This window comes from Microbacterium sp. NPDC077184 (assembly GCF_040687055.1).
Classification (GTDB): Bacteria; Actinomycetota; Actinomycetes; order Actinomycetales; family Microbacteriaceae; genus Microbacterium.
This window is the reverse complement of sequence record NZ_JBFBMM010000001.1, coordinates 57,672-171,811: the sequence shown is the minus strand read 5'-3', so window position 1 is coordinate 171,811 and position 114,140 is coordinate 57,672. Positions and strand designations below refer to the sequence as shown.

At 70.8% G+C, this 114,140-nt stretch carries 101 protein-coding genes, 3 tRNA genes and 2 pseudogenes (2 of these 106 cut by a window edge); 48 read left to right on the top strand and 58 right to left on the bottom strand.

The features are described 5' to 3' along the window. Positions 1–2,329 carry the 5' portion of a family 43 glycosylhydrolase gene (locus AB0O93_RS00755; RefSeq protein ID WP_363339582.1) on the bottom strand. 1,184 nt of this gene lie to the left of the window's left edge, so the window shows 2,329 of its 3,513 coding nt (coding positions 1–2,329); it begins with the start codon at positions 2,327–2,329; the stop codon falls past the left edge of the window. A 147-nt stretch (positions 2,330–2,476) separates the two neighbouring features. Between AB0O93_RS00755 and AB0O93_RS00750 the strand changes: the two genes are divergently transcribed. The 3 genes from AB0O93_RS00750 (at position 2,477) to AB0O93_RS00740 (ending at position 5,285) form a co-directional block, all read left to right on the top strand. Next, complete coding sequence (locus AB0O93_RS00750; RefSeq protein WP_363339580.1) at positions 2,477–3,391, top strand: oxygenase MpaB family protein; 915 nt, start codon at positions 2,477–2,479, stop codon at positions 3,389–3,391. Positions 3,392–3,545: 154 nt separating this feature from the next. Next, complete coding sequence (locus AB0O93_RS00745; RefSeq protein ID WP_363339578.1) at positions 3,546–4,817, top strand: MFS transporter; 1,272 nt, start codon at positions 3,546–3,548, stop codon at positions 4,815–4,817. A 126-nt stretch (positions 4,818–4,943) separates the two neighbouring features. After that, a complete protein-coding gene (locus AB0O93_RS00740; RefSeq protein WP_363339576.1) occupies positions 4,944–5,285 on the top strand; it encodes a DUF2834 domain-containing protein in 342 nt (113 codons plus the stop codon). Positions 5,286–5,300: 15 nt separating this feature from the next. On the opposite strand, the gene AB0O93_RS00735 is transcribed toward AB0O93_RS00740, so the two are convergent. From AB0O93_RS00735 to AB0O93_RS00690, 10 genes are all read right to left on the bottom strand, one after another. Next, positions 5,301–6,074 (bottom strand): IclR family transcriptional regulator C-terminal domain-containing protein, encoded by a 774-nt coding sequence (locus AB0O93_RS00735; protein ID WP_363339574.1) that lies wholly within the window; start codon positions 6,072–6,074, stop codon positions 5,301–5,303. 38 nt (positions 6,075–6,112) lie between these two features. Further along, positions 6,113–7,279, bottom strand: coding sequence for a thiolase family protein (locus tag AB0O93_RS00730; RefSeq protein WP_363339572.1), 1,167 nt, complete (start codon positions 7,277–7,279; stop codon positions 6,113–6,115). Continuing rightward, positions 7,276–7,947 (bottom strand): 3-oxoacid CoA-transferase subunit B, encoded by a 672-nt coding sequence (locus AB0O93_RS00725; RefSeq protein WP_363339570.1) that lies wholly within the window; start codon positions 7,945–7,947, stop codon positions 7,276–7,278. Before AB0O93_RS00725 ends, AB0O93_RS00730 begins: the two co-directional genes overlap by 4 nt. Next, positions 7,944–8,684, bottom strand: a complete 741-nt coding sequence (locus tag AB0O93_RS00720) for a 3-oxoacid CoA-transferase subunit A (protein ID WP_363339568.1) — start codon at positions 8,682–8,684, stop codon at positions 7,944–7,946. Before AB0O93_RS00720 ends, AB0O93_RS00725 begins: the two co-directional genes overlap by 4 nt. A gap of 104 nt (positions 8,685–8,788) precedes the next feature. Beyond that, positions 8,789–9,199, bottom strand: a complete 411-nt coding sequence (gene pcaC, locus AB0O93_RS00715) for a 4-carboxymuconolactone decarboxylase (RefSeq protein WP_053548853.1) — start codon at positions 9,197–9,199, stop codon at positions 8,789–8,791. Continuing rightward, positions 9,196–10,032, bottom strand: coding sequence for an alpha/beta fold hydrolase (locus AB0O93_RS00710; RefSeq protein ID WP_363339566.1), 837 nt, complete (start codon positions 10,030–10,032; stop codon positions 9,196–9,198). Before AB0O93_RS00710 ends, pcaC begins: the two co-directional genes overlap by 4 nt. Further along, positions 10,029–11,408, bottom strand: a complete 1,380-nt coding sequence (locus AB0O93_RS00705; protein WP_363339564.1) for a lyase family protein — start codon at positions 11,406–11,408, stop codon at positions 10,029–10,031. The genes AB0O93_RS00710 and AB0O93_RS00705 overlap by 4 nt, the downstream gene beginning before the upstream one ends. Continuing rightward, positions 11,398–11,967 (bottom strand): protocatechuate 3,4-dioxygenase subunit alpha, encoded by a 570-nt coding sequence (gene pcaG, locus AB0O93_RS00700; RefSeq protein WP_363339562.1) that lies wholly within the window; start codon positions 11,965–11,967, stop codon positions 11,398–11,400. Before pcaG ends, AB0O93_RS00705 begins: the two co-directional genes overlap by 11 nt. Next, on the bottom strand, positions 11,967–12,782 hold the full coding sequence (gene pcaH / locus AB0O93_RS00695; protein WP_363339560.1) for a protocatechuate 3,4-dioxygenase subunit beta: 816 nt from the start codon (positions 12,780–12,782) through the stop codon (positions 11,967–11,969). Before pcaH ends, pcaG begins: the two co-directional genes overlap by 1 nt. A gap of 97 nt (positions 12,783–12,879) precedes the next feature. Then, positions 12,880–14,064 (bottom strand): acyl-CoA dehydrogenase family protein, encoded by a 1,185-nt coding sequence (locus AB0O93_RS00690; RefSeq protein WP_363339558.1) that lies wholly within the window; start codon positions 14,062–14,064, stop codon positions 12,880–12,882. A gap of 62 nt (positions 14,065–14,126) precedes the next feature. On the opposite strand from AB0O93_RS00690, the gene AB0O93_RS00685 reads away from it, so the two are divergent. Then, complete coding sequence (locus AB0O93_RS00685; RefSeq protein WP_363339556.1) at positions 14,127–15,311, top strand: CoA transferase; 1,185 nt, start codon at positions 14,127–14,129, stop codon at positions 15,309–15,311. A 7-nt stretch (positions 15,312–15,318) separates the two neighbouring features. On the opposite strand, the gene AB0O93_RS00680 is transcribed toward AB0O93_RS00685, so the two are convergent. The 7 genes from AB0O93_RS00680 to AB0O93_RS00650 all read right to left on the bottom strand — a co-directional run bounded on the left by AB0O93_RS00680 (position 15,319) and on the right by AB0O93_RS00650 (position 22,081). Continuing rightward, the gene (locus tag AB0O93_RS00680; protein WP_363339554.1) at positions 15,319–15,714 is read right to left on the bottom strand and encodes a PPOX class F420-dependent oxidoreductase; all 396 of its coding nucleotides are present in this window, start codon (positions 15,712–15,714) and stop codon (positions 15,319–15,321) included. Between the two features lie 12 nt (positions 15,715–15,726). Continuing rightward, a complete protein-coding gene (locus tag AB0O93_RS00675) occupies positions 15,727–16,260 on the bottom strand; it encodes a pyridoxamine 5'-phosphate oxidase family protein (RefSeq protein WP_363339552.1) in 534 nt (177 codons plus the stop codon). Between the two features lie 94 nt (positions 16,261–16,354). Then, positions 16,355–18,013 carry an alpha-amylase family protein gene (locus tag AB0O93_RS00670; protein ID WP_363339550.1) on the bottom strand — a complete coding sequence of 553 codons (1,659 nt, stop codon included), beginning with the start codon at positions 18,011–18,013 and terminating at the stop codon, positions 16,355–16,357. After that, positions 18,010–18,975, bottom strand: coding sequence for a TIGR03885 family FMN-dependent LLM class oxidoreductase (locus tag AB0O93_RS00665; protein WP_363339548.1), 966 nt, complete (start codon positions 18,973–18,975; stop codon positions 18,010–18,012). Before AB0O93_RS00665 ends, AB0O93_RS00670 begins: the two co-directional genes overlap by 4 nt. Positions 18,976–19,036: 61 nt before the next feature. Beyond that, positions 19,037–20,008: a bile acid:sodium symporter gene (locus tag AB0O93_RS00660; protein ID WP_363339546.1), complete on the bottom strand. Its 972-nt coding sequence runs from the start codon at positions 20,006–20,008 to the stop codon at positions 19,037–19,039. A 30-nt stretch (positions 20,009–20,038) separates the two neighbouring features. After that, complete coding sequence (gene ribA / locus AB0O93_RS00655; RefSeq protein WP_363339544.1) at positions 20,039–20,734, bottom strand: GTP cyclohydrolase II; 696 nt, start codon at positions 20,732–20,734, stop codon at positions 20,039–20,041. 249 nt (positions 20,735–20,983) lie between these two features. Further along, entirely contained in the window at positions 20,984–22,081 is a 1,098-nt protein-coding gene (locus AB0O93_RS00650) for a PIG-L family deacetylase (RefSeq protein WP_363339542.1), read from the bottom strand. Positions 22,082–22,300: 219 nt separating this feature from the next. Between AB0O93_RS00650 and AB0O93_RS00645 the strand changes: the two genes are divergently transcribed. Next, on the top strand, positions 22,301–23,146 hold the full coding sequence (locus AB0O93_RS00645; RefSeq protein WP_363339540.1) for an NAD(P)-dependent oxidoreductase: 846 nt from the start codon (positions 22,301–22,303) through the stop codon (positions 23,144–23,146). Here AB0O93_RS00645 and AB0O93_RS00640 read toward each other — a convergent pair. The 4 genes and pseudogenes from AB0O93_RS00640 to AB0O93_RS00625 all read right to left on the bottom strand — a co-directional run bounded on the left by AB0O93_RS00640 (position 23,126) and on the right by AB0O93_RS00625 (position 26,600). Then, positions 23,126–23,892, bottom strand: a pseudogene (locus AB0O93_RS00640) (alpha/beta hydrolase). The gene AB0O93_RS00645 and the pseudogene AB0O93_RS00640 sit on opposite strands and share 21 nt — an antisense overlap. A 184-nt stretch (positions 23,893–24,076) precedes the next feature. After that, on the bottom strand, positions 24,077–25,204 hold the full coding sequence (locus AB0O93_RS00635) for an acyl-CoA desaturase (protein ID WP_363340956.1): 1,128 nt from the start codon (positions 25,202–25,204) through the stop codon (positions 24,077–24,079). A 128-nt stretch (positions 25,205–25,332) separates the two neighbouring features. After that, a complete protein-coding gene (locus tag AB0O93_RS00630) occupies positions 25,333–25,536 on the bottom strand; it encodes a cold-shock protein (protein WP_236967305.1) in 204 nt (67 codons plus the stop codon). 236 nt (positions 25,537–25,772) lie between these two features. After that, positions 25,773–26,600: a helix-turn-helix domain-containing protein gene (locus tag AB0O93_RS00625; protein ID WP_363339538.1), complete on the bottom strand. Its 828-nt coding sequence runs from the start codon at positions 26,598–26,600 to the stop codon at positions 25,773–25,775. Between the two features lie 86 nt (positions 26,601–26,686). Here AB0O93_RS00625 and AB0O93_RS00620 point away from each other — a divergent pair, with 86 nt between their 5' ends. Continuing rightward, positions 26,687–27,673 carry a phytanoyl-CoA dioxygenase family protein gene (locus AB0O93_RS00620; protein WP_363339536.1) on the top strand — a complete coding sequence of 329 codons (987 nt, stop codon included), beginning with the start codon at positions 26,687–26,689 and terminating at the stop codon, positions 27,671–27,673. 89 nt (positions 27,674–27,762) lie between these two features. On the opposite strand, the gene AB0O93_RS00615 is transcribed toward AB0O93_RS00620, so the two are convergent. The 5 genes from AB0O93_RS00615 to AB0O93_RS00595 are packed head-to-tail and all read right to left on the bottom strand — an operon-like array spanning position 27,763 to position 35,092. Beyond that, positions 27,763–29,865, bottom strand: coding sequence for an alpha-galactosidase (locus AB0O93_RS00615; RefSeq protein ID WP_363339535.1), 2,103 nt, complete (start codon positions 29,863–29,865; stop codon positions 27,763–27,765). A gap of 7 nt (positions 29,866–29,872) precedes the next feature. Further along, a complete protein-coding gene (locus tag AB0O93_RS00610) occupies positions 29,873–31,201 on the bottom strand; it encodes a sugar ABC transporter substrate-binding protein (protein ID WP_363339533.1) in 1,329 nt (442 codons plus the stop codon). Between the two features lie 47 nt (positions 31,202–31,248). Then, the gene (locus AB0O93_RS00605; RefSeq protein ID WP_363339531.1) at positions 31,249–32,160 is read right to left on the bottom strand and encodes a carbohydrate ABC transporter permease; all 912 of its coding nucleotides are present in this window, start codon (positions 32,158–32,160) and stop codon (positions 31,249–31,251) included. Beyond that, positions 32,157–33,086, bottom strand: a complete 930-nt coding sequence (locus AB0O93_RS00600; protein ID WP_363339529.1) for a sugar ABC transporter permease — start codon at positions 33,084–33,086, stop codon at positions 32,157–32,159. Before AB0O93_RS00600 ends, AB0O93_RS00605 begins: the two co-directional genes overlap by 4 nt. After that, positions 33,083–35,092, bottom strand: coding sequence for a beta-galactosidase (locus AB0O93_RS00595; protein ID WP_363339527.1), 2,010 nt, complete (start codon positions 35,090–35,092; stop codon positions 33,083–33,085). The genes AB0O93_RS00600 and AB0O93_RS00595 overlap by 4 nt, the downstream gene beginning before the upstream one ends. A gap of 144 nt (positions 35,093–35,236) precedes the next feature. Between AB0O93_RS00595 and AB0O93_RS00590 the strand changes: the two genes are divergently transcribed. After that, on the top strand, positions 35,237–36,256 hold the full coding sequence (locus AB0O93_RS00590) for a LacI family DNA-binding transcriptional regulator (RefSeq protein WP_363339525.1): 1,020 nt from the start codon (positions 35,237–35,239) through the stop codon (positions 36,254–36,256). Between the two features lie 23 nt (positions 36,257–36,279). Here the strand turns inward: AB0O93_RS00590 and AB0O93_RS00585 are convergent, their stop codons facing one another. The 5 genes from AB0O93_RS00585 to AB0O93_RS00565 all read right to left on the bottom strand — a co-directional run bounded on the left by AB0O93_RS00585 (position 36,280) and on the right by AB0O93_RS00565 (position 44,104). Continuing rightward, on the bottom strand, positions 36,280–36,861 hold the full coding sequence (locus tag AB0O93_RS00585; protein ID WP_363339523.1) for a DUF1349 domain-containing protein: 582 nt from the start codon (positions 36,859–36,861) through the stop codon (positions 36,280–36,282). Continuing rightward, positions 36,858–38,612 carry a malto-oligosyltrehalose trehalohydrolase gene (gene treZ, locus AB0O93_RS00580; RefSeq protein WP_363339521.1) on the bottom strand — a complete coding sequence of 585 codons (1,755 nt, stop codon included), beginning with the start codon at positions 38,610–38,612 and terminating at the stop codon, positions 36,858–36,860. The genes AB0O93_RS00585 and treZ overlap by 4 nt, the downstream gene beginning before the upstream one ends. After that, on the bottom strand, positions 38,609–41,002 hold the full coding sequence (treY, locus tag AB0O93_RS00575) for a malto-oligosyltrehalose synthase (RefSeq protein WP_363339519.1): 2,394 nt from the start codon (positions 41,000–41,002) through the stop codon (positions 38,609–38,611). The genes treZ and treY overlap by 4 nt, the downstream gene beginning before the upstream one ends. Position 41,003: 1 nt before the next feature. Further along, positions 41,004–43,226: a glycogen debranching protein GlgX gene (gene glgX / locus AB0O93_RS00570; RefSeq protein ID WP_363339517.1), complete on the bottom strand. Its 2,223-nt coding sequence runs from the start codon at positions 43,224–43,226 to the stop codon at positions 41,004–41,006. Between the two features lie 74 nt (positions 43,227–43,300). Then, positions 43,301–44,104 carry a DUF1206 domain-containing protein gene (locus AB0O93_RS00565; protein ID WP_363339515.1) on the bottom strand — a complete coding sequence of 268 codons (804 nt, stop codon included), beginning with the start codon at positions 44,102–44,104 and terminating at the stop codon, positions 43,301–43,303. 104 nt (positions 44,105–44,208) lie between these two features. Between AB0O93_RS00565 and AB0O93_RS00560 the strand changes: the two genes are divergently transcribed. Next, complete coding sequence (locus AB0O93_RS00560) at positions 44,209–45,567, top strand: MFS transporter (RefSeq protein ID WP_363340954.1); 1,359 nt, start codon at positions 44,209–44,211, stop codon at positions 45,565–45,567. Here AB0O93_RS00560 and AB0O93_RS00555 read toward each other — a convergent pair. Beyond that, positions 45,546–45,923, bottom strand: a complete 378-nt coding sequence (locus tag AB0O93_RS00555; RefSeq protein ID WP_363339513.1) for a TIGR02611 family protein — start codon at positions 45,921–45,923, stop codon at positions 45,546–45,548. The genes AB0O93_RS00560 and AB0O93_RS00555 overlap by 22 nt on opposite strands. Positions 45,924–46,028: 105 nt before the next feature. On the opposite strand from AB0O93_RS00555, the gene AB0O93_RS00550 reads away from it, so the two are divergent. After that, the gene (locus AB0O93_RS00550; RefSeq protein WP_363339511.1) at positions 46,029–46,772 is read left to right on the top strand and encodes a DUF429 domain-containing protein; all 744 of its coding nucleotides are present in this window, start codon (positions 46,029–46,031) and stop codon (positions 46,770–46,772) included. 7 nt (positions 46,773–46,779) lie between these two features. On the opposite strand, the gene AB0O93_RS00545 is transcribed toward AB0O93_RS00550, so the two are convergent. Next, complete coding sequence (locus tag AB0O93_RS00545) at positions 46,780–47,253, bottom strand: metalloregulator ArsR/SmtB family transcription factor (protein ID WP_363339509.1); 474 nt, start codon at positions 47,251–47,253, stop codon at positions 46,780–46,782. A 147-nt stretch (positions 47,254–47,400) separates the two neighbouring features. Between AB0O93_RS00545 and dinB the strand changes: the two genes are divergently transcribed. Both dinB and AB0O93_RS00535 read left to right on the top strand, forming a co-directional pair. After that, positions 47,401–48,597, top strand: coding sequence for a DNA polymerase IV (gene dinB / locus AB0O93_RS00540; RefSeq protein WP_363339507.1), 1,197 nt, complete (start codon positions 47,401–47,403; stop codon positions 48,595–48,597). A 28-nt stretch (positions 48,598–48,625) separates the two neighbouring features. Beyond that, positions 48,626–49,558 carry a zinc-ribbon domain-containing protein gene (locus AB0O93_RS00535; RefSeq protein WP_363339505.1) on the top strand — a complete coding sequence of 311 codons (933 nt, stop codon included), beginning with the start codon at positions 48,626–48,628 and terminating at the stop codon, positions 49,556–49,558. Positions 49,559–49,590: 32 nt separating this feature from the next. Here the strand turns inward: AB0O93_RS00535 and AB0O93_RS00530 are convergent, their stop codons facing one another. Next, positions 49,591–50,931, bottom strand: a complete 1,341-nt coding sequence (locus AB0O93_RS00530; RefSeq protein ID WP_363339503.1) for a DUF222 domain-containing protein — start codon at positions 50,929–50,931, stop codon at positions 49,591–49,593. Between the two features lie 162 nt (positions 50,932–51,093). Between AB0O93_RS00530 and AB0O93_RS00525 the strand changes: the two genes are divergently transcribed. Further along, entirely contained in the window at positions 51,094–51,342 is a 249-nt protein-coding gene (locus AB0O93_RS00525) for a hypothetical protein (RefSeq protein WP_363339501.1), read from the top strand. Next, positions 51,339–52,553, top strand: coding sequence for an FAD/NAD(P)-binding oxidoreductase (locus AB0O93_RS00520; RefSeq protein ID WP_363339499.1), 1,215 nt, complete (start codon positions 51,339–51,341; stop codon positions 52,551–52,553). The genes AB0O93_RS00525 and AB0O93_RS00520 overlap by 4 nt, the downstream gene beginning before the upstream one ends. Before the next feature lie 27 nt (positions 52,554–52,580). On the opposite strand, the gene AB0O93_RS00515 is transcribed toward AB0O93_RS00520, so the two are convergent. Then, on the bottom strand, positions 52,581–54,260 hold the full coding sequence (locus AB0O93_RS00515; protein WP_363339497.1) for a thiamine pyrophosphate-binding protein: 1,680 nt from the start codon (positions 54,258–54,260) through the stop codon (positions 52,581–52,583). An 83-nt stretch (positions 54,261–54,343) separates the two neighbouring features. Here AB0O93_RS00515 and AB0O93_RS00510 point away from each other — a divergent pair, with 83 nt between their 5' ends. Then, on the top strand, positions 54,344–55,240 hold the full coding sequence (locus AB0O93_RS00510; RefSeq protein WP_363339495.1) for a hypothetical protein: 897 nt from the start codon (positions 54,344–54,346) through the stop codon (positions 55,238–55,240). Here AB0O93_RS00510 and AB0O93_RS00505 read toward each other — a convergent pair. Next, entirely contained in the window at positions 55,219–55,932 is a 714-nt protein-coding gene (locus AB0O93_RS00505) for an alpha/beta hydrolase (protein WP_363339493.1), read from the bottom strand. The two genes, AB0O93_RS00510 and AB0O93_RS00505, sit on opposite strands and share 22 nt — an antisense overlap. A gap of 103 nt (positions 55,933–56,035) precedes the next feature. Between AB0O93_RS00505 and AB0O93_RS00500 the strand changes: the two genes are divergently transcribed. Next, a complete protein-coding gene (locus AB0O93_RS00500; RefSeq protein WP_363339490.1) occupies positions 56,036–56,449 on the top strand; it encodes a VOC family protein in 414 nt (137 codons plus the stop codon). Positions 56,450–56,462: 13 nt separating this feature from the next. On the opposite strand, the gene AB0O93_RS00495 is transcribed toward AB0O93_RS00500, so the two are convergent. After that, a complete protein-coding gene (locus AB0O93_RS00495; protein ID WP_363339488.1) occupies positions 56,463–57,173 on the bottom strand; it encodes a GNAT family N-acetyltransferase in 711 nt (236 codons plus the stop codon). 113 nt (positions 57,174–57,286) lie between these two features. On the opposite strand from AB0O93_RS00495, the gene AB0O93_RS00490 reads away from it, so the two are divergent. Further along, positions 57,287–58,255, top strand: a complete 969-nt coding sequence (locus AB0O93_RS00490) for a squalene cyclase (protein ID WP_363339486.1) — start codon at positions 57,287–57,289, stop codon at positions 58,253–58,255. Positions 58,256–58,260: 5 nt separating this feature from the next. Here AB0O93_RS00490 and AB0O93_RS00485 read toward each other — a convergent pair whose 3' ends face one another. From AB0O93_RS00485 to AB0O93_RS00475, 3 genes are read right to left on the bottom strand one after another with little or no spacing between them, the layout of a single operon-like run. After that, a complete protein-coding gene (locus tag AB0O93_RS00485; RefSeq protein ID WP_363339484.1) occupies positions 58,261–59,697 on the bottom strand; it encodes an NAD-dependent succinate-semialdehyde dehydrogenase in 1,437 nt (478 codons plus the stop codon). Next, complete coding sequence (locus AB0O93_RS00480) at positions 59,697–61,379, bottom strand: thiamine pyrophosphate-dependent enzyme (RefSeq protein ID WP_363340952.1); 1,683 nt, start codon at positions 61,377–61,379, stop codon at positions 59,697–59,699. The genes AB0O93_RS00485 and AB0O93_RS00480 overlap by 1 nt, the downstream gene beginning before the upstream one ends. 38 nt (positions 61,380–61,417) lie before the next feature. Further along, a complete protein-coding gene (locus AB0O93_RS00475; RefSeq protein ID WP_363339482.1) occupies positions 61,418–62,776 on the bottom strand; it encodes an MFS transporter in 1,359 nt (452 codons plus the stop codon). Positions 62,777–62,923: 147 nt separating this feature from the next. Here AB0O93_RS00475 and AB0O93_RS00470 point away from each other — a divergent pair, with 147 nt between their 5' ends. From AB0O93_RS00470 to AB0O93_RS00460, 3 genes are read left to right on the top strand one after another with little or no spacing between them, the layout of a single operon-like run. Next, complete coding sequence (locus tag AB0O93_RS00470; protein WP_363339480.1) at positions 62,924–63,577, top strand: response regulator transcription factor; 654 nt, start codon at positions 62,924–62,926, stop codon at positions 63,575–63,577. Further along, on the top strand, positions 63,574–64,947 hold the full coding sequence (locus tag AB0O93_RS00465) for a HAMP domain-containing sensor histidine kinase (protein ID WP_363339478.1): 1,374 nt from the start codon (positions 63,574–63,576) through the stop codon (positions 64,945–64,947). The genes AB0O93_RS00470 and AB0O93_RS00465 overlap by 4 nt, the downstream gene beginning before the upstream one ends. Then, a complete protein-coding gene (locus tag AB0O93_RS00460) occupies positions 64,944–65,861 on the top strand; it encodes a TAXI family TRAP transporter solute-binding subunit (RefSeq protein ID WP_363339476.1) in 918 nt (305 codons plus the stop codon). The genes AB0O93_RS00465 and AB0O93_RS00460 overlap by 4 nt, the downstream gene beginning before the upstream one ends. A 7-nt stretch (positions 65,862–65,868) precedes the next feature. On the opposite strand, the gene AB0O93_RS00455 is transcribed toward AB0O93_RS00460, so the two are convergent. From AB0O93_RS00455 to AB0O93_RS00435, 5 genes are all read right to left on the bottom strand, one after another. Next, the gene (locus AB0O93_RS00455; protein WP_363339473.1) at positions 65,869–66,096 is read right to left on the bottom strand and encodes an RNA-binding S4 domain-containing protein; all 228 of its coding nucleotides are present in this window, start codon (positions 66,094–66,096) and stop codon (positions 65,869–65,871) included. Between the two features lie 17 nt (positions 66,097–66,113). Beyond that, positions 66,114–67,670, bottom strand: coding sequence for a GMC family oxidoreductase N-terminal domain-containing protein (locus tag AB0O93_RS00450; RefSeq protein ID WP_363339471.1), 1,557 nt, complete (start codon positions 67,668–67,670; stop codon positions 66,114–66,116). A 15-nt stretch (positions 67,671–67,685) separates the two neighbouring features. After that, a complete protein-coding gene (locus AB0O93_RS00445) occupies positions 67,686–69,158 on the bottom strand; it encodes an aldehyde dehydrogenase family protein (protein ID WP_363339469.1) in 1,473 nt (490 codons plus the stop codon). A 59-nt stretch (positions 69,159–69,217) separates the two neighbouring features. Beyond that, positions 69,218–71,287, bottom strand: coding sequence for a choline BCCT transporter BetT (betT, locus tag AB0O93_RS00440; RefSeq protein ID WP_363339467.1), 2,070 nt, complete (start codon positions 71,285–71,287; stop codon positions 69,218–69,220). A 392-nt stretch (positions 71,288–71,679) separates the two neighbouring features. Then, positions 71,680–71,766 (bottom strand) — tRNA-Ser (locus AB0O93_RS00435). Between the two features lie 253 nt (positions 71,767–72,019). On the opposite strand from AB0O93_RS00435, the gene AB0O93_RS00430 reads away from it, so the two are divergent. Continuing rightward, positions 72,020–72,511 (top strand): helix-turn-helix domain-containing protein, encoded by a 492-nt coding sequence (locus AB0O93_RS00430; protein WP_363339465.1) that lies wholly within the window; start codon positions 72,020–72,022, stop codon positions 72,509–72,511. A gap of 3 nt (positions 72,512–72,514) precedes the next feature. After that, positions 72,515–73,063: a PIN domain-containing protein gene (locus AB0O93_RS00425; RefSeq protein WP_363339463.1), complete on the top strand. Its 549-nt coding sequence runs from the start codon at positions 72,515–72,517 to the stop codon at positions 73,061–73,063. 53 nt (positions 73,064–73,116) lie between these two features. Here AB0O93_RS00425 and AB0O93_RS00420 read toward each other — a convergent pair whose 3' ends face one another. Further along, the gene (locus AB0O93_RS00420) at positions 73,117–73,308 is read right to left on the bottom strand and encodes a hypothetical protein (RefSeq protein ID WP_363339461.1); all 192 of its coding nucleotides are present in this window, start codon (positions 73,306–73,308) and stop codon (positions 73,117–73,119) included. A gap of 103 nt (positions 73,309–73,411) precedes the next feature. On the opposite strand from AB0O93_RS00420, the gene AB0O93_RS00415 reads away from it, so the two are divergent. After that, positions 73,412–74,065, top strand: coding sequence for a hypothetical protein (locus AB0O93_RS00415; protein WP_363339459.1), 654 nt, complete (start codon positions 73,412–73,414; stop codon positions 74,063–74,065). Between the two features lie 125 nt (positions 74,066–74,190). Here AB0O93_RS00415 and AB0O93_RS00410 read toward each other — a convergent pair whose 3' ends face one another. Genes AB0O93_RS00410 through AB0O93_RS00400 form a run of 3 tightly spaced genes read right to left on the bottom strand, consistent with a single transcriptional unit; the run spans position 74,191 to position 75,694 of the window. Then, positions 74,191–75,006: a hypothetical protein gene (locus tag AB0O93_RS00410; RefSeq protein WP_363339457.1), complete on the bottom strand. Its 816-nt coding sequence runs from the start codon at positions 75,004–75,006 to the stop codon at positions 74,191–74,193. Continuing rightward, positions 75,003–75,239, bottom strand: a complete 237-nt coding sequence (locus AB0O93_RS00405) for a helix-turn-helix transcriptional regulator (protein ID WP_363339455.1) — start codon at positions 75,237–75,239, stop codon at positions 75,003–75,005. The genes AB0O93_RS00410 and AB0O93_RS00405 overlap by 4 nt, the downstream gene beginning before the upstream one ends. Beyond that, a complete protein-coding gene (locus AB0O93_RS00400; RefSeq protein ID WP_363339453.1) occupies positions 75,239–75,694 on the bottom strand; it encodes a DUF2975 domain-containing protein in 456 nt (151 codons plus the stop codon). The genes AB0O93_RS00405 and AB0O93_RS00400 overlap by 1 nt, the downstream gene beginning before the upstream one ends. Before the next feature lie 176 nt (positions 75,695–75,870). Here AB0O93_RS00400 and AB0O93_RS00395 point away from each other — a divergent pair, with 176 nt between their 5' ends. The 3 genes from AB0O93_RS00395 to AB0O93_RS00385 all read left to right on the top strand — a co-directional run bounded on the left by AB0O93_RS00395 (position 75,871) and on the right by AB0O93_RS00385 (position 77,634). Further along, positions 75,871–76,413: a hypothetical protein gene (locus AB0O93_RS00395; protein ID WP_363339451.1), complete on the top strand. Its 543-nt coding sequence runs from the start codon at positions 75,871–75,873 to the stop codon at positions 76,411–76,413. 71 nt (positions 76,414–76,484) lie between these two features. Beyond that, positions 76,485–77,129: a hypothetical protein gene (locus AB0O93_RS00390; RefSeq protein WP_363339449.1), complete on the top strand. Its 645-nt coding sequence runs from the start codon at positions 76,485–76,487 to the stop codon at positions 77,127–77,129. Between the two features lie 127 nt (positions 77,130–77,256). Continuing rightward, positions 77,257–77,634, top strand: coding sequence for a hypothetical protein (locus AB0O93_RS00385; RefSeq protein WP_363339447.1), 378 nt, complete (start codon positions 77,257–77,259; stop codon positions 77,632–77,634). A gap of 409 nt (positions 77,635–78,043) precedes the next feature. Here the strand turns inward: AB0O93_RS00385 and AB0O93_RS00380 are convergent. The 6 genes from AB0O93_RS00380 to serS all read right to left on the bottom strand — a co-directional run bounded on the left by AB0O93_RS00380 (position 78,044) and on the right by serS (position 83,328). Then, a tRNA-Ser gene (locus AB0O93_RS00380) sits at positions 78,044–78,132 on the bottom strand. A 75-nt stretch (positions 78,133–78,207) separates the two neighbouring features. After that, positions 78,208–79,539, bottom strand: a complete 1,332-nt coding sequence (locus AB0O93_RS00375; RefSeq protein ID WP_363339445.1) for an LCP family protein — start codon at positions 79,537–79,539, stop codon at positions 78,208–78,210. After that, positions 79,536–80,864 carry an LCP family protein gene (locus AB0O93_RS00370; protein WP_363339443.1) on the bottom strand — a complete coding sequence of 443 codons (1,329 nt, stop codon included), beginning with the start codon at positions 80,862–80,864 and terminating at the stop codon, positions 79,536–79,538. Before AB0O93_RS00370 ends, AB0O93_RS00375 begins: the two co-directional genes overlap by 4 nt. A 59-nt stretch (positions 80,865–80,923) precedes the next feature. After that, positions 80,924–81,008, bottom strand: a tRNA-Ser gene (locus tag AB0O93_RS00365). Positions 81,009–81,142: 134 nt separating this feature from the next. After that, positions 81,143–82,051 carry an HAD family hydrolase gene (locus tag AB0O93_RS00360; RefSeq protein WP_363339441.1) on the bottom strand — a complete coding sequence of 303 codons (909 nt, stop codon included), beginning with the start codon at positions 82,049–82,051 and terminating at the stop codon, positions 81,143–81,145. After that, positions 82,048–83,328, bottom strand: a complete 1,281-nt coding sequence (gene serS, locus AB0O93_RS00355) for a serine--tRNA ligase (RefSeq protein WP_363339439.1) — start codon at positions 83,326–83,328, stop codon at positions 82,048–82,050. The genes AB0O93_RS00360 and serS overlap by 4 nt, the downstream gene beginning before the upstream one ends. 62 nt (positions 83,329–83,390) lie before the next feature. Between serS and AB0O93_RS00350 the strand changes: the two genes are divergently transcribed. From AB0O93_RS00350 to AB0O93_RS00335, 4 genes and pseudogenes are all read left to right on the top strand, one after another. Beyond that, positions 83,391–84,539: a diacylglycerol kinase family protein gene (locus AB0O93_RS00350; protein WP_363339437.1), complete on the top strand. Its 1,149-nt coding sequence runs from the start codon at positions 83,391–83,393 to the stop codon at positions 84,537–84,539. A gap of 105 nt (positions 84,540–84,644) precedes the next feature. Next, positions 84,645–85,997 (top strand): deoxyribodipyrimidine photo-lyase, encoded by a 1,353-nt coding sequence (locus tag AB0O93_RS00345; protein WP_363339435.1) that lies wholly within the window; start codon positions 84,645–84,647, stop codon positions 85,995–85,997. An 80-nt stretch (positions 85,998–86,077) separates the two neighbouring features. Next, positions 86,078–87,063, top strand: a pseudogene (locus tag AB0O93_RS00340) (MsnO8 family LLM class oxidoreductase). 54 nt (positions 87,064–87,117) lie between these two features. After that, a complete protein-coding gene (locus AB0O93_RS00335) occupies positions 87,118–88,407 on the top strand; it encodes an MFS transporter (protein WP_363339433.1) in 1,290 nt (429 codons plus the stop codon). A 27-nt stretch (positions 88,408–88,434) separates the two neighbouring features. Here AB0O93_RS00335 and pheA read toward each other — a convergent pair whose 3' ends face one another. Together pheA and AB0O93_RS00325 are read right to left on the bottom strand one after the other, a co-directional pair. Beyond that, the gene (gene pheA / locus AB0O93_RS00330; RefSeq protein ID WP_363339431.1) at positions 88,435–89,409 is read right to left on the bottom strand and encodes a prephenate dehydratase; all 975 of its coding nucleotides are present in this window, start codon (positions 89,407–89,409) and stop codon (positions 88,435–88,437) included. 5 nt (positions 89,410–89,414) lie between these two features. Continuing rightward, positions 89,415–90,362, bottom strand: a complete 948-nt coding sequence (locus AB0O93_RS00325; RefSeq protein ID WP_363339429.1) for an EamA family transporter — start codon at positions 90,360–90,362, stop codon at positions 89,415–89,417. A 72-nt stretch (positions 90,363–90,434) separates the two neighbouring features. On the opposite strand from AB0O93_RS00325, the gene AB0O93_RS00320 reads away from it, so the two are divergent. The 19 genes from AB0O93_RS00320 to AB0O93_RS00230 form a co-directional block, all read left to right on the top strand. Continuing rightward, positions 90,435–91,349 carry a LysR family transcriptional regulator gene (locus tag AB0O93_RS00320; RefSeq protein WP_363339427.1) on the top strand — a complete coding sequence of 305 codons (915 nt, stop codon included), beginning with the start codon at positions 90,435–90,437 and terminating at the stop codon, positions 91,347–91,349. Between the two features lie 75 nt (positions 91,350–91,424). Beyond that, positions 91,425–93,065 carry a phosphoglucomutase (alpha-D-glucose-1,6-bisphosphate-dependent) gene (gene pgm, locus AB0O93_RS00315; RefSeq protein WP_363339425.1) on the top strand — a complete coding sequence of 547 codons (1,641 nt, stop codon included), beginning with the start codon at positions 91,425–91,427 and terminating at the stop codon, positions 93,063–93,065. Between the two features lie 179 nt (positions 93,066–93,244). Further along, positions 93,245–94,237 (top strand): NADP-dependent oxidoreductase, encoded by a 993-nt coding sequence (locus tag AB0O93_RS00310; protein ID WP_363339423.1) that lies wholly within the window; start codon positions 93,245–93,247, stop codon positions 94,235–94,237. 65 nt (positions 94,238–94,302) lie between these two features. Beyond that, positions 94,303–95,220 (top strand): PmoA family protein, encoded by a 918-nt coding sequence (locus tag AB0O93_RS00305; RefSeq protein ID WP_363339421.1) that lies wholly within the window; start codon positions 94,303–94,305, stop codon positions 95,218–95,220. Then, entirely contained in the window at positions 95,217–95,954 is a 738-nt protein-coding gene (locus AB0O93_RS00300; protein ID WP_363339419.1) for a cupin domain-containing protein, read from the top strand. Before AB0O93_RS00305 ends, AB0O93_RS00300 begins: the two co-directional genes overlap by 4 nt. 162 nt (positions 95,955–96,116) lie before the next feature. Then, the gene (locus AB0O93_RS00295; protein WP_363339417.1) at positions 96,117–97,127 is read left to right on the top strand and encodes a LacI family DNA-binding transcriptional regulator; all 1,011 of its coding nucleotides are present in this window, start codon (positions 96,117–96,119) and stop codon (positions 97,125–97,127) included. A 33-nt stretch (positions 97,128–97,160) separates the two neighbouring features. Then, positions 97,161–98,939, top strand: coding sequence for an ABC transporter ATP-binding protein (locus tag AB0O93_RS00290; protein ID WP_363339415.1), 1,779 nt, complete (start codon positions 97,161–97,163; stop codon positions 98,937–98,939). A 34-nt stretch (positions 98,940–98,973) separates the two neighbouring features. Further along, complete coding sequence (locus AB0O93_RS00285; RefSeq protein WP_363339413.1) at positions 98,974–100,059, top strand: Gfo/Idh/MocA family oxidoreductase; 1,086 nt, start codon at positions 98,974–98,976, stop codon at positions 100,057–100,059. Then, positions 100,052–101,038 carry a family 43 glycosylhydrolase gene (locus AB0O93_RS00280; RefSeq protein ID WP_363339411.1) on the top strand — a complete coding sequence of 329 codons (987 nt, stop codon included), beginning with the start codon at positions 100,052–100,054 and terminating at the stop codon, positions 101,036–101,038. Before AB0O93_RS00285 ends, AB0O93_RS00280 begins: the two co-directional genes overlap by 8 nt. Before the next feature lie 169 nt (positions 101,039–101,207). Continuing rightward, positions 101,208–102,506, top strand: coding sequence for an extracellular solute-binding protein (locus AB0O93_RS00275; RefSeq protein ID WP_363339409.1), 1,299 nt, complete (start codon positions 101,208–101,210; stop codon positions 102,504–102,506). Between the two features lie 72 nt (positions 102,507–102,578). After that, on the top strand, positions 102,579–103,574 hold the full coding sequence (locus AB0O93_RS00270) for a sugar ABC transporter permease (protein WP_363339407.1): 996 nt from the start codon (positions 102,579–102,581) through the stop codon (positions 103,572–103,574). Further along, on the top strand, positions 103,571–104,509 hold the full coding sequence (locus AB0O93_RS00265) for a carbohydrate ABC transporter permease (protein ID WP_363339405.1): 939 nt from the start codon (positions 103,571–103,573) through the stop codon (positions 104,507–104,509). Before AB0O93_RS00270 ends, AB0O93_RS00265 begins: the two co-directional genes overlap by 4 nt. Before the next feature lie 2 nt (positions 104,510–104,511). Further along, positions 104,512–105,180, top strand: a complete 669-nt coding sequence (locus tag AB0O93_RS00260; RefSeq protein WP_363339403.1) for a hypothetical protein — start codon at positions 104,512–104,514, stop codon at positions 105,178–105,180. A gap of 50 nt (positions 105,181–105,230) precedes the next feature. Continuing rightward, positions 105,231–107,318, top strand: a complete 2,088-nt coding sequence (locus tag AB0O93_RS00255) for a beta-galactosidase (RefSeq protein ID WP_363339401.1) — start codon at positions 105,231–105,233, stop codon at positions 107,316–107,318. Positions 107,319–107,328: 10 nt separating this feature from the next. After that, the gene (locus AB0O93_RS00250; RefSeq protein WP_363339399.1) at positions 107,329–108,609 is read left to right on the top strand and encodes an extracellular solute-binding protein; all 1,281 of its coding nucleotides are present in this window, start codon (positions 107,329–107,331) and stop codon (positions 108,607–108,609) included. A 96-nt stretch (positions 108,610–108,705) separates the two neighbouring features. Next, positions 108,706–110,220, top strand: a complete 1,515-nt coding sequence (locus AB0O93_RS00245; protein WP_363339397.1) for an alpha-L-arabinofuranosidase C-terminal domain-containing protein — start codon at positions 108,706–108,708, stop codon at positions 110,218–110,220. Further along, positions 110,217–112,517, top strand: coding sequence for a beta-galactosidase (locus AB0O93_RS00240; RefSeq protein WP_363339396.1), 2,301 nt, complete (start codon positions 110,217–110,219; stop codon positions 112,515–112,517). The genes AB0O93_RS00245 and AB0O93_RS00240 overlap by 4 nt, the downstream gene beginning before the upstream one ends. Before the next feature lie 136 nt (positions 112,518–112,653). Then, positions 112,654–113,874, top strand: coding sequence for a Gfo/Idh/MocA family oxidoreductase (locus AB0O93_RS00235; RefSeq protein ID WP_363339394.1), 1,221 nt, complete (start codon positions 112,654–112,656; stop codon positions 113,872–113,874). A gap of 3 nt (positions 113,875–113,877) precedes the next feature. Then, positions 113,878–114,140, top strand: partial view of a DUF993 family protein gene (locus AB0O93_RS00230; protein WP_363339392.1) — the 5' portion only. Its footprint extends 940 nt past the window's final position; the window shows 263 of its 1,203 coding nt (coding positions 1–263); the start codon lies at positions 113,878–113,880; the stop codon falls past the right edge of the window.

Genomic DNA, 114,140 nt, shown 5'->3' with positions numbered 1-114,140 from the left:
CGGCGCGCAACGCCTCGTCGGAGAGGTCCTCGATGCGGTCGGCGATCCGGATGGGCATGTGCGCCCCGCCCTGCGGGTCGATGTTCGCGCCGTACAGGTCCTCGGTGGCGATCATCAGGAACTTCTGCTCACCGTTCAGGTCGTACCGGAAGATCGACGGATCGGCGCGTTCATCGGCGAACGGGGTCGGGTACTGCGGCACCTCCAGCTCGCCGCTGACCGTGTAGGTTCCGGGGACGTCGGTGTCGACGGCGGCGAGGGACGTCGCATCCCAGGCGATGCTGCGCGAGGCGGTCGAGCCGTCGGTGTAGGCGAGTTCGGCACGCGCCGGGAGCGCTGCCTCCTCGAGCGCGTCACCGGCGTCGAGTGCGACGGGGTCGAACGCCTGGACGGTGGTGTTGGACACGCGCCCGAATCGCACCTCCAGCGCGCGGGCGAGCGCGCGATCGACGATGACGGCGTTGCCGACCGCGTAGTCCTCGACGTCCGCGTCGTCCTCGACGGTGATCGCGGACACGGCGCCGCGACGCACCTCGCCCTGCGACGACGGGTCGGTCAGATCCGCGAAAGACGTGTACACCGACGCCCCGGCGTCGCTCGTCCACGTCAGGAGGTAGCGGTCCGACGCGCTGTCGAAGACGGCGGCCGGCCGGTTGACCCCGCCCGTGACCCCGAGGTCGATCATGCCGACCTCGTCGTAGGTGCGCAGGTCGTCGCTCCGCGCGAAGAGCACGCTCGAGGCGCGCGTTCCGTCGTCCGCTCCCCCGCGGGCCGTGCGCGTGGCGACGATCCCGAAGCCGCCGTCGGCGAGATGGAACACATGCGGGTCGCGAAGGCTCCGGATGAGGGCGTCGCGCGGACCCGCCGCGGGGATCGCGGCCGAGGTCTTCGGGAAGAAGATGCCGTAGTTCTCGTTCAGCGGCGTCCACCCGTCGCCGTCGGCGAGCGCGAGGTGCATGCTGAGCGCGACGTCGGCGTTGTTGGCGACCGCGGCGCTCGTGGGGGTGCGGTGATAGGCGAGGACGCGGGTGGCCTCGCTCGCGGCCAGGACGCGGACGGCGAAGCGGCGCTCGCTGATCGCACCGGTCGCGGAATCGGTCACGCGCACCTTTACGGCCGCGTCGGTGGTCTCGCCGGCCCTGAAGACATCCCCCTCCAGCACCGCGTCCGGGTCGTCGACGACGTCGACGGTCATGCCGGGCGGAGCGGCGGGAAGGGTGTCGCCCGCGGCTACCTGGGCCGGGATGACGAACAGCCCCGCGAGGCGGTCCACCCGCTCCTGGGCCGTCTCGGTCGACGGCTCCACCGTCACCGTGATCGACGTCGTCGCCTCCTGGCCGCGGACGGTCGCCGTCGCCGTCAGGGTGACCTCCACGGGTTCCGCGCCACTCAACGGGGCGGTGACCGTGCCGTCGGGCGCGACCACCTCGGGGGCGCTCGAGGCCCACGTGACGCGTCCGCCCGCCGTCGGCAGGTCGATGTCGGTGCTCGTCGTGAGGTCCGACACCGAGAGTCCGTCGAGCAGCTGCTGCGCGCGGGCACGCAGGTGGTCGGCATGGGGCTCGGCATCCGCGAGGGAGAGCTCGGCGATCTCGGACGCCTCCAGCGCGCGCTCGTACACGTGGAAAGACGAGATCGCCCCCTGGAACAGGGGGTCCGGCCACGGCGCACGCCCGATCGTGTTGAGCGACTGATCCGCCACGTCCGCGGGGGTGCCCGCCATCGCTCCCTCGGCGACACGGATGCCGTCGAGGTACAGCGCCGCGCGGCCGGCGTCACCGTCGATCACCGAGGCGACGTTCACCCACTCGTCCGCGGCGACGCCGCAGGATCCGCTCGAGACGAGTCGCTCCACGCCCGCCGTCTTCAGCCCGACGAGCGGGGACCTGCCCGAGCCGCAGTTGAGGGAGGCGAAGAAGTACTCTGTCGCGGCGGATTCGTTGCCGATGTTCCACAGGAAGTGGAAGCCGCCGAGCATCGCCTGTGACGCCCGCACCTCCGCGACCACAGTCGCCGAGGTGGCGTCGGCTAGCAGATCGTCCGGCAGCTCCACCCAGTTGCCGGACGACGTCTTCGCCCCGCCCCGGAGCGTGAGCGACGAGCCGGTCCAGTCGGAGGGCTGCAGGTTGCGGACGGTTGCGGCGCCCAAACCCGCGTCGGCGACGGCGTTGGGGACGCTCGCGCCGGTGCTCTGCCCGAAGTCGTAGGAGGCGATGAGCCCGTCGGGCGGGATGTCGGCGGCCGCCGGGGCGGTCACTCCGAGGCCGGCGATCAGGGCGGCGACCGCCGCCGCCACGACGACGGAACGCGCACGCGGAGGTGTGGGCATCGGACTCTCCATCGAGTTCTCTGCGGCCGGTGTGAACCGACCGGCGGTCCGCGTCAGCGCGGCTGTTATCGCTCACGTTAGCGGTAACCAAGCTGGGGCACCACCCTTTCCGGACCCCGGGTCCGATGCGCGTGGCACGCTGGAAGGGTGCCTTCCGCCCCTCGAACCGCCGCTCGCGAGCCCCTCCGCGCGCGCCTGCTCACGACGCTGTCGGGCGATCCCGCCGGCCAGCCGCCGTGGGTGCGAGCCCTCGCCGAGGGCGACGACGCGGGCTACTTCCCCGACGGCGGCGCGGTGTGGACGGTGCACGCGGGGCTCGGAACCCTCGTCGCCGGCATCCGCGCTCTGCTCCTCCAAGCCCTCCATCCCGGGGCGCTCGCGGGCGTCCACGAGTTCTCGCGCTACCGCGAGGACCCGGCGGGGCGCCTCGTGGGAACGGTGCGCTGGATCCTCTGCGTGACCTACGGCTCGACCGCGCAGGCCGACCGCGAGACCGGACGCGTCGCGCGACTGCACGAGCGGGTGCGCGGCACGTACGACGCCGCCGACGGGCCGCGGGAGTACTCCGCGGGCGACGCCGACCTCGTCGAGTGGGTCCACATCGCCTTCACGGCCGCCTTCCTCGGCAGCCACCAGCGCTGGGGCGGACCGATACCCGGCGGTGCCGACGCCTACGTGGCCGAGTGGAGCCGAGCCGGCGAGCTGATGGGACTCACCGATCCGCCCCGGACCGAGGCCGAGCTGCGTTCGCGGCTGCGGGGGTTCCTGGACCGCCGCGAGCTCCGTCGCGACGAGCGGGTCGACGACGTGGTGCGTTTCCTCCGCGGCATCCGCTTCTCGGGCGCGATGCGGGTGGCGTATCGCATCCTCTTCGCCGCCGCCGTGGCGAGCCTCCCCCGCGAGTACCGGAGGATCCTGGGCCTCCGGCGCGTGTGGTGGCCCGCGATCACACTCACCCGGGTCGTCCTGGCGGTGTCGGCGCGCGCCCTCGGGGAAGGGCCGCGCGCCCAGGACTTCGCGCGACGCCGTCTGCGGCGCCTCGGCGTCGAACCGGCATCCTGACCGGAGGATGCCCCGGGCGTGGCCCCGCCCAGCACTCTCCCATGTGCACCCTCTAGCATCGAAGGTTGATCCGGGGTGCATCTACCTGGCCCGACGCGGGACGAAGGCGGCACGAGAGGCCGCGGCGACCCGCGGCGCGACACACAGGAAGCAGATGTACAAGACGATCGCCGCACCACCACGCACCTCCCTCCTCCGCGAAGCGGGGGTCGCCTACTTCCCCATCGCCCTCATCGCGCGCCTGCCGTTCGCGATGCTCGTCGTCGGGATCCTGACGCTCATCGTCGCCGCGCGCGGGTCGTTGGCCCTCGGCGGGCTCACCTCCGCCGCCACGGGGCTCGGCACCGCCCTGATCGGCCCGCTCCTCGGGGCCGCCGCCGACCGCTTCGGCCAGCGCCCGGTGCTCCTCGTGGCGGGGACCGCCAACGCCCTCCTTCTGCTCGCCCTGTCGTGGCTGGCCTTCTCTCCCGCTCCGGATGCCGTGCTCCTGGCCGTCGCGTTCGCGATCGGCGCCTCGATGCCGCAGGTCGCGCCCCTCTCCCGCAGTCGCCTCGTCGGCATCATCGGGCGCGCCTTCGCCCGCGATCGGCGGGAGAAGGTGCTGAACGGCACGATGGCCTACGAGTCGGCGGCCGACGAGATCGTCTTCGTCTTCGGCCCCGTCATCGTCGGGCTCCTCGCCACGACCCTGAACCCCGTGGCCCCCGTCGTCGGCGCCGCGGTGCTCGCCCTCATCTTCGTCACGGCGTTCGCCCTGCACCCCACCGGACGCACCGCGACGGCGCACCCGGCATCCGCCGGTCCCGCACCCGTCCGCACGGACGGCGGTCAGGCCATCACCGCGGCCACCGACATCGTCCAGGCGCCCGCGCGCGAGCTCGCCGCACCGGCGCTCGTGACCACCGTCCTCGGCACGCTCGGGATGGGCCTGTTCTTCGGGACGATGCTCACCTCCCTCACGGCGTTCATGGACGAGCGGGGCGTTCCCGAGCAGGCGGGCCTCGTCTACGGCGCGATGGGGATCGGCTCCGCCGCCCTCGCTCTCGGCGTCGCCCTGTTCCCGGCGCGCTTCACCCTCACCGCGCGGTGGCTCGTGTTCGGGTCGATCCTGTTCGCCGGCACGCTCACGCTGCCCCTCGCCCAGGACGTCGCCGGCATGGCGCTGTGCCTGCTGCTCATCGGCATCGGCATCGGCCCGACCCTCGTGACGCAGTACAGCCTCGCCGCCCGGCACAGCCCACGGGGCCGCTCGTCGACGGTGATGACGATGCTCGGTTCGGGCGTCGTCGTCGGCCAGTCCGCGGGCGCGGCGGTGACGGGGCTGGTCGCCGAAGCCGGCGGGGCCTCCGTCGCGCTGGTCGCGCCGGTCGTCGCGGCCGCGGTCGTCCTCGGCGCCGGGATCGCCTCGGCCCTCGTCCGCCGCTGACCCGCCGCTGACGCCGACGCTCAGGTGGCGCGTGTCGCCCCCTCGCACGCGTCGAGGGGGCCACGAGCGCCACACGAAAGGCGTGGCGGATGCCGCGGACCCCGGCATCCGCGCGAGAATGCGCCCATGACCCGCCATCTCACGCCGCTCGCGATCGCCTACCTCGTCATCGCCGTCGTCGGTCTCGTGGGGACGTGGTGGTTCAACGCGCTCGCGATCGTGCAGATGAACGACTTCGTCACCGACCTCGTCACGAGCGGTCCCGCGGTGTCGTCGATCACCGTCGACCTCTTCGTCGTCGCGGCCGCCGGAAGCGTCTTCATCCTCGTGGAGGCGCGCCGGCTGCGGATGCGCTTCGGCTGGCTCTACGTCGTGGGCTCCGCGCTCACCGCGTTCGCCTTCACCTTCCCGCTCTTCCTGGCGATGCGTCAGCGGCGGATCACCGAGCTCGCCCGCGCGCAGTCGTAGCGCGCCGCGCGAGGATCACCCCGGCTGCTGGAGCCGGAGGTCCTCGTCGATGCGACGGGCCGTCTCCACGAGCGCGGGGAGGATGTCGCTCCGCGCCCGGTCGGCGCCGATCCGTGCCGAGGGGAGGGCGACGTTGACCGCGGCGATGACCCGTCCGCGCGCATCGTGGACGGGGGCGGCGACCGAGAGGAGGCCGGTCTCGAGCTCGCCGTCCACGAGCGCCCACCCCCGCGCCCGCACGAGCGCCACCGCCCGGAGGAGGTCGTCGGGCTCCGTCAGCGTCGCGGCGGTGTGCGCCTCGAGCGTCGAGCGCTCCAGGATCGCGCGCACCTCGGCGTCGTCGAGCGCGGCGAGCAGCACGCGCCCCATGCTCGTCGACGCGGCGGGGAAGCGTGTGCCGACGGTGATGCCGACGCTCATGATGCGGCGCGGGGCGACACGACCGACGTAGACGATGTCGGTGTCGTCGCGCACCGCCGCCGACGCGCTCTCGTCGATGCGCTCGGCGAGGTCGACCAGGTGAGGCTGCACGAGGGCGGGGAGCCGGGCGGCGGAGAGGTAGCTGAACCCGAGCTCGAGCACCCGCGGGGTCAGCGAGAACACCCCGTCGTCGGAGCGGACGTAGCCGAGCTCCTCCAGCGTGAGCAGGAATCGCCGTGCCGCCGCCCGGGTGAGGTCCGCGCGACGCGCGACGTCGCTGAGGCGCAGCGAGGGGTGGTCGCGGTCGAACGCGCGGATGACGCCGAGGCCCCGCGCGAGGGACTGCACGAAGTCCGCTGATTCCCGCACGCCCCCCACGGTACCGGGGAGCGGACCCGCCGCCGCGCTCACCGCTCGAGGACGACCGCGAGCCCCTGGCCGACGCCGATGCACAGGGCCGCGACCGCGACACCCCCGCCGCGACGGGCGAGCTCGTGGGCGGCGTGCCCGATGATGCGCCCGCCCGAGGCGCCGAGCGGGTGCCCGATGGCGATCGCGCCGCCGTGGATGTTGACGATCTCGGGATCGAGCTCGTCCCACAGCTGCAGACACGCCAGGCTCTGCGACGCGAACGCCTCGTTGAGTTCGACGAGGTCCACGTCCGCCCACGTCTTGCCCGCGCGGGCGAGGGCCCGGTTGGCGGCTTCCACCGGCGCGACACCGAACACGTCCGGGTCGTTTCCGAAAGCCGCACGGCCGGCGATGCGGGCGAGCGGCTCGCCGTCGAGCTCTCCCTCGCCGGCGAGGAGCAGCGCCGAGGCCCCGTCGTTGATCGAGGAGGAGTTCCCGGCGGTCACGCTGCCGTCCGTGGCGAAGAGGGCCTTCAGCCCCGCGAGGCGTTCGAGCGTCGTGTCGGAACGGATGCCCTCGTCCCGGGCGAGCTCGTGTCCGGGAACCTGGACGATCTCGGCGTCGTACGCGCCGGCCTCCCACGCGGCCGCGGCCAGGCGGTGGCTGCGGAGGGCGAAGGCATCCTGCGCCTCGCGGGAGATGCCGTGGATGCGCGCGAGCTTCTCCGCCGACTGCCCGTTGGAGATCGTCCACTCCGTCCCGAGCGCACGGTTGGTCATGCGCCAGCCGATCGCGGTGTTCCACAGCGTCTGATTTCCCACCGCGGGCCACGGGCGGGGGGACTTCTCGACCACGAAGGGAGCCCGGCTCATCGACTCGACGCCGCCGGCGACGATCACACGGGCATCTCCTGCCTCGATGGCGCGCGCGCCCTGGATGACGCTCTCGACGCTCGAGCCGCACAGGCGGTTGACCGTCACACCCGGCACCGACGTCGGGTACCCGGCGAGGAGCGCGCTCATGCGGGCGACGTTGCGGTTGTCCTCCCCCGCCTGATTCGCATCCCCGAGGATCACGTCGTTGATGCGGGCGGGGTCGAGACCGGAGCGCTCGACGATCGCCTTCAGCGCCACCGCGGCCAGGTCGTCGGGTCGCACGCCGGAGAGGGCGCCGGCGGCGCGGCCGAACGGGGTCCGGACGGCGTCGTGGATGTAGGTGCTCATGCGGGGACGTCCTCTTCCTTCTCGAACGGATGCTGCAGCCGCAGTCCCGTCAGCTCCTCCAGGAGCTCGACGGTGTTCTCGCCGAACAGCTGCCGCACCCGGAATCCGTCCGGGGTGACGTCGAAGACGGCGTGGTCGGTGTAGACCCGACTGACGCAGCCGACACCGGTGAGCGGGTACGTGCACGCGGCGACGAGCTTCGCGCCGCCCTGCTTCGTCAGCAGGTCGGTCATCACGAAGACGTCCTTCGCACCGATGGCGAGGTCCATCGCGCCTCCGACGGCGGGGATCGCCCCCGGGGCGCCCGTCGACCAGTTGGCGAGGTCGCCGTTCTCGGAGACCTGGAACGCACCGAGCACGCACACGTCGAGGTGCCCGCCGCGCATCATCGCGAACGAGTCGGCGTGGTGGAAGTAGGCGGTGCCGGGGCGCTCGGTCACGGGCTGCTTCCCCGCGTTGATGAGGTCCGGGTCGATCGCGTCGGGCGCGGGCGCCGGGCCCATGCCGAGCATCCCGTTCTCGGTGTGCAGGATGATCTCGCGCCCCTCGGGGAGGTAGTCGGCGACGAGCGTCGGTGCACCGATGCCGAGGTTGACCACGGCCCCCTCCGGGATGTCGGCGGCGATCAGGCGCGCGAGGTCGTCACGGGAGATCCGGCTCGCGGTCATCGCGCTGCTCCTTCGGTCGGGCGACCCTCGATGTCCACGCCGCCGCGGAAGCGGCCGTCCTCCAGCCACCGGCGCTCGCCGACGGAGACGAGCCGGTCGACGAAGATGCCGGGGGTCGCGATCGCCTCCGGGTCGAGGTCGCCGAGGTCGACGACCCGGTCGACCTGGGCGACGGTGGTCGTCGCGGCCGTGGCCATGACGGGACCGAAGTTCCGCGCGGTCTTGCGGTAGACGAGGTTCCCCCAGCGGTCGCCGGCGAGCGCGGAGATGAGGGCGACGTCCGCGCGGATCGGATACTCGAGGACGTAGTCCCGGCCGTCGATCGTGCGGGGCTCCTTGCCCTCGGCGAGCTGCGTGCCGACGCCCGTCGGCGAGAAGAAGGCCCCGATCCCGGCGCCCGCGGCCCGCATCCGCTCGGCGAGATTGCCCTGCGGGACGAGCTCGAGCTCGATGCGCCCCGCGCGGTAGAGGTCGTCGAAGACCCACGAATCGTGCTGACGCGGGAAGGAGCAGATGATCTTGCGCACGCGGCCGGTCGCGAGGAGCGCGGCGAGGCCGGTGTCGCCGTTGCCGGCGTTGTTGTTGACGATCGTGAGGTCGTCCGCGCCCTGGGCGATGAGCGCGTCGATGAGCTCCACGGGCTGTCCCGCCCGGCCGAACCCGCCGATCATGACGGTCGCACCATCGGGGATGCCGGCCACCGCGGCCGCGGCATCCGTCACGGTCTTGTCGATCACGTCGCCTCCTCGGGGAGTGTTCGCATTGCGCACAGGTGTGCGCATGACGATCAGTGTACGCCGCACAGAGCCTCCGCGCCAGAGCAGAGGAGGCAGGGTGCGGGTCACTCGCCGGCGGCGAAGACCTCCGAGGCGATGCGGAAAGCGGTGTTCGCCGCCGGGACGCCGCAGTAGATCGCGGATTGGAGGATGACCTCCTGGATCTCCTCCATGCTCAGCCCGTTCCGCCGCGCCGCGCGCAGGTGCATCGCGAGCTCCTCGTGGTGCCCGAGGGCGATGAGAGCGGTGAGCACCGCGACCGACCGCGCGCGGCGGTCCAGTCCCGGGCGCGACCAGATGTCCCCCCAGGCGTACCGGGTGATGAGGTCCTGGAAGTCGGCGGTGAGGGGCGTCGTGGCCGCGATCGCCCGGTCGACGTGGGCGTCCGAGAGCACCTCGCGACGCACCCCCATGCCCTGCGCGTGGCGTTCGCCGTCGGTGAGGCCGTCGCCGTCGGGTCGGGTCGTCCCGGTCATCGCTGCTCCTGCTCGCGCTCGTGGTCGTCGCGGTCGTCGTGGTCGCGGCCGTCGGAACCCGATACCGGTCCGAAGAACTCCGCCAGCGCCGCCGCCGTCGCTCCGGGATCCTCCGCGGGCGGGAGGTGCGCGACCCCCGCGAGTCGCGCGACGCGACCGTCGGCCGCACCGTCGCCGATCTCGCGCGCCTTCGCCTCGGGGGCGACGGCGTCGTGCTCGCCCCACAGCGCCAGGACCGGCATCCGCAGGTCCGACAGGCGCGCGCGCACGTCGAAGTCGGCGAGCGCCTCGCAGCACCGCGCGTAGCTCTCGGCGTCGGCGTCGCGGAGCGCGTGCAGAAGGCGCCCGGAGAGCTCGGGGCGGCGCTCGATCGACCCCGGCGCGAACCAGCGCTGCGCCGACGGGACGATCAGGACCGACGTCGACTGCGCGCGCACGGTCGCCGCGCGCTCGTGCCAGGCCGTGGGGTCGCCGAGCTGCGCACCCGAGGCGACGATCGCTAGCTGGTCGACGAGCTCCGGATGCCGGAGGCCGAGCTCGAGTCCCACCGCGCCCCCGAGTGAGACGCCGGCGTAGGAGACGGGGCCGTCCGCGAGCGCCCGCACACCTTCCGCGACGGCGTCGGCGAGGTCGGCGACGGAGAAGGGCGCGTCAGCCGGCGCGGAGGCGCCGTGTCCGGGCAGATCCCAGGCCACGACCCGGTTCCGCGCGGAGAGCGCGGGGACGACGTCCTCCCAGAGGATCGTGGAGGTGCCGAGCGAGGGCCCGAGGACCACCAGCGGCGCCCCGGCCGGCCCGAGCGGCGCGGTGAACGACAGCGTCGGGATGGTCATGCGTCCTCCTCGCGGGGAGCGGCGGTGCGGCCGTCGGCGTGCAGGGCACGGTCGACCAGGACGTCGGCGAGGCCGGTGTAGCCCGCCGGGTCGAGCAGGGTGTCGGCGTCGAGGCCGAGGTCGTGCCCGGAGATGAGACGCCGGACCAGGTCGCCGAGGTCCTCCCCCGCGCCCGCGCGGGCGACCAGCTGGGCGACGTCCTCACGTCCGACGCGTGGCCCGAGGACCAGGGAGAGACGTTCGGCGAGCACGAGTCCCCCGGTGTCGTCCACGTGCGCCGCCGCGGCCGCCGCGTCGACCCGGAGATGCGCGGTGAGGGATGCGGCGTGCCACGCGGCACCGAGCGCGAGTCGAAGGAGCTCCCGGAGCGTCGGCCACTCGGCGTGCCACGCACCGTCGGGACGCTCGTCCACCGCGAGCGCGGAGGCGAGGTGGAGCGTCGCCCCGAGCTGGGGCGCGCGCAGGGCGGCGGAGCGGATGAGCACGGCCTCGGCGGGATTCTGCTTCTGCGGCATCGCGGAGGATCCGCCGCCGTTACCCTCGGCGACCTCGCCGATCTCGGTGCGGCTGAGGGTCGCGACATCAGCGGCGAGCTTGCCGAGCGCGTCGAGCGCCTGGACGAGCGCGTCGCCGATCTCGGTCACGGGATGCCGGAGGACGTGCCACGGCCCGTCGGGGGCGTCCAGCCCGGCATGCTCCGCGAACGACGCGACGAGCTCCTCCGCCCGTTCCGGCGAACCGGCGACCTCCACGAACGAGGCGAGGGTCCCGCCGGCGCCGGCGAGCTGCGCGGGGAACTCCAGGGCGTTCAGTCGAGCGACGGCGCGGCGGAGACCCCGCTGCCAGTTCACCACCCGCAGCGCGAAGGTCGTGGGGACGGCGTGCTGCGTGAGCGTCCGCGCGACGACGACGTCGTCGCGATGCCGCTCGGCGAGCTGCAGCAGCCACTCCTGCGCGTTGCGGACGGAGCGCGACACCTGCGCGACGGCACCCTTCGCGACGATCATGATCGCCGAGTCCCAGATGTCCTGACTCGTCGCGCCCCGGTGGACCCACTCCCGCGCGTCCGCGGGCACGCGGGCCTTCATCACCCCGACCAGCGGGATGACCGGATTGCCTCCGGCCACGGCATCCGTGGCGAGTGCCGCCGCATCGATCCCCGAGGACGGACGGACGCCGCGATCCGCGCGGAACTCCACCCGGATCGCGGCGACGACCTCGGCGGGCGCGAGACCGATCGTGCCGTACGCCTCGACGAGCGCGACCTCCGCGGAGACGAGGGCATCGAGGAAGAGCCGGTCCGAGACGAGGTCGTCATGGCCGGCGGTGACCGGCGAGAGCAGTCCCAGATCGAATCCGGGGACGTCAGAAGGCAAGGAAGACGGTCTCCTTCTCGCCCTGCAGCCGGATGTCGAAGTGCAGTCCGCCGTCGGGCGTGCGCGTTGCGATGAGACTATCGCGCTCCTCGGGGGTCAACGAGGACAGGAACGGGTCCGCGGCGAGGAGCTCGGGCGAGTCCGGGAGGTAGATGCGCGTGTGCAGCTTGTTCGGCAGGCCCCGTGCGTAGACGATCGCGGCGATGAAGGGGGCCTTGCCCTCCGCGGCGCCGGGGTTCCGCGTCCAGAACTCCCAGTGCCCGTCGTCGGTGGTGAAGGTGCGCCCGAAGCCGGTGAAGGTGTGGTCGTCGCGCCGGAACGCCCCCCGCGCGCGCGGCACGGAGCCGTCTGTGTCGGCGGAGAAGATCTCGATGAACGCGTCGGGGATCGCGTGGCCGTGCCCGTCGGTGACGGTGCCGCGCAGCACGATCGACCCCGGGGAGTGCGGGAAGACGACCTGGTTCATCTTCGGGTACTCCACGCCGTACGCGAAGAAGGGCCCGACGGTCTGCCCGGGGGTCGGGGCGAGGCGTTCGCGGGTCTCGGACTGCTCGCTCATCAGTGGTCTCCCTCGTTCTCGAACCACGTGGCGTCGGGACCGTCGACGACGATGTCGAATCGGAAGCCCATGGAGAACTCCGGGACGGTGAGGTCGTGGTCGTAGACCCCGATGAGGCGATCGCGGTCCTTCTGGGTGCGGATGGTGTTGTAGATCGGGTCGAGCGCGAACAGGGGGTCGCCGGGGAAGTACATCTGGGTGACGATCCGCTGTGTGAACGCCGATCCGAACACCGAGAAGTGGATGTGCGCCGGCCGCCACGCGTTGACGTGGTTCTTCCACGGGTAGGCACCGGGCTTGATCGTGGTGAAGTGGTACGCCCCGGCGTCGTCGGTGACGATGCGTCCGGCACCGGTGAAGTTCGGGTCGAGCGGGGCGGGATGCTGGTCGCGCTGGTGGATGTAGCGTCCGGCGGCGTTGGCCTGCCAGATCTCGATCAGCTGGTTGCGCAGCGGGCGCCCCCACGAGTCGCGCAGCGTGCCGCTGACGGTGATGCGCTCTCCCTGCGGCTCGCCGGTGTGCTGCAGGGTGAGGTCGGATTCGATCGCGGCGACGTCGCGCTGCCCGAACGCCGGTGAGAACAGCTCGATGGTCTCGGGGTCGACCAGCTTCGGGTTCTTCGTCGGATGCCGCAGGATGCTGGACCGGTACGGCGGGAAGTCGTAGAGGGTGGCGGGGACGTCCTCCCCCGCCGCCACCCGGCGCTCCGCCGCGGCGTGAACGTCGATGATCTCCTGCGTGATGGCGGCCTGGCTCACCTGGTCCGGCGACGCCAGGAGCGTCTCCGGCGCGGCCGCGGACGGGGTCTCGGTCATGGATGTCTCCCTCGACATGACGATCGGGCACTCCATGGTGCGGCGCGACCGGGCGCACGACGGAGGTATTCCCGCCCAATGGGAAGGAAGATCGCCCTCAGCCGCGGAAGGCCGGGATCCCCGTGATGCGCTCCCCCAGGATCAGCGTGTGGACCTCGTCGGTGCCCTCGTAGGTGCGGACGGACTCGAGGTTGTTGGCGTGACGCAGCGGCGAATACTCCAGGGTGACGCCGTTCCCACCGAGGACGGTGCGCGCGTCGCGGGCGATCTCGATCGCCGCACGGGTGTTGTTGAGCTTCGCCACCGAGATCATGTGGTGCTCCAGCCGTCCGGCATCCTTCAGGCGTCCGAGTCGGAGGGCGAGGAGCTGCGCCTTCTGGATCTCCAGGGCCCATTCGACGATCTTCCGCTGCGTGAGCTGGAACGACGCGATCGGGCGGTCGAACTGACGGCGCGCGAGGGCGTAGGCGAGCGCCTGCTCGGCGGCATCCCGCGCCGCACCGACCGCCCCCCACGCGATGCCGTACCGTGCCTCGTTGAGGCACGAGAAGGGACCGCGGAGCCCGCGCACATCGAGCATCGCATCGGCGGGGACCCGCACCCCCTCGAGCGTGACGTCGCACTGGATGGACGCGCGCATCGACAGCTTCTCCGGGATGGGGACGGCCGTGAAGCCGGGGGTGTCCGTCGGGACGAGGAATCCGCGCACGCCGTCCTCCGCGCGCGCCCAGACGACGGCGACGTCGGCGATGGACGCGAGCCCGATCCAGCGCTTGGCGCCGTCGATGACCCAGTCGTCGCCCTCGCGACGCGCGGTCGTGGCCATCCCGCCCGGGTCGGACCCGGCATCCGGTTCGGTGAGACCGAAGCATCCGATGATCTGCCCCGCCGCCATACCGGGGAGCCACCGCTGCTTCTGCGCCTCGGTGCCGTGCTTGGCGATGGCCGACATCGCCAGCGAGCCCTGGACCGACACGAACGTGCGGATGCCGGAGTCCCCGGCCTCGAGCTCGGCCATCGCGAGGCCGTACTCCACCGCCGAGCGCCCCGCGCAGCCGTAGCCGTGCAGATGCATCCCCAAAAGGCCGAGCTCCGCCATCTCGGGGATCAGCTCGCGGGGGAAGTGCGCCCGGTCGTACCAGTCCGCGATGTGCGGACGGATGCGGCGGTCCACGAAGTCCCGCACGCGGTCCCTGCCCGCCCGCTCGTCGTCGGTGAACTCCGACTCGATGTCCATGAGGTCCAGGGCGCGGCGGAGATCCGCCGCGGATGTGTGGGTCATGTCGCGCCTCCGCTTCGAGTGTGCACCACCGCGCCCGCGGAGGGGCGAGCAAGATGGATCCCATGATCGATCCCGCCGAGCTCTCCCGCGCGTTCGACCGGCCGACGCACGGCCCGCTCGCGGGCGTCGTCGTGGCGGACTTCAGCCGTGTCCTCGCGGGCCCCTACGCAACCATGCTGCTCGCCGACATGGGGGCGCTGGTGGTGAAGGTCGAGTCGCCCGACGGCGACGACACCCGCCGATGGCGACCCCCGGTCCGGGGCGACGAGAGCACGTACTTCCTCTCCGTCAACCGCAACAAGTTCGCCCTCAGCCTGGACTTCGCGGATGCCGACGACCTCGCGATCGCGCACCGGATCGTCGCGCGCGCCGATGTGATGGTCGAGAACTTCCGTCCGGGCGCGCTCGCGCGGTTCGGCCTGGACGCCGTGAGCGTGCGGGCGAGGCATCCGTCGCTGATCGTCGCCTCGCTCACCGGGTTCGGCTCCGGCGCCGGTGCCGCCCTCCCCGGCTACGACCTCCTCGCCCAGGCGGCGTCGGGTCTCATGAGCGTCACCGGAGATCCGGACGGACCGCCGACGAAGGTGGGCGTCGCCGTCGTGGACGTGCTCGCCGGCCTCCATGCCGCTGTCGGCATACTCGGCGCCCTGCACGCGCGGGAACGCGACGGAGAAGGCCAGCGCATCGAAGTGGACCTGCTGACCTCCGCTCTGTCGGGCCTGGTGAACCAGGCGTCGGCGGTGATCGCCGCCGGCGCGAGCCCCGGCCGGCTCGGCAACGCGCACCCGAGCCTCGCGCCCTACGAGCCCTTCGCCACGGCGGACGGCACGCTCGTCATCGCGGTGGGCAACGACCGGCACTTCACCCGCCTGTGCGCCGTGCTGGAGACCCCCGCCCTCGCCGAGGATGCCCGATTCGCGACGATGCCCGCGCGCAACGCGCATCGCGTGGTCCTGCACACCCTCCTCACCGAGGCACTGCGGGCGCGACCCGCGGCGGAGTGGGCGGCGCGACTGCGGGACGCGGGCGTGCCGTGCGGACCGCTCAACGACATCGCCGGCGGCATCCGGATGGCCGAGGACCTCGGACTCGACCCGGTGGTCGCCGCGGGCGGCGCCGGAGCAGGCGTTCCCACCGTCCGGCATCCGATCCGCTGGTCGAGCGGGGACCTCGACTACTCCAAAGCGCCCCCGGCGAGGAATGCCGATCGCGAGAGGATCCTGCGCTGGCTCTCCGGCGTCGCGTAGCGCGTCATCAGCCGTCGAACAGCCCCGACGAGCCCATCACGCGCTCGGGTTCGATGCGGATCACGACGCGCTTCGGGTTCACCCGCGGCGGCCGGTAGCGCTCGGTGTACAGCTCTTCGGCACGCCGCACGGCAGCGGGATCGCGCTCGATCACCGCGCGCCCGGCGATGCTCAGCCACTGCGGCCCCGACACCTGCGCGACGGTCGCCCGGCCGTCGCGCTCGACGTTGCGGACCTTCTGCGTCCCGTCGCCGGTGATGATCCGCACGACACCGTCGGCCACGGTGAATCCGACCGCGACCGCGTGGATCAGCGCGGTCGGACCGATGGTCGACAGCGTGGCCAGGTGACGGTCGGAGACGAAACGCCGCCCGTCCTCGGTCAGATCCGCAAGCGTGGGCACCCGTTCATTCGATCACACCGCGGAGCCCCCGGGGCGCGGCGGCAGGTGCGGGATCGGCTTGGGCTTGCCGTCGTTGCCGTCGTGGCCGACATGCACGTCGGATGCGGCCGTCCCCACTGCGCCGGACGCCGCGCTCCGCGACGGGCGGAGGAACCGGCGCCCGCTCACCCGCTCCGGATCGACGCGGACCACCTCGTTCTTCACCCACGACCCCGCCGAGCGCAGACCCCGGACGCCGGATGCCTCGACCTCGGCATCCGTCTCGAGGATGCGCGCGCGACCCCGGACGACCACGCTCCACACGTCTCCGTGATTCTCCCGATCGATCTCGAAGGCGACCGGCCGCCCCGCGGCGAACGCATCCAGCTTCGCTCCCGGCGCAGTGCGGAGGAACAGCGCGTCGGCGCCGGCGACGTAGTTGACCGGGAACAGGTCGGGCGAGCCGTCGGGGTCGACGACGGCGATCCGGCCGAGATGGCCGATGCGCAACAGGCGCCAGCACTCGGCGACCTCGAGCACTTCCACTTCGGGTGATGGCGCGTGCATACCGACCTCCCATGAACGTCCGGAATTCCAGTCAACGCCGGTGGGGGCATCCGTTCAAGGCCCTTCGTCCCACTCCGGCCGGACGCGGGACGGATCAGACGAGGATTTCCTCCCCCGGCCGATGGACGCGGAACCAGTGCCAGCCGTACGGTGCCACATCGATCTCGATGACCGCCTTGTCTGCGCGATGCACGCCCGCGCCGAAGAGGTCGCTGAGGATCGTGCCCTCCGGCTCGTCGCCGACGTCGATGCGCGCCACGCACGGCACGTCGTCGAAGTTGTGGACGGCGATGAGGTGGCCGAGGTCGCTGCGCACCCCGTGGACGAGGAGGGCGTCGTTCTCCTGCGCGAAGATGCGCAGCTCGCCCCATCCGATCTCGGGGCTCGTGCGGTAGCGCGAGGTGAGGTGGCGGACGAACTGCAGCAGCGAGTCGGGGTCGTTTCGCTGGGCGGCGGCGTTGACGAAGCGCGGCGCGTAGCCGTCCTCGGGGAACTGACCCGGCCACGTCGAGGGCGCCGCGGTGGAGAAGCCGCCCTTCACCTCCGGGGTCCACTGCATGGGGGTGCGGACGGCGAGGCGATCGGTGACGCGCGCGTCCTCGGCCATCCCGATCTCCTCTCCGTAGAACAGGACGGGGGCACCGGGGAGGGAGAACATGAGGCTGTAGACCATCCGGAGGCGGCGCGGGTCGCCGTCGAGCATCGTCGGGAGCCGCTTGACGATCCCGCGGTCGTAGATGCGCTGGCTCTCGTCGGGTGCGAACGCGGCGAAGACCTCTTCCCGCTCCTCGTCGCTGAGCTTGTCGAGGGTGAGCTCGTCGTGGTTACGGACGAAGTTCGCCCAGCCCGCCTCAACCGGCAGATCCGGCCGCGCCTCGAGCGCCGTGCGCAGCGGCGTCGTGTCACGCCGCGCGAGCGAGAGGTAGAGGGCCTGCATCCCCACGAAGTCGAACTGCAGGTCGAGCTCGCCCCCCTCGGGACCGCCGAAGTATTCCAGCTGCTCGTCGTAGGGGAGGTTGACCTCGCCCAGCAGCATCGACTCGCTGCTCCGGCGTCGGAGGAACCGCTTGAGGTCTCGCAGGAAGGCGTGCGGGTCGCCCATGTCCTCGCCGTCGGGCGGTTCGATGAGGAAGGGCACGGCATCCACACGGAAACCCGAGATGCCCAGCTTCACCCAGAAGCCGATGACCTTCGCGATCTCGTCGCGGACCTTCGGGTTGGCGATGTTGAGATCGGGCTGGTGCCGGTAGAACGTGTGCAGGAAGTACTGCTCGGTCTTCTCGTCGTACTCCCAGATCGAATCCTCTTCGCCCGGGAAGATCATGTTCGGCGCATCGGCGGGAGCCTCGTCGGTCCAGACGTAGAAGTCGCGGTAGGGCGAGGTGCGGCTGCGGCGGGCGGAGACGAACCACGGATGCCGGTCGGAGGTGTGGTTGACCACGAGGTCGACGATCACGCGGATGCCGCGATCCCGCGCCATCCGGATGACCTCCACGAGGTCGCCGTGGGTGCCCAGCCGCGGGTCGATGCCGTAGAAGTCGCTGACGTCGTACCCGTCGTCGCGGTCGGGGGTCGGGTAGATCGGCATCAGCCACAGGCACGTGATGCCGAGGTCGGCGAGGTAATCGATGCGCTCGGCCAGACCCTCGAGGTCGCCGATGCCGTCCCCGTTCGCATCGAGATAGGTCTCGACGTCCAGGCAGTAGTAGATCGCCGACTTCCACCACAGGTCGGCGGTGTCCGCGGGCTTCATACGATCGCCCGCAGGGCCGGGAGGAGCTCGCGGCCGGCGCGCTCGATGAACCCGCGCTGGTCCGGACCCACCTCGTGGAGGTAGACCCGGTCGAAGCCGACCGAGACGAGATCGGCGATCCGGGCGGCCAGCTCGCCGGCGTCGTCGGAGAGGAGCACGCTCTCGCGCAGCTCCTCGTCGGTGACACGCGACGCTGCGGCGTCGAACTCCTCGGGTGAGGCGATGTCCCACAGCCGCGTCGGCGGGAGGGCCCCGTGACGCCACTGATCGCGCACGACGCGCATGCCCTCGTCGAGGTCGTCCGTCAGGCACACGTGCACCTGCAGCGCCGCAGGACCGCGGCCCCCGGCATCCCGGTACCCGGAGAGCACCCGCTCGAGCGTCTCGCGCGGCCGGGCGACGGTGGCGAGACCGTCCGCCCACGGTGCCACGCGCACGGCGGTCTCGACACTCACGGCGGCGGCGAACAGGGGCGGCGGCGCCTCCGGGCGCGTCCACAGTCGCGCCTCGTGCACGCGCACGCGGCCGTCGTGGGTCACCTCCTCGCCGGCGAGGAGCCGGGCGATGACGGACTGTGCTTCGTCCAGGCGCCGGTCGCGTTCGGGCTTCTCCGGCCATCCGTCACCGGTCACGTGCTCGTTGAGCGCCTCGCCGCTGCCGAGCGCCGTCCAGAACCGCCCCGGGAACATCTCTTCCAGCGTCGCGATGGCCTGCGCCGAGACGACCGGGTGCATGCGCTGCACGGGCGAGGAGACCGACCCGATGGAGAACGACGTGCGGGCGAGCGCCGCCCCCAGCCAGCTCCACGAGAAGCCGGACTCCCCCTGACGCACACCCCACGGGGCGAGGTGATCCGAGCACATCGCGGCGTCGAAACCGGCCTGCTCCGCGAGCGCGACCCACTCGAGGAGGGCGCTCGGCGGGAACTGCTCGTGCGAGGCGTGATAGCCGATGACATCCATCCCCCCACCCTCGCGCCCGAACGCGCGGGCGACGGAGGCTTGCGGCCGGTCTGCGCTTCGGCTAGGCCGGCGGCGGATGCCTCACCAGGCGCGGGACGACGGCGACGAGGACGACCATCGCGACGAGTTCGACGAGCGTCTGCGTGACCACCACGAGCGGCGTCAGCGCGAACCCGGCCGGGAGGGCGAGCGCGAGCGGCAGAACGACGAGGGAGTTCCGCGTCACCCCGCTGAAGACGACCGCCCGCCGCTCGGGGACGGCGAGGCCCGCGACGCGGGCGGCGACGATGCCGAGGGGAACCATCACCGCCGCGAACGCGAGGTACACCGGGACGACGGCGAGGAGCGCACCGGCGCGACCGGCCACATCGGCGATCTGCGAGGCCACCACCACCGCGAGGGTCAGCATCATCAGCGGGACCATTGCGGTGGCCGCGGCATCCTGGATCCTCGCGACGGCGCGGACGCGACGGGCACCGAGCTGCACGAGAACCGCCGCCCCCAGGGGCAGGACGATGAGCAGCAGGAAGGCCTCGACGAACGGTCGGAGATCGAACGCGCCGACCACTGCGGGACCCGCCATGAGGAGCAGATACAGCGGCAGGAGGAGGATCTGCATCACCATCAGCAGCGGCGTCGCCGCGAGGAGCTTGTCGCGTGCTCCGCCGGCGAGGCCGGCGAAGACGATGACGTAGTCGACGCACGGGGTCAGCAGCACCAGCAGCACGCCGACGAGCACCGCCTCCTCCGCGGCGACCGCACGGCTGAGGACGAAGACGACCAGCGGCACCACGAGGAAGTTGACGGCGAGCACCGTGCCGGCGAAGCGCGTGTCGCGCAGCGCCGCCCCGAGCGTCCGGAAGGGCACGCCGAGGAACGTGGCGAAGAGGAGGAGGGCGATGACCGGGGTGATCGCCGGTGCGACGACGGGGGCGACCTCCGGGGCGAGGATCCCGACGGCGGCTCCCCCGGCGATCGCCACGAGGCACAGCACCACCTGGTGGCGTTCGAGCGTCGCGGCGACGGGGGTCACCGCTCCATCATGGCCCGGGCGGGGCGCCCGTCACGCCGCGGGGAGCTCCAGCAGGTGCCCGGTCCGGTCGCGCTTGGCCTGCAGATACCGGGCGTTCGACGCGGTGACGTGGACGCCGGTGCGGACGACGTCGACCACGTCGATCCCCAGCGCCGTGAGCTGCGCGGCCTTGTCGGGGTTGTTCGTCAGCAGACGGATGCCGTCGACCCCGACCGCGCGCAGCATCTGCGCGGCGGCGGTGTAATCGCGTTCGTCCTCGCCGTGACCGAGCGCGGTGTTCGCGTCGTAGGTGTCGAGGCCGGCATCCTGCAGCGCGTAGGCATCGAGCTTGGCGTACAGGCCGATCCCGCGCCCCTCCTGACGGAGGTAGAGGAGCAGACCGCCCGCGTCGTTCAGGCGCTCGGCGGCCTCGCGCAGCTGGGGTCCGCAGTCGCACCGCTCCGAGCCGAAGACGTCGCCGGTCAGGCACTCGCTGTGCATCCGGATGAGGACGTCCGCGCCGGGGGTCACCTCGCCATCGGCGTTCACCGCGTCGCCGAAGGCGAGGAGGAGGTGCTCGGCGCCGTCGACCAGCCCCGTGAAGGTGAGCACCCGCGCGGGGGCGGTGTATCCGTCGGAGAACCGCAGCGGGATCGTCACCGCGGTACGCACCTGCGCCTCCATCAGCGGTGTGATCTCGGCCGGGTGGACGTCGGCCGGGACATCGGCGGGGCGGGCCTGTGACATGGGGGCTCCCTCGTTCGGTGACCGCGATGCGGCGTTCGGGCGACCGCGATGCGGGAGTGCAAGCGGGTCGTCTCGCCGATTATTCCGGCGCGCGCAGGGCGTCGGATGCAGTTCGGCCGGATTTCTTCACGGGCCGAACTCCTCCGATCCGGCCCCGGCGGGCCCGGGCGGGCCCGAATCCGGCCGTTTCCCGCCGGATCGGAGGAGTTCGGTACGCGGCCGCGGCGGCGCCGGCGGCGCGGGGGCGGGTCAGCCGGCGGGGAAGAGCTCGGCCTCGGTCTTGGCGTACTGGCGCTGGAGCCACACACCGAACTTGGGCTTGGCCAGGCACGCCTGCGCCGACGCGCACGAGACGACCGAATCCTGCGCCGCGTACACCCGGAACGCGTCGACCTTGCGGTCGAGCAGATCGCCGGACAGGTTCACCGGCAGATCCTGGGTGCGGTAGCCGACCGCGTAGCTCACACGGTCGGCGGGGAAGCCGATCGCCTGCCACGCGGCGCGGGTGACGGTGCCGGTCGCCGAGTGGTCGGGGTGGTCGCCGCCGGCCCACTCGGTGCCCTGCGGCACGTGGGTGTACAGCTGATCGACGCGGTAGGCGACGATGAGCTCCGACAGCGACGAGGTGAGGGCGTCGAGGGTCAGCGGGGTCCCGCCGTCGATGGGCGCGAGCGAGGCCAGTGCCCCCGAGACCAGGGCCGGGAGCGTCACGAACCCGGTCGCGCGGAATCCGCCGCCGTTCATCGCACCGTCGGGCAGCCGCAGGAACACCACGGTGATGTCCGGATCATCCTCCGGCGACCACTGACTGATCTCGACGCCCGAGTTCAGCGTCACGCGGTGTTCGGCCCAGAACCCCTGCGCGCCCCGCATGGTGTTGTATGCGCGCAGGATGCCGAGCTCACGGCCCTTGGCGTAGTGTTCGCCGCGCCCGGCATCCGATCCGGTGAGGAAGACGGTGCGCACGCACCGCCCGGCGTCGAACGCCTCCAGGAGGCGCGGATTCATGAACAGCAGATCGTCGTCGTAGTGCGCCCACACCGACATCGTCACGTCCGTGTCGCACGGGGTGTCGGCGGGCGAGACCGGCGGCGGGGCCGGTTCCGGCGCGGGCTCCGGGGCCACGGGCTCGGCGACGGGGGTCTCGGTGGTCTCGGGTGCGGGGAGCGAGGCCGCCGACGACGGCGTCTCCCGCGGCGTCGAGGTCATCGGGGCGCCGGACGCGCCGGACACCCCGGCGGAGGTGCTCACGCCGAGTCGCTCGGTGGAGGTCACCAGGAACCCGGCGAGGGCCGCGCCGCCCGCACTGCTGAGTCCGACCACGGCGGCGACCGTCAGAACCGCCACCGCGGCACTCCGTGCCCGCCCGCGCGCCCTCGGGCGTGCGCGACGCCCTCGTTCGCGCGCGCCCGTCGCGCGCCGACCCCCCACGTGACCGTCCCCCAGTCCTGTCTGCGCCGGATCACCCCCGTGCCCGCGCGCGCCTGATTATGGCACGAACGGCGCGCGGGGGCTCGCATCGACGCGATGGGTCCCTCCGGCCGGCGGACATGCGAGGCTGATCCCATGCGAATCGCCCTCACCGGATCCAGCGGAAAACTCGGCACCGTCGTCGCTCGCGAGCTGCGGGCCGCGGGCCACGACGTCATCGGGATGGATGTCGCGGGGACCCGCGCCCCCGGCTTCCTCCAGGTCGACCTCACCGACTACGGCCAGGTCGTCGACGCGTTCGCCGGGCTCGGCGACCGTGGGGACGGCGTGGACGCGGTCGTCCACCTCGGGGCGATCCCCGCGCCGGGCCTGCGGAGCGAGGTCGCGACGTTCCACAACAACATGACCGCCACGTTCAACGTGTTCTGGGCGGCGGTGCGGCTCGGCATCCGTCGCATCGTGTACGCCTCGAGCGAGACGGTTCTCGGTCTGCCCTTCGACGTCCCCCCGCCCTATGTCCCCGTCGACGAGGAGTACGCGCCGCGGCCGGAGAGCGTCTACTCGCTCGTGAAGACGCTCGAGGAGCGGATGGCCGACGAGCTCGTCCGCTGGCACCCCGACCTGTCGATCACGGCCCTGCGCTTCTCGAACGTCATGGTCCCCGAGGACTACGCCGCCTTCCCGTCCTTCGACGCGGATGCCGACATCCGGAAGTGGAACCTCTGGGGCTACATCGACGCCCGCGACGGCGCGCAGGCGGTCGAGCGGGCGCTCACGTCGGCGCCGGTGGGCTTCGACACGTTCATCATCGCGGCGGCGGACACCGTCATGACCCGCCCGAACGGCGAGCTGTTGGACGAGGTCTTCCCCGACGTCCCGCGCCGGGGCGAGGTGGGGACGAACGAGACCCTGCTCTCGATCGACAAGGCGCGTCGCCTGCTGGGCTACGCACCGCAGCACTCATGGCGCGACGAGGTCTGAGACTCCCAGCGCACCGCCGAGCCACGTGAGGGCTTCGCGACGGAACGCGACGGATGCCGGGGCCTCGGGGAAGAGCGTGTCGAAACCGTGCGGAGCTCCGGGCACGACGCGCAGCTGCGCATCCACCCCTGCGGCGCGCAGGCGTCGGGCGTAGGCGGCGTCCTCGTCGTGGAAGAGGTCGATGTCGCCGACGCCGATCCACGCCGGAGGGAGCTCCGCGAGGTCGCCGCGCTGAGCGGGGACGGCGTACGGCGGGGGGCACGCGAGGGCCTCGCCGAGGTAGGACTCCCAGCCGAACCGGTTGGAGGTGTTGTTCCAGACGGGATGGGCGACGGCATCCACCGTGCGATCCGCGGCCGTCCGCGCGTCCAGCATGGGCGCGATCAGCAGCTGTGCGGCCGGCACGATCCCGCCCTCGTCCCGGAGACGCTGCGTGAGGGCCGCGGCGAGTCCGCCCCCGCGCTCACGCCGCCCAGGGCGATCCGCGACGGGTCGAGGTCGCGGGCCCGCGACGTGGCGACGGTGCGCGTCCAGACCGCGTGCACGTCATCGAGCGCTGCCGGGAACGGATGCCGCGGCGCGAGCCGGTAGCCGGCCGAGACGACGGTGATCCGCAGGGTCGCCGCGACGAGCGCGCAGAACCGGTCGTCCTGGCGGGGCGACCCGGTGACGAGCCCGCCGCCGTGGATCCACACGAGGGCCGCGGACGACCGCCGCGTGTGCGGACGGTAGAGCCGGTACTGCACGCCGGCCTCGCGCACCGCACGGACGGATACCGCCCGCGCGAGCGCCGGCGGCACCCGGCTCGGCACCCGGCCGAGGATCCAGCGGACCGGCCGCTTGCGTACGTCGAGTGCGCGCGCCGTGGCGACGCCGTGGAAGGAGGGGTCTATCCGCGCGTCGTCCACGGTCCGGGCGAGCCCGGGCCGCCTAGGCGCGACGGTGGACGGCGACCACCGGGCAGTCGAAGGGGTCGCGGGCGGCGAGGCCGACGCGGTTGAGGTAGTCGATCACGATCGCGTACGAGCGCAGCAGGGTCGTCTCGGTGTACGGCACGTCGAGGGTGCGGCACTGCTCGATGACGATCTCGCGGGCCTTGGCGAGGTGCGGGCGCGGCATGTTCGGGAACAGGTGGTGCTCGATCTGGTAGTTGAGCCCGCCCATGAGCCACGTGGCCCACCAGCCGCCGGCGATGTTCCGGGAGGTGCGCACCTGCTTGGAGAAGAAGTCGAGCTTCGCGTCGGGGGCGATCACGGCCATGCCCTTGTGGTTCGGGGCGAAGGAGGCTCCCATGTACACGCCGAAGACCGCGAGCTGCACGCCCAGGAAGGCGAAGGCCATGCCGAGCGGGAGGAGGAAGAAGATCGGCACCACGAAGACGGCGAAGCGGAGGAGGAGGAGGGTGATCTCGGCCGCACGGTTCTTCACCGGTCCGCGCCCGAAGACATGGCCGAACGCGATGGCGTGGAGGTTCAGGCCCTCGAGCGTCAGGAGGGGGAAGAACAGCCAGCCCTGGCGCCGGGTGATCGCCCGGCGGAGACCCCGCGCGGACGCGGCATCCTCGTCGAGGAACGAGATCGTGTCGATCTCGATGTCGGGGTCCTTGCCGACGCGGTTCGGGTTGGCGTGGTGACGGGTGTGCTTCGTGGTCCACCACGAGTAGCTCATGCCGACGACGCCGTTGCCGAGGAGACGGGCGAGACGGTCGTTCGCGGGCCCGGACGCGAGGATCTGCTTGTGCGCGGCCTCGTGCGAGAGGAACGCCACCTGCGTGTACAGGATGCCGAGGGCGGCGGCGATGAGCAGCGTGAACCAGCTGTCCCCGAGGAGGAGGAGACCGGCGACGCAGGCGGCGAAGCCGAGGGCGACGAGGGTGCCGGTGAAGGCGTAGAACCAGGGGGTGCGGCGCAGGAGGCCGCTTTCGCGCACGACCTGCGACACGTCGGTGAACGCGCGGGTCAGCTGCGGGAAGTCTTCGGTGCGGGAGTACGTCTGACGGACAGGTCCGAGCCTGGGCTCGAGGACGGTGGCGACGATGAGAGCACCTGCTCTTTCGATCGGGACCCGGGGGGCCGGAAGCCAAAGGCGGGCGCCGATCGCTGTGTGGCCCACTGTATGCCGGGTGCTATACGCGGCCCGGCATACAGTGGACCGCCGACCGGAGGTCATCCGGTCGGCGGGGAGGATCAGAGAGGCCGGATGTTCGCGGCCTGCATGCCCTTGGGCCCGCGCTCCGCGTCGAACTCGACCTTCTGGTCTTCGCGCAGCTCCTTGAAGCCGGAGGTGGCGATCGCGCTGTAGTGCGCGAACAGGTCGGCGGAGCCGTCATCGGGAGCGATGAAGCCGTAGCCCTTTTCGGAGTTGAACCATTTCACGGTGCCAGTGGCCATCGTGTCTTTCCTTTTTCTTTTTGTGCAAGCCGCGTATGCGACCATGGACGCCGTTCCGACGGATCGGGACGGACGAGGTGGGATCCGAGACCGTCGAGCGAGCGACGTGATCCGGATGAGGACGGCGGTGATGCCGCGTGATGCGGCCCGGACTCCGCAGCTCCGCCGTGAGCGCAGAGGGTTCGGCGACGATGGAACCCCGAGAGCCGGGGTCGGGCCAGGCTAGCATGCGGACGTCACCGTTCGCGCATCAGGCTCCGTCGGTAGGCGGCGGGAGTCGTTCCGCACCGTCGCCGGAACAGCGCGTAGAACTGACTCGACGACCCGAATCCCGATCTCGACGCGATGTCGGCGACGGAGGCGTCGGTCGACAGGAGCAGGTGCTGGGCGCGCGCGATGCGCCCTTGGGTGATGTACTCGCCGATGGTGACGCCCATCGCGGCGCGGAAGACCTCCATCGCATAGCGGGGGTGCAGGTGAGCCTGTGCGGCGACGTCGGCGACCCCGACGTCGTCGCCCGCGTGCAGGGAGATCCACGCGGCCATGGCCGCCACTTCCGGTCGGAGCCCGGACGACGCGGGTGCGATGGCGGGCGCGGATGCGGCGCCGGCGTGCGCGATCCGCCGCACCAGCGCTTCGATCTCCAGCGTCGCGGCGTCGCGCAGGGGGCTCGTCCCCCGCACCTCGTCCTGCCAGTGGGCCACGCCGTCAACGAGCGCCATCCCGGGGCCTTCGGGCACGAGCACGATCTCGCCGGCGAAGAGGCGGGTGAGGAATTCCGCCGGCAGCGACCAGGCGCGCACCTGCACCAGCGGCGCGGTCAGCCACGTCACGGGAAGGTCACCGGTTCCCCGGACGAGTTGGTGCGGGCGGGCGGCCCAGAAGACGGCGAGGGTCCCCGCGGGGATGACCGCCGCACGTCCGTCGATGAGGTACTCGAGATCGACCGGCGCGAGGTTGATCTCGACGTCGTCGTGCGCGTGGGCGATCTGCATACGGGGCGCCGCCCCGTGCCAGCAGGCGAGGCCGAAGGACGCGGCGTGCGCACCGCCGGAACTGATCATCCCGGACAATCTACCGACTAAAACGGCAGAAATCCCGATATCGCAGTCCTAGCGTGAAAGCGTCCCTTCACTTTTCAGGAGAAAGCATGTCGATCACCACCCCCCTCGCGCCCGCGGCGACGCCTCCCTCCGCGCGCATCGAAGCCCGCGACTACCACCTCACCGCCGAGGAGATCGCGCAGTTCGACCGAGACGGCTACCTCGTCCTCAAGGGGCGCATCCCCGCGCCGCTGCTCGAGCGCCTCCGGGATGCCGCCGACCGTTGGATTGCGGAAGGCCACGCGCGCGGGCCGGCTGACGACAGCGCCGTCGACTACCAGTGGGCGATGCGCGGTGGGGCTCAGCGCCTGTTCCGCATCGACTACCTGCACTCCAAGGGCGAGGACGCCTCACTCGAGCTGCTCGGCAGCCCCGCGGTCCTCGGAATCGCCGAGAGTCTCGCGGGGGCGAACTTCGTGCCCACCTACGAGTCGATGGTGTTCAAAGACACCGGCGACGGCGCGGCGATCGATTGGCACCAGGATGCCGTCCACCCGCGGACGCACCGCATCTTCAACGTCGACGTGTACCTCGACGCCTCGCGGATCGGGGAGGGCGCCCTCCGCGTGGCGCCGGGATCGCACCTCGCCCCCGTGGACGTCTGCCAGCTCCAGGAGGAGTACGGCTGGGACGCCCCCGGGGTCATCCAGGTCGAGCTCGAGCCCGGCGACGTCCTCGTCCACGACGTGATGGTGGTCCACGGATCCGAAGCCGTCACCGGCAACCGCCTGCGTCGCACCATCTACTACGAATTCCGCGCAGCGGAGCAGATCTTCGCGGAGGGACCGTGGGACGCCGAGTGGGTCGATCGTCGACTCCGCCTGCTCCCCGTGGCCCTCACGCGTCACGACGAGGGGATGCCGGATGCCGAGTGGTTCGTCTGGAACGCCGACGAGCGCCTGCGTCCGGTGACGCGAGGCGACGCGGAGGACGAGCTGCGCATCGCCCACGGCGTGCACTCGCCGGGTTCCTACTGCAGCGCGGGCAGCGTTCCCTTCCGCGCGGACGAGGACGCGTCGGACGCGTCCGCCTGACCCTTCCCCCTTCGGTCGTCGCCTTCTGCGGGTCGCGTGCGCGCGCACCCGCAGAAGGCGACGATCGAACTGTTCCCGGGGAGGTCCGCTCAGACGGCCCGGACGTGGAGGACGATGGCGTTCCCGGGAGCGAGGAGCGGCATCGGGAGAACGCCTTCCGCGAGCATCGCCCCGGTGAGGACGACGCCGTCGGCGAGCCACGGCGGCGGCGCGTCCTGCACCGCGCGGGGCTCCGCGCCGAGGTCGAGCACCTGCACGCGGTAGCGCCGCTCGGGCACCAGGCCCGGCAGTCGTGCCGCCGGCGGGAGCGCGGCATCCGTCGTCCCGAGCACGACGTAGGCGAACAGCGCCTCCTGCCCCTCCGCGTCGACGACGCCGTGCTGGAGGACCGCGTCATCGACGTCGTCGACGCGCATGACGCGCCCCCCGTGCAGCAGCGCCCGATGGTGGCGGTACACCTCGGTCCATGCCGTCAGCGCATCGAGATCAGCATCCGCGAGCCGGGAGATGTCCGACTCGATCCCGGCGTGCAGGAACAGCGCGGTGGCCAGGCGGAACGCCATCGTGGCGGTCCGGCCGGTCGTGTGCGCGCGTTCATCGCCGACGTGCGAGCCGAGGAGCTCCGGCGGGATCAGGATGCCGGTCCACCGCTGGATCCGCTGCCGCTCGAGCGGGTCGTTGGTGTCGCTCGTCCAGAAGCGGTCGGTGCGGCGCAGGATGCCGAGGTCGATGCGGGCGCCTCCCGACGCGCACGACTCGATCTCGACGTCGGGGTGCGCGGCGCGAAGCGCATCGAGCAGGCGGTAGAGCGCGGACACCTGCGCGCGGGAGTCGGCCACGAGCAGATCGCGGTTGTGATCCCATTTGAGGCTCGCGATGGGGTACTCCCGCAGCAGCGTGTCGAGCTTCGCGAAGACGCACTCCCACGCATCGGGGTGGGACAGATCGAGCACCTGCTGGAACCGCCACGAGACCGAGTCGGCGGGAGTCAGCAGCCACTCGGGATGCCGTCGGGCGAGGTCGGAGTCGGCGTTGACCATCTCCGGTTCGACCCACAGGCCGAACTGCATGCCGGCGTCGTGGACGCGGGCGACGAGCGGGGTGAGTCCGTCGGGCCACGCACGGGGGTCGACGTCCCAGTCGCCGAGGGCGCGGCGGTCGTCGGTGCGTCCGGTGAACCATCCGTCGTCGAGGACGAGGCGCTCCATCCCCACGCGATGCGCCGCGTCGACGAGGGGCGCGAGGCGCTCGAGGGAGTGATCGAAGTAGACCGCCTCCCAGGTGTTGAGGGTGAGGGGACGCGGACCGCGCGGCGTCACCCACCCCCGGATCCAGGGGTGCAGACGAGCCGAGAGCCCGTCGAGCCCGTCGTCGGACCAGACCGCCACGACCGTGGGCGCGTCGTAGGTCTCACCCGGTGCGAGCGCGAGGTGCTCGAGCCGCTCCCCCGCACCGATGACGCTCGCGCCCATCTCGGATCTCTCGAACCACGACACGGTGTCGCCGCTCCACGCCACGTGGGTCGCCCATACCTCCCCGTGGCCGAAGCCGAAGCCCGGTGTGCCAACGACGCTGAGCATCGCGGCATCGTGGCCGCCGCGGCCGTGCCGCGACTCCCGCAGCCAGGTGCCGAATCCGGGGGTCAGGCGCTGCGGCGCGCGCTCGCCCGCCCACCGTCCGGCGAAGTCGAGGACCTCGCGCGCCCGGTCCGGGACCGGCAGGACGACGGATGCCGCGCGCAGCGTCGTCGGTGCATCCGAGACGTTGCGCACGCGCTGGTCGACCTCGAGCACCCCCTGCGGGCTGAGCGCGAAGCGGAGGCGCACCTCGTGAGCGCCGACGGCGACGACCGTGTCGATGACGCCGCCGCCCGCGAGAGCACCGGCATCCGCCGGCTCGGCACCCGTCGCCTCGGTCGTCGTCGCGACGTGCCGCGCGGGGCCGGGGGCGGGATGGGCGTCGAGCCCCGGTCGCCCCGACCATCCGTCGGGAAGGGTGGGCACGACGCCGACGCGGAGCGGACGGTCGATGGAGCTGGGGGTGACGGCGGGGATGACGGTGTCGGCGAGGGCACGCAGATCGTCCTGGTCCAGGGGGCCGAGATCTCGACCCCAGTGGACCAGGACGGGTGCCCCCGCGCCGCGGGCGTCGAGTACGAGACTCGCGCCCGCGGCACGGAGGAGATGGATCACGCCGGGATCACTCCGCGACGGGGATCGACTGCGCTTCGAGCGCGGCGATCGTCGACGCCTGCGCGTCGGCGAGGGCATCGGCGAGGGTTCCGGAGCCCGAGACGGCGGCCTTGAAGCCGTCCGAGACGTCCGCGTACACCTGCGTCATGGTCGGTCCCCACACGAAGTTCGGGTTGACCTGGCTGCCGATCTCGGCGAACAGCTGGTAGATCGGCTGGTCGCCGTAGAAGGCCACGCCCTCCTGGAGCGCCGGCAGGTTGACGCCGTCCTTCGTGGCGGGGAAGATCTGGGCCGTGGTGTTCAGCGAGGTCAGCGCCTCGTCCGAGGTGTTGAGCCACAGGGCGAACTTCGCCGCTTCGTAGGGGTGCTCGGTGCCGTTGAAGACCGCGATCGAAGAACCGCCCCAGTTGCCGGCGGCGTTGCCCCCGGCTTCCCACTGCGGGCTCTCGGCCACCGACCAGTTGCCGGCCGTGTCGGGCGCGCCGCTGGCGATGGAGTTGGCACCCCATACCGCGGAGTTCCAGGTCCAGACCTCGCCGGAGTTGTAGGCGTTGTTCCACTCGTCGGTCCATGCCGGGTAGGTCGAGACCAGGTCGTTCTCGAGCAGGTCCTGCCAGTAGTCGGCGACCGTGGTCGAGACGTCGTCGGTCAGCTCCACCGTCCACGCCTCGCCGTCGTTGGCGAACCACTGACCCTCGGCCTGCCAGACGAATCCGGCGAACTGGTTGATGTCGGTCTGCGAGAAGTTGGTGATGTAGCCGCCGAGCTCGCGGATCTGGACCGCCGCCTCGCGGTACTCCTCCCACGTGGTGGGAACGGGGATCCCGTTCTGCTCGAACAGGTCGCTGCGGTAGAACAGGCCCATGGGACCGGAGTCCTGCGGGATGCCGTAGACCTCGTCTTCGGTGCCGAGGGTCACCTGCCCCCAGGTCCAGTCGATGAACTCGTCCTGTGCCGCCATGACCTCTTCGCACGCGCCGAGGTCGACCAGACCGTCCTGCACGCGGAAGTTCGGCAGGGCGTCGTACTCGATCTGACCGAGGTCGGGGGCGTTGCCGGCCTCGAGCTGGTTGAAGAAGTTCTGGTAGGTGCCGGCGTTGCCGGACGGACCGGTCTGGACCTCGACCTGGATGTCGGGGTTGGCGTCGTTCCACATCGCCACGGCATCCTCGATGCCGGGGATCCAGGACGTGAAGCTCAGGGTGACGTCTTCGCCGGCGGGCTCGCAGGCTGCGGCATCCCCGCCGCTGTCTCCTCCGGACGCCGAGCATCCCGCCATGACGAGGGCGCCCGCGGTGAGCAGGGCGACACCGACCGCTCTCTTCGTGTGCTGCATGATTCCTTCTCTCGGTTGGCCGCCGGCGACGCCGACGGGGTGTGTTCTCACTTCAGGGCGCCCGAGCCGAGGCCCGACCGCCAGTAGCGCTGAAGCAAGAGGAACGTGACGATGAGGGGCACGATCGACAGCAGCGACCCGACGAGCACGAAAGTGCGCAGTTCGGGGAACTGGTTGATCGTGGAGTTCCAGGCGTAGAGCCCGTAGGTGACGGGGAACAGCTCTTCGCTGCGCAGCATGATCAGCGGCAGGAAGAAGTTGTTCCAGATCGAGACGAACTGGAAGAGGAACACCGTCACCAGCGCCGGGAACATGAGGCGGATCGAGACGGTGAAGAACGTCCGCACCTCCCCTGCGCCGTCCAGGCGGCTGGCCTCGAGAAGTTCGTCGGGAACGGATGCCTCGGCGAAGACCCGCGAGAGGTACACGCCGAAGGGGCTGACGATGCTCGGCAGGAGCACCGCCCACAGGGTGTTCGTCAGCTGCACCTGGCTGAACAGGAGGAACAGCGGAAGCGCCAGGGCGGTCGCCGGGACCAGCACGCCGCCGAGCACCGTGTTGAAGATCGCCTCGCGGCCCGGGAATTTGTACTTCGCCAGCGCGTAGCCGCACATCGCGGCGATGACGGTCGCGATCACGCCGCCGAGGCCCGCGTACAGCGCGCTGTTGAGCAGCCAGCGTCCGTAGACGCCGTCGCGGTAGGCGAAGAGGGCGCCGATGTTCTCGATGAGCTGAAAGTCGGCGAACCACAGGGGGTTGGTGCTGAATAGGTCGCCGCGACTCTTGGTCGAGGCCACCACGAGCCACCACAGGGGAACCAGGAAGTACAGCGTGAACACCGACATGACGACCATGGCGCCGGCGCGGGAGAGGATGCTCTCGCGCGGACCGGATGCCGCGACCCGCGGACGCCCGCGGCCGGTGGTGATCGCTCGGGTGGCGGATGTCGTCGCGCTCATGACTGGGTCCCCCGTCGGCTCAGGCGCAGGAAGGTGAAGGAGAGGACGAAGGTCGCCAGGGCCAGGACGACCGAGAAGGCCGCGGCGAGCGAGACGTTGGGCACCGCGCTGGTCGCGTAGATCGTCATGTTGGGGGTGTACGTGCTCGTCACCGCCGAGCTGAAGGCGCGGAACGTCTGCGGTTCAGCGAGGAGCTGCAGCGTGCCGATGATCGACAGCACGCCCGTGAGGACCAGCGCGGGCCGAACGAGCGGGATCTTGATCGACCAGGCGATCCGCGCCTGCCCGGCACCGTCCAGACGGGCGGCCTCGTAGATGTCGGTGGGGATCGCGAGGAGCGTCGAGTAGATGATCAGCATGTTGTAGCCGACGAAGACCCACGTGACGACGTTGGCGATCGACCAGAGCACCAGGTCGGCCGAGAGGAAGTCGACGCGCGAGGTGACCTCGCTGAACGGCGACAGATTCGGCGAGTAGAGGAACCCCCACATGATCGCCGCGATGACGCCGGGGACGGCGTAGGGGACGAAGAACGCGAGGCGGAAGAAGCGGCGTCCCTTGAGCAGCGGCGAGTCGAGCAGCAGCGCGAACAGGAGGGCGAGGCCCAGCATGACGGGGACCTGGACGACGCCGAAGAGCAGGACGCGGCCGACCGAGGTCCAGAACGCCGTGTTCTGGAACACCAGGGCGTACTGGGCGAGGCCGCCGAAGACCTGGCGGGCCTCCCCGAAGGTGCCCTCGCGCTCGATCACGAGGGTCGACTGCCACATCGCGTACCCGATCGGGATGAGGTAGAAGAGCAGGAACAGGATGATGAACGGCGCCGTGAAGGCGACGATCGCGCCCTTGTGCGGGACGTGGCGTCGACGCGGACGCTCGGGCGGCGTCGACGCGGGGCGCCGATCCACCGCGACGGATGCGGTCATGAGACGGTCTCCTCTCGGACGACGCGCGCGGTGCCGGCCGGCACGACGAGGGCGTCCTCGATCGTGGTGGCGGTGACGATCTCGTGGCCGCGCACGTCGACGGTCACGGGGTGGGCGGAGGGGTTGATCACGAAGAGGTACGACGCGTCGTCACCGCGGCGGCGGACGAGGTCCACGACGCCGGCGGGTGCATCGGTGGTCGCGGCCGGCGCGACTCCCGCGGCATCCGCGGCCTCGGCGAGGACCGCCCGCAGCGCCGCCGGATCGAGCAGCGTCGCGACGTAGTACGCCGTCCCCTCGCCCCATGCGTTGCGGGTGAGGGCTGCGGAGCCCGCGGCGGGGCCGTCGGCGAAGGCCGCGAGGGCGGTGGCGGTCGTGGGGCGCAGACGCTCGGACCACAGCGTCGCGCGCGATCCGTCGGTGAGGGCGAGGTCGACGCCGGTCGCGACCGGCGCGAACTCCTCGACGTGGACGCCGAGCATCTCGCGGAAGGGGCCGGTGTACCCGCCCGCCCACACGCGGTCTTCCTCGTCGACGATGCCGCTGGAGAAGGTGACGACGGCGGTGCCGCCGGCGGCGACCCAGTCGGTGAGGACGGCGGCCTCGGCGGCGCGGACGAGGTGCAGGCCCGGCACGACGACGAGCCGATACGCCGACAGGTCCGCGCCGGGCCGCACGACATCGACGGTGAGGCCGAGGGCGTGCAGGGCCGCATAGGTCGCGTGCACCTGGTCGAGGTATCCGAGGGAGTGCGAGGGGCGGCACTCCGTGTCGGCGGCCCACCACGACTCCCAGGAGAAGACCATCGCGACGTCGGCGACGACCCGGGACCCGGCGACCTCGCGCAGGTCCTCGACGATGCGACCGAGCTCGACGACCTCGCGCCACAGCGCGCTGTCCGTTCCGGCGTGCGGGAGCATCGCCGAGTGGAACTTCTCCGCGCCCTGCACGGAAGCCCTCCACTGGAAGAAGCAGACGGCGTCCGCGCCGCGGGCGACGTGGGTGAGGGAGTTGCGGACGAGCTGTCCGGGCTCCTTGGCGAGGTTGAGCGGCTGCCAGTTGACGGCGCCGGTGGAGTGCTCCATGAGCATCCACGGCGCACCCTCGGCGAGCCCGCGCGAGAGGTCCGCGGCGAAGGCGAGCTCGCTGACCGGGTCGCCCAGTCGGTGGTCGAGGTAGTGGTCGTTGGCGATGACGTCCATCTCGGCCGCCCACGTCCAGTAGTCCATGTTCTCGATGTGCGCGGTGACCATGAAGTTGGTCGTGACGGGCACGTCGCTGAGGCGCCGGAGGACCTCCGCCTCGGCGCGATACTGCGCGCGGACGGCGTCCGAGCTGAAGCGGTGGAAGTCGAGCAGCTGCCCCGGGTTCCGCGCGGACAGTGCCGCGCGCGGGGGCAGGATCTCGTCCCACTCCCCGTAGGTCTGGCTCCAGAACGCCGTGCCCCACGCGCGGTTGAGGGTCTCGATGTCGCCGTACCGATCGGCGAGCCACACGCGGAACGCGGCGGCACTGTCGTCGCAGTAGCAGAGGGCGTTGTGGCAGCCGAGCTCGTTCGAGACGTGCCACAGGGTGACGGCCGGGTGGGCCCCGTACCGCTCGGCGACCGCTTCGACCAGACGCAGCGACGCCGCGCGGTAGGCCGGGGAGCTCGGGCACCACGCCTGTCGGCCGCCGGGGTAGCGCCGCGTGCCGTCCTCGGCCATCGGCAGGATCTCCGGGTGCCGCGTGGTCAGCCACGCCGGCGTCGAGGCGGTGCCGGTGCCGAGGTTCACCGCGATGCCGGCCGCGTGGAGGCGCCCGAGGATGTCGTCGAGCGCCTCGAACGCGAACTGCCCCGGACGCGGCTCGATGTGCGACCAGCCGAAGATGTTCAGCGCGACGAGGTCGACGCCGGCTTCGCGCATCAGGCGGATGTCCTCATCCCAGACGTCGCGGTCCCACTGCTCGGGGTTGTAGTCGCAGCCGAACGCGATGCCGTCGTGGACGAAGGCGGGACGGGACATGTTCTCCTCAGATCTGTGAACGTGCACAGATCTGAGCGTTTCCTCCACGCTGAGGTCTGTGAACGTGAACAGAGTGCCACAGCCGAAAAACCCTGTCAAGACGGGGATGGACCGTTGTGCGCGTTCACAATACGATGAGGGGTCATGGAAACCACCACGGAGCGGCGCCGTCGCGCCACCGTCAAAGACGTCGCCCTCGAGGCGGGGGTCTCGCGCGGCACCGTGAGTCGGGTGCTCAACGGCCAGCCGTACGTGTCCGATGAGGCCCGCGAGGCGATCGAGGCGGCGATCGCGAAGGTGGGCTTCGTCCCGAACCGCGCCGCGCGCAGCCTCGTCGTGCAGAGCTCGCAGGCGATCGGTCTGATCGTGCACGAGCCCCACTCGCTCTTCGTCGAGGACCCCAACATCGCCTCGATCCTCCTCGGCGCCAACGCGGCACTGTCGGAGGAGGACTACCAGCTGTCGTTCCTCATCGCCGACACGTCGCGCGACGTCGAGCGCCTGGCACGGTACCTCAGCGGTGGCCTCATCGACGGGGTCATCATCGTCTCCGCACGCGTGGGCGACCCCATCACCCGCGCCGTCCGCGACTTGGGCCTGCCCGCCGCATTCGTGGGCCACCCGCGCGACATCGGGGACGCGCCCTACGTCGCGATCGACAACCGCGGCGCCGCCCGCGAGATCACCCGCCGGCTCGCCGACACCGGACGCACGAGGATCGGGATGATCGCCGCCGCACTCGACCGCGACTCGGGGGCGGATCGCCTCGCCGGGTTCGTCGACGCCCTCGGCGCGGACTTCGACCCGCAGCGCGTCGAGAGCGTTCCGCTCTACTCCGTCGCCGACGGCCGCGAGGGCATGCGTCGCCTCCTCGAACGGATGCCGGACATCGACGGCGTCTTCGCCTCGAGCGACGCGGTCGCCGCGGGTGCCCTCGAAGCGCTCCGGGAGGCCGGCCGCCGCGTGCCGGAGGACGTCGGGATCGTCGGTTTCGACGACAGCTCGTGGGCTCTGCGGTGCGACCCGCCGCTGTCGACGATCCACCAGCCCGCCGGCGAGCTCGGGCGCGCCGCGGCGAAGGCGGTCCTCGCGCAGCTGCGAGGCGAGCGGATCGAGGCGCCGATCATGCTCGATTGCCCCGTCGTCTGGCGCGAATCCGCCTGAGGACCGCCGTCGCTCCGGGTGAGTCAGTGCAGGGACGCGTCGGCGTCCGTCACCCGCCAGGCGTGGAGGGGTACGCGCAGGCCCGCGCGCGTCGGACCGCACACCATCGGCCCCGCCCCGACCGCGCCGGGGTCGGCGGGGAGGAACGGCAGCACCCGCACGAGACGCAGCGGCTCGCCCGTCGGTGCCGCGCGGACGGTGAGGGCATCGCCCGTCCAGCTCACCCGCACGGTGATGCGCCGACCCGTCCAGTCCGGAACGGGGGCGATCGACCAGTCCGAGCGGATGTCGGTGACCACGGCGCCGACGCCGGGCACACCGTCGGCGAACTCCACGCCCGCCTTGATCCAGTGCTCGTCCCCGGCCCGGACGAAGATGCCCGCCTGGTCGAACTCGCCGGAGAACGCCGCGGTGAACTCGACCTCCACGGCCGTGTCGATCGCGAACGGGGCGAGGAGCGCGTGCTCGGTGTCGTGAACGAACCCGTAGGAGGTGTGCCGCCAGGCGTCACTCCCCTCCACCGCGGTGACGACGAGGTCGCCCCCGGTCTCCTCCACCGCGGCGGGCTCGTGCGTCCAGGCCCCCTCGCTCCACGCGCGGTTCACCGGGCGCTCTCCGGCACCGTCCGCACGATCGTCGCCGAGACCGCGGGAAGGCGCAGGCCCGCCTCGATCACCGCGGTGGCGGGGTCGGTGGCCAGGAGCACGTCGGCCGCGGCGTCCGTCTCCACCGTCACGTCGGCCTCGGACAGGTTGACCCACACCGTGACGGCGCCGCGGTCGAGTCGATACACGCGTCCACCCGCGACCTCGCGCTGACCGGCATCCGGCCACGCCGGGTCGGTGAGCTCGGGCACCTCGCGGCGGAGCCGTGCAAGCTCGCGGTAGAGCGACAGCAGCCGCGCATGCCGCCCACCGGTCGCCTCCTCCCACTTCAGCGTCGATCGCGTGAAGGTCTCGGGATCCTGCGGATCCGGGACGACGGATTCGTCCCAGCCCATCTCGGCGAACTCGGCGATGCGGCCCTTCGCGGTGGCCTCGCCGAGCTCCGGCTCGGGGTGGGAGGTGAAGAACTGCCACGGCGTGGACGCCGCCCACTCCTCGCCCTGGAACAGCATCGGCGTCCCCGGCGCGGTGAGCGTCAGAACCGCGGCGATCGCGAGCCGGTCGTCGTCGAGGTTCTGCGACAGACGGTCGCCCGTCGCGCGGTTGCCGATCTGGTCGTGATCCTGCGCGAAGGTCACCAGGCGCCACGCGGGCACCTCGGCGGGGATCGGCGTGCCGTGATCGCGCTTCCGGAAGGACGAGTAGGTGCCGTCGTGGTAGAAGCCGCGGCTCCACACCTTCGGCAGCGCCTCCGGGTCGGCGAAGTCCTCGTAGTAGCCCACGGTCTCGCCGCTGACGGCGACGTGGACGGCGTGGTGCCAGTCGTCGCTCCACTGCGCGGTCAGCCCGTATCCGCCGGCCTCCCGCGGCAGGATGAGGGTCGGGTCGTTCATGTCGGACTCGGCGATGAGCGTGAGCGGGCGGCCAAGGTGCGCCGACAGGGCGTCGGTGCGGCGGGCGAGCTCGGCCAGGATGTGCTCCTCGCGCTCGTCGAGGAGAGCGTGGACCGCGTCCAGTCGCAGCCCGTCGACGTGCATGTCGCGCATCCACATCAGGGCGTTCTCGACGATGTACGACCGGACCGCGTCCTCGTCGAGATTGACCGAGTCCCCCCACGTGTTGCGGCTGCCCTCGCGCAGGTACGGGCCGAACTCGGGCAGATAGTTCCCGCTCGGGCCGAGGTGGTTGTAGACGACGTCCTGGATCACCGCGAAGCCGGCGGCGTGCGCCGCGTCGACGAAGCGCTGGTAGGCGGCGGGTCCGCCGTACGGCTCGTGGACGGCGTACCAGAGCACCCCGTCGTACCCCCAGTTGTGCACGCCGTTGACGCCGTTGACCGGGAGGAGCTCGATGTGGGTGACGCCGATGTCGCGCAGATGCGGGAATTTCGCGATCGCCGCGTCCAGGGTGCCCTCGGGGGTGAAGGTGCCGATGTGCAGCTCGTAGATGAGCCCACCCGCGAGCTGGCGGCCGGTCCAGGCGGCATCCGTCCAGGTGTGCCGCGCGAGATCGACGTGAGCGGATGCCGCGTGCACGCCGTCGGGCTGACGACGCGAACGCGGGTCGGGGCGGAGGTCGTCGCCGTCGCCGAGGACGAAGCCGTACCGCTCCCCGTCGGCGAGCGCGACATCGGCCCGCCACCACCCGTCGGCGGCGGCGTCGAGCTCGAGGTCGACGCCGGGGGCGCCGTCCGTTCCGATCCGGCGCAGGCGCACCCGGGAGGCGTGCGGAGCCCACAGGTCAACGGTCATCGGTCATCGTCCTCTCGGATGAGCAGAGCCACGGGGTAATCGGCGAACAGGTCTGTCACGGCGATCTCGCCCGCGGTGAATCGGCGCCCGGTGAACGCGTCGACGGCGGGGACCGGGCGGCGGAGCAGCACAGTGTCGCCCCATCCGCCGCGGGCGGCGAGGGTCACGGGCAGCCGGGTCGCGGCGACGACGGCGCCGCCGCGGTCCGCCGCGACGAGGTGGTCGGCCGCGGCTCCGACCGCGGTCATCGGCGTGTACCGATCGAACAGCTCGGGCCGGTCGCGACGCAGTCGCAGCGTCCGGGACGTCATGAGGAGCTTGGCGGCTCCCGTCTCGTCGATCGGCGGCACCTGACCCGCGGGCGCGGCGTCGAGGTCGGCGAGCATGCGGGCGCGCAGGTCGAAGTCGACCGGACGTCGGTTGTCGGGGTCGACGAGGGAGGTCTCCCACAGCTCCGACCCCTGGTACACGTCCGGGACGCCGGGACCGGCGAGTTGCAGCAGCTTCTGCGAGAGGCTGTTCACCCAGCCGGGGGCGGCGATCTCGTCGACGAACGCCTGAACCTCGGAGGCACCCGAGCCGGTCGCGGCGTCGATGACGGCGTGCATCCGCTTCTCGAAGTCGGCATCCGGATCCCACCACCCGGTGGCTTCGGCGGCCTCGCGCGCCGCCTTCTCGGCGTAGGCGTGGAGGCGCTCGGCCGAAGCCGGCCACGCGCCGATGATCGCCTGCCAGAGGAGGGCGTCGAAGGGCCCGTGCCCCGTCGAACCGATGCGCTGGAACGCGGCGAGCTGATCCGCCCAGCGGTCGGGCATCTCGGCGAGGACGCTGAGGCGAGCCCGCACGTCCTCGCCCCGCTTGGTGTCGTGGGTCGACAGCGTCGTCATCGCGTGCGGCCACGCGGCGAGCCGCGCCGCCTGGGCGGCGTGGAACTCCGCGACCGACAGCGAGAACTGCGAGGGGTCGCCGCCCACCTCGGTGAGCGGGCCGAGCCGGGTATGCCGATAGAACGCGGTGTCTTCGACGCCCTTGGCCATGACGGGCCCGGTCGTCTGCTGGAAGCGCCGCGCGACCTCGTTCGCCGGATCGGCCAGGAGCGGCACGAGGGCGTCGATGGTGTCGGCGAGGTCGGGGCGGCGCGCGCGGCTCTCCGCGGCGGCCGCGTCGAGGTGCTCGCGGCCGGCGGGGAGGTAGGACCGGTACACCGGGAAGCAGGCCAGGAGTTCGGCGAGCGCGTCCTGCACCGTCTGCTCCGCCCCCGCACGCACGTCGTCGGGGAGGAGCCGGATGAGGCGGCGGATCTCGGCGACCTGGATCGTGTCGGCGATCATCCGCTTGGTGTCGTGGATGAGGTCGTGCCAGGCGAGCGGAGCGGGCAGGCCGCTGTCGGCGCGCAGGCGCGCATCGAGCGCGTCCAGGCCCGCCTCTCCCGACGGATCGATCAGGACCCGTCCGATCTCGGCGAGCGCGTCGTATCCGGTCGTCCCGTCGGTGGCCCACCACGCGGGCAGGGTCTCGCCGTGCTCGAGGATCTTCTCCACCAGCACGTACGCGTCGCCGGTCTCGGCGGCGAGGCGATCGAGGTAGGCGCCCGGGTCGGCGAGGCCGTCCGGGTGGTCCACGCGCAGACCGTCCGCGAGACCCTCGCGCGTCCAGCGCAGGATCTCGGTGTGGGTCGCGTCGAACACCGCGGGATCCTCGATGCGGACTCCGGCGAGGGTGGTCACCGCGAAGAAGCGCCGGTAGTTGAGCTCCGCCGCCTCCCGGCGCCAGAACATCAGCTCGTAGTTCTGCCGGGCGAGCACGGCGCGGATCGTGTCGGCATCCGTCAGCTCGGCGTCCTCCACCGCGTCCAGCGAACCGGGCGCGAGCGGGAAGACGTTCTCGTAGTAGCGCAGGAGTCCGTCGGGCGCATCCTCCGCGGGGGTCCGATCGAGCGCGAGTTCTCCGGCGGCGAGGACCTCGTCGAGGGGACCGCCGAGGGCGGGCAGGCGCACGCGCCCGCCGCTCAGGCGCGGATCCACGTCGAAAGCGGCCGCGTGCGGCGACTCCACCCCCCGGCGGAGCACATCCCACCACCACGCGTTCTCGCGCGGGGCGGAGACCCCCATGTGGTTCGGGACGATGTCGATCAGGATGCCGAGCCCGGCCTCCCGCGCCGCGGCGGCGAACCGGTCGAGACCCGCCGCCCCGCCGCGCGCCGGATCGATCGCCGTCGTGTCGACGACGTCGTAGCCGTGGTCCGAGCCGTCCGTCGCCGCCAGCAGCGGCGACAGATACGCCCACGACGCACCGAGGTCGCTGAGGTACCGCGCGCGGCGCGCCGCGGCATCCAGGTCGAAGGAGGCGCGGATCTGCAGTCGGTACGTGGAGACAGGCTCGCGCCTCATGTCACAGCTCCGGTTTCGGTGCGGGTGCGGGTGCGGGTGTCGGGATGATCTGGATGGCCGAGGTGGCCGTCTCCGCGCTCAGCGCGGACGAGAGGGCGTGGTCGACGGTGGTGTCGGCGTCCGCGTGCTCACGGAGGACGATCATCGACCGTTCGGCGACCTCGATCTCGCCCTCCGGCTTCACCGGTCCGCCGTCGGCCAGCCGCGCCGCGGTGTCGACGAGGACGTCCCAGCTCGCGCCGTAGTCCGCGTTCGGCAGCCGGACGGAGACGGGCTCGTCACCGGCGTTGAAGAAGAGGATGAAATGGTCGTCCGTGATGGGCTCGCCACGGCGGTCGCGCTCGCGGATTCCGTGACCGTTGAGGTACACCCCCACCGCGCGGCCGAACCCGGAGTCCCAGTCCTCCGGCTGCATGACGGTCCCGTCGGGACGAAGCCACACCACGTCGGGGACGGGAGCGCCCTCCTCCGAGCGGACCGGGCCGCCGTTGAAGAAGCGGCTGCGGCGGAACGTCGGGTGCTGGCGGCGAAGGCGCGAGAGGGCCGCGGTGAAATCGATCAGCGAGGTGTCGGCGGATTCCCAGTCGACCCACGTGATCTCGTTGTCCTGCGCGTACCCGTTGTTGTTGCCGCCCTGCGTGCGTCCGAGCTCGTCACCGTGCAACAGCATCGGCACCCCCTGGCTGAGCAGTAGCGTGCTGAGGAAGTTCCGCTGCTGCCGCGAGCGCAGCGCCAGGACGTCGGGGTCGTCGGTCGGGCCCTCGACGCCGAAGTTGTACGAGCGGTTGTGCGACTCGCCGTCGCGTCCGTCCTCGCCGTTGGCGTCGTTGTGCTTCTCGTTGTACGACACCAGGTCGCGCAGCGTGAAGCCGTCGTGGGCGGTGACGAAGTTGATCGAGGCGACCGGCCAGCGCCCCGAATGGGCGTACAGGTCGCTCGATCCGGTCAGGCGCGAGGCGAACTCGCCGAGGGTCGAGGGCTCGCCGCGCCAGAAGTCGCGGACGGTGTCGCGGTACTTGCCGTTCCACTCCGTCCACTGCGGCGGGAAGTTGCCCACCTGATACCCGCCGGGGCCGACGTCCCACGGCTCCGCGATGAGCTTGACCTGGGAGACCACCGGATCCTGCTGCACGAGCTCGAAGAAGGTCGCGAGGCGGTCCACGTCGTAGAACTCGCGGGCCAGCACCGAGGCGAGGTCGAACCGGAAGCCGTCGACATGCATCTCCAGCACCCAGTACCGGAGCGAGTCCATGATCAGCTGCAGCGCGTGCGGATTGCCGGCGTTGAGGCTGTTGCCGGTGCCCGTGTAGTCGGTGTAGTACCGCTTGTCGTCGTCCTCGAGCTTGTAATAGGCGACGTTGTCGATGCCGCGCATCGACAGGGTGGGACCGAGGTGGTTGCCCTCCGCGGTGTGGTTGTAGACGACGTCGAGGATGACCTCGATGCCCGCGGCATGAAGCGCGCGCACCATCGCCTTGAACTCCTGCACCTGCTCGCCGCGCTGACCGCTGGAGGCGTAGGTGTTCTGCGGGGCGAAGAACGCGATCGTGTTGTAACCCCAGTAGTTGGACAGCCCCTTCTCCTGGAGGGTGGAGTCGTCGACGAACTGGTGCACGGGCATCAGCTCGATGGCGGTGACGCCCAGCTTCTGCAGGTGCTCGATCACGGCGGGGTGGGCGATGCCGCTGTAAGACCCGCGGAGCTCTTCCGGCACGAGGGGGTGGAGCTCGGTGAGGCCCTTCACGTGCGCCTCGTAGATGAAGGACTCGGCGTACGGGGTCTTCGGCAGGCGGTCTCCGCTCCAGTCGAAGAACGGGTTGATCACCACGCCCTTCATCGCCGCCTCGGCCGAGTCGTCGTCGTTGCGCGAATCCGGGTCGCCGAAGTCGTAGCCGAACACCGACTGCCCCCAGGCCACCTGGCCGTTCACGGCCTTCGCGTACGGGTCGAGCAGCACCTTGTTCGGGTTGAACCGCATCCCGTTCGCGGGGTCGTACGGGCCGTGCACGCGGTAGCCGTACACCTGACCCGGCCGCACTTCGGGGAGGTACGCGTGCCAGACGTACGCGTCGACGTCGATCAGCTCGATGCGCGTCTCCGTCCCGTCATCGTCGAAGAGGCACAATTCCACTTTTTCGGCGCCCTCGCTGAACAGGGCGAAATTCGTCCCGTTCCCGTCGAAGGTCGCTCCCAGGGGGTAGCTCGATCCAGGCCATGTCTGCACGTCGTTACATTAGGCCAGGTGCTCGGCGCTCCGCCGCCCTTGACCACGGGGGCGGCACCGAGTAAGCGGGACCCTCACATGCGCGCGTAGCGGGCGCGGGCGATCGAGAACAGTCCGTAGAGGATCAGACCCGCGCCGACGATCCACAGCAGAACGGTTCCGAACGGCAGCTCGGCCAGCGTCTTGAGGGCCTGGTCCAAACCCCCGGCGGCCTCGGGATCGTGGGTGATCGCTGCGGCCAGGAAAAGGATGCCGGCGATGCCGATGGCGATGCCCTTCGCCACGTATCCGGCGACCCCGAAGGCGACGATGCCCTTCCGCGCGGCACCGCCGGGAAGGGAGAGCTTCTCCTCGAACTTGCGCGTCACGCCGCGGAAGACGAACGCGACGCCGATCCCGAGGATGACGAGTCCCACCAGTCCCACCAGGAAGACGCCCGCCGGAGCCGACATCAGCGTCTGGCTGAACGAGGATGCCGAGTCCTCCGAGTCGGAGCTCCCGCCGGCGGCGAAGACGGCCGCGGTGAAGCCGATCGCAAGGTAGGTCACCGCGGTGCCAAGGTACTTCACCCGGTGCGCCCAGGCCTTCTTCGTGTCGGGATCGCGCTCCAACAGCGCCTCGGCGATCTGCCAGGCCGCGAGAGCCGCCAGCCCCACGACCACCGCCCACAGGGCGAAGACACCCGCGGGCGCCTCCCGGATCTGCTGCATCGCGCCGCTCTGATCGGCCTCGCCGCCGCCGGATCCGGTCGCGATGGAGATGGCGATCGCACCGATGACGAGGTGGAGGAGACCGAGGACGACGTACCCGATGCGGGCGGCGACCCGGAACGCGGTCGAATCCTGGGCCTTGCGCGCGGCATCCTTCGAAACACTCATACCCGGGACGTTAGCGATCCGCACCCGAGGAGGATCGGGGGTTGACGGAGACGGTCGTCGGTGGGGAGGCGTAACGTGAGCGCGTGACCGACTCCGCCGCACGCATGACCGTGACGCAGCGCACCGTGCTCGCCGTGGCGGTGCTCGGCTCGTTCGTCGCCTTCTTGGACTCCACGGTCGCCACCGTCGCCCTCCCCGCGATCAGCGATGAGCTCGGCGGCGGTCTCACCACCCAGCAGTGGGTGGTCGATGCCTACCTCATCACCCTCGGCGCGCTCATCCTCGTCGCAGGGTCGGTGAGCGATGCCTTCGGCCGCACGCTCGTTCTGCGCATCGGCCTGTGGGGATTCGGCATCGCCTCGGTGGCGATCGCGGTGGCGCCGACCGCGGAGGTCCTGATCGTCGCACGGGCCGTGCAGGGTGCCGCCGGGGCGTTCCTCGTCCCGAGCTCGCTCGCCCTCATCACCGCGCACTTCCGCGGGCCCGCGCAGGCCCGGGCGATCGGCCTGTGGACGGCCATGACGACCACGGCGATGATCGCCGGGCCCGTCATCGGGGGCGTCTTCGTCGACACGGCCTCCTGGCGGTGGGCGTTCCTCATCAACGTGCTGCCCATCGCGGTGACCCTGGTCCTGCTCGCCCGCGGCGACTTCCGCGACACCCGCGCACCCGATGCCTCGATCGACATCGCGGGGGCTCTGCTGTGCACGTTCGGTCTCGCCGGCATCGTCTTCGCCCTCATCGAGCAGCCGAACCTCGGCGCCTCCTCCCCCACCATCTGGATCCCCGGCGCACTGGGCGTCGCCCTCTTCGCCGCGTTCGTGCTGCGCCAACGCCGCGTGCGCGCGCCGATCCTGCCGCTGGATCTCTTCCGTGCGCGGGTGTTCACGGCGGGAAACGTCACGACGTTCTTCGTCTACGCCGCTCTGTCGCTCAACGGATTCGTCGTCGTGGTCTTCCTGCAGCAGGAAGTGGGCTTCCCCGCCACGCTGGCGGGCCTGGCGAGCCTGCCGGTGACGGTGCTGATGATCCTGCTGAGCTCGCGATTCGGAGCGTGGAGCGGCCGGATCGGCCCGCGATGGTTCATGACGCTCGGCCCCGCCGTCATGGCGGTCGGGGCGCTGCTGTTGCTGAGCGTCGGCGAGCCGTTCTCCTACCCGTGGCAGATGCTGCCGAGCATGCTGCTCATGGGGCTCGGGCTGTCGGCGACCGTCGCGCCGCTGACCGCGGCCGTCCTCGGCGCCGTGTCGACCGAGCGCTCCGGGATCGCCTCCGCGGTGAACAACGCCGTCGCGCGGATCGCCGGGCTGATGGCCGTCGCAGTGCTCGCCGCCATCGTGGGCGGTGCGCTCGATGTGAACGGATTCCACCGCGCGGCGATCGCGACGGCCGCACTGCTCGCCGCGGGAGCGATCACGTCGCTCCTCGGCATCCGGAATCCTCAGCCGGTCGAACGCGCCTGACGCGCCGCCCGGCGGGCGCGCCACCACGTCCAGAAGCGCTCGAGCGTGCGCTTGCCCCACAGCGAGATGCGGCGGGCCCAGTGGAACTCGGTGCCGAGGATCGCCAGCCCCAGGAAGACGACGAGCCAGCCGGGTCCGGGAAGCGGCACCAGAATCAGCCCCAGGACCGCGACGGCCGTGCCGACCACGCCGATCGCGATGCGGTACGCGACCTGGAGGAGCGGATGCCGGGCGATGAACGCGCGGGTGCGGCGCATCGATCGGCTCCACACGGTGCCGCTGCGTTCGGCATGGGCGATGTCGTCGCGGATCTCCCTTTCGAAGGGGCCGTCGAAGGACGCCGAGGACGCAGACATGCACAGAGATTAGCGAGCGCAGTAGAGCACCGTCTGCGTGTTGACTGACGATCCGGTGTGTGCGGGCCGGAGACGTCGCCCGTGGGTGGGTCGTAGGGTGAGCGGGTGATCTGCGTGGGTGTCGACCTCGCGGCCGAGCCCGCGGCGACGGCCGTCGCCCGGGTCGAGGTCGATTCCGGGACCCTGCGACTCGTCGATCTGCGCCTGGGCGCGGACGACGACGCGATCATGGCCGCCGCGGCCGACGCCGACGGGGTCGGAATCGACTGCGCCTTCGGCTGGCCGGTGGCCTTCGTGGAGTTCGTCAGCGCCCACGCGGACGGGCGGATGCCGGTGGTGGCGCCGGTCGGGAAGGACGGGCGTCGCGCCCTCGCCTACCGCCGGACCGATGCGGAGGTGCAGCGGAGGACCGGGCGATGGCCCCTCAGCGTCTCGACCGACCGCCTGGGCCTCACGGCGATGCGCTGCGCCGTCCTGCTGGACCGGTTCGCCCGCGCCGGGGAAGAGGTCGACCGCGCCGGATCGGGACGATTCGTCGAGGTGTACCCCGCGGCGTCGCTCCGGGTGTGGGGGTTACTGGAGCCGCGTTACAAGGTCGACGCGGGCGTGCGGGCCGTGGCCCTCGAACGCGTCCTCGCAGCGGCGTCGCCGATCGTGACGACCGCTCCCCAGCGCGAGCTGATGACGCGGTCCGCGGACGCGTTCGATGCGTTCATCGCCGCGCTCGCGACGGTCGCACACCGTCGCGGACGGACACATCCCGTGCCGGAAGACCTCGGCGAGATCGCCGCGGTGGAGGGCTGGATCGCCCTCCCCGACGGGGACCTCGCCGAGGTGCTGCGCGGGTGACGCGAGCTCAGTGCTCGTCGTAGTGGTCGCCATGCAGCGCGTGCTTGTGGCCGTCGTGCACGTAGTCGACGTGGTCGTCGTGGGTGACGGTCTCGTGTCCGCAAGCCTCGCCGTGGGCGTGCTCGGCGACGGTGTGCTCGGCGTGGGTCTCGGTCGTGCTCATGATGTGCTCCTCGTGTACTCGTCGGGTGGGAGGGGGTTCTTGGACGTGCGCGAGCGCGTCCTCGATCACGTGGGCGACGTGACGGTCGGCCAGGGCGTAGATGACCTCCCGGCCCGCGCGGCTGGTGGAGACCAGCCCCACCTGCCGAAGGGTCCGCAGATGCTGGGACACCAGCGGCTGCGACAGGCCCGTCGCCTCCACCATCGCCCCCACCGTCTGCGGTTCCGCGCCGATGAGGCGCAGAAGTCCCAGCCGTGACTCGCTGCCCAGAACCTTGAACAGCTGCGCAGCCTCGGCGAGCCCCGGTTCTGTGATCATTCCTCGATCATGCCTCATGTATAAACACATCGCTATGTATTCATTCAATTGAGAACGATGGTCAATGTCACCAGGCCGCCGTCGGCGGATTCCGATGTCGCCGGCGCGTGGGACGATCCGGGTCTCTGGCGCGGCAGGAGGTGACGGATGCGGGGCGAGGCGACGGTGCTGCACGCGGATCTCGACGCGTTCTACGCCTCGGTCGAGCAGCGCGACGCGCCGGCGCTGCGGGGACGGCCGGTCATCGTGGGCGGCGGCGTGGTGCTGGCGGCGAGCTACGAGGCGAAAGCGCGCGGAGTGCGGACGGCGATGGGCGGCAGCCAGGCGCGGGAGCTGTGTCCGGATGCCGTGGTCGTGCCGCCCCGCATGGAGGCGTACGCGGCGGCGAGCCGGGCGGTGTTCGCGATCTTCCACGACACGACCCCGCTCGTGGAGGGTCTGTCGATCGACGAGGCGTTCCTCGAGGTCGGCGGGCTCCGGCGGATCGCCGGCACGCCCGAGCAGATCGCCGCGCGCCTCCGCGAGCGGGTGCGGTCGGAGGCGGGACTTCCCATCTCGGTGGGCGTGGCCCGCACCAAGTTCCTCGCGAAGGTCGCGAGTGCCGTCAGCAAGCCCGACGGCCTGCTCGTGGTCGAGCCGGACCAGGAGGAGCAGTTCTTGCTGCCCCTGCCGGTCGAGCGGCTGTGGGGCGTCGGGAAGGCGACGGCGGCGAAGCTGCACGGGCTCGGCATCCACACCGTCGGCGAACTGGCCGAGCTGGAAGCCGCGACCGCGGAACGACTCCTCGGCAGGGCGGCGGGTGCGCACCTGCACGCGCTGTCGCGGCTGCGCGATCCGCGACCGGTGGACACCACGAAGCGACGAGGGTCGATCGGCTCGCAGCGCGCCCTCGGCACGCGCCCGTGCACGCCCGAGGAACTCGACCTCATCCTCACCCAGATCATCGACCGACTCGGCCGCCGACTGCGCGAGAAGAGCCGCGCCAGCCGCACCGTCGTGCTCCGCCTGCGCTTCGGCGATTTCGCGAAGGCGACGCGTTCGCGAAGTCTGCGCTCGCCGACCGACCGCACGTGGGTACTGCTGGATGTCGCACGCGGACTGCTGGAGACGGCGCTCCCCGAGATCGCGGAACGGGGCATCACCCTGATCGGTGTGTCGTTCGCGCATTTGGAGCGCGCCGACGCCGTTCCCCCCGAGCTCCCCTTCGACTGGGAGGACGGCGCGAGGCTCGACACGGTGCTCGACGCGGTGCGCGATCGCTTCGGTGCGTCCTCCGTCGCGCGGGCGACCCAGCTCGGACGCGACCCCGGCTGGTCGACGCCGGTGCTCCCCGAGCACGAGTGATGTCGGACGCCGGGCCTACTCTTCCTCCATGGCGGAGCGGGTCGAGCTGTGGTGGGCGCGCCGGCAGTTCTCCAAGGGCGCCGAGGTACCGTATCCGGTGGGCATCTATCGCGAGGCGTGGGCGGCCTTCCCCGCGCTGATCCGCCAGTACCATCCCGAGCTCAACGCCGGCATCGCCCTGAGCCAGGTGCCGCCGGCGGCGGATGTGCTCCTGCTGTGGCAGTGCGAGGCGGGCCACGCGTTCGCCGCGACCCCGGACGAGCAGCGTCACCGTCCCGGCCGCGAGCGTCGGCGGTCGGCGTGGTGCCCGGAGTGCACACAGAGTGCACGGCCCGCACCGGCGCTGCCGATGCGGGAGACGGTGACGTGGCCGCGTCCGAGGGCTGGGGGCGGTCCCGTCGTGTCCCGCGCTCCGGGTGCTCCGGGTGCTCCGGGTGCTCCGGATGTCGCCGCCGGCCGCACCGTTCTCCGCGCACGGAAGCCGAAGCCGCCTCAGCGAATCTGCCCGAAGACCCCCGCCGTGCCGGTCGGCGCGGCCTTCTCGTCGGAGTGCGCACCACGCCCCGCATCCGCGGTCGAAGCGCAGCTGCGAGCTGATCTCTTCGGCGCGCTGACGCTCACCCCCGGGCTGAATGCGGTGCGGGTCGCTCGTCCGTTCTTCGACCACGTCGAGGTGTGGCCCGACATCGTGCTCACCGAGCTGCGGATCGCCATCGAGTACGACAGCACCGGCCGGCATGGTCTGGAGCACGTCGGCAGGCGCGCTGACGCGGACCGCCGGAAGGACCGGGCGCTGCGCGCGGCGAAGTGGGAGGTCGTCCGCATCCGCACCGGGAAGCTCGAGCCTCTCGGGCCCCACGACCTGCAGGTGTCGTCGTGGAACCGGGTGACGCTGGCGCGACTGATCGACACGCTCCGCGGCATCCGTGGGCCGCTGCTGGTCGACGCGTACGTGGTGTGACGTCGGAGGCGCGCTCAGCCGCCCCTGCCGTGTCAGGCGGTGAGGGTATATCTGCGGGTGCCGGTGGGGCGTGGGGTGCGGTGGGGGTCGATCCAGGGTGGGGGGATGAGCCAGACGGTGGCGTGGGTGCCGGTGCCGTCGATGTGGATGTCCCACCCGTCGGCGTGGAGGCGGTGGTGGCATCCGGTGCACAGCAGCACCCCGTTGCCGAGGTCGGTGGAACCCTTGTCGCGTTTCCACCAGTTCACGTGGTGGACGTGACACCACGCCGGCGGTGCCCCGCACGACACGCACCCGCCGTCGCGTTCCACCAACGCGAGTTTCTGCGCGCTCGTGAAGAGGCGGCGTGTGCGGCCCCAGTCGAGGATGTCGCTGTCTCCGCCGAGGACGCAGGGGATGACCTGCGCGTCCGCGGCGAGGCGCCGCACGGCTCCGGCAGGGATCGGGGCGGTGAGTCCGTCGATGGTGGCCGCGCCGGTGCCCGCTTCCAGGTCTGCCAGGTCCACCCGCACCACGATGGTGGCCTGTGGACCGGTGGGAACCTCCGTGCATCCGATCGCGTGGCGACACAGGTCCGCGAGAGCGTCCGCTTGGATCTGTTTCACGGACCGGGGGTCCCGTTCACCGGCGTCGGTGTCGGCGTGTTCGTTGCGGCGCAGCACCCCACCCACGATCGCTTCGATCGCGGCTTTCACCGGTGCTCCGGTTTCGGCATCCAGTTTCCCGGTCAGGTGCAGCATCCCGTCGCGTTCCTGGAGGGTGAACGACCGGTCCGCGACGCAGTCCTCGTGGCGGGGTGCGATGCCGTCGGGGTCCAGGTGCGCTACCGCGCGGGCGAGGAGTTTCGACAGTTGATCCGGGCGAAGACCCGGCACCAACCCCACCAGTTCCGCCTCCGCCCGCTCGAGCCGTTCCGGATCCACCCGCACGGCCACACGGTCCAGCAGGGCGGTGATCGCTGCCGCGCCCGTCATCCCGAGGACACCGTCTGCGACCGCGCGGGCCACATGCGGATGCCGCGCGGGCAGCTCGTCCCCGGTCAACGCGATGCGGGGTGCGGTCGCTTCCCCGACCTGGATCCACCGCACCGCCTCCCCCATGCTCGTTCCGACCGTGGTCGCCACCAGTGCCGGGGCGGAGGAGAACCCCGCCTTCCGCGCCAGGGAATCCGACCCGAGCTCCCGCCGCGACTGCCGCGCCACCTCCGCGGCCACCGGCGCCAACCCGGCATCCACGTGACGCTTCAACGCCCCGAAAGCCTCCAGCACCCCCAGTAACTCCCCCGGCGACAACGCTGTCACCGGCCGGCCCCCACCCGCGGCGACCACCGCCGCCAACGCTTCCGCGATGCCCTCGAACCCTGAACCATCCATACCCGAACACTAGAACACACCTACGACATTCGACAGAGAAGCCTGCCCGTTGCCTCGTTCATAGATAACATCTCGCCGCTGCCAAGGCCCGGCATCATGCGCCCTCCGACGCGCGGATGCAAGCCCCCGCTTTCGGCAGGTGCGCCGCCCTAGCGTGTGCCCATGGATATCTCAGACGTCACCTGGAACGAGCCCGCTCGCAAGAAGATCCTCGACGATGCCGATCGCGTCCTGCAGGAGGCCGTTCAGGCCGTCGCCGACAAGCCCGGGCTGTCGTCGGATGATGCTTTCGCCGAGCTGAACAGCCTGCTGAAGGATCGCTTCATCGACTACGAGCCCGGCCCGGACATCCGCAAATACGCCGACGCGATCGCCGACGGCGAGTTCTCCGCCTCGGAACCCACGTCGTGAGCGACGCGGTCGCCCCCGTCACGCCGATCCGCCACCGGGTGGCGGTGATCGGCGGCGGCAACGGCGGCGTGTCCGTCGCCGCGCGACTGCGACGACGCGGGGTGACCGACATCGCGATCATCGAGCCGCGCGGGGCCCACCACTACAAACCCCTGTTCTCCCATGTCGCCGGCGGCACCGCCCGCGCCAGCGAGACCGTGCGGTCGCAGCGCTCCGTCATTCCTCCGGGCGTCCGCTGGATCCGGGATGCCGTCACCGAGGTCCACCCCGAGGACCACGCCGTGAGCCTCAGCGACGGCACGCGCGTGGAGTACGACCAGCTCATCGTCTCCCCCGGCATCCAGTTGGACTGGGACCGCATCCCCGGCCTCGCCGCCGCCCTCGACACCCCCGCGGTGTCGTCGCACTACCGCTTCGACCTGGCGAAGAAGACCTCGCGCCTCCTGCGCGATGTCACGTCGGGAACGGTCGTCTTCGTTCAGCCCGAAGGCCCCGCCTCGTGCGCCGGAGCCGGCCAGAAGCCGATGTATCAGGCCTGCGACTACTGGCGGGCGCGCGGTGTCCTCGACCACATCCGAGTCGTCCTGGTCGTGCCGACGCGCTCGGTGTTCCTCGCCCCGTTCGACGCCGAGCTCGAACGGAAGATCGCCGAGTACGGCATCGAGGTGCGCACGTCGACCACGGTCGCCGCGGTCGACGGCGAGGCGCAGACCGTGACGCTCGATGGACCGGCCGGGCGCGAGGACCTCGCCTTCGACGTCCTCAACGTCGAACCGCCGCAGTCCGCCCCCGACTGGCTGAAGGCGTCCGTGCTGCCCGCGACAGGCGACGGCGGCGGCTTCGTCGAGGTCGACCCCGAGACGCTCCGGCATCCGCGCTTCCCCGACATCTGGGCGATCGGCGACGCGGCGGCCAGCTCCAACTCCAAGTGCGGCGGCGCCCTGCGCAAGCAGACCTGGGCGGTGGCAGAAAACGTCGCCGCCGTCCTTGCGGGCCGTCCGGCATCCGCTCGCTACGACGGCTACGGCGTGTGCCCGTTCACGGTGTCGCGGTCGAGCGTCGTGTGGGCGGAGTTCGACGACGAGGGTGCACAGAAGCCGACGATCCCGTTCTTCCGCGGGATGTACCGCGAGAGCCGACTGTCGTGGATCGCCGACCGCCACATCCTGCCCTGGGTCTACTGGAACCTGATCCTCACCGGCCGCGTCTGATTGCGCGAGCACGCGCCGTCACACCGGTCAGGCGCGTCGGTTCGCGCGTGCGGCGGCAGCCGCGACGACGGCGAGCACCGGGGGGACGTCGAGGGGCGGCACGACCGCCTGGATGAGCGTCAGCGTCGTCGCCTCCCGTGCGACGGCGAGCGCGTCAGCGAGGCCTTCCTCCGTGTCCACCCGGATGCCGTGCGCGGAGCCGGTGGGGTCCATCGCCCGCAGGAGGGCGACCCAGTCCCACGCGGCGATGTCGTTGTAGGCGGCATCCGGTCCGTGGATCACCCGTTCGACCGTGTACCCGCCGTTGTCGACGACGACGATCACCGCGGGGATCCTGTGACGCAGGAGCGTGCCGAGCTCGGCGACCGTCATCTGCGCCGCGCCGTCGCCGATGAGAAGGATCGGCCGCGCATCCGGCCGCGCGAGCGCGGCGCCGAGCAGGGCCGGCAGGGTGTACCCGATGGCGGCCCACAGCGGCTGGCCGATGAACGTGACCCCCGCCGGGAGTCGATGGTCGGCCATGCCGTAGAACGCGGTGCCCTGCTCGGCGAGGACGACGTCGCCGGAACGCAGGAAGCCCGCCACGTCGCGCCACAGTGTCGCCTGATCGAGCGCGCCGGAGCCACGGGGCACCGTTGACGGGCCGGCGATCGTTGTCACCGAACGCCGCGCGAGGTGCGCGCCGCTCGCCCGCACGACATCGGCCAGAAGACGGAGGGCGTCGGTCATCGCGAGGGGCGCGAACCGGTCTCCATTCCAAGTGACGCCCTCGCCGCCGATCTCCACCGCGCGTCGCGGATCGATCCTCTGGGTGAAGAATCCGCTGGTCAGATCGGTGAACTGCACGCCGGCGAGCACCACGAGGTCGCTGTCCTCGACCGCTGCTCGCACGTCCGGAGCGCTCGCAGCCCCGAGGTACGACCCGAGGTAGCCCGGCGCGGACTCATTTACGACCCGGCGTCCCCACAGCAGCGTCGCGTGCAGAATCCCCTGCTCGAGCGTCTCGTGCAGCGCGTCCTCTGCCGAGAGCCGGGCGACGAGGATGTCGGCGAGGACGGCGAGGGAGGCCGCATCCGTCACGGCGGCGGCGAGCGCGGCACGGAAGGCGGCTCCGACCGCGGGGTCCGTCACCCCCGGGTGCCGGGGCAGCGGAGCGGCGGGTGGCGTCGCCGGAGACTCCGACACATCCGCCGGCAGAACCAGGTAGCCGGGGAGGCGGCGATCGCGGGTCTGGACGAGGACGTCGTCGATCTGCGCCGCATAGTCCTGTGCGGTGACGATGGCGTGCGCGGCGACGACCTCGGCGGTCATGCGGTCGAAGTGCCCGAAATCCCCGTCGCCGAGCGTGTGATGGGTCGCGCGCGCGGCCGCCTGGGTCGCGGTCGTCGGAGCGCCGGCGATGTGCAGAACGGGGACGTGCTCGGCCCGACTCCCGGCGACCGCGGCGATCGCCGACAGCTCCCCCACACCGAAGGTCGTGCTGAGCGCGGCGAGGCCGCGCAGGCGCGCGTATCCGTCCGCGGCGTATCCGGCCCCGAGCTCGTTCGCACACCCGACCCACTCCAGATCGTCGCGGGCGGTGACATGGTCGAGGAACGCCAGGGTGAAGTCCCCCGGCACCCCGAATACGTGCGCGACCCCCTCCCCTGCGAGCCGATCGAGCAGGTAGTCGGCCACGGTGTAGGTCTGCGGGTCGTCGGCGCTCACGCGCGTCATCCAAGCACGACCGAGGGCAGGCGCGATAGAGCGGATCGACCCGTCGGGTCCGGCGTCCGTCTACAGTTCGGCGTATGCGGGAGACGTCGCTCGAGACCGGGGAGGTCGACCTCGGGCTCGTGCTCGCCCCGCTCGCGATGCTCCCGGGCGACCCGACGGTGCGCCTCACCGCGGGCCGCTTCGCGCGCTCGACCCTCACCCCGGAAGGGCCGGCGACGATCGCCGTCGCGTGGGACTCGACCGCGGCGCAGGCACGCGTGCGGACGGCGGGCCCCGGCGAGGAGTGGCTCGAGCGACGCGCACCGGCCCTTCTGGGGCTCACAGACGACGCGAGCGGCTTCGCACCGGATGCCGAGCCGCTGCGATCGATCTGGTCGCGCTTCCGCGGCGATCGCATCTCGGCATCCGGCACGCTGTGGCATGATCTCGCGTTCTACATCGTCCAGCAGCGCGTGACCCGCGAGAGCGCCGCGCAATCGTGGCGACAGCTCGTGTCCGCGCTCGGGACGCCCGTTCCGGGAAGCACCATGCCCGCACCACCGGAGCCCGACGCCCTCGCCGACCTCCCCTACGACGCGCTCCATCGATTCGGTCTCGAGCGGCGACGAGCCGAGGTGCTCATCTCCGCGGCGCGGACGATGTCCGGACTGTCCGCGAAGGCCTTCGCGGATCGCGCGCGGGTCGAGAGGGCGCTCGGGGCGGTGCGCGGGATCGGCCCGTGGACCCTCAGCGGCCTCGCCACCGCCACGTGGGGCGACGCCGACACGGTCATCACCGGGGATTCCGGCATCCCGTCGATGGTCTCGTGGATGCTGGTGCGCGAACCACGCGGCGACGACGCCCGCATGCTCGCGCTTCTGAAGCCGTACCGGCCGCACCGCTACCGCGTGATCCGACTGGCCTTCGCGAGCGGGTCCCGGCCGCCGCGGCGGGGGCCGCGCGTCCCCGATCAGCCCATCCGCCACCGCTGAACCCCGCGGCGGAGGAGACCGGCGAGGCGGTCGGCCTCCGCGAAGGGCGACATGTGCGCCCACCCGGGGTGCACGGTGAGGATGGCCCCGGGCACGCGACGCTCGAGCGCACGCATCGCTTCGGGGGTCGAGACACCGTCGGTGCCCGCCGCGTGCAGCGCAAGCGGCACCTGCAGCCGACCGACGTCCGCCGACCGGTCGAAGGTCGCGATCGCCGCGAGCGCGTTCGCCCACGATGTCGGATCCGCCGTGGCGGCGGCGAGCGCAGCGCGAGCCCGCCGGACAGCCGCTCCGTTCTCCGTCAGCTCGGCGGCGGTGAACCACCGCGCGAGCGATGCCGATGGGTCGGGCACCCGCCCCGCCCGAACCGCGTCGGATAGCGGTGCGAACGCGGGGAACGGCGTGTCGCGGCTGCACAGAATCGTCACTGACCGCACCCGCTCCGGCGCGGAGAGGGCGACCTCCAGCGCAATCTGACCGCCGAACGAGTGCCCCACGAGGTGGCACCCCGCCTCCGGGAGCGACGCGGCGACCTCCTCGGCGAGCGCGTGGACCGCATCCGCCTCCGGAACGACGGAGGTGTCGGGGGTTCGCACGCCACCGGGGAGGGCCGTCGCCACGTCGTCCCAGATTCCCGGCGTCAGCGGGGTTCCGTGGAGAAGCACCCACGCGGGATCTGCTGCCTCGGTCATCGGGCCAGTCAACCCCATACGCCCGGGCGCCGCACAGGGTGGACTCAGCGACCCGGCAGGAGGATGCTGATCGGCGATGGATCTCGGACTCGAAGGAGGAGCCATGTTCATTACCGACCGCGCGTTCGCCGGATTCTCCGTCGATGACATCGAGGCGGCGCGCCATTTCTACGGCGAGGTGCTCGGCCTCGACGTCTCGGACAACGTGATGGGGTTCCTCGAGCTGCACCTCGACTCGGGGGCCGACATGCTCGTCTACGCCAAACCGAACCACACACCCGCGAGCTACACGATCCTGAACTTCCCCGTCCGCGACATCGACGCCGCCGTCGACGACCTCAACGCGCGAGGAGTCGTCACGAAGATCTACGGTGACGACGAGTTCCCCTCCGACAGCCGCGGGATCGTTCGGGCCACCGACCGCGGACCCGACATCGCCTGGTTCCGCGATCCGGCCGGCAACGTCCTCGCCGTCTACGAGGACAACGAGCCCGAGGACGACAAGCCGGAGGACTGAGCGCGGTTCCGGCTCAGATCGCGGGCGTGCGGACCGCCGAGAACGTGGTGTGGCGGCGCAGAACGAAACCGAGCCGCTCGTAGACGGCGATCGCTCCGGTGTTCGACGCGGCCGCGTGGAGGAGTGCGCGGTCGCCGCGCTGTCGGATGTGGAACGCGACGTCGAGCACGAGACGCGACGCGAGCCCCTGTCCGCGGTACTCCGGGTCCGTCGCGACCGCGCTGATCTCGGTCCACCCCTCGGGATGCAGGCGCTCCCCCGCCATCGCGATCAGCTTTCCCTCCCGACGGATGCCGACGTAACGGCCGAGCTCGTGCGTGCGCGGCCGGAAGGGGCCGGGCTGGTTGCGCTCGACGAGGGCGAGCATCTCGGGGACGTCGTCGGCGCCCAGTTCGACCGCCTCCTCGTAGGGTCGGGTCGCGAGAGCCTCCGTCTCCACCATCTGGACGCCGGCACCCTGCCCGAGGACCTCCCACCCCGGGGGCGGCGGGTCATCGGTACCGGAGAGGCCGACCTCGGCATCCGGACCGACGAGCTCGGCGAGCGCGTCCCAGACCCGTGGGTCCTCCCACGTGCGCACGGCGACGAAGGGCGCCACGTCGGCCGGATAGCGGCGGACGAGATCGCCGCCGATCGCGAACGAGGAGTGCGGTCCGGTCAGCGCGTGCCAGCTCGGGTTCTCGAGGAGGTCGACATCGCGGTGCGTCAGGGAGATGGTGCTCATACGTGGTCCTTCACGGATCGTGGTCCCGCCAGGACAACTCTGGGGTGCCGCTCGATGTTCCCGATCCGGCGGGGGTATCGCGGATGTCGCCTTCCCTCACTAACCTGCACCGCATGAGCGTCGACGCCGCCACCCTCGCGTGGCTCCTGGACTCCGACCCGGCCCTCCGCTGGCAGGTGGAGCGCGACCTCGTGGGGGCGCCACCGGCGCTCTGGCAGGCGACGCGGGCGCGGGTGGCGACCGAGGGGTTCGGCGCGCGACTTCTGGAGAAGCAGGATGCCGACGGCCAGTGGGCGGGCGGGGCGTTCTTCCCCGCCGGCTTCTTCGACAGCGACGAAGCGACCCGCCCCGGCCAGCCGTGGGTGGCGACGACCTGGGCGCTGAAGGATCTCCGCGAATGGGGACTCGACGCCGCTGTCCTCGCCGGCACCGCCGAGAAGCTCGACGCGAACTCCCGATGGGATTACGACGACCTGCCGTTCTGGGGCGGGGAGGTCGATGCCTGCATCAACTCCTACACGCTCGCCGCGGGCGCGTGGCTGGGCGCCGACGTCTCGGCGCTGGCGGAGTGGTTCTGCACGCACCGCCTGGAGGACGGCGGCTGGAACTGCGAGGCGGAGGAAGGCGACTCGGTGCGGTCATCGTTCCACTCGACGCTGAACGCCGTGCGCGGACTCCTCGCCTACGAGCAGCTGACGGGCGACGGGAGCGTGCGCGAGGCCCGCCACGGCGGGGAGGAGTACCTTCTGTCGCGACGGCTGATGTTCCGCGCGAGCACCGGGGAGCCGGTCGGCGACTTCGTCTTCCGATTCGTCTCGCCGAATCGGCACCGCTACAGCGCGCTCGCGGCGCTCGACCACTTCCGCGACGCGTCCTTGTGGGAGGGCACGGCGCCCGATCCGCGTCTCGCCGACGCGATCGAGGTCGTGCGCGCCGCGCGCACCCCCGAGGGCAGGTGGCTGCAGACCACTCCACTGGCCGGACGCACCTGGTTCGACATCGACGTCCCCGAGGGCGAACCCTCCCGCTGGCTCACCCTGCAGGGCGCCCGCGTGCTCGACTGGTGGGACGCTGCACGCTGACGCGCCTATGCCGGAAGGGCGATGTACTTCTCCTCGAGGAACTCGTGGATGCCGACACTGCCGCCTTCGCGACCCAGTCCGCTCTGCTTGACGCCACCGAAGGGCGCGAACGGGTCGCTGATCCGCCCGATGTTGACCCCGACCATCCCCGCGTCCACGTGACCGGCCACGCGCAGGGCCTCGGCCTCCGGCCCGAAGACGTAGGCGGCGAGACCGTACTCCGCGTCGTTGGCCATCCGCACCGCCTCACCGGTGTCGGCGAACCGCACGATAGCGGCCACCGGCCCGAAGATCTCGGTCGCGCTGATCGCCGATCCGTGACGGACGTCGGTGAGGATCGTCGGCGGATAGAAGCAGCCCGAACGTCGCTGCGTCTCGCCGAGGACGAGATGCGCGCCGTCGTCCACCGCATCGGCGACGAGGCGCGCCACCTTGCGCGCTTCGGCCTCCGACACCAGCGCACCGATGTGATTGCCGCGGTCGGTGCCCGGTCCCATCGTGAGGGTCGCGAAGCGCTCGCGCAGGAGACGGACGAACTCGTCGTGCAGCGAATCGTGCACGTAGAGCCGGTCGGCGGCCGTGCAGGCGGCGCCGCCGTTTCGCAGTTTCGCGTCGATCGTGCCCTCGACGGCGGCCGCGACATCCGCTCCGGGCAGGACGATCAGCGGAGCGTTGCCGCCGAGCTCCATCGCGCAGCTGACGACCTGATCGGCCGCTTCGCGCAGGAGGTGCCGCCCCACCGCCGTCGACCCGGTGAACGACAGCTTCCGCACGCGAGGGTCGTGGATCATGGCCGACACCGCCGGTCCCACCTCGGTCGGCGTCACAAGGTTGACCACGCCCGCCGGCGCTCCCGCGCGGTGGAGCATCTCGGTGAGGTGAGCGGCGGCGAGAGGGGTCTCGATCGCGGGCTTCAGCACCGTCGTGCATCCGGCGGCCAGGGCGGGGGCGAGCTTGCGCGCGGCCATGGCCGCGGGGAAGTTCCACGGGGTGATGAGCAGGCTGACCCCGATCGGTCCGTGAGTGACGATCACCCGCTTGTCCCCCGTCGGCGACGCGCTGTAGTCCCCGCGGACCCGCACCGCCTCTTCGGCGAACCACCGGAAGAACTCCGCCGAGTAGCGGACCTCGGCCACGGCATCCGTCCAGCTCTTTCCGTTCTCGCGGACGATGATGTCCGCGAGGACGTCGGGCTGCGCTCGGAGCTCCGCCGAGACGGCGCTGAGGATGTCCGACCGATCGCGGGCAGACGTGGCGGCCCACGGCGCGGACGCCCGCGCAGCCGCGTCCACCGCGGCACGGCAGTCGTCGACGCTCGCATCGGCGAAGCGCGCGACGACCTCGCCGGTGGCGGGGTTCAGGACCGGGAACCGGTCTTGTCCGCTCCCTGCTCGCCAGGTGCCGTCGATGAAGAGGTCCTGAGGGACGAGCCCGACGGTCATCAGTAGGCCTGGACGCGCTGGGCGACGACAAGGTGGATGAGGGCGAAGCGGTCGGTCCGCGTCGCGGCGAGCGCCGCGCTCACCGCCGCCGGGATCTCCTCGTCGAGCTCGACGCGCACGCCCAGCCCGCCGAAGGCCTCGGCCAGTCCGGCGAAGTCCGGATTGACCAGCTGCGTACCCGACACCCGGCCGGGGTGGTGACGCTCCTGATGGGTGCGGATCGTTCCGTACTCCTGGTTGTCCATCACCACCACCAGGGGACGGGCCCCGTACTGGTGAGCGGTCGCGAGCTCCTGTCCGTTCATGAGGAACTCGCCGTCCCCGGCGATCGTGACGATCTGGCGGCCGGGGAAGCGCAGGGAGGCCGTGACGGCGGCCGGGACGGAGTACCCCATCGAACCGTTCCCCGACGACAGCATCGAGGGGAACGTGCGCGTCGGGAAATACCGGTGCGCCCAGTTCGTGTGCTCTCCGGCGCCGAAGGTGACCAGGGCATCCTGGTCGAGCAGCGGCACGAGGTTCGCCATGAGAGTGTCCATCGTGGCTCCGCCCGAACGCGGCGCGGCGCCCGGCAACGCCGCGAACGTCGTCTGCTGTGCCCGCATCCGCGCGGTCCATGCCGCCCACTCGATGTTCGGCTCGAGGTCGAGGGTCAGCAGATCCCGGACGAACGGCCCGGGCTTGGAGACGACGTGATGGGTGATCGCGCCCGATCTGCCGCGCAGCGACGGGTCCATCGAGACCAGGAAGTTCTTCTTCCCCCATCCCTGCCGCACGATGTAGCCGTCGGTGACCACGTCGCCCGGAAGGGTGCCGATGAACACCAGCAGGTCGGTCTCCTCCAGCAGATCGAAGGTGGCGCGGGGACGGCCGTATCCGATGGGTCCGACATAGCTCGGCGAATCGAAGCCGACGACGCCCTCCGTGCGCCACTCGGCCGCGGCGGCGATGCCCTGGCGCTCGAGCCAGCCGGTGAGAGCGCGCGCCGACTCGGCGCTCCAGTCGTTGCCACCGGTGACGAAGAGCGGCTTGCGGGCGTGGTGCAGCGCATCGCGCAGAGCACGCAGATCATGGTGCGACATGCCCCCCGTGGCGATCGGGAGCGGCGGGTGCGCCGTGCGGGCCACCCGATGACGCAGGACGTCCTCGGGCAGCCCCACGACGACCGGTCCGGGCCGCCCCGATCGGGCGGCGAAGATCGCCTCGGCGACCGTCTCGGCGGCGCGCTCCGCGGAGTCCAGCACCATGACGCGCTTGACGCCGGAGTCGAACCAGGATCGGATGTCGAACTCCTGGAACGCCTCCCTGTCCCGATGCGCCATCGGGATCAGACCGACGAACAGGACCAGCGGGGTGGAATCCTGCCAGGCGGTGTGGAGGGCCACCAGGGCGTTCGCCGCGCCCGGCCCCCGTGTCACCATCACCACCCCGGGCAGGTCGCCGAGCTTCCCCTCCGCTTCGGCCATGTACGCGGCGCCGCCCTCGTGCCGGCACACGACGGTGTCGATCGTCGAGTCCGCGAGGCCGTCGAGGACTTCCAGGAAGCTCTCCCCCGGCACCACGTATGCGCGGGGGATTCCGTGCTCCTCGAGGACGCGCACGATGGCGTGTCCGGCCGATTCCTGCGTCGGGTCGTCCGGCGCGCTCAGCGCGGCGCCGGGAGCGGGGGCGGTGATGGTCATCGGTGCTCCGATCTCTTCCAGGTTGTCGGTGAGGGACGTCATCGGCTCAGGGCGGCTTCCCTCTCGGCGACCTTCTCGCGCATCTCCAGTTCGTTGTCGAGCCAGTTCGGGGCCCAGTTGCGCAGCGCGAAGATGTAGACCAGGAGCGAGGCGAAGATCACCGCCGTCACGTAGCCGATGAACAGGGGCACCTGATCGGCGGCGAGGGCGCCCTGGTAGAGCAGCGGCGCCGTTCCACCGAAGAGCGAGTTCGCGATCGCGTAGCCGAACCCGACGCCGAGGGCCCGGATGTGGGTGGGGAACAGCTGCGCCTTGACCACGGCGTTGATCGAGGTGTAGCCGGTCAGGATGATGAAGCCGACGAAGAGGATCGTGAACGCCGTGACCGGGTTGGTCTGCAGCGGGAGGAAGACGATCAGGAACCAGGTGTAGAGGACGCCGCCGACGCCGAAGAAGACCAGGAGGCTCTTGCGGCCCACGCGGTCGGACAGCCACCCGCCCAGCGGCTGGAGCAACATCAGCGTGACGAGGGCCAGGAGGTTGATGAGGGTGCCGGTGACGACGTCTCCGCCCGAGAACGCCGACTTGACGATGCTGGGCCCGTTGACCGAGTAGGTGTAGAACGCCACGGTGCCGCCCATGGTGATGAGGAAGCACAGCAGGAGCGGGCGCCACTGGTGCACGAGCAGCTCCTTCATGGAGCCGCTCCCCTTCGACTGCCCGTCCTTGATCTTCTCGATGACGTCGGCCTGGAGCGACTCGTCCATCGTCCGTCGGAGCCAGAAGACGACGACGGCGGAGACGCCGCCGATGGCGAACGCCACGCGCCAGCCCCATGTGGAGATCGCCTCATCGGAGAGCGTGAGCACCATCACGAGCAGGGTGGTCTGCGCGAGCACGTGCCCGCCGACGAGCGTGACGTAGTGGAAGGACGAGAGGAAGCCCCGCCGGCCGAGCATGGCGGCCTCCGACATGTACGTCGCGCTGGTGCCGTACTCCCCGCCGGTCGCGAAGCCCTGCAGGAGACGGGCGAAGACCAGGATGGCGACGGCGCCGGCGCCGATCATCTCGGCCGTGGGGGCGAAGGCGATGATGAGGGAGCAGAGCGCCATCAGGGAGACCGAGACGGTCAGCGCGAGGCGGCGGCCGTGGCGATCGGCGAATCTGCCGAAGAACCACGAGCCGATGGGCCTCATCAGGAACGTGACGGCGAAGATCGCCCAGATGTAGATGGCCGAGTTCTTGTCGTCGTCCGCGAAGAACTGCGACTCGAAATAGGTGGCGAACACCGAGTAGACGTAGACGTCGTACCACTCCACGAGGTTGCCCGCGGAGCCCTTCAGGGTATTCGAGACGGACTTGCGGAGACTGGTGGGAATGGTCGTCGTCGTTGACATGGGGGGGATCCAATCGCGTCGGAGTCGATCCGGCACCCGCCACCTCGGCGGGGCCTGCCAGCATCCTGTGGCGAAGACCTCCGTCCCCTGCGAAATCCTTACATTCGCTTTACGTTCGACCCTCGCGCCCCTGTTTACGATGTGGGAATGCGCGTGCTCATCGCCGAGGACGACAGGTCTGTCGCCGCCGCCCTGGTCTCCGCCCTGTCCCGGGCGGGGCACTCCTCCACGCACGTCTCGCGCGGCAGCGACATCCTCCTGCACCATCACGATGTCGACGCCGTCATGCTCGATCTCGGGTTGGAGGACATGGACGGGCTCGACGCCCTCCACAAGCTCCGGGCCGTCAGCGAGGTGCCGGTCGTCGTCGTCACCGCCCGCGGCGACGAGCGTTCGACCGTCCTCGCCCTGCGGGGAGGCGCCGACGATTACCTCGTCAAACCCGTCCGGTTGCATGAGCTCCTGGCCCGGCTCGACGCCGTGGTCCGGCGCTACGCCCCGGCTACGACGCGGGACCGCCTGACGCTCGGACGCGTCGAGCTGGATGCCGAAGCCCACCGGATCACGGTCGACGGCGACGAGGTCACCCTGACCCCCAACGAATTCAAGCTGCTGTGGTGTCTGGCGACGAAGGCGGGCCGAGCCGTCAGCCGCGCGACGATCCTGGACGAGGTCTGGGCGGATGCCTACGCCGCCACCTCGCGCTCCTTGGACGTCCACCTGGGTCAGGTGCGCCAGAAGGTCCCCGAGCTCACCGTCACGACCATCCGCGGGTTCGGGTATCGGCTCGAGGCGCCATGAGACCTCGGGTCATGCTCCCGCTTCTGCTCTTCGGGCTCCTCACCGTCGCCGCCGTCCTGATCCCGGTCAGCGCCGCGCTCGCGGAATCGCGCACGCAGCAACTCGCCCTGCAGCGCACCAGCGCGATGGACGAGCTCGTCCAGCGCGCGCAGACGGCGGTCGAGGGAGCGTCGCCGGCACCGCTCCAGCGCTACCTCGACCGGTTCCACGAGACGTTCGGCGAAGCGGTGGTCGTCACCGGGAACGACGGGGACGTGATCGCCCGGATCGGCGCTGTCCCGACCGACGATGACGCGCTCCGTCTGCTGCAGACCGCCGCCCGGGGGATTCCCCAGAACACGATCCCGACGATCGTTCCCTGGAGCGACAGCACGGCGCTGCTGGCGCAGCCCATCCGCGCCGCGGGCCAGCCGGCCGGCGCCGTCCTCCTCGCCGCGGACGCATCGGCCGCCAGGACGGAGGTCACGGGCCAGTGGGCGCTCATCGCGATCACGGCGACCGTGATGCTGGCGGCGCTGCTGCTGGCCGCGAACGCGTGGACCCGGTGGATCCTCAAGCCGGTCAAGATCCTCGACAACGCCGCCCTGGCCATCGCCGACAATCGAGATCCCGGGGTGGCCGCGCTCTCGGGGCCGCCGGAGCTGCGCCATCTGACCCGCTCGTTCGAGCGGATGAGCGCGGCCGTTTCGGACACGCTCGAGCAGCAGCGCGGCTTCGTCGCCGATGCCTCCCATCAGTTGCGCAATCCCCTGGCCGCGATTCGGCTGCGGATCGACGCCGCCGAGGCCGGCGAGGTCGATCACGCCGAGCTGGCCCGCCTGAACGCCGACCTCGACCGGCTCGACCACGTCATCGCCCGCATGCTCGCGCTGGCGAACGCGGAGAACCACGCCACCACGACACTGACCCAAAGCGCCGGGCGGGAGGACGCCACGGTGACGACCTCCGCGAGCGCCCTGGCTGGGCCGTTCCGCGACCGCATCCACGCCGCGGGTCAGATCGTGGACGCCGAGGACGATGACCTCGTGGAGGTGCCGTGCTCCGCGGACGACCTCCAGGAGATCGTCGACACGGTGCTGGACAACGCCACGAAGTACGCCGGCGCCGGCGCGCGCATCCGCGTCGAGCTGACCGCGGATCCCCGCGGCGTCACCGTGAGGATCGAGGACTCCGGGCCGGGCCTGGACGACGAGGACCTCACCCGCATCGGCACGCGGTTCTGGCGCTCGCGCGCCCACCAGTCTTCGCCGGGCAGCGGCCTCGGCATCGCGATCGTCGCGCAGCTCGCGCGCGCGAACGGCGCGACCGTGGCGATGGGGCGTTCTTCGCTCGGCGGCCTCGAGACCACCGTGACATGGGGGCGGACATGACCGACGCGCGTCCATCTCGTCGCGACCTCCTCCGCGCCGCGGTCGGTATCGCCGGAATGGGCCTGCTCACCTCATGCGCACCCGGCGGGACGACACAGGTGGCGCGCATCGCGACCGGGGAAAGAGGCGGGAGCTACCACCAGTTCGGGGAGCTGCTTCGTCGTGCGGTTCAGAGCAGCCAACCGCTCGATCTGCTGGTCGTCGCCACGCAGGGCAGCGCCGAGAACCTTCGCCTTCTCGACGACGGACGGGTGGAGTTCGCTCTGACGCTCGCCGAGACGGCCCGACACGCTTCGGCCGACATCGTGGCGGTGGGCCGCGTCTACCAGAACTACCTGCAGTGCGTCGTGCGGGCCGACGGTCCGGTGACCCGGCTGAGCGACCTCGGCGCGCGACGCGTGTCGATCGGTCCGCCCGGATCCGGGGTCGCCGAGATCGCGCGTCGGCTGCTCGGCGCCCTCGATCTGGACGACGAGACCGTCGTCAGCGAATTGACCCTCGACGCGGCGACCGCTGCTCTCGAGGCGGAGGCGATCGACGCCTTCTTCTGGTCGGGAGGCATTCCCACCCCCCTCATCAGCGCACTCGCGACCCGCGTCCCCATCCGACTGCTCGACATCCCTCAGTCCGTCGATCCGCTCTCTCCGGCGACCGCCGCGCCCATTCCGCTCGGTGTCTACGGTTCCGAGCGCACGGTGACCACCATCGGCGTACCGAACCTCCTCGTGGCGCGACGGGAGACACCGTCCGATGTGGTCGCCATGCTGGTGGACACCCTCATCGACCGCAACCGCGCCCTCATCCCGCCCGAATCGGCCGGAACCCAGTACCTCACGCCGTGGAATCTGATCGACACCGCCCCCCTGGCGCTGCATCCGGCCGCCGCCGAGCGCTACCGCGCACGCTACGACTGAACGGATCTCACGCGCAGACGCGGACGCGACGCCCGTCGAAGCCGACCACGTCACCGAGCTGCAGCTGCCGACCCCGACGCCGATCGACCTCGTCGTTGACGGTGACGTAGCCGTCGATGATCGCTTCTTTCACGTCGCCGCCCGAGTCGAGCAGCCCCGCGAACTTGAGGAACTGACCGAGGCGGATGCCGTCTCCGCCGATCGAGACGTCGGTGACCGGTGTCGGGGTCGTCATGCGGGAATGCTAACCCGTCACGCGGAACGGATGAGGTCGGCGCACTTCTCGCCGATCATCATGACCGTGATGTTGGGGTTGACCGTCGTGATCTCCGGCATCGCCGACGCGTCCGCGACCCGGAGGCCCGTCACGCCCTTCACCCGCAGCTGCGGGTCGACCGGCGACATCGCATCGTCGACCCCGCCCATGCGTGCCGTTCCCACGGGGTGGTAGACGGTGTTGTGCGTGCGACGGATGTAGTCGGTCAGCTGCTCGTCGGTGACGGCATCCGCTCCCGGAGAGAGCTCGCGCTCGACCCACTCCGCCATCGCCGGCTGGGAGACGATCTCGCGCGCCTTGCGGATGCCCGCGATCATGACGCGCATGTCGTGGCCCTCGGGATCGGTGAAGTACCGCGGATCGACCATCGGCTTGTCGCGGTAGTCGCGCGAGCGCAGGCGCACCGTCCCGCGGGAGCGGGCGTGGGTGACGTTCGGCGTCAGGCAGAACACGTCCTCCGCGGTCGGGTATCCCGCACGGTAGGTGTGCATGTCGAACGGGACAGAGCCGTAGTGCATCATCAGGTCGGGGCGGTCGAGGCCCTCCTCGGTCGGGGTGAAGACGCCGATCTCCCACCACTGGACCGACTCGCGCGGCATCGGCTTCTTCGCCTCCCACTGCACGACCCCCTCGGGGTGGTCCTGCAGGTTGGCGCCGACGCCGGGGGCGTCCACCCGCACCTCGATGCCGTGCTCTTCGAGGTGCTCGCGCGGGCCGATTCCCGACAGCATCAGAAGCTGCGGGGTGTTGATCGCCCCGGCCGAGACGATCACCTCACGCGTGGCGGCGATACGGTTCGGGCGGCCGAAGGCGTTGTCGACGTACTGCACGCCCACGCAGCGGTCGCCGTCGAACTCGAGTTCCCGCACGTGGGCGTCGGTGAGGACCGTGAGGTTCTCCCGATCGAGGATCGGGTGCAGGTACGACACCGACGACGAGGCACGCGTGCCGTCGGGCTGACGGTTCACCTGGAAGACCCCGGCCCCGTTGACCACAGTCTCCCCGGTGTTGAACCGGACGTTCGGGATGCCCGCCTGCTCGCATGCGGCGAGGAGGGCGGCACCCGACGGATCGGTCGAGGGAGCGGTCATCAGGTGCACGGGCCCGTCGTGGCCGTGGTGGTCGCCGTCGTCCTCGTTGGTCTCGAGGCGCTGGAAGAGCGGGAAGGTGCTGTCGGCGTCCCATCCCTCGGCGCCGTGCTTCTGCGCCCACTCGTCGAGGTCTTCGCGCGGCGCCCAGAACGCGATGCACGAATTGTGCGACGAGCATCCGCCCAGCACCTTGGCGCGGGCGTGACGCATGAACGAGTTGCCGTTCTCCTGCGGCTCGACGGGGTAGTCCCAGTCGTACCCGGACTCGAGCAGCTCCATCCACCGGGAGAGCTCGAGGACGACATCCGTGTCGACATCCGTCGGACCGGCCTCGAGCAGTCCGACCGTCACGGTCGGGTCTTCGCTCAGGCGGGCGGCGACGGCGGCGCCGGCAGAGCCGCCGCCGACGACGACGTAGTCGAAGGTGTGCGTGGTCTTCATGACGGGATCCTTTCGTCAGCGGCTCTCGAACCAGCCGGTCGCGGCCGGACGGAGGTTCTGATAGATGTGCTTGGCTTCCTGGTACTCGGCGAGGCCCGTGGGGCCGAGCTCGCGTCCGAAGCCGGACTGCTTGAAGCCGCCCCACTCCGCCTGCGGCAGGTAGGGGTGGTAGTCGTTGATCCAGATCGTGCCGTGGCGAAGGCGCCCGGCGATGCGCTGCACCCGACCGGCATCCTGCGACCAGACCGCACCGGCGAGACCGTAGACGGTGTCGTTGGCCGTCGCGACGGCCTCGTCCTCGGTCTCGAAGGTCTCCACCGTCACAACAGGGCCGAACGCCTCGTCGCGGACGACGGACATCCCGCGCGTGACCTGGTCGAGGACCGTGGGGAGGTAGTAGAAGCCGTCGGCGAGGTCGCCCTCGCCCCAGCGTCCGCCGCAGCGCACGCGAGCCCCCTCCTCGACACCCTTCTCGACGTAGGCGGTCACCTTGTCGCGGTGCGCGGCCGAGATGAGCGGACCGGTCTCCGCGGCGTCGTCGAAGGGACCGCCGAGACGGATGCCCTCGGCACGCCGGACGAGCTCGTCCACGAAGCGCTCGGCGATGGATGCGTCGACGATGAGTCGTGCTCCGGCAGAGCAGACCTGCCCCGAGTGCACGAATGCGGCATTCAGCGCGTTGTCGACCGCGGCGTCGAAGTCGGCATCCGCGAAGATGACGTTCGGATTCTTGCCGCCGAGTTCCAGCGCGACCTTCTTCACGGTGGCCGCGGCGTTCGCGGCGATGATCCGGCCCGTCACGAGCCCGCCGGTGAAGGAGACCATGTCGACGTCGTCGTGGGTGGAGAGCGGGCCGCCCGCCGACGCGCCGGAGCCGAGGACGAGGTTCGCGACGCCGCGGGGCAGGCCGGCGTCCTCGAGAACGCGCATCATGAGGATCGCGGTGTGCGGGGTGAGCTCGGCGGGCTTCAGCACGATGGAGTTGCCCGCTGCGAGCGCCGGCGCGATCTTCCACGCCGCCTGCAGGAGCGGGTAGTTCCACGGGGTGATGAGTGCGCACACGCCGACGGGCTCGTAGACGACGCGGCTCAGCACATCGGCGGAGCCGGCATCGACCACGCGTCCCGCGTCGTTCCCCGCCAGGCGTCCGTAGTACTCGAAGCACGCGGCGATGTCGTCCATGTCGATCCGCGACTCGACGATGCGCTTGCCGGTGTCACGCGACTCAGCTTGGGCGAACTCCTCTTTGCGCTCGCGGAGCATCTCGGCCACGCGGAGCAGGAACGCACCGCGCTCGGGCATGGGCGTGTCCGCCCATTCACCACGGTCGAAGGCGGCGCGGGCCGCCGCGATCGCGCGAACGGTGTCCGTCTCGTCCGCCTCGTCGACCACCGCGACCAGGGTGCCGTCGGCCGGGCACCGGATCTCGCGGGTTCCGCCGGCCGCGGCGGACACCCAGCGTCCGTCGATGAACAGTGTGTCGGGCATGGGGGGGCTCCTTCTGCTCGGGCTTGCTCTGACTGCTGTCCGGGGCGTTGAACAGGCGGTCAGCTCTTGTGGGTGGGGAAGTCGGACTGCCAGTCCGGGACGGGGGCGTCCTCGACGATCGAGGCATCCTGGCCGTCGGGCGCGACGCGCAGGAACTCCATGTGGGATTCGTAATGCGCGACGGCGTCGGCGATCAGCTGCTCGGTGGTGTAGCCGTAGACGTCGTAGCCGCGGGAACCGGTGGCGGTGAACACCTCGAGCCGGTAGTACAGGTCACTCCGCCGGGGCGCGCGGCGCGCGTAGGTCGGCAGCTCCTCGACGACCGGATAGACCTGGTAGACGAAGTCGGCGTGGTCGGGGAAGCGCGCGGACAGCACGACCGTCGGCAGGTCGGCGTCGGGGACGTCGGTCCGGGCGTAGGAAACGTCCACACCGACCGCAGCCAGTTCGGTCTCGACATCGCGCAGCGCCGGCTCGGCGGTCTTCTCGAGGTAGCCGAGGGCCTGCTCGCGGCTCGGGAACTCCGCGACGCGCCGGAGGCGTCGGCGCCACGGCGTCTCCACCGTCGCGATCCGGGCGGTGACCGTCGCGCGGAAGCCCTCCGCCTGGTGCTGCTCGGTGCGCAACGCTCGGAAGAGGGAGATCATGACGAGGTACAGCACGATCGAGAACGGGACGCCGACGATGAGCGTCGCGTTCTGCAGGGTGGAAATGCCCCCGATCAGCAGCATCGACATCGTGAGGACGCCGGTGACGATCGCCCAGTAGACCCGCATCCGGCTGCTGCCGTCCTCACGGGGGTCGTCGATGATCGAAGTGAAGTTGGCGAGCACCAGGGCACCCGAGTCGGCCGAGGTGACGTAGAACAGCAGGCCCGTGAGGGTCGCGAGGGCGATGACGAGGGGCGCGGCCGGGTATGCGGCGAGCAGATCGTAGAAGCCCTGCTCCGGTGAGGCGAGCGCTGTCTCGCCGAACTCCGCGGCGCCGCCGAGGATGAGCTCGAGGGCCGAGTTGCCGAGCACCGAGATGAAGACGGCGATGAAGACGAAGGGCACGACCAGCACACCGGTGATGAACTGGCGGAGGGTCCGGCCGCGGGAGATACGGGCCAGGAAGAGACCGACGAACGGCGCCCAGGCGATCCACCAGGCCCAGAAGAACAGGGTCCACGCACTCATCCAGTCGTCCGGTTGCACCCACGCGAAGGTGTTCATGATGAGACCGGGGAAGGTGGCGACGAAATCGCCGACGTTCATCACGATGCCGTCGAGCAGGCGCCGGGTGTTGCCGGTGACCGCGAGGAAGAACAGCAGGAGGATCGCGAGGATCACATTCAGCTCCGACAGCCGCCGGATGCCCTTCTCCACACCCGACACGGTCGAGATCGTCGCCATGATGACGGCCAGGACGATGAGTCCGACCTGCGCCGCCACGCCCTGCGGGATTCCGAAGAGGAGGAACAGTCCGTAATTGAGCTGGACGACGCCGATGCCGAGTGATGTGGCGATGCCGAACACCGTGCCGAGGACGGCGGCGATGTCGACGGTGTGCCCAGCCCAGCCGCGAAGACGGTTTCCGAGAATCGGCGTCAGCAGCGAACGGATGCTGAGGGGGAGGTTGCGGCGGTAGGCGAAGTAGGCGAAGGCCCCTCCCATGAGCGCGTACATCGCCCATCCGACCGGCCCGTAGTGGAACAGCGTCCACACGATCGCCTGACGGGCGGCTTCGATGTTCTCGGACGCGCCGGTCGGCGGCTGGTAGTACTGCGCGACGGGTTCGGCGACGGAGAAGAAGAGGAGGTCGATGCCGATGCCCGCGGCGAAGAGCATCGACATCCACGTGAACAGCCGGAACTGCGGCTTCGAGTGGTCAGGCCCGAGCTTCGTCTTCCCCATCGGGGAAAGCGCGAGATAGATCACGAAGCCGAGAACGAGCGTGGCCGTGAGGATGTAGTACCAGCCGAGGTTGGTGGCCACCCACCCGACCGCTGATCCGATGACGCCCCCGGCCTGATCCGGAAGGATGATCGCCCACACCGCGATGCCGACGATGAGGATGGACGACCCGATGAGGACGGGCCAGTTGGGTCTGACGGATGACGCGGAATCGACGGTCGACTGTTCGTTCATGGTTCCTCCCCGGGCGAGGGCGTTGAGGCCGTGTACGAAAGCTCATGATGGCGCGCGGGGCGGAAACGTGACGGGTGTTGACGGACGGTGCCCGTCTGTGGAAAGGGGCGGGCTCCACTGGCCTGATGGATCGGCGAATCGCGGGTCGTCAACAGGTCGATGACCGTGACCCTCTCGGAAACATCACAGCCGAGTTGACGGCCGAAGACATGCGCAGCTTCCTCCCCGGGAGGAAGCCCAACCGACGCACGGAGGAACAACGGGAGGTTGACGCCTTCGTCCTCCTCGCCGAGCGAGTCGACAAGGCGCTGACCGCGTGGCGAAACCGATAACACCGGAAGCACGGATCGTCGGATGCGTGGCCCGCATCAGCTGACCGGGAATCTTCAGGGCCGAGACGGAGGGATTTGAACCCTCGGTCCCCGTGAGGGGACTCCACCTTAGCAGGGTCACACGACCCTGCCCCCGGCACCGCTTCGCGCGCCCGGTTCTCCCGCGGAATCATGCGGATTTCATGCGCCGATCAAGAATTTTCTGGCGACGCTACTAACACTCTCCACGCACTCCACACACTTGGCGCTCATGAGCCCACGTGGCCCTCGGCAGGCTCGGGGTCACCTGGGGGTCACCCGGCACGAGACCCCGCTTGGCCCGGGAGAGCGTGCCACAGCCTCTTGCGCGACGCCGCCCCGGTTGCGAATATTGCAGTTAGCCTGGAGTCGGAGGATTCTCATGCCACGCACGATGAACGGTCCCGGCCGGACATACCTACCCGGAGCCGATAGCCCGCAGCAGCTCGAGGACATCCTCGCCGAACTCGAACGTGAGTTCCGCGCGGGTCAGTCCATGCGGCTGGTCTCGGCGGCGGGTCAAGAGATCGAGCTTCCCGGGGATCTCTTCGACGTTCTCCGCCGGGTCGCGGAGTTCCTCGCGGCAGGGCAGGGGGTGACAGTGGTCCCCACTGATACTCAGCTCACCACGCAGGAGGCCGCCGACTTCATCGGGGTGTCCCGCCCGACGCTGGTGAAGTATCTCGACAGCGGCGCGCTCAGCTATGACACGGTAGGCCGGCACCGACGGGTCATGCTCGCCGATCTCGTCAGCTTCCAAGAACGCATCCGCGCCGAGCGTCAGGCAGCGCTTCGCCAACTCGCCCGCCACAATCAGCAGTCGGGAATGCTCGACCTCGTCTACACAGCCGAAGCCGAGGCCGACGGGAGCTGATCTGTGCGGTTCCCCGTGTTCCTGGATACCTCGACGGTATTCGGCGGCGCACTGAACGACCTGCTCCTCACACTCGCCGAGCGAGGCATGTTCCGGCCACTGTGGTCGGCGGGTGTGTTCGAAGAGCTGAAGCGAACCCTCGTCCGTCGTGGCATCACTGCGGATGCCGCCGACCGGCGGATCTCGATGATGCGCGCCGCGTTCCCCGACGCGGAGGTCACCGGGTACGAGGAACTCATCCAGGCGATGACGTGCGACGAGGGAGATCGACACATCCTCGCAGCGGCCGTTCGAGCGAACGTGGAGCTGCTCGTCACGTTCAACCTGCGCCACTTCCCCGCCGACGCGCTCGCACCGTACGACATCGAGGCCCGCCACCCCGACGACTTCCTGCTCGATCAACTCGAACTCCGCGAAGACGTCGTCCTCACGGTGCTGCGCGCGGTGCTGTCCTCGTACGAGAACCCGCCGATGACCGTCGACGAATACCTGGACCTGCTCTCCCGAGCAGGTGTCCCCCGCTTCGCGGAACGCACCCGCCGTTACCTCTGAACTGCCGCGGTCAGCGGGCGTCGGCAGCACCCAAGCAGCGGGCAACCCGCTCGTCACCGCGGGCGCGCGTTCGTGCCGGAGTCGATGCTCATTCGGGCCCGCGCGCGCCGATTGCCGAGCACGATCCCGGGGATGCCGAGAAACGCGACACCCGTGGCAGTGCCGTACACCGCCAGCGAAGACCCAAGGACGGCTACGACCGCGCCCAGGGGCGCGGAGCCGAACTGCTTCAGTCCGATGCTCACAGTGGGGATCGGTGCATCGAGGCTATTTCGCCATGCGGCAGCGCGACCAAGATTGCCAGTCCGGACGAACTGGGTGCGCGAGTGCAGTCGGTAGGCTCGCGCCATGGGCGAGGAAGATTCGTTGGCGTTCGTGACGAGGGGCAGCGACTTCATCCGCGGGCTCGAGTGGGTCGCACAGGACCACGACCCGGAGATGACCGCCGACGATCGTGGTGACTACCTCCGTGAGTGGTGGATCGTAAAGGGTCTGCTCTGGCATACGAGCGTCATCGTCATCGACGACTTGTTTCAGGACGTCGCCACACTGTCAGCTCGCTCGGGTGACCCGGACGCGTGGGAGGACACCTTCGTCATCAGCGACCTCCCCGCGAGATACGGGCGCTACTACGACAACCTCTTTGCGAAGAAGTTCCTCATCGCGATGACTGACGTCACCGCAGCACTCACGAACGGCTGGATCGAACCCGCGTCCGTTGCGCACGAACTGGCCGCTCACATCCTGCTCGAACACCTCGTCGTCCCGCAGGAAACGTACGAGATCGAGCTCCGCTTCGACTTCATGGACCACCTCGCAGACGTGCTCTTCGAGGACCGAGACTTCGAGCTGCTCTACTCCGCCAAGCTCGACGGGTTCGAGGACGAACCCGATCCGTGCCACGGCGCCGTGAACCTCGACTTCGCCTCATGGTTCGTGCCGTTCAACGGCGCCCGCCTCCCCGCCCCATACGCGACGAAACTCCCCGGAGAAGAGGACTAGGGGGAGCGCTCCCGGCCTCACTCAACAGGCCACGAGCAAGCGCATGGACGATTCGGATCCCCGTTCGGGCATTGCGCGGAGAGGGCTCCTTGCCGTGCTTAGGGGATGACGGGCCCGGTTCTTCGTCATTGGTCGGCCACGGCGCACGTACTGCTGATGCCGATCTGGAGAAGTCCGTCGATGGTGGTCTTGTCTCGGATGCTCATTCGTTCCAGCGGGAGGGTGGTGCTGTACCGGATGTCTTCCTGCATGGCGCGATCGGGGAGGTATCCGCCACGGTCCCACGCGCCCAGGATCGCGGCTAGCGAACCAGAGTTGTCGCCTGTGGTGAGCGTCAGTGCGGCCGCGATCCGAACGCCCTCGTCGCCGCAAGCCGTGGTGCGGATCTCTACCTGGTCGGCAGTGATCGGATCATGGTTCTCGTCGGCGACCGGTGCCACGGCGGCGGCGAGCGTTGCTTGAAGCATCCGGGTCATCTCGTCTCGTGCATCCTGAACAGTGATCGGCTCTGGTGCGAGCTCAACGAGCGGCGGAGACTCGATCGCGACGGCGCTACCCACGGCCGCCGTCGCTCGGTTCGCGAGATCGTCGACCTCGCTCCTCGCGGAGACGACTCCGATCTGCGCGAAAGCGATCAGGATGCTGCAGACCCCGCCGATGATGATCCACATCTTCCGTCGCAGCAGCGCCGCGCCGACAACGATGGTGCACGCGACGATGAGTGCGACGGCGAGGATCGCAGACAGGAGGAGCAGGTCGCTCGTCGATTGGACGATCACACGTATCCAACCCGCCGCGGTCCTCGGGTCGCGGTAGGACGTATCCCCGGTCAGCGCGGCAAAGAACAGAGCCCCGCCGCACAGGACGAGCGTGACAACGATGACCGCGGCGGCGGCGAGGACGTTCAGGATCTGGAACCCGATCCGGGCCGGGTGATTCACGCGGTGGCGTCCGCTCGTGTGTCGGCGTTGTCGGGAACCCATCGAAGGATGTCGCCCGGTTGGCACTCGAGTACGCGGCAGATGGCGTCCAGGGTCGAGAACCGCACCGCCTTCGCGCGACCGTTCTTCAGCACGGACACGTTGACGGGGGTGATGTCGATCGCAGCGGCGAGCTCAGACACGCTCATCTTCTTCTTCGCCAGTTCGACGTCGAGGTCGATCACGATCGGCATCACACCACCTCGGCCATCTCCTGCCGCAGCGCCGTCGCCTGCCGCAGCAATCCCCGCATCACCACGACCACGAGCGCGAGCCCCGCGACCGCGATCAGCGCGATGAGACCAGTGAGCGCGACGAACGGGCTACCCGCCTGCGCCCGATCAATGACGACCATTCCGGCGGCGATGAGCAACCCGGCGATCACGACGGTCACGATGATCGCATCCACCCACCGGAATGCGGCCTCGTCGAAGATGGTCTCGCGTGCCGCGAGCGTCAGCAGCCGCCACACGCAGACGAGCACCACCTGCACGCACAGCAGCAACGCCCCGACCATCAGCACGCCCGGCATCTCGAGCGCCGCATACTCCGGCACCGCCTGGGCCACGGCGGCCGCGATCTGAGGCACAACCCACAGCTGACATGCCGCCACCGCAGCAAACAGGACGACGATGAGAACCTTCGTCACCGGAATCAATGTTGCGCGCACCCGTCCCCCTATCGTTAAACGCTAGTCAGATATCGAAGAACGATAGTACGCTCATCGATGACGAGATGATGTGGCCCGCCAGTTCCACGGGAATCGCCGGGGGGGGGGGGGGGGAACAAATGACAACTGGACTGAGGCTCCTTGACAGGTGGCGGGTGGTGGCGAGCGCCGCGCTCGCTGGCGCACTGATCGTGTGCGCGGGATGCTCACCCTCGCCACTCGATTCCACGCTCTGGTTGCAGCTCGATCGGCAGGAGAACGTCGTCTACGGAGTCATCGGTGACCCCGCCCTCGCAGGCTCTGGCCCGGAGAGCTTCGTTGACTCGCTCGGCGATGTTGCGGACTACTGGGACGGAGTCTCGAGTCCTGACTTCATCGACCCGGCCGTCGGCGCGCCCGTGTTCTACAACGTGTCCGAAAGTACCGATGAACTCGATGACCCCGTCGTGGAGTTCGACCTGTTCGTGACCTCCGGCCACAGCCCGGACCGCAACTCCGGGGCAAGCGGATGGTTTGTGCCGACGCCGTCATCCGTTTACACCTGCTACCGGCTTTCGGTGAACTTCGCGGCTGACAGCGTGTGGGACAACTTCCGCTCCCACAACTATGGCGAGGACAGACTCGTCTGTCCTCAACAGCTCGTGGACGCGGTCGGCGATGGCGCTCAGTATCGAGAGCCGTGGGAATTTGACGGATGACAGCAGAACTCTCGCCGCCAGCCAGGTCATCAATCAACGATCGATGCGTGGTCCTTCCGTAGGTTGGGCCTATGCGCGGCGAGTATGTGGACGAAAGGGATTCGACCTGGGAGCGGAGCGATCCCCGCTTCCGTGTCTTCGTGTTCGAAGGCCCGGGGAACGCGGCGGCCGTGCTGGGCATCGACGACGCGACCATAGAGGACGCCCTGGAGTCAGCGCGGGCGCTGTCGAGGTCCGACGAGCTGCTCTGGTCGCTGGCTCTCGTCGACGATGACTCTCGCGGTAGCCGAGGTCTGCTCTGGTTGTCGGGGATGGACTACAACCATCGCCCGGTGACCGCGAGAGAGTGGAAGCTCCGCCGGCAGATGCAGGACCGATACCTCATGGCGAAGAGAAGGACAGGGTCGACGCCGCTGCTTCCGAACGGGCTTCGCCTGATCCGCGTCTTCCCGGAGTGGGTGAGCGGATGGCCGCTGTGGGAGAGCTTCACCGACGAGTACCGTCTCGACCACGGGCCTCTGCCGATCACGCCGCAGCTGAGTCGCGACCTGTTCGACTGGAACGAGGAATGGCTGGACCGCAGTGAGGATCGGCCCCTCCCGAACCCTGATGGCTGGCGGGCGCGCGGCATCGAACTCGTCCAACTGCTGCAGAAGGAGCTCGAGGGCATCGCCGAAGTCAGACCCGAGTTCCTAGCGGCCGACGCGCGAGAGTGACGGCGACGCGAGCCGATCCGCGCCGGCCGGGGCAATCTGGGTCGAACCGACGCTGCGGGTACATCAGCGCACGCACCCGGTCGGTATACGGCGCAGCGTGCGGGGCTCGATCGTCCGTACTTGCGGCATGAGCTTCGACATCCACTTCCAGCGTTTCGAGGACGGCGATGCCGCCACCGGTGGTGGCGACGAGGCGCGACGCGTACTGGGACCTTATCTGCGGCCAACGGCGCTCACTCCCGAGCGAATCGAGCGCGATGGAAGCTCAGCGGAGATCTACGGTCTTGAGGGCGACTCGATGATGGTCACACGCATTGAGGGTGACGGGCTTTGGGACCTGCTGGTCGACGCCGCTCGCGCGGCGCAGTGGGCGGTCATGCCAGTCGGCTACCCCGCGATCGTCTTTTCGCAGGCGATGCTTGACGCGCTGCCGGAGGGACTCGACGAGGATGCCGTGATCATCGCATCGGGAGACGAGCTTCGCGAGACGATCCTCGCAGGCTAGTACCCGCGACGGGCCCGTCAGACGGTCGCTCGAGAAGCCTGATCCGCAGCGCGGACGCCGCATGCTTCAACGGCGTGCGCAAGGCCCGGGCGATTGATGTCTCACTTCACGCCCCCGTAATCGGGCGCGGTTCGGAACGAATGCCGGACACCACGGACCTCTCCCCCACCTTTGAGAGTGCAACACTCTACGAGGTTGGGACGACCCGATCTTGTTGAAGCACGGAATCAGCGCAAGCTCGCCAGATCCGGCCCGCCGGCTGCGGTGCACCACCCTGACGCAACCCTGCAGAGGTGGCGTTCGATCGGGGGTCACCTGCGGGGTCACTTGGCGCAAACAGCATGTGATTTAGTCTGCATTCCACCGCTCACACAAACGCGAAAACCGCGGCCGACCGGGGGTTTTTCTGCGGAGACGGAGGGATTTGAACCCTCGGTCCCCGTGAGGGGACTCCACCTTAGCAGGGTGGTGCACTAGGCCTGACTATGCGACGTCTCCAGGCGCCCGGCGGAAAACCGACGAGCACGCCTGGCAATCATAGCCGCACAAGCCGCATCCGCCGAACCGCGCTGGTCAGGATTCGGGGCGGGTGCAGGTGACCTCGGCGGCGGTGGTGCCGGCGATCTGGGAGGGCAGCTCGACGCGCTCGGTCGGGGCCGCGGCCTCTCCACCGGCCTCGCCCTCCGCCTCGGGCGCGGCATCCGTCTCGCCCGTCCCTGCGTCACCCTCGCCCTCGGGCGCGGGCTCCGCCGCCTCGCCGGACTCGACCTCACCGCGCACCTCGACGCCGTACCCCTGGCTGGCCTCGCCGGTCAGGGTGACCGCCTGGTTCTCGCGCAGCGCGGCGAACAGCACGTCCGCGGCATCGCGCACCGGCAGGACGTGGACGAAATCGGCGTCGTACTCGGTGGGGTACTGCACGAAGACGATGTCCTCGAACGGCACGTCTTTGGCGGCCATGGCGATCTGCACCATGCGCATGGGGTTCGCGAGGTCCGAGCTCAGCACGAGCTGCGGCGGATCCTGCCGCGTCAGGCCGACCGCGGTGGTGGCGAACCTCAGCAGCGTCTGCGGGTCGCCGAGGACGGCATCCGACTTCAGCTTGCGCACCATCGACGACATGAACTGCTGCTGGTTCGAGATGCGGCCGAGATCGGACCCGTCGCCGATGCCGTGGCGGATGCGGAGGAACTGCAGCGCCTGCACGCCCTGAAGTGTGTGCCCCCCCTCGCTGAGGGACAGACCGGTGTGGACGTCGGAGATGTCGCCGGCGACGCACACGTCGACCCCGCCGATCGCATCCGACATGTCGATCACGCCGGTCCAGCGGATCGCGGCGGCGAAGTGGATCTCCTCGCCGGTCAGCTCCTCGATCGTGAGGGCCGTGCACGGCAGCCCGCCGTACATGTACGAGGCGTTCAGCGGCTGCGCCGACATCGCCGAGTACTGTCCGCCCTCACCGTCGGGGCAGGAGGGGATCGGCACGATCATGTCGCGGGGGAACGACACGACGGTCACCCGGCGCGGCTCGTCCGAGATGTGCACGAGCATCGTGACGTCGTTGCGCTCGCCCTCGGCGTCATTGTTCGCGCAGCGTGGGAAGAGGGTGAGATCCTGCCCCTCGCACGAATCCGATCCCACGAGGAGGACGTTGACACCGCCCTCGATCTCACCGATCGACGGCGGGAGCACCTCGTTCCCGACGAGCTCGACGGAGGAGTCCTCGAGGGCGGAGACGGTGTCCCACACGGTGTACGCGGCGACGCCGGCGATGCTCGTCGCGAGCACGGCGACGACGACGCCCACCACCGACAGCGCACGGATGAGCGGATGCCGCGTCTCACGGGCATGCCGCGCGACGGTTTCGCGCCCCGCGCGGGGCGCCGGCTGCTTCGCGTCGGTCACCCGAACCCGCGCAGGTTGCCGTTGGAGCAGGTCTCCTGCGCCGCGGTCGAACCGGGGATGGTCGACGGGAGCGCGACGGACGTCTCGGTCGGCGCCGGAGTCGGCTCGACGGCCTCGCCGCCCTCTTCAGGGACGACCTCACCGCCGTCCTCGGGTGCAGCCTCGCCCCCGTCCTCCGATGCGGCCTCGCCGTCCTCGACCACGACGACACCCTCGTTCGCGCCGGCTTCGCCGGTGAGGGTCAGCGGCTGGTTCGCGGCGATCGCGTCCCACAGGACCGATGCGGACGCCTCATCGGGAACGACCTTGTTCTGGTCGAACGGATCGGTCAGGACGGGGTACTGCACGAAGACGATCTCGTCGAAGGGCACGTCGCGGACGGCGAGCGCGATCTGCACGAGGGTCAGCGGGTTCGTGAGGCTCTGGCTGGGAGTGACGTTGTCGACGGTCGTCGTCGCGAGGCGGTAGAGCGTCGCGGGATCGGAGAGGACCTCGCCGCTGATGAGCTTGCGCGCGAGGCGCGACATGTACTGCTGCTGGTTCGAGATGCGCCCGAGGTCGGATCCGTCACCGACGCCGTAGCGGGTGCGGAGGAACTGCAGAGCCTCCAGGCCCTGGATCGTGCGGTTGCCCGCGGGCCAGTCGATGCCGGTGTTGTAATCGCGGATGCCGGAGGCCAGGCACACCTCGACGCCGCCGACGGCGTCGGTGATCTCGATGACGCCGCCCCACGTGACCTTCGCCGCGAAGGGGATGTTCTGTCCGCTGAGCTGCGAGACCGTCTTCACGACGCACGACAGCCCCCCGATCGAGAAGGCGGAGTTGATCGGTGCGTAGCTCTGCGGCGACGACTCGCTGCCGTCCTCACGCGTGCAGGAGGGGATCTCGACCATGAGATCGCGGGGGAACGAGACGACGGTGACCCGACGCGGCTCGTCGGAGATGTGGACGAGCATGTTGACGTCGTTGAGCTCGCCCTCGGAATCCGCTCCGGAGCAGCGATCGCCGAAGAACTGCGCGTACTCGGGCTCGCACGCGTCGGTTCCGGCGAGGAACACGTTCACGCCGCCCTCGATCGCTCCGATGTCGGGCGGAACGGTGTCCTGACCCTCCAGCTCGACGGCCTCATCGGCGAAGCCCGCGGCGATGTCGGTGACGGCGTACGCGGCGATGCCCGCACCCGAGACGAGGACGACGGCCAGCATGATGCCGACGATCTTCATGAGCGAGGCGAACGGATGCGGCGAGCGCAACTCTCCGTGCCGGGCGACGGTGCGACGCCCCGACGCCGGACGCCGAGACGAGGGCTGGGAGTTCTCGCTCACTCGGGTCCTCTCGGGTGGATCTCGTCGTACTCCGCCCCGGGATCATCCGGCACCTTCTGCGGAGGGTGTGGGATTCGAACCCACGGGACATTGCTGCCCACTGGTTTTCAAGACCAGGTCCATCGGCCGCTCGGACAACCCTCCCGACCGGATGCCGGGTCCCGGCGTCCTGTCGAACGGCGTCGAGTCTAGCCGACCGCTCGGTCGCCTCATTGTTCCAGTGCGCGCCTGAGGACGGGCTGAGACACCCCGCGGCGCCGGAGCGAGGGCCGTCCTGCTCAGAGCCGGTGCAGGACGGCGGCGACGCCGCCCTCGTGGACGGAGAGGGTGATCTCCCCCGCCGCCTCGTGCACCTCGGGCGGCCCCTGCTTCATGGCGACGGCGCGGCCCCCGTTCTGCACGGCCCAGCGCATCATCCCGACGTCGTTGCGCCCGTCGCCGATCACCAGCACGTGCGGCGGGTCGATGCCGAGCTCGGTGCGGACGAGTTCGAGCGCGGTGCTCTTGTCGACGCCCTGGGGGGCGATGTCGAGCCACGCCGTCCAGCCGACCGAGTACGACACCTGGCTCAGCCCGATGCGCGAGACGAGGTCGACGAAGTCCTCTTCCTGCTGTTCCGGCGAGACGACCACGACACGGCAGACCGGCTGATCGCCGAGCTCGTCGAAGGCCACACGCCGCGCCTCGATGAGGTTCCAGTCGTCGAGGTACTCGGTGTAGAGGCGGTCGCCGTTCGGCAGTTCGACGAGGTACCGCGCGTCCGGCAGGTGGACGCGAAGGTCGGCGAGCACCTCGCGCGGGTCGAAGGTTTCGACGTGCCAGCGCTCGTAGAGCAGATCGTCGGCATCCTCTCTCCGGAGCACCACGGCACCGTTCGAGCAGACGACGTACTCGGGGGCGAGTCCGAGAACGCGCAGGATGCCGCGCGTGGCCTCCCAGCTGCGACCCGTCGCGATCATGACCTCGTGGCCCGCGCGGTCGGCGTGCGCGACGGCATCCACGACGCCCGGGCTCAACGACTCGTCCTCGAGGATCAGGGTGCCGTCGATGTCGAGGGCGATGAGGAGACGCTCGGTGGGGACCGCGGGGTCCTCGGTCTCGCGGGCGACGCGCTCGACGAGCTTCGCCGCCTTCTTGGCCCCCACGACCTTCACCTCGCCCGTGGGCGGCAGGTGCGCCTCGCTCATGCGGTCGGCTCCAGCACCTCGAGGCCGCCGAGGTAGGGGCGGAGCACCTCCGGCACGACGACCGACCCGTCCTCGCGCTGGTGCGTCTCGAGGATCGCCACGATCCAGCGCGTGGTGGCGAGCGTGCCGTTTAGGGTCGCGACGTGCTGGGTGCGCCCGGTGCCGCCGTCCTCCGCGGCCGGGCGGTGACGGATGTCGAGCCGACGCGCCTGGTAGGTGGTGCAGTTGGAGGTCGAGGTGAGCTCGCGGTACGCCCCCTGCGTGGGCACCCACGCCTCGATGTCGTACTTCCGCGCGGCGCTGGAGCCGAGATCGCCGGCGGCGACGTCGATGACGCGGTAGCCGAGCCCGAGGTCCTGCAACATCTGCTCCTGGAGGGCGACGAGCCGGAGGTGCTCGGCCTCGGCATCCTCCGGAGTCGTGTAGACGAACATCTCGAGCTTGTTGAACTGGTGCACGCGGATGATGCCCCGCGTGTCCTTGCCGTACGAACCCGCCTCGCGGCGGTAGCAGGTCGACCAGCCGGCGTAGCGCTTGGCGCCGGCGGCGAGGTCGAGGATCTCGCCCATGTGGTACCCCGCGAGGGGCACCTCGCTGGTCCCGACGAGGTAGAGGTCGTCTTCGGGGAGGTGGTAGATCTCCGCGGCGTGCTGACCGAGGAACCCGGTGCCCCGCATCACCTCGGGACGCACGAGGGTCGGCGGGATCATCGGGATGAACCCGGCGTCCAGCGCCCGCTGCATCGCCAGCGACATCAGGGCGTACTCGAGGCGCGCGCCGACGCCGGTGAGGAAGTAGAAGCGGCTGCCGGAGACCTTCGTGCCGCGCTCCATGTCGATGGCGCCCAGCATCTCGCCGAGGGCGAGGTGGTCGCGCGGCTCGAAGTCGAAGGACGCCGGCTCTCCGTGCGTGCGGAGAGTGACGAAGTCGGCTTCGCCGCCGGCGGGAACGTCATCGATGACGAGGTTCTCGATCGCGGCGAGCGCCTCCTCGGCGGCGAGCTCGGCCTCGCCGACGGCGTGCTGCGCCGCCTTCACGCGGTCGCTCAGCTCCTTGGCCTGGGCCACGAGCGCCGCCTTCTCGTCTTTGGGGGCGCGCGCCACGAGCTTGCCGTGCGCATTCTGCTCGGCGCGGAGCTCTTCGAACGTCGTGATCGCGCGGCGACGGTCGTGGTCGGCGGCGAGCGCGGCATCCACGGTGTCCGGAGAGAGCCCGCGCTTCTCCTGCGAACGCTTGACCTGGTCGGGGTTGTCGCGGAGGAGGGTGAGATCGATCACCCCTCCGAGCTTAGTCACCGCCCGCGTCGGGGCAGCCCGGAGGGCGGGCCTATTGTGTACGCATGACCCCCGATCACCCGGGTGCGCCGGATCCGGAGGACGCCGCGGCGCCCGACGACGTCATCCGCGAACCCGAGGATGTCGCCCCCGACACGACGGGCGACGCCGACGGCGAAGCGCGCCGGGTGGACGCCGAGGGGCGCACCGCCGAGATGTCCGGTGGCGACCGGGCCGGCAAGGTCGCGGCGCTCGTCTACAACCCGACGAAGGTCGAGGCGGACGGCCTCCGCCGCGCCGTGCAGACGGCGGCGAAGGACGCCGGGTGGGCGGAGCCGCTCTTCTACGAGACGACCGTCGACGACCTCGGCGACGACGTCACCCGCGAGGCGCTGGAGAAAGGCGCGGATGCCGTGCTCGTCGCCGGCGGCGACGGTACTGTCCGGGCGGTGGCCGAAGCGATGAGCGGCTCCGGAGTGCCGCTGACGATCGTCCCGAGCGGCACGGGCAACCTCCTCGCCAGGAATCTCCGCCTCCCACTGATGGACCGCGACCGCATGATCCGGTCGACGTTCGACGGCGACCGCCTGGCGATGGACATCGGCTGGGCGACGCTCACGCGTCCCGACGGCACGCGCGCCGACCACGCCTTCGTCGTGATGGGCGGGGTCGGACTCGATGCCGCGATGATCGCCAACACCAATCCGGCGCTGAAGAAGAGCGTCGGATGGGTCGCCTACGTCGACGGCGCGGCACGGTCACTCGCGAACGCGAAGCCGTTCCGCGTCATGTACGAGATCACCGGCCATCGCCTGCACTCGGCGCGCGTGCACAGCGTGCTCTTCGCCAACTGCGGGTCGCTGCCGGCGGGACTCGAGCTCATCCCGGAGGCCTCGCTCACCGACGGACAGCTCGACATCGTGATGTTCCAGCCGAAGGGGGCGCTCGGCTGGATCTTCGTGTGGCGCCGCGTCGCGTGGGACAACAGCTTCCTCCGCCGCTTCCGCGCCGGACGCCGGGTCCTGGCCCTCCGCACGAAGGACAACGCCGTCCGCTATGCCCGCGGCACCGGCGCCGAGGTGGGGATGGCCGAGCCGCACCCCGTGCAGCTCGACGGCGACGAGTTCGGCGAGGTCATCGACATCGCGACACGAGTGGATGCCGGCGGACTCCTCGTCGCGGTCCCGCGCGGACACGACACCCGCCCTCTCTGAGCCGACGCCCCGACGGCGTCCGCGCGTCCAGGCGGGAAGTATACGCATCGCGGCGCGGTTCGCCGAGACCGCCCCGAGGCGTCCCGGCCGCGCCAGGATGGTCGCATGAGCAGCCCCAGCATCGTGTGGTTCCGCGACGATCTGCGCCTCGCCGACAATCCGGCCGTGCGCGCGGCGATGGGCCGCGATGAGCCGATCATCGCGCTGTACCTCCTCGACGAGGAGAGCCCCGACATGCGGCCGCTCGGCGGTGCGGCGCGCTGGTGGCTGCACCATTCGCTGGTCTCGCTTGGCGAGCGCATCGCGGAGCGGGGCGGGCAGCTCGTCCTGCGGCGAGGTGCGGCCGGTGACGTCCTGCCGCAGCTGGTGGCCGACACCGGCGCGGGCGCGGTGTTCTGGAACCGCCGGTACGGGGGACCCGGACGCGCGGTCGACGCCGATCTCAAGGCCTCGCTCCGCGACGACGGCATCGAGGTCTCGTCGTTCGCGGCCTCGCTCCTCTTCGAGCCGTGGACCGTGACCACGGGATCCGGCACGCACTTCTCGGTGTTCACCCCGTTCTGGAAGGCCTGCCGGGCGCTGCCGTCGCCGCGCGCACCGCTCCCTGAACCACGCGAGCTCGCCGGCCCCGGCAGACGCGTCGACTCGGACGACCTGGACGACTGGGCACTCCTCCCGACCCGGCCCGACTGGGCCGGCGGCCTCCGCGAGACGTGGGAGCCGGGCGAACCGGCGGCGCGGGCGCGCCTGCGGGAGTTCCTCCGCGACGACCTCGACGACTACGACCGGGGCCGCGACGAACCGGCCCGGGACGTCACCTCGCGCCTGTCGCCGCGCCTGCGCTGGGGCGAGATCAGCCCCTACACGATCTGGCACGAGACGGTCGAGACCGGCGGCGGGGCGAAGTTCCTCTCCGAGGTGGGCTGGCGCGAGTTCGCGTGGCACACGCTCTACCACTTCCCGAAACTCGCGACGAAGAACCTCCGTCCCGAGTTCGATGCGTTCCCCTGGCCGCGACTGAAGCCCACCCACCTCGAGGCGTGGCAGCGGGGCGAGACCGGCGTCGCGCTCGTGGACGCGGGGATGAAGGAGCTCTGGCAGTCGGGCATCATGCACAACCGCGTGCGCATGGTCACGGCATCCTTCCTCATCAAGAACCTCATGATCGACTGGCGCCGCGGCGAGGAGTGGTTCTGGGACTGCCTCGTCGACGCCGATGAGGCGTCAAACCCCTTCAGCTGGCAGTGGGTCGCCGGATCCGGCGCGGACGCGGCGCCCTACTTCCGTATCTTCAACCCCGAGCTCCAACGCGAGAAGTTCGACAAGCACGACGAATACGTCCGCCGGTGGGCCCCCGAGCACCTCGACGGCGACGCACCCGAGCCGATCGTCGATCTCAAGTCCTCGCGGAACGCCGCTCTGGACGCCTACGAGAAAGTCAAGCGCGCGTCGCGCTGAGGGCGCGCTCGACGGCGGGGAATGCGCCGCGGGTGCGACCGGTTGGCATCGGGGTGAGCGAGTCGAACACGCAACAGCGGATGCCGGCCCTGTCGATCCTCGACCTCGTGCCGGTGCGCACGGGACAGACGAGTGCGGAGGCGGTGGCGTCCTCGCTGACCCTCGCCGCCCGCGCGGACGCGCTCGGGATGCGGCGCTACTGGTTCGCCGAGCACCACAACATGCCGGCCGTCGCCTCGACGACGCCGCCCGTGCTGATCGCCGCCGCGGCGGCCCGCACGAGACGCATCCGCGTCGGTTCGGGCGGTGTGATGCTCCCCAACCACGCGCCGCTGGTCGTCGCCGAGCAGTTCGCCGCACTCGAGGCGCTCGCGCCCGGCCGGGTCGACCTCGGCCTCGGCCGCGCCCCCGGCAGCGACCCGGTGATCACCCAGCTGCTGCGCCAGTCGGGCACGACGAGCGACGTCGAACGCTTCCCCGACCACGTGCGCGACATCCGCTCGCTCGTCTCGCGCGACGGCGCGAGCCTCCGCTTCACCAGCGGCGGCACGTACGAGGTCACCGCGACGCCGGCGGCGTCCTCGGTCCCCGAGGTGTGGCTCCTCGGCTCGAGCGACTACTCGGCGCAGCTGGCCTCGACCTGTACCGCACCGGTTTCGTCCCGAACGAGGAGAACCCCGCCGCGCGGACCTTCCTCACCGCCAACGCCGTGGTGGCCGACACCGCGGAGGAGGCCGACGCCCGCGCCCTCCCGCAGGCCCGCATGATGGCACGCCTCCGCACCGGCCGCCCCCTCACCGCCCTCGAGAGCGTCGAGGAGGCCGCCGAGGCGGAGAAGACCGACCGCCTCGCCGCGCCGATCTGGGACGCACTCCGCGCGAAGTGGTTCGTCGGCACCGCCACGGAGGTCACGGCCGACCTCGCCGCCTTCGCCGACCGCTGGGGAGTGGACGAGGTGATGATCTCGCCGGTGGCGGGTTCCGACCGCGAGGAGCCGATGGACCGGCCCGACGCGCGGCTGCGGACCCTGGAGCTGCTGATGCAGCGCGAACCCGTCGCGGCCTGACCCACCCTCGCGCCCCGCGTTGCGGATCGGACGCGCGGCCCTACGCTGAGCATCATGCAGCGTCGCGCCGCCGTGGCGGCCCTCCTCGCCGGATCGATCCCGAACCTCGCGCAGTGGTTCAACCTGTACGTCTACGCGACCTTCGCGCCGTACTTCCGGACCGAGTTCTTCGCTCCCTCGGACGAGAACTCGCTCGTGTGGGTCTACGCGATCTTCGCGCTGACCTTCCTCGTACGCCCGCTCGGCTCCTGGGTGTTCGGCCGCCTCGCCGACGCCCGCGGTCGACAGCTCGCCCTCGCCGCGGCGGTCACGCTGATGTCCCTGGGGTCGCGCGCCCTCGCGTTCGCCCCGACCTACGCGCAGCTCGGCGCCGGGGCGGCGATCATCCTCGTCGCGGTGAGCCTGGTCCAGGGGCTCGCCACGGGCGGCGAGTACGCCGCGGCCACCGTGCTCCTCAGCGAGTCGGGCACGACGGGACGCCGGGGTTTCTTCGCGTCCTTCCAGAGCGTGACGATCATCGGCGGTCTGGTCCTCGCCCAGGCGGGCCTGCTCCTCCTGCTCGCCGTCAGCGACCGCGCGGCGGTGTCCACGTGGGGCTGGCGCGCGGCGTTCGCGGTCGCCGGTCTCGCGGGGCTCGCCACCCTGTGGTGGGCACGCGGCGTGGAGCGGGCCCCGCGCGGCCGGAGCGCGACGTCCGGCACGCTGGGTGTGCTGCTGCGCACGCACTGGCGCCCGGCGCTGTGGGTGTTCCTCCTCACCGCCGGAGGAACGATCTGCTTCTACACGTACACCGTGACGGTGCCGACGATCGTGCGGGAGACCTTCGTCACCGCGCACGGCGATGCCGGAGAGGTCACCGCGACCGCTCTGGTCCTGGTCGCCCTCGTCGTGCTGATGCTCCTGCAGCCGCTCGGCGGAGCCCTCAGCGACCGGATCGGACGGAAGCCCCTCCTCGTGGCGTTCGGCATCGGCGGCATCCTCGTCAGCGCTCCCCTGCTGACCGGTCTCGCGCAGATCGCGGATGCTGCGCTCGTGCTGGCCATGCTCATCGGCGGCTACGCCGTGCTCACCTGCTATCAGTCGGTCAACGGCATCGCGAAGGCCGAGGTCTTCCCACCGGAGATCCGCGCGCTCGGCGTGGGATTCGGATACGCGATCGCGAACTCCCTGTTCGGCGGGACGGCGCCGATGGCGTACCACGCGTCGATCCGTGCCGGCGGCGACACGATCTTCCTCGTCTACCTCACCGCGCTCGTGGCCGTGACGCTCGGCGCCGCGATCGTCATGCGCGGGGGCGCAGCGACCGCCCTCGACGATGCGCCGGTCGCGGCATCCCGCGCCTGAGACGAAGGGTGGCCGCCGGTCGCCGGTTCAGCCGACGCCGGGCTCGCCCGTGATGAGGCCGCGGAGCCAGTCGCGCGCCTCGACGAAGATGTCGTCCGAGTAGCGCTCCGGATAGCGGACCACGGCGCGATCGGCGCGGGGGTAGGAGCCCAGGAAGATCACCCGCGGGCTGAACCGGCGGAGCCCGAGGAGGGCGTCCGCCATCCGCTCGTCCTGGATGTGCCCGTCGGCGTCGATGACGAAGCGGTAGCGGCCGAGGGCGTCGCCGATGGGGCGCGACGCGAGGAGGGAGAGGTTGATCCCCCGGGTGGCGAACTGCTCCAGCATCTCCAGCAGCGCCCCGGGGTGGTCGTCGGGCAGCTCGACGATGAGGGAGGTCTTGTCGGCACCGGTCGGCGGCTGCGGAGCGACCGTCCGGGCCACGAGGACGAACCGCGTCACGGCGTTCGGGTTGTCGCCGATGTCCTCGGCGAGGAGCTCAAGATCGTGATGCTCCAGGATGCCGGGGGGCGAGATCGCGGCATCCGCTCCGCTCGTGCCGTCGAGGAGCTCCAGGGCGCTGGCGACGTTGCTCGCCGCCGGGATGTGCGCGTGGGCGGGCAGGGCGCGTCCGAGCCAGCGCAGGCACTGGGCGTACGCGACCGGATGCGCGGCGACGAGCGACACGTCGTCGAGCGTCGCGCCAGGGCGACCGACCAGGACGAACCGCACGGGGACGAGGTACTCCCCCACGATCCGCACGCCCGGCATGGTCGCCAGCGCGTCCTGCGCGGTCGAGACCCCGCCGTCGACGGAGTTCTCGATCGCGATCATCGCGGCATCCGACCGGCCCTCGACGACGTCCTCGAGCGCTTCGGCGACGTTGCGGACGGACTTCCACACGCCTCCCCGGGCTTCAGGAACCTGCGCCAGCGCCGCCTCGGTGAACGTGCCCGCGGGACCGAGATAGCTGTACGTACGGCGGGCCGGCGGTGCCGGCGGCTGCGGGGGCGCGGAAGTCACGCGTGTCAGCCTAGCCCGCGGCCCTCCCCGCCCGACGGCACGCCCGCGAGGTCCAGGGCGTCGAGATCCGGTGCGGGGGCGAGGCGCCTCCGGGGGATTCCGGCGACGAGGACTCCGACCACCAGCAGCACCCCGCCGGCGCCCTCCGCCGGCGTCGGGATCTGCCCGAGGAGCATCGCGGCGGAGATCATGGCGACGACGGGCGCGAGCAGCACCCAGGGCACCACGGCGGCCGAACGGTTGCGCGCCAGCAGCCCGTTGAAGATCGTGTACCCGACCAGGGTGCACAGCACCGCCGTGTAAAGGGTCGAGAGGATCGGGCGCCAGCCGAACGCGACCAGACCGGCCGCGATCGCGTCGGGGCCCTCGAACACGACCGACAGCGCGGCTGAGGGAACCGGCACGAAGAGCGCCGACCAGACGGTGAGCGAGAGCGCCCCGAGCCGTCCGCTGCCGCGCACGACGCCCGCGCGCCGAGAGATGACGTTCCCGATCGCCCACGACGCGGCGGCGCCCAGAGCGAGGACCACGGCGACGACCGGCGCGTCGCCGCCCCGCCCGAACCCGACCACGACGAGGCCGCACACACCGAGCACGACCCCGACGATCTGCGGCGGCGTCGGCGGCTCCCGGAGGACGGCGGTCGCGATCAGGATCGTGAACACCGCCTGCGCCTGGAGAAGGAGCGCGGCGAGGCCCGGCTGCAGACCCAGCGCCATCGCGGAGTACAGCAGGCCGAACTGCCCGAGGCTCATGAAGACGCCCACGCCGACGACGGTGCGCCAGGACGCCGCGGGACGGGGGACGACGACGACGAAGAGAGCCACGAGGGCGAAGCGGATCGCGACGAACAGCAGCGGCGGGATGCCGGGCATCCCCCAGTCGATCACGACGAAGTTGAACCCCCACAGCGTCGCCACGAGGGCGGCCAGGACCATGTCGCGACGTGTCATGGGATCATTCGACCCGCGCGCGGAACCGAAGACAAGCGATGGTTTCATCGCTGGATTCGGTAGCGTCTCTTCATGATCGATCTCGAGGCGGTTCTCTCCCTCCGCGCTGTGGCGACCTCCGGCAGCGTCGCGGGTGCCGCATCGACGCTCGGATTCACCCCGTCGGCGGTGTCACAGCAGATCAAGCGACTCGAACGCGACACCGGCGTCGCCCTCCTCGAGCGCGCAGGACGCGGCGTGGTCCTCACCGCAGCGGGCACCCGCCTCGTCACCGAGTCGACGCCGATCCTCGCCGACCTCGAGCGCCTCGGCGCCGACCTGCACACCACCTCCACCGCGCACACCGTCACCGGGGAGATCCGCGTCGCCGCGTTCTCCACCGTCGTGCGCGGCCTCGTCACCCCGGTGCTCGCAGACCTCGCACTCCGGCATCCGGAACTCCGCCTGCCCCTCCGCGAGAGCGAGCCGTGGGAGACGATCGCGCTCGTGGCGTCCGGACAGCGCGACCTCGGGATCGTGCATCGATGGGGCGGGGTCGCACTCGCGATGCCCGAACCGCTCGTGACCACCCCGCTCTTCACCGACGTCGCCGACGTCATCCTGCGCCGCGACCACCCCCTCGCGGGCCGGGACACGCTCCGACCGGCCGACCTCGCCGCCGAACCCTGGGTCGCAACGTTCGAGGCGACGATCTGCCGGCAATGGCTGCGGCGCCTCTTCGACGGAGTGCCCCGGGCGCCGCGCATCGTGCACGAATCGATGGAGTTCGAGAACCATCTCGAACTCGTCCGCGCGGGTCTCGCCGTGGCGCTGGTCCCCCGCCTCGGCCGCGGCGAACTGCATCCTGATCTGGTCGCGATCCCCACCGTCGAGCCCGCCTCCACGCGCGACGTGCTGGCGGTGCACCGTCGGACACAGGCGGATTCCCCGGCCCTGCAGGTCGCGCTCGCGGCCGTCATCGACCACGCCGCGACGCAACCCCGCTGACACCGGCGGCGATCGATCCCCGCGCGTCACCGCGCCGCGCGTGCGCACAGTGCCGCGACGGGGCAGACTGGGGGCATGAGTCGCGCAGGACAGCCCGCCGAACCGTCCGACCTCATCGACATCGATGAGCTGATCAACGCCTACTACGACATCGCCCCCGATCCGGCCGTCCCCGCCCAGCGCGTGGCGTTCGGCACCAGCGGACACCGCGGCTCGTCGCTCTCGGCGAGCTTCAACGAGGCGCACATCCTCGCCACGACGCAGGCGATCACCGACTACCGCCAGCGCCAGGGCATCGCGGGCCCGCTCTTCCTCGGGCGCGACACGCACGGGCTGTCGCTGCCCGCCGAGCGCAGCGCCATCGAGGTGCTCGTCGCGAACGGCGTCGACGTGCGTGTCGACTCCCGCGACGCGTGGGTGCCCACCCCGGCGCTCAGCCACGCGATCCTGACGTGGAACAAGGGACGGGATGCCGACGATCCCGACCGCGCGGACGGCATCGTCGTCACCCCGAGCCACAACCCGCCCCGCGACGGCGGCTTCAAGTACAACCCCCCGCACGGCGGCCCCGCCGACACGGACGCGACCGGGTGGATCGCCGACCGCGCCAACGCGATCATCGAGGGCGGTCTCGAGGAGGTCCGGCGCACCCCGTTCGCCGACATCGACGCCGACGCGCTCGGCTCCTACGACTTCCGCGACGTGTACGTGCGCGATCTCGCCGACATCATCGACCTCGACGCCATCCGCCGGGCGGGCGTCCGCATCGGCGCCGACCCGCTGGGCGGGGCATCCGTCGACTACTGGGCGCTGATCGCCGAGGTGCACGAACTCGACCTCACCGTCGTCAACCCCGATGTCGACCCGACGTGGCGCTTCATGACGCTCGACTGGGACGAGAAGATCCGCATGGATCCCTCCTCCCCCTCCGCGATGGCGTCGCTGGTCGCCAAGCGCCACGACTACGACATCCTCACCGGGAACGATGCCGACGCCGATCGCCACGGCATCGTCACCCCCGACGCGGGACTGATGAACCCGAACCACTACCTGGCAGTCGCCATCGACTATCTGTACGGGCATCGCCCGGACTGGCCCAAGGATGCCGCGATCGGGAAGACACTCGTCTCGTCGATGATCATCGACCGCGTCGCCGCCTCGCTCGGGCGGGAGCTGCTGGAGGTCCCCGTCGGGTTCAAGTGGTTCGTGCCGGGTCTCCTCGACGGATCCGTCGCCTTCGGCGGCGAGGAGTCGGCGGGCGCGTCGTTCCTGCGCTTCGACGGCACCGTCTGGACGACCGACAAGGACGGCATCCTGCTGTGCCTCTTGGCCGCCGAGATCCTCGCCGTGACCGGCAAGACCCCCTCCCAGCGCTACGCGGAGCTCGAGGCCGAGTTCGGCGCGTCGGCCTACCAGCGCGTGGACGCCCCGGCGACCCCCGAGCAGAAGGCGACGCTGTCGAAGCTCTCGGGCGACGCGGTCACGGCGACGACGCTCGCCGGCGAGCCCATCACGGCGAAGCTCTCGCATGCCCCCGGCAACGGCGCGGCCATCGGCGGGCTGAAGGTGCAGACGGAATCGGCGTGGTTCGCCGCCCGCCCCTCGGGCACCGAGGACGTCTACAAGCTCTACGCCGAGAGCCTCCGCGGCCCCGAGCACCTCGCCGAGGTGCAGGCCGAGGCCCGCGCGGTCGTCTCCGCGGCCCTCGGCGGCTGACCTCGGCGCTTCGCTCGTTCGAGTGACAGGTGTGGCCCCCTCCCGCGCGGTGAGGGGGCCACACCTGTCACACGAGCGCGCGAAAACGCCGCGAGCGGGGTGCATCCGAATCGGGCCTCGGCGCCGAATACCCCTGTGACGGCGACGATGCCGCCCCGTTCGAGCCGAGGAGGCCTTCGATGAAGAGGATGCCGGCGGAAGCCACGCGCTATCGGTACGAGGAGCACGGCGGTGCGGACGTGCTGAAGGAGGACCGGCATCCGCTCGACGGGCCGGGCTCGGGAGAGGTCGTCGTCGAGGTCGTGTCGGCGGGAATCAGCCACATCGACAGCTTCATCCGCGAGGGACAGGAGCACGTCTTCCACGACGACCCGTGGCCGCGCTTCTCGGGGAGCGACTTCGCCGGGATCGTGCGTGCCGTCGGCAGCCACGTGAGCGGGTTCCGGCCCGGCGACGAGGTCATCGGCCACGTCCGCTCCGGCGCGCACGCCACCTTCGTCACAGTGTCGGCGGGCGCGATCGTGGCCAAGCCCCGCACGATGTCGTGGGAGATCGCCGGGGGCTTGTACCTCGCCGGCGCGACGGCGCTGGAGATGCTCGACGATCTGAGGATCGGGGCATCCGACGTCGTCGTGGTCTCGGCCGCCGCGGGCGGGGTGGGGAGCCTCGAGGTGCAGCTCGCCAAGCGCCGCAGCGCACGCGTGATCGGAACCTGCGGCGAGCGCAACTTCGACTACCTGCGTCAGCTCGGGATCATCCCGGTGCGGTACGGCGACGGTCTCGCCGACCGGATCCGGCACGTCTCACGCGGACAGGTCACCGCCTACATCGACAACTTCGGCAAGGACGGCCGCGACGTCGCCGCCGACCTCGGCGTGCCCGCCGAGCGATACCGCTCGAGCGCCGATCGCCGCGACGTCGAGCTGCGACTGCTGCAGGACGACCCGGTTTCGGTCGCCCACGGCACCGACCTGCTGCGTCGCGTGGCGACCCTCTACGCCGAGGGCGCTTTCCGTCTTCTCGTGTCAGGGCTCTACCCGCTGAGCGACATCGCCGAGGCCTACCGCGACCTGTCGCAGCTGCACGCGCGCGGAAAGATCGTGCTCGCCACGAACCCTGTCTCGCCCTATCGCGTGACGAAGGCGCGCGACCTGCACGAGTCGATGGCCTGACGCGGGGTCGACGACCCCGGGGCAGGAGGCAAGCGCTTTCCGTCTGCGTGAGCCAGAATGGGCCCATGGCCGACTTCGCCCTGGACCTCACGGATGCCGCCGCCTCGGTCGCGGCATCCGGAATCGAGATCGCCCACTACGTCTTCGATCCGGCCCCGGAGGCCGAGGGGGGCGAAAAGCCGTACCTCCACCCCGTGCGGGCCCTCGATGGCGCCGTCGTCTCGGCCTACCGCCCGTGGGATCACCGGTGGCACAAGGGCCTGCAGGTGACCTGGACGCATGTGTCCGGCGAGAACTTCTGGGGCGGACCGACCTACGTCGACGGCCTCGGCTACGTCGCGCGCGACAATGTCGGCACCATCCGCCACGATGCCTTCACGGCCACCGCGCATGCCGGGGAGGAGGTGTCGTTCACCGAGAGCCTGACCTGGATCACGCGCGCGGGCGACGCGTGGATCGCCGAGGAGCGCCGGCACCTCTTCCACGGCCTCGATCGCGCCCGTGGGCTGTGGGCACTGGACGTCACCACGACGCTGCGGAACGTCAGCGGCCGCCCGCTCGAACTCGGCAGCCCCACGACGCAGGGGCGCCCGAACGCCGGCTACACCGGGGTCGCGTTGCGCCTCGCGCGGGCGTGGACCGGGGGGCGCGTCCTCAGCTCCGCGGCACCCGGGGCGGACGCGGCCGACCCCGCCGCGGTCATGGGATCGACGGCGGAATGGATCGCGCTCTCCGGCGAGCACGACGAGGTCGACGGGGGCGGCACCGTGCTCGCGTTCGCGGGGAGCTCAACCGGCGACCCCGCGATCCGGTGGTTCGTGCGGAGCGAGCCCTTCCCGATCCTCGCGCCCTCCCCCGCGTTCGCGGAGGCGATCACTCTCGACCCGGATGCCGAGCTCGCGCTCGCGCACCGCTGGGTGATCGGCGACCGCATCTGGACGCCGGACGAGACCCGCGCCATCGCCGCGGAGTACGCCCTGTGACCACCCCGCTCTTCCCCGGCGGTGTCGCCGCGAGCCGGCTGCGCGTCTACGACTGGCCGGCCGCGGACGGCGTGCCGGGCGGCTCACCGCACCTGCACACGGCGTCGAGCGAGGGGTACATCGTCCTCAGCGGGTCCGGCGAGGTGCACACGCTCACCCCCGACGGCTTCGCCGTGACCCCGCTCACCGACGGGTCGACGGTGTGGTTCTCGCCTGGCACGGTGCATCGCCTCGTGAATCACGACCGACTCGAGCTCCTCGTGGTCATGCAGAATGCGGGCCTCCCCGAGGCGGGCGACGCCGTTCTCACCTTCCCCTCCGGCATCCTGGACGACGCCGCCGCTTACCGCGCCGCGGCGGCCCTGCCGGACACCGACGACGAGAAGGCCCTCGCCGCCGCTGCGCGCACACGCCGGGATCTCGCCCTCGCCGGCTACGCGGAGCTCCTCGCCGCCGTCGAGAGCGACGGCCCGGCCACGGCGCTCGCCGCGCTCCACGCGCGCGCCGCACGCCTCGTCCGCCCGCGGGTCGCGGAGTGGTCCGACCTGTGGGAGGCGACGGTCGCCCGCGCGACGGAGCGCACCCGAGCACAGCTCGACGCGCTCGCGACGGCGGATGCCGGCATCCTGGGCGATGCGCGCATCTCCCGCGCCGACGCGGAACCGGGCGAACGCTTCGGGATGTGCGGACGCCTGCGCGTCTGGCCTCGCGCGGAGGCCCTCCCGGGGCACTGAAGTGGCAGTCGTCGCCGTCTCGGCGGGCGGGAGGGGGCGACGACCGCCACGCGAACGCGTCCGCGCGGCGTTTTGGCCCCGACGCACGGCTGGGCTAACCTCGGCCCGAAACGTTTTTCCTTCCGCGGCGATGCGGGAGGAACCGAGACCGAGGCGGCCGTGATGAAGCGCGTGGGCATCCGTGACGTCGCCGCCCGCGCGGGCGTCTCGATCAGCACGGTCAGCAACGCGCTCAACCGCCCCGAGCAGGTCAGCGCCGCCCTCGGCACCCGCATCCGCGCCATTGCCGACGACCTCGGCTACGTTCCGCTGCACGCCGCGCGCCAGCTCCGCGCCGGGCGCAGCGGCCTGCTCGGCATGACGGTGATCAACATCGCCAACCCGTTCTTCGCCGAGCTGGTCGCCGGAGCGGAGGACGCCGCGGCGGCGGCCGGGCTGAGCATCCTCGTCGGCAACGCCAGCGACGACGCCGCCCGCGAGAGCCACCACCTCGAGCTCTTCGACCGGGTGCAGGTCGAGGGCGCCCTGGTGAGCCCGTTCGGCGATCCGTCACCCGGGATCGCGCGCCTGCGCGCCCGCGGCGTGCCGGTCGTGATGGTCGACGCGGTCGACGATGCCGGCGTCCTCCCCTCCGTCTCGTTCGACGACGTCGCCGGAGGACGCCTCGCCGCCGAGCATCTCCTCGCGTGCGGCCGTCGCCGCCTCGCCTTCGTCGGCGCGCGCGAGGAGGTGCGGCAGGTGCGCGAGCGCCTCGCGGGAACCCGCGCCGCCGTGGCGCAGGTGTCCGGCGCCACCGTGGAACCGATCTGGACCCGCCGCACCACCTCCGAGACCGGAATCGCGTTCGGCGCTGAGATCGCCGGGCGGGATGCCGCATCCCGACCCGACGGCATCGTCACCTCGAACGATCACCTCGCGATCGGTCTCGTCCACGGTCTCCTGTCGCACGGCGTCCGGGTCCCCGAGGACATCGCCGTCGTCGGCTACGACGACATCGAGTTCGCCGCCATCGCCACCGTCCCGCTCACCAGCATCCGTCAGCCGGCACGCGAGATGGGTCGGCGTGCGGCCGAACTGCTTCTGGCCGCGATCGCGGGCGAGACACCCCCCGTCGATCCCGCCGTCGTCTACGCGCCGGAGCTCATCGTGCGCGCCTCCACCGGCATCGGGTGACGCCGAACCCCTCTCCCGGCGTAGCATGGCCGCATGACTCAGAAAGCGCTTACCGACGCCGTGCGCGTCGTCGACGGCCAGCGGCCGGCGCGGTCGGTGCTGCGCCTGCTCGCGCGTCGACCCGCGCGCATGACGGGAGCGATCCTGGCGTTCACGATGAAGGAGATCCCGCTGTGGTTCCTCCCCGTCGTCACCGCCGAGATCATCGACATCGTCGCCACCGGGGGCGACGTGCGCACCGTGCTCGGCTGGTTCGCGATCGCCGGGGTCTTGCTGCTGCAGAACTATCCGATGCACATCGTCTACACGCGGAACTTCATGACCGTCGTCCGCGACACCGGCGCCGACCTCCGCAACTCCCTCGCCGCGCGCCTGCAGAGCTTGTCGATCGGCTACCACACGCGCGTCAGCTCCTCGATCGTGCAGACCAAGGTCGTGCGCGACGTCGAGAACGTCGAGCTCATGCTGCAGCAGGTGACGCATCCCCTGCTGTCGTCGATCATGGTGCTCGGCGGCGCCCTCGCGATGACCGCGATCGCGGTGCCGGAGTTCCTCCCCGTCTACGCGCTCGCCGTGCCGATCGCCCTCGGCTTGCGGTGGGTGCTGGGGCGCCGGTCTCGCGTGCGCAACGAGGTCTTCCGGCGCGAGGTCGAGGGCTTCGCCGCGCGCGTCGGCGAGATGGCCTCGCTCATCCCGGTCACCCGCGCCCACGGCCTCGAGCGCACCGCGGTCTCGCGGGTGGCGACCGGAGCGGACGGCGTCCGCCGGGCGGGCCTGCACCTCGACATGCTCAACGGGCACGTCGCGTCACTGTCGTGGGTGAGCATGCAGCTGCTCGGACTCGGATGCCTCGTCCTCGCCGCCGTCTTCTCGCTCTCCGGCATCCTTCCGATCACCCCCGGCGAAGTCGTCCTGCTCTCGACCTACTTCACCCTGCTGACACAGGGGCTGACGGCACTGCTCATGCTCATCCCTGTCGGCGCCCGGGGCCTGGAGTCCATGCGCTCCATCGCGGAGGTGCTGCAGGAGCCGGACCTCGAGCAGAACGAGGGCAAGCGCGCCGTTCCCGAGGTGACCGGGCGCCTCGATCTCGAGCGGGTGAGCCACCGCTACCCGGACGCGGATCGGGACGCCGTCCACGACGTGTCGCTGTCGATCGCCGCGGGCGAGACCGTGGCCTTCGTCGGGTCGTCCGGGTCGGGCAAGTCCACGATGCTCAACCTCGTGCTCGGCTTCGTCCGCCCCACATCCGGGCGCATCCTCCTCGACGGCGCGGACATGCAGGAGCTGGATCTGCGCACCGCCCGGCGTCACGTCTCGGTCGTCCCGCAGGAGTCGGTTCTCTTCGAGGGCACGATCCGCGAGAACATCGCCTACGGCCGCGACGACGTCGAGGACGACCGCATCCGTGCCGCGCTCGTCGACGCGAACGCCGCGGAGTTCGTCGACCGTCTTCCGGAGGGCTGGCACACCGTCGTCGGCGAGCGCGGCGCGCGCCTGTCCGGAGGTCAGCGCCAGCGCCTCGCGATCGCGCGCGCCCTCGTCCGCGACCCGCGGATCCTCCTCCTCGACGAAGCCACCAGCGCCCTCGACCCCGAGTCGGAGGGGCTGGTCAAGAGCGCTCTGACGCGCCTCATGCGCGGTCGGACGACCCTCGTGGTCGCGCACCGGCTCTCCACCATCCGCCAAGCCGACCGCATCATCGTGCTGGAGCACGGCGAGATCGTCGAGGAGGGCGCCCACGACGACCTCCTCGAGCGCGCCGGACGATATGCCCACCTGCACGCGACCCAGGCGGGGATCACCCCGTGATCCATCCCGCCGTCCCTTCCGAAAGGACCGCCGCATGACCGAATCGCTGCGCTGCGCCATCGTCGGCACGGGCGCGATCGCCCACGCCCACCGCCACGCCATCGACGTCGCCCCCGACGCGACCCTCGTCGCCGTGACCGACCTCTCGCGCTCCTCCGCGGAGGCCTTCGCGACCGGCCGCGAGGGCGTCCTCGTGTACGACGACCTCGACACGTTGCTGCAGGATGCCGCCCCCGACGTCGTCCACGTGTGCACGCCGCCGGTGGCGCACGCGGCCCAGGCGATCGCCGCCCTCGAGTCGGGGGCGCACGTGATCGTCGAGAAGCCCCCGGCACCCAGCCTCGACGAGCTCGACGCGATGCGCGCGGCCGCAACCGCCGCGGACCGGCGGCTCGCGGTCGTCTTCCAGCAGCGCACCGGCACCGCCGCGGCGCATGTGAAGGGGCTCCTCGACTCCGGCGCGCTGGGTCGCCCGTTGGTCGCCCTGTGTCAGACACTGTGGTTCCGCGACGCCGACTACTTCGCCGTGCCGTGGCGCGGGAAGTGGGAGACCGAGGGCGGCGGACCCACGCTCGGGCACGGCATCCATCAGCTGGACCTCCTCGCGTTCCTCCTCGGCGACTGGGCGGAGGTGGAGGCGCGCTTGTGGCGCCTGGACCGCGAGACCGCGACCGAGGATGTGTCGACCGCCACGATCCGCTTCGCGCAGGGGACCGTGGCGCAGATGATCACGAGCGCGGTGTCGCCGCGCGAGATCAGCACGATCCGCATCGACACCCAGCGCGCCACGATCACGGTGGATCACCTGTACGGCCACGGGCACGACAACTGGAGGCTCACCCCCGCACCCGGCTTCGAGGACGAGGCAGCCGCATGGGCCCTTCCCGACGTCGAGGAACCGAGCGGGCACGATCCCCTGATGCGCGATGTGTTCGCGGCCCTGCGGACCGGCGCCCCACTGCCGCCGACCGCCGATGCCCCCGCGCGCTCGTTCGAGCTCGTCGCCGCCGTCTACGCCTCCGCCGCCGCCGACGGACGTCCGGTCACCCCCGACGACCTCGCCACCCATCCCACGCACCGCCGCGGTTTCGCGAGCCCCGTGCGCGATCTGCGTGGCTGAGGCGGCACCGGCGCCGGATGCCGATGCCCCCGCGCCGGGCGAGATCTACCGCGACCCCGTGTACGACGGGGCGACCGATCCGACGGTGGTGCGCGCGGACGACGGCACGTGGTGGATGTTCTACACCCAGCGCCGCGCGAGCCACCCCGCCCCCGGACCCGGCGTCGCGTGGGTGCACGGAAGCCGCATCGGCGTCGCCCACTCCGACGACGGCCTCCGCTGGGACTACGCCGGCACGCTCGAGCCGACACCCGTCGGGCTCGCCCTCGACCCCGACGGGCCGCCGGTCACGGTCGGTGAGACCCACTGGGCGCCGGAGGTCATCCACGACGGCCGGCGCTGGCGGATGTTCCTCACCGAGATCGACGGCATCCCGGACGCGTGGCCGGGCCACGCGAGGCACATCGTCGCGTACGTCTCCGACGACCTCGCGACGTGGGAGCGGCAGGGCCCACTCGCCCTCGACAGCGATCGGGTCATCGACGCCGCCGTCGCCCGTTGCCCCGACGGGCTGTGGCGCCTCTGGTACAAGGACGAGGCCGCGGAGTCGGTGACGAAGGTCGCCGCATCCGCTGATCTGGAGTCGTGGCAGAGCGAAGGAACCGCGATCGGCGGCCGCGCGCACGAGGGCCCCTACGTCTTCGCGCTCGCCGACCGATGGTTCCTCCTCACCGACGAGTGGCGGGGCATGGCCGTGTACACCTCCGACGACGCGATCGTGTGGACGCGACAGGGCGCGGCGGATGCCGTCATCCTCGGCGAGCACGGCCCCGCGGACCTCGGCGTGCAGGTCGGCCGCCACGGGATGGTCGTCGTCGACACCGAGACCGACACCGCCCGGCTCTACTACTTCACGCACCCCTGGTGGGACGGCGCCGAGATCGCGGATGCCGCACCGGATGCCGCACGACGCAGCGCCGTCCACGCGGTGACGCTGCGCGTGGGCACGAACGGCCTTCTCATCTGCCGACGTTCATGAATCGTTACAAGATTTGCGAGAAGACTCTTGCGAAACGTTTTTGCGCGGGGTAGCGTAACGGGCAAGCGCTTTCCAGCACCCTGAAGCACCGGGAGACGCTCACACCGCACCATCGGACACGGACGTCGCGAGCGCGAGAATCAGACGCAGACGTCAAGAGAGGACAAGGATGTTCAGCAAGAAGCGGGCCATCACCGGGATCGCCGTCGCGACCGGTGCCGCCCTCGCCCTGGCCGGCTGCGCCGGCGGCAGCGAGCCGGCAGGAACCCTCGACCCCGACGAGGAGGTGACGCTCGACCTCGCCTTCTGGGGCAACGACGTGCGCGCCGAGATGTACAACGAGGCGATCGCCGCGTTCGAGGAGGAGTACCCGAACATCACGGTCAACTCCTCATTCCTCGACTTCCCCGCCTTCTGGGAGCGCCGCCAGACCGAGGCCGCCGGCGGAAACCTCCCCGACGTCATGCAGTTCGACTACTCGTACCTGCGGCAGTACTCCGAGAACGGGCTGCTGCTCGACCTCGACCCCTTCCTCGGCAACGTCATCCAGACCGACCCGATCCCGCAGAACATCCTCGACATCGGCGTCGTCGGCGGCACCACCTACGGCATCGCCACCTCGACCAACGCGTGGGGCATGTACACGAACCCCACCCTCCTCGCCGAGGTCGGCGTCGACGAGTTCGCCGGCGGCACGTGGGACGACTACGCCGCTTGGATGGGCGAGGTCACCGAAGCCAGCGGCGGCGAGGTCTGGGGCGGATCGGACTACGCCGGCCGCATCCAGAACTTCGAGATCCAGCTGCGGGCCGAAGGCGGCGCCCTGTTCACCGAGGACGGCGAGCCCGGCTTCGACGAGGCCCGCCTCGCGGAGTTCTGGGAGGACGGCCAGGAGGTCATCGCCTCGGGCGCCGTCATCTCGGCGCAGCGCCTCGAGGAGATCTTCCCGACGTCCGGCTTCGGTGCGGCACTGACCGCCAGCGAGCTGACCTGGGACAACTTCGGCGCCGGCTACCTCGGCGAGCTGGGCGAGGGCTACCCGGAGCTCGGCCTCGTCGCCCCGCCCATCACCGTCGAGGGTGCGCAGGACCTGTATCTGAAGCCCTCGATGCTGCACTCGATCGCCGCCAACACCGACCACCCGGAGGCCGCCGCGACGCTCGTGGACTTCCTGGTCAACTCGCCGCAGTCGGGTGAGATCTTCGGCACGAACCGCGGCCTCCCGGCCTCCGAGACGGCGCTGGAAGCCGCCGACCTCGACCCGCTGAGCGAGCAGATCCGTGACTACGAAGCCTCCATCCAGGACCGCCTGGGCGACGCCCCGCCGGTGCCGATCGTCGGCTACGGCACGCTCGAGGAGGAGTTCCGGGTCCTCGGCCAGGAGCTCGGCTTCGGCACCATCTCCGTCGAGGACGCGGTCGACCGCTTCTTCACCGAGATGGACGTCGTCCTCAGCAACAACTCGTGAGTGACGAGGGGGTCCGGGCGTATTGCTCGGCCCCCCTCTCACCCCCCCCCTTCCTCGAGACCAGGAGCATCCGTGAGCACGACAACGACGAGGGTCATCGTCACCGGGAAGACCTCGAAACGGTCACTGAGCCCGAGGCAGCGACCCGAGGGTCCGGCCGTCCGTCCCGGCCAGCGCAGCCGCCAGCGCAAGGAGACCCTCGCCGGCTACGGGTTCCTCGTCCCGTGGCTCATCGGCTTCTTCGGCCTCACCATCATTCCGATGGTGTACTCGCTCTACCTGTCGTTCACGCGGTACAACATCTTCTCCGCTCCGGAGTGGCGGGGACTGGACAACTACGTCCGTCTTTTCACCAACGACCCGCAGTTCATCCAGTCGGCGCAGATCACCCTCATCTACGTGCTCGTCGGCACCCCGATCATGCTGGCCGCCGCCCTCGTTGTGGCCATGCTGCTCAACTACCGCGACCGCGGGGCGGCGTTCTTCCGCTCGGCCTTCTACGCCCCGTCACTCATCGGCGCGTCCGTGTCGGTCGCGATCGTGTGGCGGGCGATGTTCGCGGGCGACGGACCGGTCGACAACTTCCTCAGCTTCTTCGGCATCAACGTCGGGTCGTGGATCGGCAACCCGGCCCTCGTGCTCCCCGCGATGGTCATCCTCGCGGTCTGGCAGTTCGGCGCCACGATGGTGATCTTCCTCGCCGGCCTCAAGCAGATCCCCAGGGAGCTCTACGAGGCCGCAGAGATGGACGGCGCCGGTCCCTGGCACCGCTTTCGCGCCGTGACGCTGCCGATGCTCTCGCCCGTGATCTTCTTCAACCTGCTGCTCGGCCTCATCGGCGCCTTCCAGGTCTTCGCGTCGGCCTACATCATCTCCAACGGCACCGGCGGACCTGCCGGTATGACCAACTTCATCACCCTCTACCTCTACAAGCGCGGTTTCCAGGACGGCCAGTTCGGCTACGCCGCCGCGATCGCCTGGGTGCTGCTGGTCGTCGTTGCCATCATCGCCGCCATCCTGTTCCGCACCCAGAAGAACTGGGTCCACTACTCGGGAGACAACCGATGAGCTCCGCATCCTTCGGCGAACCGTCCGTGCAGGTCCTCGAACAGCAGGACCTCGAACAGGACACGCAGAAGCCCTCGACTCGTCGTCGCCGGCGGGTGAAGCGCAAGACGTGGCAGACGGTGGTGTGGTTCGCGGTCCTCGCGGTGATCACCGCGGTGGTCCTCTACCCCCTGGTGTGGCTCCTCTTCGCGACGTTCAAGCCGAACGCCGAGTTCGGCCAGAACCCGGCCCTGCTGCCCGAGAGCCCCACGGTGCAGAACTACCTCACCGTCATGGAGGGCATCGCCGGCATCCCGATGTGGCGGTTCTTCGCCAACTCGCTGATCCTCGCGGTCCTCGCCGTCATCGGGACGGTGATGTCGTCGGCGCTCGCCGCCTACGCGTTCGCGCGCATCCAGTTCAAGGGCCTCGGCATCTTCTTCACGGCCATGATCGGCACGCTCCTCCTGCCGTTCCATGTCGTGATCATCCCGCAGTACCTGCTGTTCAATTCGCTCGACATGATCGACACCTTCTGGCCGCTGGTGCTGCCGAAGTTCCTCGCCACCGAGGCCTTCTTCGTCTTCCTCCTGGTGCAGTTCATGCGGCAGATGCCGCGCGACATGGACGAAGCGGCCCGCATCGACGGCGCCGGTCACATCCGGATCTTCTGGTCGATCATCGTGCCGCTCATCCGCCCGGCCCTCATCACCTGCGCGATCTTCGCGTTCATCTGGAGCTGGAACGACTTCCTCGGCCCGCTCATCTACCTGACGAGCCCCGACAACTACCCGCTGCCGATCGCGCTCCGCCTGTGGAACGACCAGACCTCGACGAGCGACTACGGCGCGACCGTCACCGCGAGCTTCATCGCCCTCGTCCCGGTGCTGCTGTTCTTCATCGTCTTCCAGCGCTTCCTCGTCGACGGCGTCGCGACCCAGGGCCTGAAGGGCTGATCGTGGCCCGCCCCCCGATGTCGGCCCGCGCCGAGGAGCGCGCGGCGAAGCGCGAGGCGCTCTCCGGTGCCGGCCCCACCCCCGAGGGGCACGAGGTCGCACGGAACCCCGGCGCCACGGCACGCTTCGCCCTATTCGGCGAGGTGCTGCTCGTCGGGCTCCTCATCACCGTGGTCTCACTGCCGCTGGTGACGCTTCCCGCGGCGCTGACAGCCGGCATCCGTCACCTGCGGCGATTCGCCTCGGCCGAGGAGTCGCACGCGCGGACGTTCTTCCGCGACCTCCGCCGCGCCCTCCCGGGCGGACTCGTCGTCGGACTGATCGCGGTGGTGGCGACCCTCGTGCTGCTGCTCGACATCGACCTCGCCCGGAGCGGCTTCCTTCCCGGCGGCCCGGTCATCGAAGCCGTCGGCTGGGCGGGTCTGGCCGCGACGGCCCTCGTCGTCCTGACGTCCGCGACGCTGTGGACGCCGGAGGCCGGCTGGCGCGCGACGATCCGCGCGACACCCCGCGCCCTGGCCGCCGACCCCGCCGGGGCCGCGTACCTGCTCGCGACCGTCGTCTTCGCGGTCGTCGTGACGTGGGTGCTTCTCCCGTTGGTCGTCGCCGCCCTCGGGTGCACGGCGCTCGCGGCGATGGCCGTCCCCGTGCGCCCGCGCCGACGCGCCTGACGCCGCGTCCCACCTCTTCCCCCTCTCCCCTCTCGACAGGAGTCCTCGACGTGTTCTACGGCGCCGACTACAACCCGGATCAGTGGCCCGAGGAGGTCTGGGCCGAAGACGTCCGTCTCATGCAGGAGGCGGGGGTCAACATCGTCAGCCTCGGCATCTTCGCGTGGTCGCGCATCCAGCCCGCCGAGGACGTGTGGGACTTCGACTGGCTCGACACCGTCATCGACACCCTGCACGCCGGCGGCATCCGGGTGAACCTCGCCACCGCGACCGCCTCGCCGCCCCCGTGGGTCAGTGCGACCTACCCCGAGACACTCCCGGCCGACCAGAGCGGTGCGTCCTACTGGCCCGGGAGCCGCCAGCACTTCGCCCCGTCCTCCCCCGTGTACCGTCGCCTCGCGGGCGAGCTCGTCCGCCGCCTCGCGGAGCGGTACGTCCACCACCCGGCCGTGGTGATGTGGCACGTCGGTAACGAGTTCGGATGCCACCTGCCGATGGACTTCTCGGATGCCGCACGCGACGCCTACCGCGTCTGGCTGCGCGAGAAGTACACGAGCATCGCCGCGCTCAACGAGGCGTGGGGCACGAGCTTCTGGTCGCAGCGCTACGGATCGTTCGACGAGATCTTCCCCCCGCGCCTCGCGCCCTACAGTCACAACCCGTCGTCGATGCTGGACTGGCGCCGCTTCACCAGCGACATGCTGCTGGAGTGCTACCTCGCCGAGCGCCGCATCCTGCAGGAGGCCGGGGCGACCCAGCCGATCACGACGAACTTCATGGGCCCGTTCAAGCCGGCCGACTACCGCCGGTGGGCGCCGCACATGGATGTCATCGCCGACGACTGCTATCCGGATCCCGCGAACCCCCACCGCGTCCGTGACGCCGCGTTCCAGCGCGACCTGGTCCGCTCCCTCAAGCCCGACGTGCCGTGGCTGCTGTGGGAGCAGGCGACGGATGCCGTCAACTGGCGGCCCGCCAACCCGGGGAAGTCGCCCGGCATGCTCATGGCCGAGACCGCCCAATCGGTCGGGCGCGGAGCCGACGGGATCATGTTCTTCCAGTGGCGGCAGTCCCGCGCGGGGAGCGAGAAGTTCCACTCGGCGATGCTCCCGCACGCCGGGACCGAGACCCGCACGTGGGACGCGGTCACCGAGCTGGGAGCACGCCTCGCGGCCCTCCCGGCCCTCCCCGTCCCGGCACCGGGATCCGATGCGCGCGTCGGTCTCGTCTTCGACTGGGAGAACTGGTGGGCGGTCGAAGAGCGCGACCACCCGGTGCTGCTGGACTACCTCGCGATCTGCCTCGACTGGTACGGCGCGCTCCACGCCCGCGGCATCCAGGTCGACATCATCGCGCCCGAGGAGGCGACCGGCGAGCGCGTCGACCTCGTCCTCGCGCCGGCGCTCTACCTCCTCCGCGACGAGGGCGCTGACGCACTCGTGCGCTTCGTCGAGAACGGCGGCACGCTCCTCGGCGGCCCCTTCACCGATATCGTCGACGCCCACGACCAATTCCTCCCCGGCGGGTTCCTCACCCGGCTCGGCGAGGTGTTCGGCATCCGCTTCGAAGACTTCGGCGCCCTCCCTGCCCGCGGCGCCGGTGGCATGGGGGTCGGCGCCCTGCAGGCCTCCGCGCCAGGCGCGGCGACGGATGCCGCCCGCGTCGGCGTCCGCTACGGCGACGTCGTCTTCGATGGCGGCCTCGTCGCCGAGCACATCCACGCGCGCGGCGCCGACGTCCTCGCGCGCTTCGCCGACGGGCTCGCCGAGGGCGGCGCAGCCCTCACCCGCCACCGGCACGGCACCGGCGAGGCCTGGTACGTCGCGACGCATCCGGACGCCGCCGGCATCGACGCCATCGTCTCCGCGGTCGTCGCGGGAGCCGGCATCCGTCCTGTCGTGGAGAACCTCCCGGCCGGCGTGGAGGCCGCCCGCCGCGGCGACCTCGTGACCGTCATCAACCACACCGACGCCCCCGTGTCGGTCGACATCGAAGGCACCGACGCCGAAACCGGCGCGGCTCTCGGACGCACCTCGCTCGCACCGCAGCAGGTCGTGTTCGCCCTGGTACCGAACACGGCACCGACGCCCTCGTCCGCACCCGCGCGCGACGAGTCCTTCGTTTCCCTTCCTTCCTGACAGGACCACCATGAGAACACCTCGATTCGTCGCCGCCGTCGCCGTCGTCTCGGCCGCCGCCCTCGGACTCGCCGCGTGCGCGAGCGACACGGGCGGAGGCGCCGCCGAGTTCGACCCCGAGGCCGAGGTCACGCTGACCTTCGCGTTCTGGGGCAACGACGACCGCGCCACCCGGTACAACGACCTCATCGCCGCGTTCAACGAGGAGTACCCGAACATCACGGTGAACACCACGTTCACCGACTTCCCCAGCTACTGGGAGAAGCGCCAGACCGAGGTCGCCGGCGGCGGACTCCCGGACGTGTTCCAGTTCTCCGACAGCTATCTGCGCCAGTACGCCGAGCCCGGGCACGTGCTCGACCTCGGCACGGTGTCCGACTACATCGACTTCTCGACCTTCGACGATGCACTGCTCGGCACCGGACGCCTCGACGGCGTGCAGTACTCACTCCCCACGGGGTATTCGATGTGGGCGAACTTCGTCAACGACGACATCCTCGCCGAGTACGATCTCACCGCCCCCGAGGGCGGGTCGACCTTCGACGCGTTCGACACCTGGATGGCCGACGTCACCGACACCACCGGGGGCGCGGTGTACGGCGGCACCGACTACACGCAGCGCATCCAGGTCTTCGAACTCGTCCTCCGCGCGAACGGAGGCAACCTGTACACCGAGGACGGCGAGCTCGGATTCACCGAGGACGAGCTCCGCGGTTTCTGGGCGTCGGGCGACGACATCCGCGACGGGGTGACCGTGCCGCAGGTGCAGCTCGAGGAGATCAGTCCCGTCTCCGGATTCGGCGCGGGCCTGACGGCGAGCGAGATGAGCTGGAGCAACTTCCTCGGCGGGTATCTCGCCGACTCCGGTGCGGAGTCGATCTCGATCGTCGCGCCGCCCACCGCCGTCGAGGGGTCGAAGGACCTGTACCAGCAGGGCGGGCTCCAGATCGCCATCGCGGCGAACACCGACGAGCCCGAGGCCTCGGCGATCTTCCTCGACTACATCGTCAACAGCCCCGAGGCGGGCGAGATCTTCGGCACGACGCTCGGATTCCCCGCCTCCACCAGCAAGCTGGAAGGCACCACCCTGGAGGGCGTCGACAAGCAGGTCGCGGATTACATCGCCTCGGTCGCCGACCGCGTCGGCGAGGCCCCGCCCGTGCCTGTGATCGGCTACGGCTCGCTCGAGCAGACCTTCTGGGATCTCGGCAAAGAGCTGGGACTCGGCACCGTCACCGTCGACGAGGCGGTCGACCGCTTCTTCACCGAGGCGGACGTCATCCTCCAGTGAGACCCGGTGGGGTGCGGGCGATCCGCGCGCACCCCACCGACCACACCGGTCGAGTATGTTGCAAGCGACCACATTTCCCCATCCCCCGGAGAATCCATGTCTGACACCACCGCGCGCCTGGACCCTTACCTCGAGATCGCCCCGATCGACCGCCGCATCTTCGGCGGATTCGTCGAGCATCTCGGACGCCACATCTACGATGGCATCTTCGAGCCCGGCCACCCCACCGCCGACGGGAGCGGCTTCCGTCAGGACGTCATCGACCTCGTCCGCGAGCTCGGCGTCAGCACCATCCGCTACCCCGGCGGCAACTTCGTCTCGGGCTACCGCTGGGAAGACGGGATCGGCCCGATCGAGGAGCGTCCGCGCCGGCTCGATCTCGCCTGGCACGCCACGGAGACCAACCGGATCGGACTGCACGAGTTCCAGCAGTGGCTCGACGCGGTCGGCAGCGACCTGATGCTCGCGGTGAACCTCGGTACGCGCGGCACGGCCGAGGCGCTGGACCTTCTCGAGTACGCGAACACCATCGTGCCGACGGCGTGGACCGAGCTGCGCGCGGCCAACGGCCACCCCGAGCCCTTCGCGGTGAAGATGTGGTGCCTCGGCAACGAGATGGACGGACCCTGGCAGCTCGGGCACCGGAACGCCGAAGACTACGGCAAGCTCGCCTCGCGGACCGCCAAGGCGATGCGCCAGCTCGACCCGTCGGTCGAGCTCGTCGCGTGCGGATCGTCCGGCCGCACGATGCCGACCTTCGGCTCGTGGGAGCGCGAGGTGCTGCAGCACACGTTCGACGACGTCGACTTCATCTCCTGCCACGCCTACTACCAGGAGCGCGACGGCGACGCGCAGGAGTTCCTCACCTCGGGCGAGGACATGGCCCGCTTCATCGCCTCGGTCGTCGCGACCGCCGACCACGTCGCCGCCGAGCGCAACAGCGACAAGCGCATCATGATCTCGTTCGACGAGTGGAACGTCTGGTACCTGGACCGCTGGGAGGCCCAGCAGAAGCAGTACGGCCCCGACGAATGGCCGATCGCTCCGCGCCAGCTCGAGGACTCCTACAGCGCGCTGGATGCCGTCGTCTTCGGCGACCTCATGATCACCCTCCTCCAGCACGCCGACCGGGTGCGCTCGGCATCCCTCGCACAGCTGGTCAACGTGATCGCTCCGATCATGACCGAGCCGGGCGGACCGACCTGGCGGCAGACGACCTTCTTCCCGTTCTCGCTCACCTCGCGCCTCGCGCAGGGACGCGCGGTGCGCGTGCCGGTCACCACCGGCACTGTACCGAGCGCCCGGTTCGGCGACGTTGCGGCGGTGAACGCCGTCGCGACGATCGACGACGATGGCGTGACGCTGTTCCTCGTGAACCGCTCCGTGAACGACGCGACGGACGTGCGGGTTGACCTGTCCCCGCTCGGCGCCGCCGGTCTCGCCGTCGTCGAGGCGCACCTCCTTCACGAGGACGACCTCGCCGCAGCCAACACGCTCGAGAACACCGAGCGCGTCGGCATCCGGCGGGCGGACGCCCGGATGACGGATGCCGAACTCACCGTCGCACTGCCGCCGGTGTCGTGGGCCGCGATCCGGCTGGGCTCGGCGTGAGCGCCGCCGCACGGGCGCGGGTTCGCGCCGACACGGCGCCCGTGCGGCGTCCCGCGATGGGGAACGACATCGACGCCCGGCCGGGGCTCGAGGTCACCAGCGCCGCACTCCTCCGCGACGGCCGCCCGTGGCTCCCGGTGTCGGGCGAGCTGCACTACACACGAGTGCCCCGGGCGCGCTGGACCGAACGGATCCGGCTCATGCGCGCGGGCGGGATCGACGTCGTGTCGACCTACGTCCCGTGGATCCACCATCAGCCCGAGCCGGGGCCACCCGACTTCCGCGGCGGGCTCGACGTCGCGGCGTTCGTGGACGCCGTCCGCGCCGAGGGCCTCGAGCTCGTGCTGCGGATCGGCCCGTGGGCGCACGGCGAGCTCCGTAATGGCGGCTACCCCGACTGGGTGCAGGCGCTTCCCGTCCGGCATCGTACGGACGACCCGGCCTATCTCGCGGTGGTGCGGGACTGGTTCGGCGCGCTCGGGGCGGCGCTCGACGGACGCGCGCGCCCCGAGAACATCCTCGGCATCCAGCTCGAGAACGAGCTCTACGACCAGCCCGACCACATCGTCACCCTGAAGGGTCTCGCCCGGGAGGCCGGGCTCTCGGCCCCGCTGTGGACGGCGACGGCGTGGGGGTCGGCGCAGCTTCCGGAGGGCGAGGTCGTCCCGCTCTGGGGCGGGTACGGCGACGGCTTCTGGGTGGACCCCGACCAGCCGTGGGATGACACCTTCCGTGCGCACTTCTTCTTCTCCGACCGCTGGGACGATCCCGGGATCGGCGCCGACCTGCGGGCCACGGAGGTCGCCGCCGCCGCTGCCGCGTCCGAACTGTTCCCCCGCGCCACGTGCGAGGTCGGCGGCGGCATGGCGACCGCGTACCACCGCCGCCCGCGCCCGGCCGCGGCCGACATCGCCGCCGTGGCGCACGCGAAGCTCGGCAGCGGATCGGCCTGGCAGGGCCTCTACATGTACGCCGGCGGGGCGAACCCGACCCTCGGCACCGCCGAGACCCAGGCGACTGGGTACCCCAACGACCTGCCGGAGCTCAGCTACGACTTCCACGCCCCGATCGGCGAAGCCGGACGCGTCGCGCCGTCGCACGCGGCGCTGCGCCTCCAGCACGCGGTGGTCGAGGCGTTCGGCTCCGACCTCGCGACGATGCCGACGACGTTCCCGGACGTCGCACCCGCGGGCGTGCGCGACCGCACGACGCCGCGATGGGCGGTCCGCAGCGACGGGACCCGTGGGTTCCTCTTCGTCGGGTGGCAGCAGCCGTACGAGCCGCTGGACGATCTGCCCGGCATCCGTTTCCGCGTCGAGACCGACGAGCGGACATGGGAGGTGCCCGACCGCGCGGTGACCATCCCGGCCGGCACCCTCGCGTGCTGGCCGCTCGGGCTGACGCTCGGCGGGGTGGAGGTCGCGTGGGCGACGGCGTCGCTCGTCACCGTCCTCGACGGCGTGGCCGACGCGGGCGCGGGCGCCGTGCCGACCCTCGTGCTGCGCGAGGACGCGGGGATCGAGGTCCGCGCCGAGATCGACGGTGCCGTCCGGATCCTGCGTCCGAGCATGGACCCGGTGCGCGTGACCGGCGCCGACGGAGCGCTCGACCTCCTGGTCGTGCCCGCGCACCTCGCCGCCGATCTGTGGGTGGTCGACGCCGCGACGGGACGGCGACGCCTCTTCCTTGCGCGCGACGAGCTGACCTGGGATCCCACCGGCACCGTGTCGGTGCGGACCGAGGCGCAGTCGCCCGACGTTCTGGAGTATCTGCCCGGGGCCCGCCGCTGGCGCCGCCCGGTGTGGTCCGCACCGGTGGGCGGCTGCACGGCGACGGTGGTCCCGGAGCAGATCCGCGCGGGTATGACGCCGGATGCCGGTGGCTACGGCGCCCGTGACAGCCGGCACACCGCCCCCGACCGCTCGGTCATCGACGCCCAGGCCGCGGTGCATCGCCTGCACCTCCCCCACTCCGTCGGAGCGGACGCGACCCTGCGGATCGACTGGGCGGGAGACATCGCCCAGCTCCGCGCCGACGGGCGCGTCGTCGCGGACCGGTTCTGGGACGGCTCGCCGTTCGTCGTCGACCTCGACGACCTCGGCATCGACCCCGACACCGACCTGCAGCTGTGGATCCTGCCGCTGCGCACGGATGCCGGCATCCACCTCCCCGCCGATGCGGCGCAGCGACTCGCGAGCGCGGCCGGCGACGGAGCGTCCGCGCTGTGCGCGCTGGACGGAGCCCGCGTCGCCACTCCCGGGCGCGGGGCCGAAAAGGACGCCGCGGGAGGGCGCTGACGCTCCCGTCCACTGGGAAAGCGCTTGCGGATCGCCGATCCGCCGTGGCACACTGGAACAAGTTGGAAAGCGTTTACCGATCCTCTCGGATCGGTCCCCCGCCTCGGCGGGTCACACCCGCAGAAAGAAGGCCACCGTGAGCGACACCGCCCTCGCCCCCGCCGTCACCCCGGCATCCGTCGACCGTCCCGCCGTCCGCGAGGTCGGCATCATCATGAACGGCGTCTCGGGTCGCATGGGGTACCGCCAGCACCTGGTCCGCTCGATCCTCGCGATCCGCGACGCCGGCGGCATCGTGCTCCCCGACGGCACGCGCCTGACGGTGAAGCCGCTCCTGGTCGGGCGCAGCGCGGTCAAGCTCGCCGAGCTCGCCGCCCGCCACGGCATCGAGGACTACACCACCGATCTCGACGCCGCCCTCGCCGACCCGCGCTGGGAGATCTACGCCGACTTCCTGGTGACGAAGGCCCGCTCGTCGGCCCTCCGCAAGGCGATCGCCGCCGGCAAGACGATCTACACCGAGAAGCCCACCGCCGAGACCGCCGACGAGGCGCTGGAGCTCGCGAAGCTCGCCGCCGCCGCCGGCGTGAAGACCGGCGTCGTCCACGACAAGCTCTACCTCCCCGGTCTGCAGAAGCTCAAGCGCCTCATCGACTCCGGCTTCTTCGGCCGCATCCTGTCGGTGCGCGGCGAGTTCGGCTACTGGGTCTTCGAGGGCGACTGGCAGCCCGCGCAGCGTCCGAGCTGGAACTACCGCGCCGAAGACGGCGGCGGGATCATCGTCGACATGTTCCCGCACTGGAACTACGTGCTGGAGAACCTCTTCGGCGAGGTCAAGAGCGTCTACGCGCAGGCATCCGTGCACATCGCCGACCGCTGGGACGAGAACGGCGAGCACTACACCGCCACCGCGGAGGATGCCGCGTACGGGATCTTCGAGATCGACGGCAACGCTTCGGGCGAGCCGATCGTCGCGCAGATCAACTCCTCCTGGACGGTGCGCGTCAACCGCGACGAGCTCGTGGAGTTCCACGTCGACGGCACGCACGGCTCGGCCGTGGTCGGGCTCTTCGGCGCGAAGATCCAGCACCGCAACGCCACCCCGAAGCCCGTGTGGAACCCCGACCTCGCCGACGACCACGATTACGACGCCGACTGGGCCGAGGTGCCCACCAACGACGTCTTCCAGAACGGGTTCAAGCAGCAATGGGAGGAGTTCCTCCTCTCCTACGCCCTCGGCACCGACTACGCTTTCGACCTCCTCTCCGGCGCCCGCGGCGTGCTTCTCGCCGAGGCGGGACTCCGCTCGAGCCGCGAGGGCCGCAAGGTCGAGCTGACCGCGCTGAGCCTGGACTGACCCGTGGGCGACCTCACCCTCCTCGCTCCCGACGGCGCGCTCTCGCGCGTCGCCCTGCCCGACGCGCCGGCCTACGCCCGGCCGACGGCGCCGCTCCGCTCGCGCGTGGCCTACGCCGCCGCGCACGTGGTGCCGCGGGTCGCGGGTGACAACACCCCGGGGCGCCCCGCCGACATCGACTGGGACGCCACCCTCGACTTCCGCCGCTCCGTGTACGGGTGGGGGCTCGGCGTCGCCGACGCGATGGACACCGCCCAGCGGAACAT

What these genes read in the sequence shown, in the direction of transcription:
- AB0O93_RS00505 (WP_363339493.1), bottom strand. Translation starts at nt 55,932, where the DNA reads ATGACCGAGGCAGCAGATCCCGCGTGGGTGCTTCTCCACGGAACCCCG.
- AB0O93_RS00345 (WP_363339435.1), top strand. Translation starts at nt 84,645, where the DNA reads ATGAGCAGCCCCAGCATCGTGTGGTTCCGCGACGATCTGCGCCTCGCC.
- AB0O93_RS00595 (WP_363339527.1), bottom strand. Translation starts at nt 35,092, where the DNA reads ATGTCCCGTCCCGCCTTCGTCCACGACGGCATCGCGTTCGGCTGCGAC.
- AB0O93_RS00670 (WP_363339550.1), bottom strand. Translation starts at nt 18,013, where the DNA reads ATGAAGCCCGCGGACACCGCCGACCTGTGGTGGAAGTCGGCGATCTAC.
- AB0O93_RS00620 (WP_363339536.1), top strand. Translation starts at nt 26,687, where the DNA reads ATGTCGATCACCACCCCCCTCGCGCCCGCGGCGACGCCTCCCTCCGCG.
- AB0O93_RS00675 (WP_363339552.1), bottom strand. Translation starts at nt 16,260, where the DNA reads ATGCACGCGCCATCACCCGAAGTGGAAGTGCTCGAGGTCGCCGAGTGC.
- pcaH (WP_363339560.1), bottom strand. Translation starts at nt 12,782, where the DNA reads ATGACCGAGACCCCGTCCGCGGCCGCGCCGGAGACGCTCCTGGCGTCG.
- AB0O93_RS00605 (WP_363339531.1), bottom strand. Translation starts at nt 32,160, where the DNA reads ATGAGCGCGACGACATCCGCCACCCGAGCGATCACCACCGGCCGCGGG.
- AB0O93_RS00690 (WP_363339558.1), bottom strand. Translation starts at nt 14,064, where the DNA reads ATGACCCACACATCCGCGGCGGATCTCCGCCGCGCCCTGGACCTCATG.
- AB0O93_RS00730 (WP_363339572.1), bottom strand. Translation starts at nt 7,279, where the DNA reads ATGAGCACCTACATCCACGACGCCGTCCGGACCCCGTTCGGCCGCGCC.
- AB0O93_RS00305 (WP_363339421.1), top strand. Translation starts at nt 94,303, where the DNA reads ATGGCCGACTTCGCCCTGGACCTCACGGATGCCGCCGCCTCGGTCGCG.
- pcaG (WP_363339562.1), bottom strand. Translation starts at nt 11,967, where the DNA reads ATGAGCGAGCAGTCCGAGACCCGCGAACGCCTCGCCCCGACCCCCGGG.
- AB0O93_RS00290 (WP_363339415.1), top strand. Translation starts at nt 97,161, where the DNA reads ATGACTCAGAAAGCGCTTACCGACGCCGTGCGCGTCGTCGACGGCCAG.
- AB0O93_RS00470 (WP_363339480.1), top strand. Translation starts at nt 62,924, where the DNA reads ATGCGCGTGCTCATCGCCGAGGACGACAGGTCTGTCGCCGCCGCCCTG.
- AB0O93_RS00450 (WP_363339471.1), bottom strand. Translation starts at nt 67,670, where the DNA reads ATGAAGACCACGCACACCTTCGACTACGTCGTCGTCGGCGGCGGCTCT.
- AB0O93_RS00555 (WP_363339513.1), bottom strand. Translation starts at nt 45,923, where the DNA reads ATGTCTGCGTCCTCGGCGTCCTTCGACGGCCCCTTCGAAAGGGAGATC.
- AB0O93_RS00250 (WP_363339399.1), top strand. Translation starts at nt 107,329, where the DNA reads ATGAGAACACCTCGATTCGTCGCCGCCGTCGCCGTCGTCTCGGCCGCC.
- AB0O93_RS00310 (WP_363339423.1), top strand. Translation starts at nt 93,245, where the DNA reads ATGAAGAGGATGCCGGCGGAAGCCACGCGCTATCGGTACGAGGAGCAC.
- AB0O93_RS00460 (WP_363339476.1), top strand. Translation starts at nt 64,944, where the DNA reads ATGACCGACGCGCGTCCATCTCGTCGCGACCTCCTCCGCGCCGCGGTC.
- AB0O93_RS00745 (WP_363339578.1), top strand. Translation starts at nt 3,546, where the DNA reads ATGTACAAGACGATCGCCGCACCACCACGCACCTCCCTCCTCCGCGAA.
- AB0O93_RS00665 (WP_363339548.1), bottom strand. Translation starts at nt 18,975, where the DNA reads ATGGATGTCATCGGCTATCACGCCTCGCACGAGCAGTTCCCGCCGAGC.
- AB0O93_RS00415 (WP_363339459.1), top strand. Translation starts at nt 73,412, where the DNA reads ATGGGCGAGGAAGATTCGTTGGCGTTCGTGACGAGGGGCAGCGACTTC.
- AB0O93_RS00385 (WP_363339447.1), top strand. Translation starts at nt 77,257, where the DNA reads ATGAGCTTCGACATCCACTTCCAGCGTTTCGAGGACGGCGATGCCGCC.
- AB0O93_RS00465 (WP_363339478.1), top strand. Translation starts at nt 63,574, where the DNA reads ATGAGACCTCGGGTCATGCTCCCGCTTCTGCTCTTCGGGCTCCTCACC.
- AB0O93_RS00560 (WP_363340954.1), top strand. Translation starts at nt 44,209, where the DNA reads ATGACCGTGACGCAGCGCACCGTGCTCGCCGTGGCGGTGCTCGGCTCG.
- pgm (WP_363339425.1), top strand. Translation starts at nt 91,425, where the DNA reads ATGAGTCGCGCAGGACAGCCCGCCGAACCGTCCGACCTCATCGACATC.
- AB0O93_RS00430 (WP_363339465.1), top strand. Translation starts at nt 72,020, where the DNA reads ATGCCACGCACGATGAACGGTCCCGGCCGGACATACCTACCCGGAGCC.
- AB0O93_RS00545 (WP_363339509.1), bottom strand. Translation starts at nt 47,253, where the DNA reads ATGATCACAGAACCGGGGCTCGCCGAGGCTGCGCAGCTGTTCAAGGTT.
- AB0O93_RS00475 (WP_363339482.1), bottom strand. Translation starts at nt 62,776, where the DNA reads ATGTCAACGACGACGACCATTCCCACCAGTCTCCGCAAGTCCGTCTCG.
- AB0O93_RS00390 (WP_363339449.1), top strand. Translation starts at nt 76,485, where the DNA reads ATGCGCGGCGAGTATGTGGACGAAAGGGATTCGACCTGGGAGCGGAGC.
- AB0O93_RS00325 (WP_363339429.1), bottom strand. Translation starts at nt 90,362, where the DNA reads ATGACACGTCGCGACATGGTCCTGGCCGCCCTCGTGGCGACGCTGTGG.
- AB0O93_RS00510 (WP_363339495.1), top strand. Translation starts at nt 54,344, where the DNA reads ATGCGGGAGACGTCGCTCGAGACCGGGGAGGTCGACCTCGGGCTCGTG.
- AB0O93_RS00495 (WP_363339488.1), bottom strand. Translation starts at nt 57,173, where the DNA reads ATGAGCACCATCTCCCTGACGCACCGCGATGTCGACCTCCTCGAGAAC.
- AB0O93_RS00645 (WP_363339540.1), top strand. Translation starts at nt 22,301, where the DNA reads ATGCGAATCGCCCTCACCGGATCCAGCGGAAAACTCGGCACCGTCGTC.
- AB0O93_RS00590 (WP_363339525.1), top strand. Translation starts at nt 35,237, where the DNA reads ATGGAAACCACCACGGAGCGGCGCCGTCGCGCCACCGTCAAAGACGTC.
- betT (WP_363339467.1), bottom strand. Translation starts at nt 71,287, where the DNA reads ATGAACGAACAGTCGACCGTCGATTCCGCGTCATCCGTCAGACCCAAC.
- AB0O93_RS00285 (WP_363339413.1), top strand. Translation starts at nt 98,974, where the DNA reads ATGACCGAATCGCTGCGCTGCGCCATCGTCGGCACGGGCGCGATCGCC.
- AB0O93_RS00600 (WP_363339529.1), bottom strand. Translation starts at nt 33,086, where the DNA reads ATGACCGCATCCGTCGCGGTGGATCGGCGCCCCGCGTCGACGCCGCCC.
- AB0O93_RS00525 (WP_363339501.1), top strand. Translation starts at nt 51,094, where the DNA reads ATGGATATCTCAGACGTCACCTGGAACGAGCCCGCTCGCAAGAAGATC.
- AB0O93_RS00530 (WP_363339503.1), bottom strand. Translation starts at nt 50,931, where the DNA reads ATGGATGGTTCAGGGTTCGAGGGCATCGCGGAAGCGTTGGCGGCGGTG.
- AB0O93_RS00500 (WP_363339490.1), top strand. Translation starts at nt 56,036, where the DNA reads ATGTTCATTACCGACCGCGCGTTCGCCGGATTCTCCGTCGATGACATC.
- treY (WP_363339519.1), bottom strand. Translation starts at nt 41,002, where the DNA reads ATGAGGCGCGAGCCTGTCTCCACGTACCGACTGCAGATCCGCGCCTCC.
- AB0O93_RS00360 (WP_363339441.1), bottom strand. Translation starts at nt 82,051, where the DNA reads ATGAGCGAGGCGCACCTGCCGCCCACGGGCGAGGTGAAGGTCGTGGGG.
- AB0O93_RS00265 (WP_363339405.1), top strand. Translation starts at nt 103,571, where the DNA reads ATGAGCTCCGCATCCTTCGGCGAACCGTCCGTGCAGGTCCTCGAACAG.
- AB0O93_RS00295 (WP_363339417.1), top strand. Translation starts at nt 96,117, where the DNA reads ATGAAGCGCGTGGGCATCCGTGACGTCGCCGCCCGCGCGGGCGTCTCG.
- AB0O93_RS00445 (WP_363339469.1), bottom strand. Translation starts at nt 69,158, where the DNA reads ATGCCCGACACACTGTTCATCGACGGACGCTGGGTGTCCGCCGCGGCC.
- AB0O93_RS00630 (WP_236967305.1), bottom strand. Translation starts at nt 25,536, where the DNA reads ATGGCCACTGGCACCGTGAAATGGTTCAACTCCGAAAAGGGCTACGGC.
- AB0O93_RS00245 (WP_363339397.1), top strand. Translation starts at nt 108,706, where the DNA reads ATGTCTGACACCACCGCGCGCCTGGACCCTTACCTCGAGATCGCCCCG.
- AB0O93_RS00455 (WP_363339473.1), bottom strand. Translation starts at nt 66,096, where the DNA reads ATGACGACCCCGACACCGGTCACCGACGTCTCGATCGGCGGAGACGGC.
- AB0O93_RS00320 (WP_363339427.1), top strand. Translation starts at nt 90,435, where the DNA reads ATGATCGATCTCGAGGCGGTTCTCTCCCTCCGCGCTGTGGCGACCTCC.
- AB0O93_RS00625 (WP_363339538.1), bottom strand. Translation starts at nt 26,600, where the DNA reads ATGATCAGTTCCGGCGGTGCGCACGCCGCGTCCTTCGGCCTCGCCTGC.
- AB0O93_RS00405 (WP_363339455.1), bottom strand. Translation starts at nt 75,239, where the DNA reads ATGCCGATCGTGATCGACCTCGACGTCGAACTGGCGAAGAAGAAGATG.
- AB0O93_RS00725 (WP_363339570.1), bottom strand. Translation starts at nt 7,947, where the DNA reads ATGACCGCGAGCCGGATCTCCCGTGACGACCTCGCGCGCCTGATCGCC.
- AB0O93_RS00610 (WP_363339533.1), bottom strand. Translation starts at nt 31,201, where the DNA reads ATGCAGCACACGAAGAGAGCGGTCGGTGTCGCCCTGCTCACCGCGGGC.
- AB0O93_RS00350 (WP_363339437.1), top strand. Translation starts at nt 83,391, where the DNA reads ATGACCCCCGATCACCCGGGTGCGCCGGATCCGGAGGACGCCGCGGCG.
- AB0O93_RS00490 (WP_363339486.1), top strand. Translation starts at nt 57,287, where the DNA reads ATGAGCGTCGACGCCGCCACCCTCGCGTGGCTCCTGGACTCCGACCCG.
- AB0O93_RS00485 (WP_363339484.1), bottom strand. Translation starts at nt 59,697, where the DNA reads ATGACCGTCGGGCTCGTCCCTCAGGACCTCTTCATCGACGGCACCTGG.
- pcaC (WP_053548853.1), bottom strand. Translation starts at nt 9,199, where the DNA reads ATGACCGGGACGACCCGACCCGACGGCGACGGCCTCACCGACGGCGAA.
- AB0O93_RS00335 (WP_363339433.1), top strand. Translation starts at nt 87,118, where the DNA reads ATGCAGCGTCGCGCCGCCGTGGCGGCCCTCCTCGCCGGATCGATCCCG.
- dinB (WP_363339507.1), top strand. Translation starts at nt 47,401, where the DNA reads ATGCGGGGCGAGGCGACGGTGCTGCACGCGGATCTCGACGCGTTCTAC.
- AB0O93_RS00710 (WP_363339566.1), bottom strand. Translation starts at nt 10,032, where the DNA reads ATGACCATCCCGACGCTGTCGTTCACCGCGCCGCTCGGGCCGGCCGGG.
- ribA (WP_363339544.1), bottom strand. Translation starts at nt 20,734, where the DNA reads ATGTCACAGGCCCGCCCCGCCGATGTCCCGGCCGACGTCCACCCGGCC.
- AB0O93_RS00275 (WP_363339409.1), top strand. Translation starts at nt 101,208, where the DNA reads ATGTTCAGCAAGAAGCGGGCCATCACCGGGATCGCCGTCGCGACCGGT.
- AB0O93_RS00565 (WP_363339515.1), bottom strand. Translation starts at nt 44,104, where the DNA reads ATGAGTGTTTCGAAGGATGCCGCGCGCAAGGCCCAGGATTCGACCGCG.
- treZ (WP_363339521.1), bottom strand. Translation starts at nt 38,612, where the DNA reads ATGACCGTTGACCTGTGGGCTCCGCACGCCTCCCGGGTGCGCCTGCGC.
- AB0O93_RS00740 (WP_363339576.1), top strand. Translation starts at nt 4,944, where the DNA reads ATGACCCGCCATCTCACGCCGCTCGCGATCGCCTACCTCGTCATCGCC.
- AB0O93_RS00535 (WP_363339505.1), top strand. Translation starts at nt 48,626, where the DNA reads ATGGCGGAGCGGGTCGAGCTGTGGTGGGCGCGCCGGCAGTTCTCCAAG.
- AB0O93_RS00685 (WP_363339556.1), top strand. Translation starts at nt 14,127, where the DNA reads ATGATCGATCCCGCCGAGCTCTCCCGCGCGTTCGACCGGCCGACGCAC.
- AB0O93_RS00480 (WP_363340952.1), bottom strand. Translation starts at nt 61,379, where the DNA reads ATGACCATCACCGCCCCCGCTCCCGGCGCCGCGCTGAGCGCGCCGGAC.